At 57.3% G+C, this 110845-nt stretch carries 118 protein-coding genes and 1 tRNA gene (2 of these 119 only partly in view); 78 read left to right on the top strand and 41 right to left on the bottom strand.

The features are described 5' to 3' along the window. On the top strand, positions 1-1593 hold the final stretch of the coding sequence (locus RAE21_RS11735) for a DUF748 domain-containing protein (protein WP_313881524.1). The gene continues 2202 nt to the left of window position 1, outside the view; only the last 1593 of its 3795 coding nucleotides appear in the window; its start codon lies off the left edge, out of view; it ends in the stop codon at positions 1591-1593. 69 nt (positions 1594-1662) lie between these two features. On the opposite strand, the gene RAE21_RS11730 is transcribed toward RAE21_RS11735, so the two are convergent. Next, positions 1663-2118 (bottom strand): fasciclin domain-containing protein, encoded by a 456-nt coding sequence (locus RAE21_RS11730; protein WP_313875243.1) that lies wholly within the window; start codon positions 2116-2118, stop codon positions 1663-1665. Positions 2119-2299: 181 nt separating this feature from the next. Continuing rightward, positions 2300-3316 carry a pirin family protein gene (locus RAE21_RS11725; RefSeq protein WP_313881523.1) on the bottom strand — a complete coding sequence of 339 codons (1017 nt, stop codon included), beginning with the start codon at positions 3314-3316 and terminating at the stop codon, positions 2300-2302. 56 nt (positions 3317-3372) lie between these two features. On the opposite strand from RAE21_RS11725, the gene RAE21_RS11720 reads away from it, so the two are divergent. The 3 genes from RAE21_RS11720 (at position 3373) to RAE21_RS11710 (ending at position 6679) form a co-directional block, all read left to right on the top strand. Continuing rightward, entirely contained in the window at positions 3373-4542 is a 1170-nt protein-coding gene (locus RAE21_RS11720) for an exo-alpha-sialidase (protein WP_313881522.1), read from the top strand. Then, positions 4539-5177: a hypothetical protein gene (locus RAE21_RS11715; RefSeq protein WP_313881521.1), complete on the top strand. Its 639-nt coding sequence runs from the start codon at positions 4539-4541 to the stop codon at positions 5175-5177. Before RAE21_RS11720 ends, RAE21_RS11715 begins: the two co-directional genes overlap by 4 nt. A 155-nt stretch (positions 5178-5332) precedes the next feature. Beyond that, positions 5333-6679, top strand: coding sequence for a dicarboxylate/amino acid:cation symporter (locus RAE21_RS11710; protein WP_313881520.1), 1347 nt, complete (start codon positions 5333-5335; stop codon positions 6677-6679). A gap of 43 nt (positions 6680-6722) precedes the next feature. Here RAE21_RS11710 and RAE21_RS11705 read toward each other — a convergent pair whose 3' ends face one another. Continuing rightward, positions 6723-6872: a lmo0937 family membrane protein gene (locus tag RAE21_RS11705; RefSeq protein ID WP_313881519.1), complete on the bottom strand. Its 150-nt coding sequence runs from the start codon at positions 6870-6872 to the stop codon at positions 6723-6725. A 172-nt stretch (positions 6873-7044) separates the two neighbouring features. Here RAE21_RS11705 and ygiD point away from each other — a divergent pair, with 172 nt between their 5' ends. From ygiD to RAE21_RS11670, 7 genes are all read left to right on the top strand, one after another. Beyond that, entirely contained in the window at positions 7045-7950 is a 906-nt protein-coding gene (gene ygiD, locus RAE21_RS11700) for a 4,5-DOPA-extradiol-dioxygenase (protein WP_313881518.1), read from the top strand. Between the two features lie 139 nt (positions 7951-8089). Next, on the top strand, positions 8090-8791 hold the full coding sequence (locus RAE21_RS11695) for a TetR/AcrR family transcriptional regulator (RefSeq protein ID WP_313881517.1): 702 nt from the start codon (positions 8090-8092) through the stop codon (positions 8789-8791). A 116-nt stretch (positions 8792-8907) separates the two neighbouring features. Then, positions 8908-9426 (top strand): TRAP transporter small permease, encoded by a 519-nt coding sequence (locus RAE21_RS11690; protein ID WP_313875249.1) that lies wholly within the window; start codon positions 8908-8910, stop codon positions 9424-9426. An 18-nt stretch (positions 9427-9444) separates the two neighbouring features. Next, positions 9445-10722, top strand: a complete 1278-nt coding sequence (locus RAE21_RS11685) for a TRAP transporter large permease subunit (RefSeq protein WP_313881516.1) — start codon at positions 9445-9447, stop codon at positions 10720-10722. A 100-nt stretch (positions 10723-10822) separates the two neighbouring features. After that, complete coding sequence (locus tag RAE21_RS11680; RefSeq protein ID WP_313881515.1) at positions 10823-11827, top strand: TRAP transporter substrate-binding protein; 1005 nt, start codon at positions 10823-10825, stop codon at positions 11825-11827. Positions 11828-11893: 66 nt separating this feature from the next. Further along, positions 11894-12340, top strand: coding sequence for a type II 3-dehydroquinate dehydratase (gene aroQ / locus RAE21_RS11675; protein ID WP_313875252.1), 447 nt, complete (start codon positions 11894-11896; stop codon positions 12338-12340). Then, positions 12340-13176, top strand: a complete 837-nt coding sequence (locus RAE21_RS11670) for a shikimate dehydrogenase family protein (protein WP_313882701.1) — start codon at positions 12340-12342, stop codon at positions 13174-13176. Before aroQ ends, RAE21_RS11670 begins: the two co-directional genes overlap by 1 nt. A gap of 40 nt (positions 13177-13216) precedes the next feature. On the opposite strand, the gene RAE21_RS11665 is transcribed toward RAE21_RS11670, so the two are convergent. The 4 genes from RAE21_RS11665 to metK form a co-directional block, all read right to left on the bottom strand. Beyond that, positions 13217-14986, bottom strand: a complete 1770-nt coding sequence (locus tag RAE21_RS11665; RefSeq protein WP_313881514.1) for an ArnT family glycosyltransferase — start codon at positions 14984-14986, stop codon at positions 13217-13219. 90 nt (positions 14987-15076) lie between these two features. Continuing rightward, positions 15077-15559 carry a GtrA family protein gene (locus RAE21_RS11660; protein WP_313881512.1) on the bottom strand — a complete coding sequence of 161 codons (483 nt, stop codon included), beginning with the start codon at positions 15557-15559 and terminating at the stop codon, positions 15077-15079. Next, complete coding sequence (locus RAE21_RS11655) at positions 15556-16797, bottom strand: glycosyltransferase family 9 protein (RefSeq protein ID WP_313881511.1); 1242 nt, start codon at positions 16795-16797, stop codon at positions 15556-15558. The genes RAE21_RS11660 and RAE21_RS11655 overlap by 4 nt, the downstream gene beginning before the upstream one ends. 18 nt (positions 16798-16815) lie before the next feature. Next, a complete protein-coding gene (gene metK / locus RAE21_RS11650) occupies positions 16816-18000 on the bottom strand; it encodes a methionine adenosyltransferase (RefSeq protein ID WP_313875256.1) in 1185 nt (394 codons plus the stop codon). 179 nt (positions 18001-18179) lie between these two features. Between metK and RAE21_RS11645 the strand changes: the two genes are divergently transcribed. Then, complete coding sequence (locus tag RAE21_RS11645) at positions 18180-19031, top strand: lysophospholipid acyltransferase family protein (protein ID WP_313881510.1); 852 nt, start codon at positions 18180-18182, stop codon at positions 19029-19031. Between the two features lie 4 nt (positions 19032-19035). Continuing rightward, positions 19036-19896, top strand: a complete 861-nt coding sequence (locus RAE21_RS11640) for a lysophospholipid acyltransferase family protein (protein ID WP_313881509.1) — start codon at positions 19036-19038, stop codon at positions 19894-19896. Here the strand turns inward: RAE21_RS11640 and yihA are convergent. Further along, positions 19890-20624: a ribosome biogenesis GTP-binding protein YihA/YsxC gene (gene yihA / locus RAE21_RS11635; RefSeq protein WP_313882700.1), complete on the bottom strand. Its 735-nt coding sequence runs from the start codon at positions 20622-20624 to the stop codon at positions 19890-19892. The genes RAE21_RS11640 and yihA overlap by 7 nt on opposite strands. Positions 20625-20694: 70 nt before the next feature. On the opposite strand from yihA, the gene RAE21_RS11630 reads away from it, so the two are divergent. From RAE21_RS11630 to RAE21_RS11610, 5 genes are all read left to right on the top strand, one after another. Continuing rightward, positions 20695-21333, top strand: coding sequence for a c-type cytochrome (locus RAE21_RS11630; protein WP_313875259.1), 639 nt, complete (start codon positions 20695-20697; stop codon positions 21331-21333). A gap of 101 nt (positions 21334-21434) precedes the next feature. Then, positions 21435-23564, top strand: coding sequence for a cytochrome c biogenesis protein ResB (locus RAE21_RS11625; protein WP_313881508.1), 2130 nt, complete (start codon positions 21435-21437; stop codon positions 23562-23564). Then, entirely contained in the window at positions 23561-24910 is a 1350-nt protein-coding gene (gene ccsB, locus RAE21_RS11620) for a c-type cytochrome biogenesis protein CcsB (RefSeq protein WP_313881507.1), read from the top strand. The genes RAE21_RS11625 and ccsB overlap by 4 nt, the downstream gene beginning before the upstream one ends. A 46-nt stretch (positions 24911-24956) precedes the next feature. Further along, complete coding sequence (gene msrP, locus RAE21_RS11615) at positions 24957-25964, top strand: protein-methionine-sulfoxide reductase catalytic subunit MsrP (protein ID WP_313881506.1); 1008 nt, start codon at positions 24957-24959, stop codon at positions 25962-25964. Positions 25965-25981: 17 nt separating this feature from the next. Next, entirely contained in the window at positions 25982-26578 is a 597-nt protein-coding gene (locus RAE21_RS11610; RefSeq protein WP_313881505.1) for a protein-methionine-sulfoxide reductase heme-binding subunit MsrQ, read from the top strand. Between the two features lie 3 nt (positions 26579-26581). On the opposite strand, the gene lysA is transcribed toward RAE21_RS11610, so the two are convergent. After that, complete coding sequence (gene lysA, locus RAE21_RS11605; RefSeq protein WP_313881504.1) at positions 26582-27862, bottom strand: diaminopimelate decarboxylase; 1281 nt, start codon at positions 27860-27862, stop codon at positions 26582-26584. After that, positions 27859-28041: an LPS translocon maturation chaperone LptM gene (gene lptM, locus RAE21_RS19350; protein WP_428984022.1), complete on the bottom strand. Its 183-nt coding sequence runs from the start codon at positions 28039-28041 to the stop codon at positions 27859-27861. Before lptM ends, lysA begins: the two co-directional genes overlap by 4 nt. A gap of 12 nt (positions 28042-28053) precedes the next feature. Between lptM and cyaY the strand changes: the two genes are divergently transcribed. Continuing rightward, positions 28054-28386, top strand: coding sequence for an iron donor protein CyaY (cyaY, locus tag RAE21_RS11600; protein WP_313875265.1), 333 nt, complete (start codon positions 28054-28056; stop codon positions 28384-28386). Here the strand turns inward: cyaY and RAE21_RS11595 are convergent. After that, positions 28383-30743 carry a penicillin-binding protein 1A gene (locus RAE21_RS11595; protein ID WP_313881503.1) on the bottom strand — a complete coding sequence of 787 codons (2361 nt, stop codon included), beginning with the start codon at positions 30741-30743 and terminating at the stop codon, positions 28383-28385. The genes cyaY and RAE21_RS11595 overlap by 4 nt on opposite strands. A gap of 275 nt (positions 30744-31018) precedes the next feature. Here RAE21_RS11595 and RAE21_RS11590 point away from each other — a divergent pair, with 275 nt between their 5' ends. From RAE21_RS11590 to RAE21_RS11460, 27 genes are all read left to right on the top strand, one after another. Next, entirely contained in the window at positions 31019-32098 is a 1080-nt protein-coding gene (locus RAE21_RS11590) for a pilus assembly protein PilM (RefSeq protein WP_313875267.1), read from the top strand. Beyond that, entirely contained in the window at positions 32095-32751 is a 657-nt protein-coding gene (locus RAE21_RS11585; RefSeq protein ID WP_313881502.1) for a PilN domain-containing protein, read from the top strand. Before RAE21_RS11590 ends, RAE21_RS11585 begins: the two co-directional genes overlap by 4 nt. Positions 32752-32762: 11 nt before the next feature. Continuing rightward, on the top strand, positions 32763-33428 hold the full coding sequence (locus RAE21_RS11580) for a type IV pilus inner membrane component PilO (protein WP_313881501.1): 666 nt from the start codon (positions 32763-32765) through the stop codon (positions 33426-33428). Continuing rightward, a complete protein-coding gene (locus RAE21_RS11575) occupies positions 33425-33967 on the top strand; it encodes a pilus assembly protein PilP (protein ID WP_313881500.1) in 543 nt (180 codons plus the stop codon). Before RAE21_RS11580 ends, RAE21_RS11575 begins: the two co-directional genes overlap by 4 nt. A gap of 29 nt (positions 33968-33996) precedes the next feature. After that, entirely contained in the window at positions 33997-36054 is a 2058-nt protein-coding gene (locus RAE21_RS11570) for a type IV pilus secretin PilQ (RefSeq protein WP_313881498.1), read from the top strand. 26 nt (positions 36055-36080) lie between these two features. Next, positions 36081-36608 carry a shikimate kinase gene (locus RAE21_RS11565; protein WP_313881497.1) on the top strand — a complete coding sequence of 176 codons (528 nt, stop codon included), beginning with the start codon at positions 36081-36083 and terminating at the stop codon, positions 36606-36608. Positions 36609-36654: 46 nt separating this feature from the next. Next, on the top strand, positions 36655-37761 hold the full coding sequence (aroB, locus tag RAE21_RS11560) for a 3-dehydroquinate synthase (protein WP_313881496.1): 1107 nt from the start codon (positions 36655-36657) through the stop codon (positions 37759-37761). 57 nt (positions 37762-37818) lie between these two features. After that, complete coding sequence (locus tag RAE21_RS11555; protein ID WP_313881495.1) at positions 37819-38991, top strand: deoxyguanosinetriphosphate triphosphohydrolase; 1173 nt, start codon at positions 37819-37821, stop codon at positions 38989-38991. Next, positions 38984-39589: a DUF1415 domain-containing protein gene (locus tag RAE21_RS11550; RefSeq protein WP_313881494.1), complete on the top strand. Its 606-nt coding sequence runs from the start codon at positions 38984-38986 to the stop codon at positions 39587-39589. Before RAE21_RS11555 ends, RAE21_RS11550 begins: the two co-directional genes overlap by 8 nt. Beyond that, positions 39586-40500 carry a class I SAM-dependent methyltransferase gene (locus RAE21_RS11545; protein WP_313881493.1) on the top strand — a complete coding sequence of 305 codons (915 nt, stop codon included), beginning with the start codon at positions 39586-39588 and terminating at the stop codon, positions 40498-40500. Before RAE21_RS11550 ends, RAE21_RS11545 begins: the two co-directional genes overlap by 4 nt. A 47-nt stretch (positions 40501-40547) precedes the next feature. Further along, a complete protein-coding gene (locus RAE21_RS11540) occupies positions 40548-41018 on the top strand; it encodes an outer membrane lipoprotein (protein WP_313881492.1) in 471 nt (156 codons plus the stop codon). Positions 41019-41104: 86 nt separating this feature from the next. Next, positions 41105-41881 (top strand): oxygen-binding di-iron domain-containing protein, encoded by a 777-nt coding sequence (locus RAE21_RS11535; protein WP_313881491.1) that lies wholly within the window; start codon positions 41105-41107, stop codon positions 41879-41881. A 39-nt stretch (positions 41882-41920) separates the two neighbouring features. Beyond that, the gene (locus RAE21_RS11530; RefSeq protein WP_313881490.1) at positions 41921-42613 is read left to right on the top strand and encodes a transposase; all 693 of its coding nucleotides are present in this window, start codon (positions 41921-41923) and stop codon (positions 42611-42613) included. A 180-nt stretch (positions 42614-42793) separates the two neighbouring features. Continuing rightward, complete coding sequence (locus RAE21_RS11525) at positions 42794-47566, top strand: glutamate synthase-related protein (RefSeq protein ID WP_313881489.1); 4773 nt, start codon at positions 42794-42796, stop codon at positions 47564-47566. Between the two features lie 34 nt (positions 47567-47600). After that, positions 47601-49067: a glutamate synthase subunit beta gene (locus RAE21_RS11520; RefSeq protein WP_313881488.1), complete on the top strand. Its 1467-nt coding sequence runs from the start codon at positions 47601-47603 to the stop codon at positions 49065-49067. A 56-nt stretch (positions 49068-49123) separates the two neighbouring features. Beyond that, positions 49124-49963: an ABC transporter ATP-binding protein gene (locus RAE21_RS11515; RefSeq protein WP_313881487.1), complete on the top strand. Its 840-nt coding sequence runs from the start codon at positions 49124-49126 to the stop codon at positions 49961-49963. Then, positions 49960-50742 carry a lipid asymmetry maintenance ABC transporter permease subunit MlaE gene (gene mlaE / locus RAE21_RS11510; protein ID WP_313875283.1) on the top strand — a complete coding sequence of 261 codons (783 nt, stop codon included), beginning with the start codon at positions 49960-49962 and terminating at the stop codon, positions 50740-50742. The genes RAE21_RS11515 and mlaE overlap by 4 nt, the downstream gene beginning before the upstream one ends. A gap of 9 nt (positions 50743-50751) precedes the next feature. Beyond that, positions 50752-51231 carry an outer membrane lipid asymmetry maintenance protein MlaD gene (gene mlaD / locus RAE21_RS11505; protein WP_313875284.1) on the top strand — a complete coding sequence of 160 codons (480 nt, stop codon included), beginning with the start codon at positions 50752-50754 and terminating at the stop codon, positions 51229-51231. After that, on the top strand, positions 51228-51941 hold the full coding sequence (locus RAE21_RS11500) for an MlaA family lipoprotein (RefSeq protein WP_313881486.1): 714 nt from the start codon (positions 51228-51230) through the stop codon (positions 51939-51941). The genes mlaD and RAE21_RS11500 overlap by 4 nt, the downstream gene beginning before the upstream one ends. Before the next feature lie 112 nt (positions 51942-52053). Continuing rightward, on the top strand, positions 52054-52653 hold the full coding sequence (locus RAE21_RS11495) for an MlaC/ttg2D family ABC transporter substrate-binding protein (protein ID WP_313876235.1): 600 nt from the start codon (positions 52054-52056) through the stop codon (positions 52651-52653). Between the two features lies 1 nt (position 52654). Beyond that, positions 52655-52921 (top strand): STAS domain-containing protein, encoded by a 267-nt coding sequence (locus tag RAE21_RS11490; RefSeq protein WP_313875286.1) that lies wholly within the window; start codon positions 52655-52657, stop codon positions 52919-52921. Between the two features lie 29 nt (positions 52922-52950). Next, positions 52951-53877 (top strand): ABC transporter ATP-binding protein, encoded by a 927-nt coding sequence (locus RAE21_RS11485; RefSeq protein ID WP_313881485.1) that lies wholly within the window; start codon positions 52951-52953, stop codon positions 53875-53877. Continuing rightward, the gene (locus RAE21_RS11480) at positions 53874-54629 is read left to right on the top strand and encodes an ABC transporter permease (RefSeq protein ID WP_313875288.1); all 756 of its coding nucleotides are present in this window, start codon (positions 53874-53876) and stop codon (positions 54627-54629) included. The genes RAE21_RS11485 and RAE21_RS11480 overlap by 4 nt, the downstream gene beginning before the upstream one ends. Positions 54630-54636: 7 nt before the next feature. Beyond that, on the top strand, positions 54637-54879 hold the full coding sequence (locus tag RAE21_RS11475; RefSeq protein ID WP_313875289.1) for a BolA family protein: 243 nt from the start codon (positions 54637-54639) through the stop codon (positions 54877-54879). Between the two features lie 38 nt (positions 54880-54917). Beyond that, positions 54918-55556, top strand: coding sequence for an ATP phosphoribosyltransferase (gene hisG / locus RAE21_RS11470; RefSeq protein WP_105262764.1), 639 nt, complete (start codon positions 54918-54920; stop codon positions 55554-55556). A gap of 19 nt (positions 55557-55575) precedes the next feature. Continuing rightward, positions 55576-56892: a histidinol dehydrogenase gene (gene hisD / locus RAE21_RS11465; RefSeq protein WP_313881484.1), complete on the top strand. Its 1317-nt coding sequence runs from the start codon at positions 55576-55578 to the stop codon at positions 56890-56892. A 29-nt stretch (positions 56893-56921) separates the two neighbouring features. Further along, positions 56922-57308, top strand: a complete 387-nt coding sequence (locus RAE21_RS11460; RefSeq protein ID WP_313881483.1) for a Rap1a family protein — start codon at positions 56922-56924, stop codon at positions 57306-57308. A 51-nt stretch (positions 57309-57359) separates the two neighbouring features. Here RAE21_RS11460 and RAE21_RS11455 read toward each other — a convergent pair whose 3' ends face one another. Continuing rightward, positions 57360-58145 carry a substrate-binding periplasmic protein gene (locus tag RAE21_RS11455; protein ID WP_313881482.1) on the bottom strand — a complete coding sequence of 262 codons (786 nt, stop codon included), beginning with the start codon at positions 58143-58145 and terminating at the stop codon, positions 57360-57362. Between the two features lie 225 nt (positions 58146-58370). Between RAE21_RS11455 and RAE21_RS11450 the strand changes: the two genes are divergently transcribed. From RAE21_RS11450 to tatC, 14 genes are all read left to right on the top strand, one after another. Further along, complete coding sequence (locus RAE21_RS11450) at positions 58371-58598, top strand: CopG family transcriptional regulator (protein ID WP_313881481.1); 228 nt, start codon at positions 58371-58373, stop codon at positions 58596-58598. Continuing rightward, positions 58591-59055, top strand: coding sequence for a PIN domain-containing protein (locus RAE21_RS11445; protein ID WP_313881480.1), 465 nt, complete (start codon positions 58591-58593; stop codon positions 59053-59055). Before RAE21_RS11450 ends, RAE21_RS11445 begins: the two co-directional genes overlap by 8 nt. Positions 59056-59073: 18 nt before the next feature. Further along, positions 59074-60222, top strand: a complete 1149-nt coding sequence (hisC, locus tag RAE21_RS11440) for a histidinol-phosphate transaminase (protein WP_313881479.1) — start codon at positions 59074-59076, stop codon at positions 60220-60222. Then, entirely contained in the window at positions 60219-60851 is a 633-nt protein-coding gene (gene hisB, locus RAE21_RS11435) for an imidazoleglycerol-phosphate dehydratase HisB (RefSeq protein ID WP_313881478.1), read from the top strand. The genes hisC and hisB overlap by 4 nt, the downstream gene beginning before the upstream one ends. After that, positions 60851-61501, top strand: a complete 651-nt coding sequence (hisH, locus tag RAE21_RS11430) for an imidazole glycerol phosphate synthase subunit HisH (RefSeq protein WP_313881477.1) — start codon at positions 60851-60853, stop codon at positions 61499-61501. The genes hisB and hisH overlap by 1 nt, the downstream gene beginning before the upstream one ends. Positions 61502-61568: 67 nt before the next feature. Next, a complete protein-coding gene (gene hisA / locus RAE21_RS11425) occupies positions 61569-62309 on the top strand; it encodes a 1-(5-phosphoribosyl)-5-[(5-phosphoribosylamino)methylideneamino]imidazole-4-carboxamide isomerase (protein WP_313875297.1) in 741 nt (246 codons plus the stop codon). A gap of 90 nt (positions 62310-62399) precedes the next feature. After that, positions 62400-63179 carry an imidazole glycerol phosphate synthase subunit HisF gene (hisF, locus tag RAE21_RS11420; RefSeq protein WP_313881476.1) on the top strand — a complete coding sequence of 260 codons (780 nt, stop codon included), beginning with the start codon at positions 62400-62402 and terminating at the stop codon, positions 63177-63179. 71 nt (positions 63180-63250) lie between these two features. After that, positions 63251-63652 (top strand): phosphoribosyl-AMP cyclohydrolase, encoded by a 402-nt coding sequence (gene hisI, locus RAE21_RS11415; RefSeq protein WP_428984021.1) that lies wholly within the window; start codon positions 63251-63253, stop codon positions 63650-63652. Between the two features lie 16 nt (positions 63653-63668). After that, positions 63669-64049 (top strand): phosphoribosyl-ATP diphosphatase, encoded by a 381-nt coding sequence (locus RAE21_RS11410; RefSeq protein ID WP_313875299.1) that lies wholly within the window; start codon positions 63669-63671, stop codon positions 64047-64049. An 11-nt stretch (positions 64050-64060) separates the two neighbouring features. Next, the gene (locus RAE21_RS11405; protein WP_313881475.1) at positions 64061-64462 is read left to right on the top strand and encodes a DUF4870 family protein; all 402 of its coding nucleotides are present in this window, start codon (positions 64061-64063) and stop codon (positions 64460-64462) included. Beyond that, on the top strand, positions 64459-64836 hold the full coding sequence (locus tag RAE21_RS11400) for a histidine triad nucleotide-binding protein (RefSeq protein WP_313881474.1): 378 nt from the start codon (positions 64459-64461) through the stop codon (positions 64834-64836). Before RAE21_RS11405 ends, RAE21_RS11400 begins: the two co-directional genes overlap by 4 nt. 48 nt (positions 64837-64884) lie before the next feature. Continuing rightward, positions 64885-65121 (top strand): Sec-independent protein translocase subunit TatA, encoded by a 237-nt coding sequence (gene tatA, locus RAE21_RS11395; protein WP_313881473.1) that lies wholly within the window; start codon positions 64885-64887, stop codon positions 65119-65121. A gap of 11 nt (positions 65122-65132) precedes the next feature. Continuing rightward, positions 65133-65576, top strand: coding sequence for a Sec-independent protein translocase protein TatB (gene tatB / locus RAE21_RS11390; RefSeq protein WP_313881472.1), 444 nt, complete (start codon positions 65133-65135; stop codon positions 65574-65576). Between the two features lie 21 nt (positions 65577-65597). Beyond that, complete coding sequence (tatC, locus tag RAE21_RS11385) at positions 65598-66383, top strand: twin-arginine translocase subunit TatC (protein ID WP_313881471.1); 786 nt, start codon at positions 65598-65600, stop codon at positions 66381-66383. A 52-nt stretch (positions 66384-66435) separates the two neighbouring features. On the opposite strand, the gene RAE21_RS11380 is transcribed toward tatC, so the two are convergent. Further along, positions 66436-67578: a S1C family serine protease gene (locus RAE21_RS11380; RefSeq protein WP_313875305.1), complete on the bottom strand. Its 1143-nt coding sequence runs from the start codon at positions 67576-67578 to the stop codon at positions 66436-66438. Positions 67579-67660: 82 nt separating this feature from the next. Between RAE21_RS11380 and RAE21_RS11375 the strand changes: the two genes are divergently transcribed. From RAE21_RS11375 to pdxA, 3 genes are read left to right on the top strand one after another with little or no spacing between them, the layout of a single operon-like run. Continuing rightward, complete coding sequence (locus RAE21_RS11375) at positions 67661-68056, top strand: hypothetical protein (protein ID WP_313881470.1); 396 nt, start codon at positions 67661-67663, stop codon at positions 68054-68056. After that, on the top strand, positions 68049-68801 hold the full coding sequence (locus RAE21_RS11370) for a Nif3-like dinuclear metal center hexameric protein (RefSeq protein WP_313881469.1): 753 nt from the start codon (positions 68049-68051) through the stop codon (positions 68799-68801). Before RAE21_RS11375 ends, RAE21_RS11370 begins: the two co-directional genes overlap by 8 nt. Further along, a complete protein-coding gene (pdxA, locus tag RAE21_RS11365) occupies positions 68798-69844 on the top strand; it encodes a 4-hydroxythreonine-4-phosphate dehydrogenase PdxA (protein ID WP_313881467.1) in 1047 nt (348 codons plus the stop codon). The genes RAE21_RS11370 and pdxA overlap by 4 nt, the downstream gene beginning before the upstream one ends. Positions 69845-69913: 69 nt before the next feature. On the opposite strand, the gene mscL is transcribed toward pdxA, so the two are convergent. Next, positions 69914-70342, bottom strand: coding sequence for a large conductance mechanosensitive channel protein MscL (gene mscL / locus RAE21_RS11360; protein ID WP_313875308.1), 429 nt, complete (start codon positions 70340-70342; stop codon positions 69914-69916). 156 nt (positions 70343-70498) lie between these two features. Here mscL and petA point away from each other — a divergent pair, with 156 nt between their 5' ends. The 6 genes from petA (at position 70499) to RAE21_RS11330 (ending at position 74648) form a co-directional block, all read left to right on the top strand. Beyond that, complete coding sequence (gene petA, locus RAE21_RS11355) at positions 70499-71113, top strand: ubiquinol-cytochrome c reductase iron-sulfur subunit (protein WP_313881466.1); 615 nt, start codon at positions 70499-70501, stop codon at positions 71111-71113. 10 nt (positions 71114-71123) lie between these two features. Next, complete coding sequence (locus RAE21_RS11350; RefSeq protein WP_313875310.1) at positions 71124-72539, top strand: cytochrome b; 1416 nt, start codon at positions 71124-71126, stop codon at positions 72537-72539. 17 nt (positions 72540-72556) lie between these two features. Beyond that, positions 72557-73312 (top strand): cytochrome c1, encoded by a 756-nt coding sequence (locus tag RAE21_RS11345; protein WP_313881465.1) that lies wholly within the window; start codon positions 72557-72559, stop codon positions 73310-73312. 103 nt (positions 73313-73415) lie between these two features. Continuing rightward, positions 73416-74027, top strand: coding sequence for a glutathione S-transferase N-terminal domain-containing protein (locus RAE21_RS11340; RefSeq protein WP_313875312.1), 612 nt, complete (start codon positions 73416-73418; stop codon positions 74025-74027). A 14-nt stretch (positions 74028-74041) separates the two neighbouring features. Further along, entirely contained in the window at positions 74042-74524 is a 483-nt protein-coding gene (locus tag RAE21_RS11335; RefSeq protein ID WP_313881464.1) for a ClpXP protease specificity-enhancing factor, read from the top strand. Between the two features lie 48 nt (positions 74525-74572). Next, positions 74573-74648: transfer RNA gene (locus tag RAE21_RS11330), tRNA-Thr, on the top strand. A gap of 16 nt (positions 74649-74664) precedes the next feature. Here the strand turns inward: RAE21_RS11330 and RAE21_RS11325 are convergent. Continuing rightward, the gene (locus RAE21_RS11325) at positions 74665-74979 is read right to left on the bottom strand and encodes a hypothetical protein (RefSeq protein ID WP_313881463.1); all 315 of its coding nucleotides are present in this window, start codon (positions 74977-74979) and stop codon (positions 74665-74667) included. A gap of 30 nt (positions 74980-75009) precedes the next feature. On the opposite strand from RAE21_RS11325, the gene RAE21_RS11320 reads away from it, so the two are divergent. From RAE21_RS11320 to RAE21_RS11300, 5 genes are all read left to right on the top strand, one after another. Continuing rightward, entirely contained in the window at positions 75010-75966 is a 957-nt protein-coding gene (locus RAE21_RS11320; protein ID WP_313881462.1) for a M23 family metallopeptidase, read from the top strand. 142 nt (positions 75967-76108) lie between these two features. Further along, a complete protein-coding gene (gene secA, locus RAE21_RS11315) occupies positions 76109-78862 on the top strand; it encodes a preprotein translocase subunit SecA (protein ID WP_313881461.1) in 2754 nt (917 codons plus the stop codon). A 10-nt stretch (positions 78863-78872) separates the two neighbouring features. After that, entirely contained in the window at positions 78873-80099 is a 1227-nt protein-coding gene (gene argJ, locus RAE21_RS11310; protein ID WP_313881460.1) for a bifunctional glutamate N-acetyltransferase/amino-acid acetyltransferase ArgJ, read from the top strand. 13 nt (positions 80100-80112) lie between these two features. Next, positions 80113-80985: an ATP-binding protein gene (locus RAE21_RS11305; protein WP_313881459.1), complete on the top strand. Its 873-nt coding sequence runs from the start codon at positions 80113-80115 to the stop codon at positions 80983-80985. Beyond that, positions 80982-81491 carry an NUDIX domain-containing protein gene (locus RAE21_RS11300; protein WP_313881458.1) on the top strand — a complete coding sequence of 170 codons (510 nt, stop codon included), beginning with the start codon at positions 80982-80984 and terminating at the stop codon, positions 81489-81491. The genes RAE21_RS11305 and RAE21_RS11300 overlap by 4 nt, the downstream gene beginning before the upstream one ends. 1 nt (position 81492) lies before the next feature. Here the strand turns inward: RAE21_RS11300 and RAE21_RS11295 are convergent, their stop codons facing one another. Then, complete coding sequence (locus RAE21_RS11295; protein WP_313882699.1) at positions 81493-81702, bottom strand: DNA gyrase inhibitor YacG; 210 nt, start codon at positions 81700-81702, stop codon at positions 81493-81495. Positions 81703-81778: 76 nt separating this feature from the next. Between RAE21_RS11295 and istA the strand changes: the two genes are divergently transcribed. Beyond that, positions 81779-82852 (top strand): IS21 family transposase, encoded by a 1074-nt coding sequence (istA, locus tag RAE21_RS11290; protein WP_428984048.1) that lies wholly within the window; start codon positions 81779-81781, stop codon positions 82850-82852. Then, entirely contained in the window at positions 82849-83676 is an 828-nt protein-coding gene (istB, locus tag RAE21_RS11285) for an IS21-like element helper ATPase IstB (protein ID WP_313879687.1), read from the top strand. The genes istA and istB overlap by 4 nt, the downstream gene beginning before the upstream one ends. A gap of 183 nt (positions 83677-83859) precedes the next feature. On the opposite strand, the gene zapD is transcribed toward istB, so the two are convergent. The 9 genes from zapD to rfbB form a co-directional block, all read right to left on the bottom strand. Next, a complete protein-coding gene (gene zapD / locus RAE21_RS11280) occupies positions 83860-84615 on the bottom strand; it encodes a cell division protein ZapD (protein ID WP_313881457.1) in 756 nt (251 codons plus the stop codon). Between the two features lie 25 nt (positions 84616-84640). Next, complete coding sequence (gene coaE / locus RAE21_RS11275; RefSeq protein ID WP_313881456.1) at positions 84641-85237, bottom strand: dephospho-CoA kinase; 597 nt, start codon at positions 85235-85237, stop codon at positions 84641-84643. Between the two features lie 14 nt (positions 85238-85251). Beyond that, positions 85252-86097: a prepilin peptidase gene (locus RAE21_RS11270; RefSeq protein ID WP_313881455.1), complete on the bottom strand. Its 846-nt coding sequence runs from the start codon at positions 86095-86097 to the stop codon at positions 85252-85254. Next, on the bottom strand, positions 86097-87314 hold the full coding sequence (locus RAE21_RS11265) for a type II secretion system F family protein (RefSeq protein WP_313881454.1): 1218 nt from the start codon (positions 87312-87314) through the stop codon (positions 86097-86099). Before RAE21_RS11265 ends, RAE21_RS11270 begins: the two co-directional genes overlap by 1 nt. Positions 87315-87335: 21 nt before the next feature. Beyond that, the gene (gene pilB, locus RAE21_RS11260; protein ID WP_313881453.1) at positions 87336-89069 is read right to left on the bottom strand and encodes a type IV-A pilus assembly ATPase PilB; all 1734 of its coding nucleotides are present in this window, start codon (positions 89067-89069) and stop codon (positions 87336-87338) included. Between the two features lie 87 nt (positions 89070-89156). Further along, complete coding sequence (gene rfbC, locus RAE21_RS11255) at positions 89157-89693, bottom strand: dTDP-4-dehydrorhamnose 3,5-epimerase (RefSeq protein WP_313881452.1); 537 nt, start codon at positions 89691-89693, stop codon at positions 89157-89159. Then, complete coding sequence (rfbA, locus tag RAE21_RS11250; RefSeq protein WP_313881451.1) at positions 89693-90604, bottom strand: glucose-1-phosphate thymidylyltransferase RfbA; 912 nt, start codon at positions 90602-90604, stop codon at positions 89693-89695. The genes rfbC and rfbA overlap by 1 nt, the downstream gene beginning before the upstream one ends. Before the next feature lie 4 nt (positions 90605-90608). Further along, complete coding sequence (rfbD, locus tag RAE21_RS11245; RefSeq protein ID WP_313881450.1) at positions 90609-91514, bottom strand: dTDP-4-dehydrorhamnose reductase; 906 nt, start codon at positions 91512-91514, stop codon at positions 90609-90611. Continuing rightward, positions 91511-92575: a dTDP-glucose 4,6-dehydratase gene (gene rfbB / locus RAE21_RS11240; RefSeq protein WP_313881449.1), complete on the bottom strand. Its 1065-nt coding sequence runs from the start codon at positions 92573-92575 to the stop codon at positions 91511-91513. The genes rfbD and rfbB overlap by 4 nt, the downstream gene beginning before the upstream one ends. Before the next feature lie 172 nt (positions 92576-92747). Here rfbB and RAE21_RS11235 point away from each other — a divergent pair, with 172 nt between their 5' ends. Together RAE21_RS11235 and RAE21_RS11230 are read left to right on the top strand one after the other, a co-directional pair. After that, a complete protein-coding gene (locus tag RAE21_RS11235) occupies positions 92748-93143 on the top strand; it encodes a type II secretion system protein (protein WP_313881448.1) in 396 nt (131 codons plus the stop codon). A 23-nt stretch (positions 93144-93166) separates the two neighbouring features. Next, positions 93167-93832, top strand: coding sequence for a PEP-CTERM sorting domain-containing protein (locus RAE21_RS11230; RefSeq protein WP_313881446.1), 666 nt, complete (start codon positions 93167-93169; stop codon positions 93830-93832). Positions 93833-93897: 65 nt separating this feature from the next. Here the strand turns inward: RAE21_RS11230 and RAE21_RS11225 are convergent, their stop codons facing one another. The 16 genes from RAE21_RS11225 to epsI form a co-directional block, all read right to left on the bottom strand. Continuing rightward, positions 93898-94335: an FxDxF family PEP-CTERM protein gene (locus RAE21_RS11225; RefSeq protein ID WP_428984063.1), complete on the bottom strand. Its 438-nt coding sequence runs from the start codon at positions 94333-94335 to the stop codon at positions 93898-93900. A 138-nt stretch (positions 94336-94473) separates the two neighbouring features. Then, positions 94474-95916 carry a phosphomannomutase gene (locus RAE21_RS11220; protein ID WP_313881444.1) on the bottom strand — a complete coding sequence of 481 codons (1443 nt, stop codon included), beginning with the start codon at positions 95914-95916 and terminating at the stop codon, positions 94474-94476. Between the two features lie 4 nt (positions 95917-95920). Next, entirely contained in the window at positions 95921-97243 is a 1323-nt protein-coding gene (locus RAE21_RS11215; protein WP_313881443.1) for a UDP-glucose dehydrogenase family protein, read from the bottom strand. A 64-nt stretch (positions 97244-97307) separates the two neighbouring features. Further along, a complete protein-coding gene (locus tag RAE21_RS11210) occupies positions 97308-97787 on the bottom strand; it encodes a GDP-mannose mannosyl hydrolase (RefSeq protein WP_313881442.1) in 480 nt (159 codons plus the stop codon). Then, positions 97777-98535: a WecB/TagA/CpsF family glycosyltransferase gene (locus tag RAE21_RS11205; RefSeq protein ID WP_313881441.1), complete on the bottom strand. Its 759-nt coding sequence runs from the start codon at positions 98533-98535 to the stop codon at positions 97777-97779. Before RAE21_RS11205 ends, RAE21_RS11210 begins: the two co-directional genes overlap by 11 nt. Beyond that, positions 98528-99658 (bottom strand): glycosyltransferase family 4 protein, encoded by a 1131-nt coding sequence (locus RAE21_RS11200; RefSeq protein ID WP_313881440.1) that lies wholly within the window; start codon positions 99656-99658, stop codon positions 98528-98530. The genes RAE21_RS11205 and RAE21_RS11200 overlap by 8 nt, the downstream gene beginning before the upstream one ends. 7 nt (positions 99659-99665) lie before the next feature. Continuing rightward, on the bottom strand, positions 99666-100886 hold the full coding sequence (locus tag RAE21_RS11195) for a glycosyltransferase family 4 protein (protein WP_313881439.1): 1221 nt from the start codon (positions 100884-100886) through the stop codon (positions 99666-99668). Next, a complete protein-coding gene (locus RAE21_RS11190; protein WP_313881438.1) occupies positions 100883-101728 on the bottom strand; it encodes a glycosyltransferase family 2 protein in 846 nt (281 codons plus the stop codon). Before RAE21_RS11190 ends, RAE21_RS11195 begins: the two co-directional genes overlap by 4 nt. A 62-nt stretch (positions 101729-101790) precedes the next feature. Next, positions 101791-103077, bottom strand: a complete 1287-nt coding sequence (locus RAE21_RS11185; RefSeq protein WP_313881437.1) for an endo-1,4-beta-xylanase — start codon at positions 103075-103077, stop codon at positions 101791-101793. Positions 103078-103091: 14 nt separating this feature from the next. Continuing rightward, positions 103092-104492: an O-antigen ligase family protein gene (locus tag RAE21_RS11180; RefSeq protein WP_313881436.1), complete on the bottom strand. Its 1401-nt coding sequence runs from the start codon at positions 104490-104492 to the stop codon at positions 103092-103094. A gap of 6 nt (positions 104493-104498) precedes the next feature. Further along, entirely contained in the window at positions 104499-105767 is a 1269-nt protein-coding gene (locus RAE21_RS11175; protein ID WP_313881435.1) for a glycosyltransferase family 4 protein, read from the bottom strand. After that, positions 105764-106855 (bottom strand): hypothetical protein, encoded by a 1092-nt coding sequence (locus RAE21_RS11170; protein ID WP_313881434.1) that lies wholly within the window; start codon positions 106853-106855, stop codon positions 105764-105766. The genes RAE21_RS11175 and RAE21_RS11170 overlap by 4 nt, the downstream gene beginning before the upstream one ends. Next, positions 106852-108357 (bottom strand): lipopolysaccharide biosynthesis protein, encoded by a 1506-nt coding sequence (locus RAE21_RS11165; protein WP_313881433.1) that lies wholly within the window; start codon positions 108355-108357, stop codon positions 106852-106854. Before RAE21_RS11165 ends, RAE21_RS11170 begins: the two co-directional genes overlap by 4 nt. Before the next feature lie 9 nt (positions 108358-108366). Next, the gene (locus RAE21_RS11160) at positions 108367-109353 is read right to left on the bottom strand and encodes a GDP-L-fucose synthase family protein (protein WP_313881432.1); all 987 of its coding nucleotides are present in this window, start codon (positions 109351-109353) and stop codon (positions 108367-108369) included. An 11-nt stretch (positions 109354-109364) separates the two neighbouring features. Further along, complete coding sequence (gene gmd / locus RAE21_RS11155; RefSeq protein ID WP_313881431.1) at positions 109365-110480, bottom strand: GDP-mannose 4,6-dehydratase; 1116 nt, start codon at positions 110478-110480, stop codon at positions 109365-109367. 9 nt (positions 110481-110489) lie between these two features. Next, a protein-coding gene (epsI, locus tag RAE21_RS11150; RefSeq protein ID WP_313881430.1) for an exosortase-associated protein EpsI, B-type crosses the window boundary here: on the bottom strand, positions 110490-110845 show its 3' portion. Its footprint extends 322 nt past the window's final position; the window shows 356 of its 678 coding nt (coding positions 323-678); its start codon lies beyond the right edge, outside the window; its stop codon occupies positions 110490-110492.

Here is a 110845-nt window from a genome sequence, read left to right as displayed (position 1 = left end):
GCTGCGCTTGCCAACGGACCGCAAGTGAGCGTGAAAGGCGACGCCGCGCTGGAAGACTTCAGGGCCAACACGACCGGCAAAGGCGCAGAGAGCCTGGGCGAAGAACTGCTGAGCTGGAAAGCACTGAATGTGCCCGGCATCGACTTCAATATGGCCCCCGGCACTGCCACCCAGGTGCAGGTGCGTGAGGCGGCACTGTCTGACTTTTATGCCCGCCTGATCGTGAACCCGCAGGGCCGTTTGAACCTGCAAGACCTGGGGCAGAGCGCACCGCCTGCGGCCGAAGGCGCCAAGCCGGCAACAACAAGTACAGCTACGGCAACATCAGCAGCGGCCAGTGCCGCAGCACCTGCAGCAGTGGCGTCTGCCACCCGCACTGCATCTGCGAGCCCTGCCGCCATCATCCAGATGGGACCCATCAGCATGGTCAATGGCCGGGTGCTGTTCTCCGACCGCTTCATTCAGCCCAACTACACCGCCAACCTCACTGACCTGACCGGCAAGCTCAGCCGGTTCTCCAACCAGCCCGCCGGTGGCGTGGTGCAATTGGCCGACCTCGAGCTGCGCGGCCGCGCAGAGGGCACGGCCTCTCTGGAGATATTGGGCAAGCTCAACCCGCTGGCAAAGCCACTGGCGTTGGATGTGAAAGGTCTGGTGCGCGACCTCGAGCTCTCACCCCTGTCGCCCTACGCGGTCAAATACGCCGGCTACGGCATCGAGCGCGGCAAGCTGAGTGTGGATGTGCACTACACCGTGCAGCCCGATGGGCAGCTCACCGCTGCCAACAAACTGGTGCTCAACCAGCTGTCTTTCGGCGACAAGGTGGACGGTGCGCCCACCAGCCTGCCGGTCAAACTGGCAGTGGCGCTGCTGGCTGACCGCAATGGCGTGATCAACCTCGACCTGCCGATCAGCGGCTCGCTCAACGACCCGCAGTTCCGTGTGGGACCTGTGATTTGGCAGGTGATTACCAACCTGGTGACCAAAGCCATTACCGCGCCTTTCAGCTTGCTGGCCAATGCCCTCGGGGGCGGCGGTGGCGCAGAGCTCAGCAGTGTGGTGTTTGCCCCGGGGAGTGCAGGCCTGAGCGATGCGGCCCGTGCTGGCTTGGACAAGGTGGCGCAGGCCCTGCAAGACCGGCCGGCCCTCAAGCTCACGGTGGTGGGGTCCGCCAACCTGGAAGCCGAGCGCGATGCGGCCAAGCGTGAAAAGCTCAAGGCGTTGCTGCTGGCCGAAAAGCGGCGCACCACCAGTGCGCAGGGCAAAGATGCCGCTACGGTCACCAGCTACAGCACCGAAGAAATGCCGGTGCTGCTGCGCGCGGTGTACCGCCGCTCCGACATCACCAAGCCCCGCAACCTGGTGGGCCTGACCAAAGACATCGCAGTGGCCGACATGGAGTCCCTGTTGCTGGCCAACCTGAGCGCCAATGAAGACGACATCCGCAACCTCGCATTGCAGCGCGCAGTGGTGGTGAAAGAGTATCTGGCGGGCAAGAAGTTGGCTGCCGAGCGCCTGTTTTTGGGCGCGGTGAAAACCGGTGGCGCAGCGGCCGACGCCAAGCCGCAAGCCGAGTTGGAAATCGGGGGCTAAGCCGCCCGCATGAAAAAAGCCCCGGCAGCCGAAACTGCCGGGGCTTTTTTGCAAGTGCCTGAGAAGGGCTTACTTGGGCATGATCACGGAGTCGATCACGTGGATCACGCCGTTGTCGGCCACGATGTCGGTTTTGATTACGTTGGCGGCATCCACCTTCACACCACCCATGGTGCTGACGGTGATGTCGCTGCCTTGCACGGTCTTGACCTTGCCGGCCTTCACATCTGCAGCCATCACTTTGCCGGGGACCACGTGGTAGGTCAGCACCGCGGTGAGCTTGGCTTTGTCCTTGAGCAGGGCTTCGAGGTCGGCCTTGGGGACCTTGGCGAATGCTTCGTCAGTCGGTGCGAAAACGGTGAACGGGCCCTTGCCCTTGAGTGTGTCGACCAGGCCGGCGGCGCCGAGCGCGGTAGCCAGGGTCTTGAAGTTGCCCGCGCCAACGGCGGTGTCCACGATGTCTTTAGCTTGTGCAGAAACGGCGACACCCAGTGCCAGAACGGAAGCGATCAGCAATTTTTTCATCGGAATCTCCAAAGGGTTGAATTCGGTAGTCCACACCGGAAAATACCGGCGCGAACGAAATATATCCGATTTAGTATCCCTTTGAATTGTGCGGTAATTAAATGAACTGATCGGTAACTTTTTTGATTCCGTTGGTTTTTCAATCGACCATGACCGGCCGCACCTGGCAGGTCAGCCGTGTCTAGCGCTCTTCGATCTTGCCGTCTGCGTGCTTGGCAAAGCGGCCTTTGTCGCGCGGGTGCACGGGGTCATTGGCGCCCCAAGGCCAGCCGCCGAATTCGGTGCGACGGTAGTCGGCGAACGCCTGGTGGATTTCAGCCTGGGTGTTCATTACAAACGGACCGTATTGAGCCACCGGCTCACCGATGGGGCGGGCTTGCAGCACCAGCAATTCAGACTCCGCATCGCCATTCACCAAGGTGCAGTCGTGGTCGGCTTGCACCACCATCACCGACTTCACCGGCACGTCTTCGCCTGCCACTTGCAGGGCGCCACCTTTGAAGAAATACAGCACGCGGCGGGTGTCCGCACTCTCGGCTGCTGGCAGCGTCCACTGCGCGCCGGGACTGAGTTGGATGGTGTAGATGCCGAGGTCACTGCCGGGCTCGCTGGCCCACGAATCCGGGGGTGGTGGCAAGCCCTGCTTGTCACCCAGCTTGCCGGCGATGCACACCACTTCGGTGGTTTTGCCCTGCGCGTCGGTAGCCGTGATGCGGGGAATGTCTTCGTGCCAGAACATGGTGAAGTGCGGCTCGGCCATTTTGTTTTTGGCCGGCAGGTTCACCCAGATTTGGAACAGCTCGGTGGGGTTTGGCGCGTCGGTGTGCAGAAGCGGAAACATCTCGCAGTGCACGATGCCTTTGCCGGCCGTGAGCCACTGCACATCACCGCCGCCAAAGCGGGCGGTAGCGCCCAGCGAGTCCGAGTGGTCGATGCGGCCGTTGCGCACGATGGTGACGGTCTCAAACCCCCGGTGCGGGTGTGAGGGAAAGCCCGGCACGGTGTCGCCGTGGTACATGCTCCAGCCGTCTTTGCCGGCAAAGTCCTGGCCGATATTGCGGCCGGCCAGCAGGGCAGGGTCCGGCGCCATCTGCGCGTTGCCCGCGGGGTAGGCGTCGTTGTGGTGCACACAAAACAAAAACGGGTCCACGGTTTGCCAGGGGAAACCGAGGGGGGCAATGGAGAGCAGTGTTTTCATGGGCTCCATTGTCTTAGCTGTTTCAAGGCCTTGCTGGCGGCCACTAAGATCGCCCCATGTTGTTTTCTTCGTTATGGTCCCGGTGGGCAGTTGTGCTCGTGGGCGCGGCGGCGGTGCTGGCGCTGGATGATGTTGCCCGTCCGGCAGGGCCGCAGCCCGCCCAAGCCGTGGTGCCCGCAGTGTCGGTGCAGGGCAAGCCGGTACAGGCCGCCAGCCTCCAGCGGGTTGCCATGGGCGATGTCCCGATGCCGCCCGGAACCGCAGCCGCCCATGCGAGCAGCTTGTTGCCGATGCCGGCCAGCAGCCCTGCGGCATTGAGTCTGTTTTGGTTCTCGGGTGAGCGCGAAAGCGGCCCGCTGGTGCAAATTGCGGCCACCCAATGGGATCGGGCGTCTGGCCGTTGGTTAGAGCCGCGCTTTGTGGTGAACCGCCACACCATGGGCGATCTGCTGGGCCACGGCATCCGCCGCTTGGGCAACCCGGTGGCGTGGGCCGATGCGAATGGCCGTATCCATTTGTTTGTGGTGGCGACCGGGTGGGGCGGCTGGGCGGCCAGTCGGGTGCTGCACTTGCGCCAGAGCGGCGCCTCCACGGCCTTGCAGGATTTGGCGTTTGAACCTGTGCGAGTGCTGCCCTTGTCTTGGCTTTGGAACACCAGTTTTCTGGTGCGCAATGCGGTAGTGCCGCTACAGGATGGTGGCACCGTGCTGCCGGTGCATTTTGAGTTGGGTTTGAAGTACCCCGCCGCAGTGCGCCTCGACGACACCGGTGAGTTTGCCGGCTTGGTTCGCATGTCCAGCCTGGCCTATCAGTTGCAACCCAGTGTGGTCGTGCGCAGCCCCACCGATTGGGTCGCCCTGATGCGCGATGAACGGCACAACGGCAAGATCACCGCTGTACGCACTTCCGATGGCGGTGCCCACTGGCAGGACCTGCCCGATTTGCCTTTGGGCAACCCAGATTCTGCGGTGGCTACCTTCGGTTTCGGGCCGGACCAGATTCTGATGGCCCACAACCCGACGCCTGAAGGCCGGACCCGCCTCGACTTGAGTCGCAGCCGGGACGGGCTGGAGTGGACCTTGCAGCAAACCCTGCGCACAGGTGGCGGCGATGCCGAGTTTTCTTACCCCGCGATGGCGTGGGCGGACGATGCGCTGTGGTTGGCCTACACGGTAGACCGGGCCACCTTGTCTTGGCAGCGCTTTACTCCCGGGGGTACACCATGAGCGCGCCCGCTTTGCCCGCCTTGGCGGTGATGCAGTGCTGGCTGCATATCGGCTGGGCCTTGGTGCTGGCTGGTGGCGCTGCGGGGCTGTTGGCCCGCCTGCCGGTACCCCGGTGGGTTCGCTTAAGTGTGCCTGCGGCACTGGGTTTGTGGGCCTTGTGGCCCGGTGAACTGTCGGCCGCCTATGGGCTGGGGCTGGCGTTTCAGGCCCCTAGTGGCGTGCTGGCTTTGCTGAGCGCGTGGTGGGGGTGGACCGCACTGCGCAAGGCGCCGGCAGAAGATGTTGCTGCCCATGGCGCGCGCGCTTACCGTGGGGAAACCGGGCTCGTGCTGGCCGGCATTGTGGCGGGCTGGGTCTTGTTACTGGATACGTTTGCGCAGCTACCTTGGTCGGTGTATCCGCTGGGGTTTGGGCCGGCTGCACTGGCAGTGGTGCTGGCCATGGCTTTGGCTCCCTTGTTGCAAGCGGGTGCGATGCGCCGCGGCACGGCCTGGCTGGTTCCGGCAGCGCTGCTGTTGTTTGCGGTGTTCCGCCTCCCGAGCGGCAATCTGTGGGACGCGGTGCTCGACCCGTGGCTCTGGCTTGTTTTGCACATCGTGGCAGTGCGTGGGTGGGTGCGCCGCAAGGGCGCGTGAAGCCTTAGAAGTATTAGGGTTAACCCTACTGTTGAACGCCACAGTAGGCGTTGCAGGGTGTGCGCCGTATCGTTGCGCCCTTTCGCGAATCATGGCGCGCACCGCGTGTCCATGGATTTGCGCTTGGCTTTTTTACGCACATTCCACACTCCACCATGTCTCTATCCACCGGGCGTACTCCGCTCTACAAGTCTCTTTACGTCCAAGTTTTGGCCGCCGTGATTTTCGGGGTGCTGCTCGGGCATTTCTTTCCGCAAACCGGCGCAGAGATGAAGCCTTTGGGCGACGCGTTTATCAAGTTGATCAAGATGATCATCGCCCCGATCATTTTCTGTACCGTGGTGGTCGGCATTGCCGGCATGGAGGACATGAAAAAGGTCGGCAAGACCGGCGGCTTGGCGCTGCTGTACTTTGAGATCGTGTCCACACTAGCCTTGGTCATCGGTTTGGTGGTGGTGAACTTGTTGCAGCCGGGTGCCGGCATGCATGTGGATGCTGCTGCCTTGGACACCAAGAGCATTGCGGCCTACACCGCGCCCGGCAAGATGCAGGGCACGGTCGACTTCCTACTCAATGTGATTCCCAGCTCGGTGATTGATGCTTTCGCCAAGGGGGAGATCCTGCAGGTGCTGTTGTTCTCGGTGTTGTTTGGCTTTGCGCTGCACAAGTTCGGCGGTCGCGGCACCATGGTGTTTGACATGATCGAAAAGACATCGCATGTGTTGTTCGACATCGTGGGCATCATCATGAAGGTCGCTCCCATCGGCGCATTCGGCGCGATGGCCTTCACCATTGGCAAATACGGTGTGGATTCGCTGTTCTCGCTGGGCAAGTTGATGGGCGCGTTTTACGTGACCTGCCTGATTTTTGTGTTCGGCGTGCTGGGCTTGATCAGCCGCTTGCATGGCTTCAGCATTGTGAAGTTTGTGCGCTACATCAAGGAAGAGTTGCTGATTGTGTTGGGCACTTCGTCCTCGGAGTCGGTGCTGCCCCGCATGATGGAAAAGCTGGAGAACCTGGGCGCCCGCAAGTCGGTGGTTGGCTTGGTTATTCCCACCGGCTACTCTTTTAACCTGGACGGCACGTCCATCTACCTGACCATGGCGGCCGTGTTTATCGCCCAGGCGACCGACACCCCCATGGACCTGACCCAGCAGCTCACTTTGCTGGCGGTGTTGTTGCTTACCTCCAAGGGTGCAGCCGGTATCACCGGTAGCGGCTTCATCGTGTTGGCAGCGACTTTGTCTGCCGTGGGCCATGTGCCGGTAGCCGGCTTGGCGCTGATTCTTGGTATTGACCGCTTCATGTCGGAAGCCCGCGCCCTGACCAATCTGGTGGGCAACGGTGTGGCGACGCTGGTGGTGGCCAAGTGGACGGGTGACCTGGATATGCAGCGCCTGACGGAAGGCCTGAACAACCCCACGACCATCGAAGCCCAAGAGCCTGAAGTGCTGTTGGACCAGAAGGTGGCCACCATGGCAGTGAGTGCAGACGCGCGCTGAGTGCGAGGCGACCTGAAAGAGAAAGGGCCTGCGGGCCCTTTTTTTATAGCGGTTTGCGGCCGTTGATCAGGTTCACCAAAATCATGATCACGGCAATGACCAGAAGGACGTGGATAAAGCCCCCCATCGTGTAGGCACTGACCAGCCCTAGGAGCCACAAAACAATAAGCACAAGTGCGATGGTGTAGAGCATGGGTAACTTTCAAAAGGGCGTGCGCTAGTGCACGGCATTTCAGTGTGCGTGCACCCGAGCTGCTTGGCTGTGTGGCAGGGCACACAAGCGCTGGCACAGTGCAGGCATTCGCTATCGGGAACTCTGGCCACGCGCATCGACTCCACCTTTTGTCTTTTCACTCGCTCCCCTTATGCACCGCAGATCCGCACTGGCAACACTCGCCGCCCTCTCCACTACTTTTCGCAGCAGCCTGGCCGGCGCTTCCACACAGCCTTTGTTGCAGGCTCTAAAACCCTCGCCCCGCATGCCGGTGCTGTTTGTCGGGCATGGCAGCCCGATGAATGCGATTGAGGACAACGCCTGGCGCCGCAGCTGGCAGGCCATGGGCAAAGAGCTGTTGGCGCGTCAGGCAAAGCCGCAATTGATCGTGTGCATCTCGGCCCATTGGTTGACGCAGGGTTGGCAGGTCACCGCTATGGCACAGCCGCCAACGATTCATGATTTCGGTGGCTTTCCGCAGGCGCTCCATGATGTGCAGTACCCGGCGCCCGGAGCACCGGCGGTGGCCCGCAGTCTCGCGCAGGAGATCAAGGTGCCGTCCGGCGACAAGCTGGCTTTGGACACCAGCCAATGGGGGTTAGACCACGGCACCTGGTCGGTACTCAAGCCCATGTTCCCTAAAGCAGACATTCCGGTGTTGCAGCTGAGCATGGACTACAGCCGCCCGCCGGCCGAACACTTTGCGCTGGGGCGCCAGCTACATGCGCTGCGCAGTCGCGGCGTATTGGTAGTGGGCAGCGGCAACATCGTGCACAACCTGCGGGCCACCCGCAACGGCGCAGGGCCGAACGAGACCTATGACTGGGGCCGCGAGTTCGACACCGTGGTGCAGGACCAGATCAAAAAAGGCCAGCTCGACCAGCTGCCCAAGTTCCAGTCGCTAGGCGCGGTGGCGCAACAGGCCCACCCCTCGCACGAGCACTACCTGCCCTTGCTGGTAGCTGCCGGCGCGGTGCGGCCGGACGAGATGCCGCGCTTTTTCAACACCGGCTTTCAGTCTGCATCGATCTCCATGCGGTCGGTGCTCTGGGGCTAATCTTCAATTTGCTCCTGTTTTGATAGCTGCTTGCGCATATCTCATGAGCGCCAGGCACTGATTTGATGCATAAGCCCAGTGAGGGGCTGCGGAATCGCCACACTTGTAGGTGCGGCGTGCGCCCTCCTATACTGGTCGAATGAACGAGTTAGTACATTCCAATAAAGAGACAGACAAACCCACCCGACGCAAAGCGGCCACAGCCGGTAGCGCCAAGGCTGCGCCCACGCGCACCAACGACCCGGCCCGCACCATGGCCGGCATCCTGGAGGTGGCGACCAAAGAGTTTGCCGACAAGGGCTTGAGCGGTGCTCGCATCGACGCGATTGCCGAGGCCACCCACACCAGCAAGCGGATGATTTACTACTACTACGGCAGCAAAGAGGGCTTGTATCTTGCGGTGCTGGAGGAGTCGTACCGCCGCATGCGGCAGATCGAAGGCGACTTGCACCTGGACGATCTGGAGCCCGAAGCAGCCTTGCGCCGGTTGGTGGAGTTCACCTTCGACCGGCATGCGGACAACGAAGATTTCATCCGCTTGGTGATGAACGAGAACATCCAGCAGGGCACTTTTTTGGCCCAGAGCACCTCGATCCAGCAGCTCAACGTGCCGGCGATTGAGTCGATACGCCGGCTTTACCAACGGGGGGTGGAGCAAGGCGTGTTCCGCGAGGGGCTGGATCCGGTGGACATTCACGCGTCCATCTCGGCGCTGACTTTCTTCAACGTGTCCAACCGCCACACCTTCGGGCTGATCTTCAAGGACAAGGCGCGCTCTGCCCAATCGGCCGACCGGCGCGCCAGCATCACCGACATGGTGGTGCGCTTTGTGCGCAAGTAATTCCTTTCCGGCATAACAGCTTTCCCGGTTATGCCCGGGTGCTTTAGGGAAAACCCGCAATATTAAAAACTAACTAGTTCGTACATTATTGGAAGTGAGACTTTCCGGAGATCTGTGTGCTCAAAAAATTTATCGATGGCTATTGCCGCTTGCTCGGGTATGTCATCGCCGCCGCTCTTGCGCTGATGGTGGTGCTGGTGTTCGGCAACGTGTTCATGCGTTATGCCTTCAACTCGGGGCTGACCGTGTCGGAAGAGTTGTCCCGCTGGTTGTTTGTGTGGGTCACCTTCTTGGGCGCTGTGATCGCTTTGCGCGACAACGCCCATTTGGGTACCGACATGCTGGTCGGCAAGTTCGGCCCTAAGGGCAAGCGCTTTGCCATGGGCGTGTCTTTGCTTTTGATGATCTGGTGCCTGTGGCTAATCTTCAAAGGCACTTATGACCAATTCCTGGTCAACAAGGACTCCGACAGCCCGGTGATGGAGGTCTCCATGGGCTGGTTTTATGCCGGTGGCATGGTGTTCTCGGCCCTGAGTTTTCCGATCCTGGCGCTGGACCTGTTCCGCCTGGTGACCGGCCAAATTGCCGACAAGGACCTGATGCTGATTCAGGAATCCGAAGAAGCCCCCCACTAAGCCCCGGAGCCCATTGTCATGACGATCATTATTTTTCTGGGTTCCTTGATGGCAGCAATGGCCATTGGTGTGCCCATCGCGTTTTCTCTGCTCTTGTGCGGTGCCGCCCTGATGTGGCACCTCAACATGTTCGATGCGCAAATCCTCGCGCAAAACCTGCTCGAAGGGTCCAACAGCTTTCCGTTGCTGGCGGTGCCTTTCTTCATGCTGGCCGGTGAAATCATGAACGCAGGCGGCTTGTCCCGTCGCATCGTGAACTTTGCGATGGCGCTGGTCGGCCACGTCAAAGGGGGTTTGGGCTATGTGACGATCGTGGCCGCGGTGATCATGGCCTCGCTTTCAGGCTCCGCCGTGGCGGATGCCGCGGCCTTGACCGCCTTGCTGCTGCCCATGATGGTCGCTGCGGGGCACGACAAAGGTCGCTCTGCGGGCCTAATTGCATCGGCCGGCATCATCGCGCCGGTCATTCCGCCGAGCATCGGTTTCGTGATCTTCGGCGTAGCCGCCAATGTGTCCATTTCCAAGCTGTTCATGGCGGGCGTGTTTCCGGGTTTGATGCTGGCACTCTCGTTGGTGGTGACCTGGTGGTGGCTGGCTCGCAAAGAGCACATCACCCCGCCACCCCGCAAGACCATGGCCGAAGTGCTGGATGCCATGCGCTTGGCCACCTGGGCGCTGGTGCTGCCCTTCATCATTGTGTTCGGGCTCAAGTTCGGCGTGTTCACGCCCACCGAGGCTGCGGTTGTGGCTGCGGTGTACTCCTTGTTCATCTCGACGGTGATCTACCGCGAGCTGACCTTCGCCAAGTTGGTTCCGCTGTTTATCTCTGCCGCCAAAACCAGCGCGGTGGTGATGTTCCTGGTGGCTGCTGCGATGGTCTCGGCCTGGCTGATTACCGTGGCGAACCTGCCGGCCCAGGTGGTGGAGTTGCTCCAGCCGCTGCTGGACAGCCCGCGCCTCCTGATGTTCGCGATCATGGTGCTCGTCATTGTGGTGGGAACTGCCCTGGACATGACGCCCACCATCCTGCTGCTGACACCGGTTTTGATGCCTGTCATCAAGGCCGCAGGCATTGACCCGGTGTACTTCGGTGTGCTGTTCATCATCAACAACGCGATCGGTCTGATCACACCGCCGGTAGGCACGGTGCTCAATGCCGTGGCCGGTGTGGGCAAGGTCCGGATGGATGAGGTCACCAAGGGCGTGGTGCCTTTCATGATTGCCCAGTTCGCCATCATGTTCTTGATGGTCTTGTTCCCGCAACTCGTGATGGTGCCGGCCCGCTGGTTCTATTGATGCGATTCCAAGCCTGTGCGTGATGGGTACGCCACGCACAGGATTCTTATTCACCGCGTACGCCTGCTTTTTACATTTCTAACTGTCCAGGAGACAACTCATGAAGCGACTGTTTATCAAATCCGTCTTGGCAACCGTGGCACTGGCCGCTTGTGGGCTGGCATCGGCCCAGGACATCAAAGAGCGCACCATCAAATTCGGCCTGAACAGCCCTGAAGGTCACCCCGCCGTGGCTGGTATGCGCAAGTTCGCATCCGCGGTCGAAGCCAAGTCCGGTGGCAAGATCAAGGTGCAGTTGTTCTTGAACGGATCTTTGGGTAGCGACCAAGCCACCTTGTCCGCACTCAAGGGCGGCACCGTGGAAATGGCCGTGATGAACTCCGGCATTCTGGCCAGCGAAGTGAAAGCGCTGGAAATTTTTGACTTCCCCTTCCTGTTTGCCAATGAGAAAGAAGCGGACGCGATTGTGGACGGTCCCATCGGCCAGAAAATGCACGCCGCCTTGGCGGACCGTGGCATCGTCGGCCTGTCGTACTGGGAGCTGGGTTTCCGCAACATCACCACCGGTAAAAAAGTCATCACCAAGGTGGACGACATCGCCGGCCTGAAGCTGCGCGTGATCCCTAACGCCATCAACGTGGACTGGGTGAAGGCTTTGGGCGCGAACCCCACACCCCTGCCATTCCCTGAGGTGTACGCTGCTCTGGAGCAGGGCGCGATTGACGGCCAGGAAAATCCGATCGCCGTGATCGCGGCCAACAAGTTCTGGGAAGTGCAAAAGAACGTGGCCCTAACCAACCACCAGTACAACCCCCAGTCCGTGATCTTCAGCAAAAAGGTGTGGGACACCATGTCTGCTGCTGAAAAGAAAATCATCGACGAGTCCGCCGATGAAGCGGTGAAAGCCCAGCGTGAAGCCAACCGCGCCGCCTTGAACAACAACCTCGAGTTGCTCAAGAAAAACGGCATGAACGTGACGACTCTGCCAGCCGCAGAAATCGCCAAGCTGCGTGAGAAGATGAAGCCCGTGATCGACAAGCACAGCGCTGCCTTGGGCACCGTCGTGGCTGATGTGCAGGCCGAGTTGGCCAAGATGCGCAAGTAATCACGCCGTGCGGAGCGGCCTGCAAGGGCTGCTCCGCGTTTGATTCCATCTTCTCTAAAGGTTTGTATGAAAGTCCTGATGCTCCACGGCATTAACCACAACATGTTCGGCAAGCGCGATCCGGTGCAGTACGGCACCATCACGCTCGATGAAATCAACGCCGACCTGACGGCCTTGGGCCGCGAACTGGGTGTGGAGGTGGAGACCTTTCAAACCAACCATGAAGGCGCCATGTGCGAGCGCATTCACCAGGGTTTCATCGACGGTGTGGACGCAGTCCTCATCAACGCCGGCGCCTGGACGCACTACAGCTATGGCATCCGCGACGCGCTGGCCATCCTGACCTGCCCCATCGTCGAGTTGCACATGTCCAATATTCACGCCCGTGAGGAGTTCCGGCACAAGTCTGTGTTCGCGGAAATCGTCAAGGGCCAGATCGCAGGCTTCGGCGCGGACAGCTACCTGCTGGCCCTGCGCGCCGGGGTGTCTGCGGCGAAAGCTGCGAAAAAATGATCATCAACGGCAATACAGAGCTCATTGTTCACCTCGGTTACCCGACCCACGCCTTCAAGGCGCCCATGATCTACAACCCCTGGTTTGAAAAAGCCGGGGTCAATGCGGTGGTGGTGCCCATGGGCTCCAAGCCCGAAGACTTCCCCGGCTTTTTGCGCAGCGTGTTCAAGCTCTCCAATATCCGGGGCGCCTTGATCACCATGCCGCACAAGGTGACCACCACCACGCTGGTGGACGAGCTCTCGCCCACGGCTCAGATTGCTGGTGCCTGCAACGCGGTGCGCCTGGGGCCGCAAGGCCAGTTACAGGGCGACATGTTCGATGGCGCCGGCTTCGTGCGCGGGGTGCTGCGCAAAGGGCTGGTGCTCAAGGGCGCACGCGCCCTGGTCGTGGGGAGCGGTGGCGTGGGCTGTGCGATTGCCGCATCGCTGGCGGCCGAAGGCCTGTCGGCACTGGCGCTGTTTGATGTGAATGCAGAGGCCGCCGAAGGGCTGGCAGCGCGCCTGCGCCAGCACTATCCGCAAATCGAGGTCACTACCGGATCCACCGATCCGGAGGGTTTTGACCTGGTGGTGAACGCTACGCCGCTGGGTATGAACGAGGGTGACCCGATGCCTCTGGATGTGTCGCGCCTGTCAGCCAGCACCTTTGTGGGCGAAGTGGTCATGAAAACCGAGACCACCGCATTTCTGGCGGCAGCCATTGCACGTGGCTGCCAAGTGCAGGTGGGCTCGGACATGTTGTTTGAGCAGATTCCGGCGTATCTCGAATACTTTGGCCTGCCCAGCACCCATGCCGATGAGCTCCGCGCATTGGCTACTTTGCAGTACCAGTAAGCCTGCAAGCAGGCCTTGTTCCGGGGCCCTTACTGGGCGTTTACCGGGTGGCTGTGAGCAGCCACTCGCGGCGGAACAGCCAGTCCTGCACCTGCCATAGGTTGTTTAACGTCACCTCGCCGTCCTTGTGCCGGCTTTTCACGTGCCAGCGCTGGGCCGGCAGGGTGCAATCGGGCAGGCATGAGGGCGGCTCGTTCAAGTCCTCTTGAAGCCAGATTACGGCATCAAATTCATTCAGCAAGCGCGCCAGCCGTTCCTTGGGTGGCATCTCGGGGTAGAGCGCGCCGGTGTTGCGGCCTTCCGCGTCATAGGGCGTGATGCGCGCGCCATGTAACTGGAAGTGGTAGCGCTCGTATTGCCCGGTGAACCCGTTGGGCACGGCGACCCGCTGGCCCTTCATCTGCGCTTCGATGGCCGGGCTGTAGCCCGCTTCATCTTTGGAGATAGGCTGCACCATGAGGGTGAAGCAGCCATACACCGCCAGCACGGTCACCAGGCTGGCATTGCCCGCCCATGATTTTCGATAAAAACCGGCAATAGCCGCCATAATGCCTGCGCCTGCAGCTATCAAAGTGATAGCGACTTCGCCGTTCGATGCCATCGACAAGTTACCCATCACCCAACTGATGCGACCGAGCATCACCAATGCCGGGACTGTGATCAGCAGGGTGAGCCAGAACCACAGACGGGGCAGCCGGTCCCACACCAATGCCATGGCAATCGCCACCGCCGGCATGGCAGGAATCACATAGCGCTCCGAACGCTGGTTGGGTACGGTGAACACCACCAGCCACACTACGATCCAGGCCAGCAAGACCCAGGGCGCTGGGCTCAGGTTCGAGAGGCGGCGCAGCTGCCCTGTATGGCGCAGGGCCAGCAGGCAAAAACCCAGCACCGGCAGCGCCAACAAGCCGCCGTTTGACGGGTAGGCCAGCAGCTGCGTCCACATCGGGTAAGGGCCCGACAGCGCGGCCTGCCAGTAGCCCATGCTGCTGGACATCTTGCCCGCGTTTTCTGCCACCACGAACTCCTGCCAGACGCTGGCGGGGTCCGGGTCCAGCACAAACCACAGCGCAAAAATGCCCAGGCCCAGCGCAGCGCTCCAGCCGCACCCCAGCGTGGTGCGCACCGCGGTGCGCCAGCTCCAAGGCGTGCTCAGCAGCACCGCGCACCACAAGGCGGCAGCGGCCGGTGCCACCAAGGCAAAAGACTTGTAGGCCGCGCCCAGGCCCATGGCGATACCGAACAAGGTGTATGCCAAGGGGCCGGGCGTGGTGTCCGCACGGTGCATGCTACCGGTGGCGCTGGCTCGCAGGCGCAGCCACAGTACCCACCACATGGGCAAGGCAAGCCAGAAGGTCTCGGGCGCAGAGGTGAGGTACACCCGTCCGTAGCGGAAGGTGGAAAAAAACAGCAAGTACAAGGCAGCGGCCAAACAAGCGGTGCGCAGCCGGTTCGACGCTTCACTCATCCGGTAGGCAAAAAACGCCAGCAGGGCAGTGGTGGCAAAGGTGTAGGCAATGCTGGGCAGGCGCAATGCGAACAAGCTCCAGGTCTCGCCCCAGCCACCGGCCACCATGGCCTGCCAGATCAGCAGGGGCGGCTTGGTGTTGCGGGTGCCCACCAGCTCGGACTGCAGCGGCAGCCAGTGGCCACTCTCGGCCGTCATGCGAGCGATATGGATGTAGACCATTTCGTCGCCGTTGGTGGGGGCGTAGCTGCCGCCCAATCCCAAGAGATATAAAGCGCTTGCTATAAAAACAAGAGCTAACCACGCAATATCGGCGGCGGCAATTTGCTTATTTGGCATAAAAAGAGCGGCGGGGTTGTAGGCCTGTGGATTCCGTGGGCACCCGAGCGGTCGTGCGCCGTGCCATGGCCTTGGCGCAGCGGATGGCCGTCAGTCGCGGTGACGCTTGAACGTCCACCGGTCGTTGGCCAGAAAGTTGCTGACACTGGCCGCCACAATGGCAATGATGTTGGCCAGCCGGTAGTCCATGCTGCCGGACAGCAGCAAGGTCAATACATATTGCATGCCACTGCCGAAAGCCGACGCGGTGACGTACTGTCCGAACTCCATGCCCAGCAAGCGCAGGCTGACGGGTTGCACTTCGCCGGCTTCCAGCGTTTTTACCCGGTCGGACCAGGTCCATAGCCGGTTCCAGGTGAAGTTGTTCAGGGTTGCCAGAGCAATCGCCAGCACCAATGAAAAGTAGGGCTTGTTGTAGCCGGATTCGATCTCGTTGAACAAAAACTCATGACCGAAATGCAGCACCGCCAGGTTCACCACGGTGCCGCTCGCACCCACAATGCCGAACTTGATGTACCGGTAGCGCTCCAGCAGCCCGAGGGCCCACAGCACGGTGCGTTGCAGCCCGTTCATGCAGCAGGGCTCTCGACAGCGGTGCCCAGGTACTGCAGGGCTTGCGCCAGCACCGGGTCGGGTGCAATCCGCTTGAGGCACTGGTTGTCGCCATCACAGAAGGTGAGGCGGTGGTTGTAGGCCGTCAAACACGGCGAGCAGGCAATGCCGCTCTCGAGAATGATGGTTTTTTTGCCCAAGGGGCCGTACAGCTTGCCGGTTTCGGGGCCGAAAAACACCATGGTCTGGATGGGGGTGACCGTCGCAAAGTGGCTGGGGCCACCGTCGTTGGTGATCAGCAGGCGGCTGGCATGCATCAGCATCAGCAGCTCTCGGATGCTTTTGGTGTAGCCGGTCAGGTCAATACAGGCCTCGCTGCCGACCTGGGTTTTGAGGTCACGCGCCAGCACAGCGTCGTCTTTCAAACCAATCAGGCCCACGGCGTATCCGGCATTGCACAAGCCCTGAACCACCCGGGCGTAATGGCTGGCAGGCCAAGCCCGCTCCGGCAGGATGCCGCCGCCCGCGTAGACCAGCACCAAGGCGCGGTTTGCGGTCACGGGGTGATCTACTTCCACCTTCTGGCGGTAGCTGCGCAGTTCATCGGCGCTGAACGGAACCGACAGCTCGGGTTCGGACGGAATCTCACGGATGGCACCTGCGCGGTTGCGGGGCATGGCCTCCGGCGACTGCAGTGCATCCACCAGCGACAAAAACTGTTTGCTGATGTGCTGGTAAGGGTTGTAGGGAATGCTGTGGTTGATGAAGCTTCCGCGATACAGGCCCTCTTGGGTGTGCGGCGTGAAGCCCACCCGCACGGGGGCGCCGGTGCTGAACGACAGCAGGGCGCTCACCCGGGAAAACAGCTCGCAATCGATCACTGCGTCCAGCCCGATGCGACGCATCTGCAGGCTGACTTTCAAGATGTCGCTGATCAGCGATGCGCCCGAACTGTCGTCCAGAGTGTGCATGTGGGCCACATCCGTCAATGACAGCAGCTTGGAGACTTCCTGGTTCTTTTTGAGTTGCAGGATGTGGATCGCAGCCCCGGGGTATTGGCGGCGCAATGCCGCAAACATCGGACCTGCGAGCACGATGCTGCCCATCTCGGAGAGCAAGATCACCAGGATGTTTTTCGGTGCGGCCGGCATGCGCGCCGGTGCACCGAACATGCCGGTCAACTTGACCCATCCTGACACCGCGCCGCACAGGAGCTGGCCTGCCCAGCGGTCAATGAAGCGTTGTGTCTGGATATTCATGGGTGCGGGGGATCGGGTTTACTTCAGGCCAGCGGCTGCGCGCAAAGCGGCGGCTTTGTCGGTGCGTTCCCAGGTGAATTCGGGCTCTTCGCGGCCGAAGTGGCCGTACGCCGCCGTCTTCTCGTAGATAGGGCGCAGCAGGTCCAGCATCTGGATGATGCCCTTGGGACGCAGGTCAAAGTGTTCGTTCACCAGGGCAGCGATCTGCTCATCCGGGATCACTCCGGTACCTTCGGTGTACACGGTCACGTTCATCGGCTTGGCCACACCAATCGCATAGGCCACCTGGATCTGGCACTGCTTGGCCAGGCCGGCTTTCACAATGTTTTTTGCCACATAGCGGGCTGCATAAGCTGCAGAGCGGTCCACCTTGGACGGGTCTTTGCCGGAGAACGCGCCACCACCGTGGGGACAGGCGCCACCGTAGGTGTCCACAATGATTTTGCGACCGGTCAGGCCGCAATCACCTTGGGGGCCGCCGATCACAAAACGGCCGGTGGGGTTGATCAGGTAGCGGGTGTTCTGCAGCCACTCTTTGGGCAACACCGGCTTGATGATTTCTTCAATGATGGCTTCGGTGAACGAGGCCTTCATCTTGTGCTGGGTCTCAGACTGGTCAGGGCTGTGCTGGGTAGACAGCACCACGGTGTCGATGCTGTGGGGCTTGCCGTCCACATAGCGCATGGTCACTTGGCTCTTGGCGTCGGGGCGCAGGAAGGGCAGGCGGCCGTCTTTGCGCAGCTGGGCTTGACGCTCCACCAGGCGGTGCGCGTAGTAGATGGGTGCGGGCATCAGCTCGGGCGTTTCATCACAGGCGTAACCGAACATCAAGCCTTGGTCGCCGGCACCGATGTTGAGGTGGTCGTCAGAGGCGTGGTCCACGCCTTGGGCAATGTCGTTGGACTGCTTGTCGTAGGCCACCAATACAGCGCAACCCTTGTAGTCGATGCCGTACTCGGTGTTGTCGTAACCGATGCGCTTGATGGTGTCGCGCGCGACCTGGATGTAGTCCACATGCGCGTTGGTGGTGATTTCACCGGCCAAAACTACCAGACCGGTGTTGGTCAGCGTCTCAGCAGCTACGCGGGAGCGGGGGTCTTGTTTGAAAATTGCATCCAGAATCGCATCGGAAATCTGGTCGGCGACCTTGTCGGGGTGGCCTTCTGATACGGACTCAGAGGTAAAGAGGAAGTCGTTCGCCATAAAGTTTCTCCAAAATAAACATCAAGACGCGTTGCTTGAGCTTTGGGGCTTTCAGCGAACGCTTTAGCAGATCCGCCGGAATCGGCGAGGCACAATGGCTCCTTTTTGATCAGTTGCCCCTGTGAAGTCACCCTGCAAGTAGTTCTATAACTCGGTGACGTCGCGGATTTTAGCCCACCATGGCCTTTGTATTTCGATTCCTTTCCCGACAGTCGCTGGGTCTGTTACACCGCATCGGCTGGCTGTGCGGCTGGTTGGTGTATGGCTTGTCGCCGACCTATCGCCGTCGTTTGCAGGCGAACGCGCGTCTCGCCGGTGTGAAGCCGGAGGGTGTGCGCGCCGCGATCGCAGCAGCCGGGCAGATGGTGTCGGAGTTACCCCGTCTCTGGATTGGCCCGGAGGTGCCTGTGCAATGGGATGGCGCTGAACTAATTGACTCGGCCTTGGAGTCTCATCAAGGCGTCATTTTTTTGACGCCGCATTTGGGGAGTTTCGAAGTCACCGCCCGGGCCTATGCTCAGCGCTTCGGTGTTGCCCAAGCTCCCATGACGGTGCTGTACCGGCCTGCGCGTCAGGTCTGGTTGCGAAGCATCATCGAAGCGAGCCGCCGGCGCTCGGGCTTGGTCACGGCCCCTGCCAATCTTGCGGGGGTGAAGCAGTTGATCAAAGCTTTGCGGTCTGGCCAAGCCGTGGGCTTGCTGCCCGATCAGGTGCCGCCCGAGGGGCAGGGCGCCTGGGTTTCATTTTTCGGTAAATCGGCTTACACCATGACTTTGGCGGCACGCCTAGCCCAGCAGACCGGTGCCCGAGTGGTGCTGGCTTGGGGCGAACGGTTGGCCGGCGGTAAGGGCTTTCGGGTGTGTGTCAGGCCGTTTGACGAAGCGCTTTCTGCAGATGTAGTGCAGGCCACTTTACAAATCAACCGCGCCATGGAGCGTGTCATCCACGAGCTGCCCGGTCAGTATTTGTGGGGCTATGCACGCTATAAACAACCGCGTCAGCCCGAAGGGGCCCCGGAACAAAAAGGTTGACAGGATGAGTCGTTGGATTTTGCGCGTGATGGAGTGGCTGGGTCGCCTTCCCCTGCCTTGGCTACGGGCGCTCGGCGCGGGGCTGGGAGTCGCCCTATTTTTGCTGGTAGGGTCCCGCCGCCGAGTGGTGCTGACCAACCTGCGGATCTGCTTCCCGAGCCACACGCCTTGGCAGCGTGGGCGATTGGCCGTGGCAACTTTTGTGGCGTTCGCGCAGGCGTGGCTCGATCGCGGCTGGCTTTGGCATGCCTCTGACGATGTGATACGGACGCGATTGCAATTGACGGGTGCGCTCCATGAGCTGGCCGGTAATGCGCCGACGATTTTGTTCGCGCCCCATTTCGTCGGGTTGGATGCCGGTTGGACCGCATTGACGCAGCAAGTCGACCGGTCTTTCACGACGATTTACACCGATCAGGCGAATAAAGTGGCTGACGATTGGATTCTGGCCGGGCGCAAACGCCTCGGTGGCCGATTGTTCGGGCGGATAGAGGGCGTCAAACCCATCATTGCTGGATTGAAAGCGGGGGAGCCGTTGTACCTGTTGCCGGATATGAACTTTGGTCCGGAAGAGTCTGTATACGTTCCGTTTTACGGGCGTCCTGCGGCTACGGTGCCTTCACTCTCACGGTTCGCGCGCCTGTCCCGCGCGAAGGTGGTCCCGATTGTTTGCAAGTTGGTGCCTTCCGGCTATGAAATCGAGGTATTGCCCGCTTGGACAGACTACCCCAGCACCGATCTACAGGCCGATACTGCCCGGATGAACCAGATGCTGGAGACTTACATCAATCGCATGCCGGCCCAATACTATTGGGTACACAAGCGTTTCAAGGACCAGCCCGAGGGCTGGCATCCGCCTTATTGATCGGCAGGGGCTGTCTCGGCGGTCGCAGCGGGAGCTGGCAGATCGGGGTGTGCCCAGTCCCATAAAAGGGTGGCAACGTCTTCAATCCCGGTGCGTTTGGTCGCCGAAAAGAGACGAACCTCGCCACCGCCCGCCTGTAGTTTGGTGATGGAAAGCACTTTGGCGCCCTCGCTGCGAGTGAGCTTGTCCGCTTTGGTCAGAATTACCAGGAATTTCAGGCCTTCCGCGACACGGGGGCGGATGACGTCCAGCAAGATTTCGTCGAGCTCTGTCATGCCGTGACGCGGATCACACATCAGCACGATGGCTTTCAGGTTTTTGCGGGTAACCAAATAATTGGCCATGACTTGCTGCCAGCGGATTTTGTCCTGCTTGGGCACCGCCGCGTAGCCGTATCCGGGCAAGTCTGTGAGAACCGCATCAGTGACCCCTTGTTTGCCCAGTGAAAACAGGTTGATGTGCTGGGTGCGGCCGGGTTTCTTGGAGGCGAAGGCCAGCTGTTTCTGCTGCGTCAGTGTGTTGATGCAGGTTGATTTGCCGGCGTTGGAGCGGCCAACGAAGGCGATTTCGGGTACATCCAATTCAGGAAGAAAGTGCAATTGCGGCGCGGTAGTCAGGAACCGCGCAGTGTGCAACCAGCCCAGCGCAACCGCGGCGGCGCTTTTTTCCGGTGGGATTGTTGGCTTGGGGGTTGGCGTTGTCGCCTTTGGGTTTTGTGTGTTGGTCATTGAAATTGAAGGTAAACCCAGACACGCATTGTAGAATGGCCCAGTTCCGGCTACCAGACACAACATTCCTATGAAGTTGATCGCTCAATTGATTATTGCGGCCTCCGTGGCCGTACTCGCCGTTTCTTCCCATGCGGAAGAGCCGAAAAAAGAGTCAGCCAAAGCTGCAAAGCCGGATCTGGCCAAGGGTGAGGCTGCCTTCGGTGCAGTTTGTGCTGCCTGCCACGGTGCAGACGGTAACTCTGCGATCGCGGGTAATCCCAAGCTTGCCCAGCAGCATCCTGAATACTTGGTGAAGCAGCTCCAAGAATTCAAGTCGGACAAGAGAAATAACGCCGTCATGAAAGGCTTTGCTGCAGGCCTGAGCGATGACGACATGAAAAACATCTCCTTCTGGTTGGCCACCAAGGCTGCAAAGCCCGGCTTTGCGAAGGACAAGGATCTGGTGAGCTTGGGTGAGCGGATTTATCGCGGTGGTATCGCTGATCGCCAAGTTCCAGCGTGTGCTGGCTGCCACAGCCCAAATGGCGCAGGTATTCCTTCTCAATACCCACGCTTGAGTGGCCAGCACGCCGACTATTCAGTGGCGCAGCTGGTTGCCTTCCGTGATGGTGTTCGCAAAAACAGCCTGCAAATGACACAAGTGGCTGCCAAGCTGAATGACCGCGAAATCAAGGCGGTATCGGACTACATCGCTGGACTGCGCTGATTAGTCAGCTTTCGGAGGTTCAGGGGAACCAAAGAGAGCATTGACACCCCAACAGGCGGGACCATCCTCTAGATGGCCCGCTTTTTTTTCGATTGTTTTTCATGACCGTTTCCACCCAAGGTATTGAGATAAAGGCTGGCTCCCGTGCATGGCGCACAAGCGTCGAGCTTTTGTCGTCCATGCGCTTCGCCATTTCTTTGCTGACGGTGATTTGTATTGCCTCAGTGATCGGTACGGTGCTGAAACAGCACGAGCCTTTAGGGAATTACATCAACCAGTTCGGCCCATTTTGGGCTGAGGTGTTCCAGCGTGCCAGTCTGTTCAATGTGTACAGCGCCTGGTGGTTTCTGTTGATCTTGGCGTTTCTGGTGGTCAGCACTTCTTTGTGCGTGGCCAGAAACACGCCCAAAATTTTGGTCGACCTGCGCTCCTACAAGGAAAACATTCGCGAGCAAAGTTTGCGCGCCTTCGGGCACAAGGCGCAGGCTGAGCTCGCAGAGTCGCCCGAGGCAGCAGCGCGACGACTGGGCGGATTGCTAACGGGCGGCGGCTGGAAGGTCAAGCTGCAGTCCCGCGAAACTACGCGGGGCACTGGTTGGATGCTGGCTGCCAAAACAGGTGCCAGCAATAAGCTGGGCTACATCGCTGCGCACAGCGCCATCGTGCTGGTGTGCTTGGGAGGGTTGCTGGATGGTGATTTGGTGGTGCGCGCCCAAATGCTGTTTGCCGATAAAACCCCCTTCAAGGGCGGCGGAATGATTGCCGATGTGCCCGCTCAGCACCGGCTTAGTGAACGCAATCCGACATTCCGCGGCAACGTGATGGTGTCCGAAGGCACCCAGTCCAGCACCGCGATTTTGAATCAGTCGGATGGCATTCTTTTGCAGGAGCTGCCGTTTGCCATTGAGCTCAAGAAGTTTATTGTGGAGTACTACTCCACGGGCATGCCCAAGCTTTTTGCCAGTGATATCGTGATTCACGACAAAGCCACGGGAGAGCAGACTCCGGCCCGGGTGGAAGTGAATCACCCTGCCAGTTTCAAAGGGATTGAAATTTATCAATCCAGTTTTGATGATGGTGGCTCGACACTCAAGTTCAAAGGGGAGTCACTGCGCACCGCTGCGAAATCATTCGACGTGGACGGCGTAGTGGGCGGTAGCAGCGTTATTCAGGGCGACTCGTCGTCTGGTGCAGAGGCATTGACCGTTGAATTCACCGGTTTACGTGTCATCAATGTGGAGAACTTGACTGCCGATGCGGTTGGCAAGACTGATGTGCGCGGGGTGGATTTGCGCACTTCCATCAATGCCCAACTCGGAGCTGCCAATAAGTTGAAGGATGGCAAGACACTGCGCAACATCGGACCGAGCTACAGCTACAAACTCCGCGATAAGGCTGGCCAAGCCAGAGAGTTCAACAACTACATGTTGCCGGTAGATCTGGGTGATGGGCAGTCGGTGTTTTTGTTGGGCATGCGGGAAAGTCCTGCTGAGTCTTTCCGTTATTTGAGAGTGCCTGCTGACGCAGAGGGCAGTCTGGATGGGTTTTTGCGGGTGAGTCGTGCACTCGCGGACCCCGCGATGCGCCAGGAGGCCGTGCGGCGTTACGCCAGCAAAGCGGTAGATAAGCAGCGAGATGATTTGATGGGGCAGTTGGCCGGGTCTGCGACTCGCGCTTTGACACTGTTTGCTGGTGCGAGTGGATCTGTGGCGGGTCTGCAAGCGATTTCCGACTTCATCGAGTCCAACGTGCCCGAAGCTGAGCGCAATAAAGCGGGTGAAGTGCTGGTTCGTATTTTGAATGGCGTTCTTTACGAGCTGGTGCAGATGACCCGTGAGGCCGCGAAGCTGAAGCCATTGCCAGCGGATGCAGAGACTCAACAATTCATGACGCAGTCGGTCTTGGCGTTGAGTGATTTGCCGCTTTATCCCGCCCCGTTTTTGCTGAATTTGACGGACTTCACGCAAGTGCAGGCTAGCGTTTTCCAGGTGGCTCGTGCTCCCGGAAAAACCGTGGTGTACCTCGGTTGTGCCTTGCTGATTCTGGGGATTTTCGCCATGTTGTATGTTCGAGAGCGTCGCTTGTGGATTTGGCTGGAGCCGTTGGATGGCAGAACAGATACATCTGCGGCAACGATGGCTCTCTCTACCAACCGGAAAACGATGGACGGCGACAAAGAGTTCGAACATTTGAAGCGTCGACTGCTAGCCCTTGAGGAACAAGAAAAATGAGTGCTCTACCTGCCGAATCCGCGGTGATATCTGCCAAAAACATCACCCTGGAGCTGAATGACAGCTATTTCCGCCGGACTTGGTGGGAATGGGTTTTTGCCGCTCTCGTGATAGCGGGTGGCGTTTTTGCCTTTGCGCGTTATCACTCCGCGATGGATGTCTATGAAAAAGGCATCCTCTTGGGAGCAGTACCTGCCGCGATCTGGTTGGGCTGGCTGTGGGCGCCTTTGCAGCGTCTGATGCTGCTGGTGGCGGTGTTGTCGCTAACGGGCATTGCGGCGTACCAAGGCGATCTGGTCCGTGCTGAAACAGTGTTCGGGCTCAAGTATTTCTTATCCAGCCAGTCCGCGATTTTGTGGATGAGCATGCTGTTCTTTATGGCGACTGCTTTCTATTGGGTGGCTGTTTTCGCCAAGGGCCGTGCCGACGGCTTAGAACTTATAGCCTCGCGTTTGGTGTGGGTGGCCGTCACCATGGCGCTGACCGGAACGATGGTGCGCTGGTTTGAAAGCTACCTGCTGGGCGCAGATGTCGGGCATATCCCGGTCAGCAATCTGTATGAAGTGTTCATCATGTTTTGTTGGATGACGGCGCTTTTCTACCTGTATTTTGAAGCGCAATACAAGACCAGATCGTTGGGTGCTTTTGTCATGCTGATCGTGAGCGCCGCAGTGGGTTTCTTGCTCTGGTACACCGTTGCACGGCAGGCGCAGGAAATTCAACCTTTAGTGCCGGCACTCAAAAGCTGGTGGATGAAGCTCCATGTACCCGCCAACTTCATCGGCTATGGCACTTTTGCTTTGGCCGCGATGGTGGCCTTTGCCTATTTGATTAAGCAGCAGGCTACGGAGACCAAGTGGTACCGTTTGGCGCCTCTCTGGTTGCTGGGTATTGTGTTGTGCTTCGAGCCGATTGTGTTTCGCAAGTCGTCCGCCTCTGGCCTTAACGATTATTGGGCTGTCTATTTCGGCGTTTCGGCCTTGATCGTGGCTGGGATCCTTTTGGGGCGCCGCGCCATTGCTGAGAAGCTGCCCTCTTTCGAAGTTCTGGATGATGTGATGTACAAGTCCATCGCGGTGGGGTTCGCATTTTTTACGATCGCGACAGTGTTGGGCGCGCTATGGGCTGCCGAAGCGTGGGGTGGTTATTGGAGCTGGGATCCTAAGGAGACCTGGGCTTTGATCGTCTGGCTCAACTATGCAGCTTGGCTGCACATGCGTCTGATGAAAGGCCTGCGCGGCACGGTCGCCGCATGGTGGGCTTTGGCAGGTTTGGCGATCACCACTTTTGCCTTTATCGGCGTGAATATGTTTTTGAGCGGACTCCATAGCTACGGAACCCTGTAAGAAAACCCAAGCTCGACCGACCAAATCGGAAACAAGGAACAAACTTATGCACTATCACTCCAAGTCCAGCGGTTTCCAGCATCCGGCGTCGAGCGAGATAACGCCGCAAGTGGTGTATCAAAACCGACGCAAGCTATTGCAAACCGTCGCGACGGGAGTGGTTGGTGCTGGCTTGGCAACCTGGGCTTCCAGGAATGCCATGGCGCAAGGTTCCGGCTGGGGCAGTCGCCCCGGCAAGTTGGCCGCCTTGACCACCAAAGCCACGTCTGTCGATGGTGCCGTTACTGCGGAAAAAGTAACGCCCTACAAAGACGCCAGCACGTACAACAATTTTTACGAGTTCGGGACCGATAAAGCGGACCCGGCAGTGAACGCCCACACGCTCAAAACTACGCCGTGGACAGTGGAAGTCGAAGGGCTCATCAAAAAGCCGGGCAAATACGCGCTGGAAGACTTGCTGAAATTGAGTCCACTGGAAGAGCGCGTGTACAGGCTCCGCTGTGTGGAGGGGTGGTCGATGGTGATCCCCTGGGTGGGCTATTCGTTGTCGGAGCTCATCAAGCGAGTCGAGCCTCAGGGGAGTGCCAAGTATGTCGAATTCATAACCTTGGCAGACCCGAAGACGATGCCGTATGTTGGATCACGCGTCTTGGATTGGCCCTACGTGGAGGGCCTCCGGTTGGACGAGGCTCAGCATCCCTTGACCTTGTTAACTTTTGGCATGTATGGCGAGATTTTGCCTAACCAAAGCGGTGCGCCTGTGAGACTGGTTGTTCCATGGAAATATGGATTCAAGAGTGGCAAGAGCATTGTGAAAATCCGCTTTACTGAAAAGCCACCGGCCACAGCATGGAACAAAGCCGCCGCGAACGAGTACGGGTTTTATTCAAATGTGAATCCGAATGTGGACCATCCTCGCTGGAGTCAGGCTACGGAGCGCCGTATTGGTGAAGATGGCTTGTTTGCCAAGAAGCGCAAGACACTGATGTTCAACGGTTATGAGGCACAAGTGGGCCAGCTCTACGCAGGGATGGATTTGAAGAAGTTTTTCTAACTGTCCAGCCGATTCTTATGAACAAGTGGCTGCTGCATCGACTTGCCAAGCCGTGCCTGTTGATTGTGTTGTGTCTTCCGCTAATTCATCTGGTGTTCTCTGCCTTTGCGGATCGCTTGGGTGCTAATCCAGCGGAGGCCCTGATACGGTCAACTGGCGATTGGACTTTGCGCTTGCTGTGCTTGACATTGGTCATCAGCCCTTTGCGTGAGGTCAGCAAGTGGTCTGGCTTGGCACGGTTCCGCCGCATGGTAGGGGTGTCCACCTTTTTTTACGGATTGCTGCATCTGCTCTCATACAGCTGGCTCGATATGGGCTTGGATGTGCCGGACATAGCCGCGGACCTTGTGAAGCGCCCCTTCATTCTGGTGGGTTTTACGGCCATGTTGCTACTTAGCGCGCTGGCGGCCACCTCCTTCAACGCCGTGATCAAGGCTATGGGGGCCAGGCGATGGCAAATGCTCCACCGTTCTGTGTACGCGATTGCCGTGCTCGCTATCTTGCATTTCTTCTGGATGCGCGCAGGAAAAAACGATTTCACCGAGGTTGGCGTTTACGCCGCCATCCTCGGAATTCTGTTGGGCTGGAGAGTCCGCAGGTATCTGCGGAAATAAGCCCTACAGAAGCTTTTCGCCTCGAATCTGATCAGCAAACTCATCGCGCTGGCGAATGAGGTGGCTGTTTGTGCCGTCTACCAAGATCTCTGCCGCTTTAGGGCGGGAGTTGTAATTGCTCGACATGCTCATGCAGTAGGCGCCAGCAGACAATACGGCTAACCGATCGCCCGCTTTGACCGCCAGTGCGCGGTCGTGTCCAATCCAGTCACCGCTCTCGCAAACTGGGCCAACAACATCAAAAACTTCAGTCGATGGTTGAATTGATGAATACTGCAGAGGGACGATTGTGTGAAAGGCTTGGTACATGGCCGGCCGGGGAAGGTCGTTCATCGCAGCGTCAACGATGCAGAAATTTTTCTGTTCACCTGGCTTCATGTACAAAACCTCGGTCACGCAGACTCCTGCGTTACCGACCAATGAGCGCCCAGGCTCAATCATGAGCTGGCGCTGACCGAATCCTCGCGCATCCAGCTTGACCAGCAATTTGTGCCACAGAGCGTCTGCAGCGGGTGGGGTGTCACCGTTGTAGTTGATGCCCAAACCACCGCCAAAGTCGATGTGATGAATAGGTATGCCCGCTGCTTCGATGGACTCGACCAAATCTAACATCCGGTCCATGGCGTCAAGGTACGGCGTCTCTTCGGTGATTTGAGATCCAATGTGGCAGTCTATGCCCACGACTTTCAATCCCGGCAAAGCTGCTGCACGTTGATAGGTCATGAGCGTGCGCTCGTGTGCGATGCCGAATTTATTGCCTTTGAGTCCGGTCGAAATGTAAGGGTGGGTTTTGGGGTCTACATTCGGATTCACTCGGATGCTGATGGGCGCCTCCAAGTTCAAACCGAGGGCGACTTCATTCAGGACATCGATTTCTGCCTCGCTTTCAACGTTGAAGCAGCCGATTCCGGCCTTAAGCGCTACGGCCATTTCTGTACGAGTTTTCCCGACACCAGAAAAAATGACTTTGTCCGCTTGCGCGCCTGCCGCAAGCACTCGTGCGAGCTCGCCGCCAGAGACGATGTCAAAACCACATCCGGCTTTGGCAAAAAGTTGCAGGATGGCTAGCGAGGAGTTTGCTTTCATAGCGTAGCAAATGCGTGCATTACGGCCCGCAAAACCACGCTGATAAGCGGCCAGTGCGTCCAGCATGGAGGCTTTGGAATAGACAAACAAAGGTGTTCCATGGAGCGAAGCCAATTTGCCTAAGTCGCATCCTTCAACCTGCAGTTGGTCTTGATGGTAATGAACGTGGGGGTGTCCGGGGAGTTGGGGTGCGCTCATGGGGTAGAAGTGTTGGGGCTGGTAGCAGCAGCAGGGGCGGCGGGAGGAGCTTTGACACCTGCAGGTGGTACCGGGCGCTTCGGCAAATACAGCGCTCCAGTCTGGCCACAAGCGGTGAGTAACACGCAAAGGCAAAGCGGGCTTAGGGTGCTGACTAGAATTCGGGTTCTATTGAACATGCGTAAATTGTAATGACCGACCCTGAATTCATGAGCCTTGCCGAATCTTTGTTGACGTCCATCGAACTCGCTTGTGACCGGATCAATGATGAGTCGGATGCCGATGTCGACAACCAAAGAGTGGGTAGCATGATCACTCTGACCTTTGCAAACCGCTCTCAGATCATCGTGAATCTTCAAAAACCACTCCACGAGGTTTGGCTCGCTGCGAAGTCAGGTGGGTATCACTACCGTTGGCATGAAGGTGCTTGGCAAGACACAAAGGGGGCCGGAGAGTTCTTTGCTGCACTCAGCGCGAATGCTAGCGCACAGGCTGGCTTTCCATTGACCTTCAGTGCTGCCTAGTTCTTAAAAAGATCCAAGATTTTTTGTTTCTCGTCAGCGGCCGTACCGCTTTCTTTTGTACCCTCAGCTTTGTCGGTCATGCCGAGGTTGCTTACGCCAGCGCCGGGTGTGAACTCTTCATAAAACCACTCATTGCCTAGTCGTACGACCCCTTCTGGCGCTGTGGGTTCGCTTACGGGAACGCCCTTGAGTGCCGTCTCCATGAAGCTGATCCACACAGGCAGGCTGAGTCCGCCACCGGTCTCGCGATCACCAAGTTTGCGGGGCGTGTCGTAGCCAATCCATGTCACTGCAGTGATGGTAGGTTGGTAGCCTGCAAACCAAGCATCCATAGAGTCATTGGTTGTACCTGTTTTGCCGTAAAGATCGGGGCGTTTCAGCGTCGCTTGCGCGCGAGCGGCAGTACCGGAGCGAGTAATCTCCTGAAGCAGGCTGCTCATCATGAACGCGTTGCGCTCGTCGATAGCTCTTTCAGAGTTTGCAAGTGCAGGCGGCGTAGTCTCCACAAGTACTTTGCCCCTTTGTTCGCTCACCTTGGAAATAATCCACGGGTTGACGCGATAGCCGCCGTTTGCAAACACGGAGTAGGCGCTCGCCATTTGCAGCGGTGTCACCGCGCCTGCGCCCAATGCCATCGTCAGGTAAGCGGGGTGTTTTTCGGCTTCAAAGCCGAAGCGAGTCACCCATTCCTGTGCGTAAGGGGCGCCGATCGAATTCAAGACCCGTATTGAGATCATGTTTTTCGATTTGGCTAGACCTCTGCGAAGGGTCATCGGCCCCTCAAATGTGCCGTCGTAGTTCTTCGGCTCCCAAGGCTGCCCTCCCGTAACTCCGGCATCGAAAAACAACGGCGCGTCGTTCACCACGGTCGCTGGGCCGAATCCTTTTTCCAGGGCAGCTGAATAGATGAAAGGCTTGAAGCTTGATCCGGGTTGGCGCCATGCCTGTGTTACGTGATTGAATTTGTTTTTTGCAAAGTCAAAGCCGCCTACGAGGGCCCGGATAGATCCGTCGCGCGGGTCCATGGCGATGAACGCTCCCTCGACTTCCGGCAGTTGGGTGACCTCCCACCCACTTTTGCTTGTTTTAGCCACCCGGATGACTGCGCCCTTTCTAAGCTTGATGTTAGGTGGGGCCTTGTCTGACAGTCCGGATTGGGCAGGCTTCAGGCCGTCGCCGGTGATCTCTACCACCTCACCGTTCTGGCGCTGTGCCTTGATTCGTTTGCTATCCGCTTGGAGAACGATGGCTGCCATGACATCTCCATTGTCAGGATGGTCGTCTAGCGCTTCGTCGATAGCGTCTTCCAGTTCTTGGCCTTTGGCGGGGAGCTCGACGAACTTTTCCGGTCCGCGATAAAACTGCCGGCGTTCGAAATCCATGATGCCGCGCCGAAGAGCGCGATATGCCGCGATCTGCTGGTCAGATTTGATCGTGGTGAACACGTTGAGTCCGCGCGTATATGTTTCGTCGCCGTACTGGCTGTACATCAATTGCCGCACCATTTCAGAAATGTATTCCGCATGGATCGGGTTGGCGTTGGGTCCGGTCTTGATGAGCAATTGTTCAGCGTGTGCGGCTTCGGCTTCTTGCTCGGTAATGAATCCGTTTTCCAGCATGCGATCAATGATGTATCCCTGTCGCACTTTTGCGCGCTTGGGGTTGCTGATCGGGTTGTAGGCGGAAGGCGCTTTTGGAAGGCCTGCCAACATCGCTGCTTCAGCGACAGAGACATCCTTCAAAGGCTTACCAAAGTAGATTTCTGAAGCTGCGGCGAAACCATACGCGCGGTTGCCCAAGAAAATCTGGTTCATATAGATTTCCAAGATCTGGTCCTTGGAGAGCATGTGTTCCAGCTTGAAAGTGAGCAAAATTTCATAAATTTTGCGAGTGAACGTTTTCTCAGAAGTCAGGTAAACATTCCGCGCCACTTGCATGGTGATGGTCGAAGCACCTTGGCTTTTGGCTCGACCGACATTTGCCAAACCGGCACGAATGACCCCCACATAGTCCACGCCGCCGTGCTGGTAAAAACGCGCGTCTTCCACCGCAAGAATGGCGTTTGTCATGACCTTGGGTATTTCTCGAATAGGGGTGAGCTTTCGGCGCTCCTCCCCAAACTCCCCGATCAAATCACCGTCAGCAGAGAAGACCCGCAGCGGGAGCTTGGGGCGATAGTCTGCGATGTCGCTGATATCTGGCAAATTCGGATAGGCCAATGCAAGAGCCAATGCGACCAAGGTCAAAACCGAAAGAATGGCTGCAGCACTCAAGCCGGCTATCCAAGCCAGCGCTACCCATAACCAATGTGTTTGTTTTGAGGGGGCGTGCTTTGCAGTATCGGAGGATGTGGGCATGTAGGCGATCTGATGTTCGTGCGATTATAAAAACGAGTGGCCCTATGCAACTAACTGCGTTGATGGCGTTCTTAACGGACCTTTTGAAGCGTCTTTTTAATGGGCTGCCAAGGCGCAAAAAGGCTTTTCAAGCCACTTTCAGGCGTCGGATTTTGACAACGTTATAAATTGTCAGAAAGTGAAAAATCCTTTGCCGCTCAATACCCTTGCTGATAGCATTGAAGTGATTTGTTAAGTCTGATCGACGCGTTGTCGTTCTGTTTCAGGGGACCATTTTGATATCAATAGGGGCGTTGTTTAGCCGTCAGCCAGCTCCAATGCTCGGGCTGGATATCAGCTCTTCGAGCGTGAAGCTGGTTGAACTCGGCCGCGATAAGGCCGGTAATTTGGTGTTGGAGCGCTGTGCCATTGAACCTCTGGAGCGAGGCTGGTTTGTTGACGGGAATGTTGAAAAATTTGACGAAGTAGCTGAAGCTGTACGCAAACTGGTCAAGAAAAGCGGTACCAAAACCAAAAGCGTTGCGATGGCGTTGCCCCCCTCTGCAGTGATTACAAAAAAAATCATTTTGCAGGGCGGCATGTCGGACTTGGAGCTCGAGCAACAAGTAGAGGCCGAGGCCAACCAATACATTCCGTTTCCCTTGGATGAAGTAAGTCTGGACTTTTGCGTTGTCGGTCCCAGTGCTTCCAGTGTGGGGGATATAGAGGTGTTGATTGCAGCTTCCCGGCGTGAGAAGGTGCAGGACATTCAAGGCTTGGCGGAAGCCGCTGGATTGACACCAGTAATTGTGGATGTGGAGTCCTATGCTGCTCGCTTGGCTGCCGGGCGGCTGATCGAAAATTTGCCCGGGCAAGGTGCAGGTTTGATCGTCGCGCTTTTTGAGATTGGCGCGATGACCACAAGTATGCAAGTCATGCGCGACGAAGAGGTTCTGTACGACCGTGATCAAGCGTTTGGCGGTGCACAGCTAACCCAGCTTATTGTTCGGCAATATGGGTTCTCTCAAGAGGAGGCCGAGAGTAAGAAACGCAGCGGTGAGCTACCCGACGATTACGAGGCCACCGTACTTAAGCCGTTTATAGACACCATGGTGCAAGAGCTGGGTCGTGCCTTGCAGTTCTTTTTTACAAGTACGCCACACAACCGCGTGGATTACATCATGCTGGCAGGTGGTTCTGCTGCGCTTCCTGCATTGACAAATGCTGTCACTCAGCACACATCTTTTCCTTGTAGCCTTCTCAATCCGTTTGATGGCATGGAGATTGGAGAAGGGGTTCGCTTGAAGCGAATGACGCGTGAAGCGCCTTCGTACCTGACCTCTTGTGGTCTTGCGTTGCGGAGGTTCTCCCAGTGATATTGATCAACCTTTTGCCGCACCGAGAGGCGGCCCGAAAAAAACGCAAAGACGTTTTTAACTTGGCACTTGCTGCCGCAGCACTACTCGGTGGATTGATTGCCGGAACTGTCTATCTGTCGTACGAAGCTGCTATCTCTCAGCAGCAGAGCAACAACTTTGTGCTGGAAACAGAGATTAAAAAGCTCGAGGGCCAGATTAAAGACATCGCCGGACTGGAGACAGAGATTGCTGCTTTGCGCGCTCGGCAGCAGGCAGTTGAAGACTTGCAGTCTGATCGCAACTTGCCAGTGCATTTGCTTTCTGAACTAGTGCTCCAGCTGCCTGATGGAGTCTTTATTAACAAGATGGTTCAGCAGGACCAGCAAGTATTGATCACCGGAGTTGCGCAATCCAACGAGCGTGTATCGGAGTTACTGCGTAACCTAGCCAACAATACGCCTTGGTTTAGCAAGCCAGAGCTGATTGAAATCAGTGCTGGATCGACAGCGATCTCTCCTAAAGAGCAACGTCGCACTTTCAATTTCAATGTGCAAGTCAAATTAATGCGTTCCAGCGAGACTGAGCAGCTTGCCGTAAAACAGGCTGAAATGTCTGCTTCCAGCGCAAGTGCCCCGATATCCGTGGCCTCGAAGCCCGCGCCCAAGCTTTGATGAGAGTAAGTATGGCTAAAAATTTAAATCTCTCGGTAAATTTCACAGACTTACAAGAAAAGCTGACGTCGCAATTTCGTGAATTGGATCCGAAGGATCCATCGCTCTGGCCTTCTATTCCTCGTTACTTGTTATTGATTGCGACAGCCGGCATTGTGGTGGGCCTTTTGTGGTTTTTATGGCTGTCCGGATCGCAAGAGACCCTGCAAGCGGAGCAGGAAAAAGAAATCGTCCTCCGTGAAGACTATAAAAAGAAGCTGACCAAAGCGGTTAATCTTGAAGTGCTCCGTAAGCAGCGCGAGCAGGTTTTGCAATATGTCACACAGCTTGAAAAGCAATTGCCCAGCAAGGCGGAAATGGATGCTTTGCTATCAGACATCAACCAAGCCGGTTTGGGCCGGAGTCTGCAGTTTGAACTCTTCAGGCCGGGGCAGATTACGGTCAAAGAGTATTACGCAGAGTTGCCAATCACGATCAAAGTCACTGGGAATTTCCATGACATCGGCAGTTTCGCCTCTGACATCGCCAATCTGTCGCGCATCGTGACGCTGAATAATTTGTCGCTTTCGCCCCGTACGGATGGGGCCTTGACCCTTGACGCCACCGCTAAGACATTCAGGTATCTCGACCCTGATGAGGTCCTGGCACAGCGCGCTTCGGCGGGAGCTAAGAAATGACGTTCTTGCGCATCGCCGCCGTAGTAGCGCTTGGCTTACTGTTGGGCGCGTGCGGCTCCAGCGGAGAGGATGATCTCCGGACTTGGATTGTTGAGGAGCGTAACCTAACGCGACCTAGAGTTGCACCTATCCCCGCTCCGAAGCAGTTTGTTCCGGAGAAGTACGCCAATACCTCAGCCAGAGAGCCATTTAGTAGCGTGAATTTGACACAAGCACTGAAGCGCGAGTCTTCGCAGGCGGTGACCAATGGCGCCTTGGTGGCTCCTGAGCTGGCAAGACGGAAAGAACCATTGGAGGCCTTTCCATTGGATTCGATGTCGTTGGTTGGCAATCTGTCGAAATCTGGTCAGCCTGTGGCCTTGGTCCGTGTGGATAACCTGCTGTATCAAGTACGGTCTGGAAACTATTTGGGTCAAAACTACGGGAAAGTCACCAAAATCACAGAAACCCAAGTGACCTTGCGTGAGATCGTCCAAGACGCTGCGGGCGAGTGGATTGAGCGCGTCGCAACACTTGAGCTGCAAGAGAAGGCGAGATGAGATGTCCGAACGATTTACTTGGAATGCGCATGTTTAAAAAAATTGCTTTTACCCTGTCTCTGCTGGTCGGACAGTTTGCGTTCGCGCAAGGAGCCATCGAGTCCGTGTCGGGGTCTCTGCAGGGCGGGAACGAGGTCGTCCGCATTGATTTGAGCGAGGCGCTTACCGCGTTACCTACAGGCTTTGCTATTCAGTCGCCAGCGCGCATTGCTCTCGATTTTCCCGGTGTCGCAAATGCCATGGGTCGATCAACGGTCGAGATCAACCAAGGTAACTTGCGTTCCGTCAGCGTGGTTCAGGCGGGTGAACGTACCCGTGTGGTGCTGAACCTGAAGCAAGCCGCCGCTTACAAGGCTGAAATTCTAGGGAAGTCTTTGATTGTGTCCTTGGGTGCTGCGGAGGTGGCCAATACGAAACCTGTCAGCGCTTTCGCTGAGCCGATCGCGCGAGTGGCTGCACCACTGAAAGACGTGGATTTCCGCCGGGGGGCTGATGGTGCGGGTCGTGTGATCGTTACCTTGCCCAATAGCCAAGTGGGTGTGGACATCCGTCAACAGGGGCAAGGTCTGGTTGTTGAGTTCATGAAGTCCAGTCTGCCAGAAGGCTTGCGACGCAAGCTGGATGTGGCCGATTTCGGAACGCCAGTGAAATCCGTCACCACTACCCAATCTGGGGACCGTGTGCGCATGGTGATTGAGCCTCAAGGTCAGTGGGAGCACAGTGCGTATCAAAGTGATGAGCAATTTGTGGTTGAAGTCAAAGAGATCAAGGTCGACCCAAAAAAGTTGACGCAAGGCCCCGGCTACAACGGACAAAAGCTGTCTCTGAACTTCCAGAGTATCGAAGTGCGTTCGTTGTTGCAAGTGATAGCCGACTTCACCAATTTCAACATCGTGACCTCTGATTCGGTAGCCGGCTCAGTCACGCTCCGTTTGCAAGATGTCCCCTGGGATCAGGCTCTGGACATTATCCTGCAGGCGAAGGGTTTGGGCATGCGCAAGACCGGAAACGTCTTGTGGGTTGCTCCGAAAGATGAAATCGCAGCCAAAGAAAAGCTCGATCTTGAGACCGTAGTTGCTGTGCAGAACTTGGAGCCCTTGCGCACCCAAGCTTTTCAGATCAACTACGGCAAAGCGTCTGACATCGCAGCGGGTTTGATCGCCTCAAGTTCCGGTGCCGGGCAAGGCGTGACCGCGACGCGGATACTTTCTTCCCGCGGCAGCGTGATTTCGGAGAATCGCACTAACCAGTTGTTTGTTACCGATATTCCCAGCAAGTTGGAGCAAGTGCAGCAACTGATCTCTAAGATTGACATTGCTGTACGCCAAGTATTGATTGAAGCGCGGATTGTGGAGGCCTCCGATTCTTTCGGCAAGTCACTGGGCGTGAAGCTGGGTGGCGGGGGGGCGGCTGGTGCTTCCGGCGACAAGCCCGGTATATCGCTGGGCTCAAGCTATGTGGCAGGTTCTGCAGCCACGACCTCGGGTAATTTCGTGAATTTGCCCTCTACAGGAGCTCTGGGCAGCAGCTCGCCGGGCCAGTTTGCGGTCTCCATCTTTGGCGCAGGTGCGGATCGTTTCTTGAATTTGGAAATCTCTGCATTGGAGGCTGAAGGCAAGGGCAAAGTGGTGTCCAGCCCTAGGGTTGTAACGGCTGATCAGATTCGGGCATTGATTGAGCAGGGTACAGAACTGCCTTACCAGGTTGCGTCATCGAGCGGTGCTACATCCATTGCGTTTCGTAAAGCCAACCTGAAACTCGAAGTGCTCCCGCAGATTACGCCTGAGGGCAACATTATCTTGACCTTGGACGTGACCAAAGACACCGTAGGTCAATCCACGCCTGCCGGCTTCGCGATCGACACTAAGCACGTTCAAACCCAAGTCTTGGTAGAAAACGGCGGTACGGTGGTGATTGGTGGTATTTTCACTGAGAGCTCGACGGACACAGAAACGAAGGTTCCCTTCTTTGGCGATCTGCCGGGCTTGGGAATCCTCTTCCGCAATAAGGCCAAAGAGATCCAGAAAAGAGAGATGCTCGTGTTCATCACACCGAAAGTCATTGCCGACAAAGTGGTGGGACGTTGATCCCAGCATGCTGAGGTAGTTACGAATTGAGCATTAGTCTTGTCGGTCTTCCCGGCTCCGGGAAGACCACCGTCGGGCGACAACTAGCGCGACGTCTGCGCCTTCCCTTCGTTGACTCAGACCACGCCATTGAGGGCCGTATCGGTTGCTCTATCCGTGAATTCTTCGATCGAGAAGGGGAAGAGCGCTTCCGCGATATCGAGGAGGATGTCCTGGATGAGCTGTCAAAAAATGCAGACTCCGTCTTGTCGACCGGGGGCGGTGCTGTGTTGCGCGCGAACAATCGGGGCAATTTGCATGCGCGTGGCAAGGTCGTGTATTTGAAGTCCACTCCAGAGGAGTTGTTCCGGCGGCTGCGCCACGACGTGAGCAGGCCTTTATTGCAAGTGTCTGATCCTCTGGCGCGCATGCGCGAGTTGTTTGCGGTTCGTGATCCTTTGTACCGAGAAACGGCCCATTTCGTCCTGGAGACCGGTCGCCCCTCGGTAGCAACCTTGGTCAATATGATCGTCATGCAGCTAGAGCTCTCTGGCGCCATTCCCTCGGTCGACTAAGCCGGTCTTTGTGCCCCGTCACAGGTAGGCCCTAAACTATCGGGCTATGACTACGCAAGTGCTTCACACGGTTCACATTTCGCTTGAAGAGCGAAGCTACCCCATTCATATCGGCCACGATCTTTTGGTCGGTGAGTCCGTCTTCTCTGGCTTACCCGGTGCGCACACGGCACTGATTGTGAGCAACACGACGGTAGCGCCGTTGTATGTTGCCAGATTGAAGGCTGGGCTAGCACCGCATTACGCGCGTGTTTTAACCTTGGAGCTCCCCGATGGTGAGGCCCATAAGCACTGGGAAACGTTGAATCTAATTTTCGACGTTTTGCTAGCCAACACAGCTGACCGGAAGACCACGCTATTTGCCTTGGGCGGCGGTGTGGTGGGGGACATGACGGGGTTCGCGGCGGCAAGCTATATGCGTGGTGTGCCTTTCGTGCAGGTGCCTACAACTTTGCTCGCTCAGGTGGATTCGTCGGTAGGTGGCAAAACGGGCATCAACCACCCACTCGGCAAAAATATGGTGGGTGCTTTCTATCAGCCTCAGATGGTGCTGTGTGACCTAGCGACCTTGGGCACCTTGCCCCCTCGGGAGGTGAGCGCCGGTCTGGCCGAAGTCATCAAATACGGACCTATCGCCGATATGGGGTTTTTCGATTGGATCGAAGCCAATATCGAGAATTTGGTCAGTCTGGACAGCGTCACACTGGCGCACGCGGTGAAGCGGAGTTGTGAAATCAAGGCTTGGGTAGTAGGACAAGACGAGCGGGAGTCCGGGCTTCGCGCCATATTGAACTTCGGTCATACATTTGGCCACGCCATCGAGGCAGGCCTGGGCTACGGGGAGTGGTTGCACGGTGAGGCCGTCGGATGCGGAATGGTCATGGCAGCAACCTTGTCAGAGCGGCTGGGCTTGGTAGATGCGGCATTTGTCGCTCGACTGACGCGCTTGATTGCAGCCGCGGGTTTGCCCGTCAAAGCGCCGCTGCTCCATGCCGAAGACAATGCCGGAGCCTATCTTGATTTGATGCGGCATGACAAAAAATCAGAAGCTGGTGAAATCCGCTTTGTAGTGATCGATGGCCCGGGGCGTGCAGCGCTTCGCAGTGCACCTGATGCGCTTGTGCGCGAAGTGATAGACGCTTGCAATTTGTGATCGCTATAAAAATAGTAGCTGCTCGCGCATATAAAACAAGGGTTATAGCGTAATTTTATGGATCAGCTTCAGCCCTACGCCTGTTTGCCTGAGACCAGCAGGGGGCGACGCTTTCCTGAAGAGGCGGCGCCGACCCGGACCCCTTTTCAAAGGGATCGGGATCGGATTGTTCATTCCACTGCTTTCAGGCGCTTGGTTTACAAGACACAGGTCTTCATCAACCACGAAGGTGACCTCTTTCGCACCCGCCTCACGCATTCGCTGGAGGTTGCGCAGCTGGGGCGATCGATGGCCCGGACCCTCGGCTTGAACGAAGACGTGGTCGAAACCATCGCTTTGGCCCATGATCTAGGACACACCCCTTTCGGTCATGCGGGGCAAGATGCCCTTCACGAGTGCATGGCTGAATACGGTGGTTTTGAACATAACCTGCAAAGTCTTCGGGTCGTGGACCACTTGGAGGCGCGGTATCCCCAGTTTGATGGCCTCAATTTATGCTTTGAGTCTCGCGAAGGCATCTTGAAGCACTGCTCCCGTACTAATGCCCACGCGCTGGAGCAGGCCGAGGTCGACTTTCCTGCTGCAGCTGCCGGTGTCGCCCGCAGATTCCTGGATGGCGGGCAACCGAGTCTCGAGGCTCAGCTCTGCAATCTGGCCGATGAAATCGCCTACAACTGTCACGATATTGACGATGGTGTCCGGTCCGGTCTGCTGCTGATGGAGCAAATGCTGGAGGTGCCCCTGTTTTCGCGCTATGCCCGCCAAGCGCTCACACAACATGCGCAGCTAGCGCAGCCTCCACAGCAGCGGCGTTGGCTGTACGAGTCCATCCGCTTGATGCTGAGCAACATGGTCTACGACGTATTGAAAACGACCCAAGCTCAATTGGCCGAGAGTCGACCGGCGAGTGTGGTGGAAGTGCGCGCTGCAAAGCCTTTGGTGTTGTTCAGCCCCGGCATGCGGGCGGAAACCCGTGAGCTGAAGAAATTTCTCTTTGACCACCTCTATCGCCATTACCAGGTGATGGACACGATGAACAGGGCCAAGCAGGTGGTACGTGATCTTTTTGATGCTTATCTGGAGACGCCGGCTGAAATGCGCCAAGACAGCGAGCCTGCGGGCGACATTACGCTTCAGCGGCGGGTGAGTGACCATATTGCAGGTATGACCGACCGTTTCGCCTTGCGTGAGCACGCCCGCTTGACCGGAAAGACCTTGTTTCATGTCTGAACTCCCCCGCCTTCCCCCGCAAACAGATGATGTAGTGATCGCTCGCACCAGGCAGTGGCTGGAGCGCGCGGTCATCGGGCTCAATCTGTGCCCGTTTGCAAAGGCTGTTTACGTCAAGAACCAAGTGCACTATGTGGTGTGCCGGGAAGCCGCGCCGGCAGATGTGTTGGAGGTCTTGCAGACGGAGTTGCTCGCCCTGCAAGCCAGTCCGGCCGAGACCAGAGACACAACGCTCCTGATATTGCCTGACGCACTGACAGAGTTTTTGGCGTTCAATGACTTTTTGTATCCCGCCGATAAACTGCTGCGCAAGCTCAAGCTCAGCGGCGATTTGCAGATCGCCAGTTTTCACCCGGATTTTCAGTTTGCCGATGCAGGGCCGGACGACATCGGCAACTTCACCAATCGGGCGCCTTATCCGATATTGCACCTGCTGCGCGAGGCCAGCATTGACAAAGCCGTCGAGGCCTTTCCCGAGGCTGAGCAGATCTATGCCCGCAATATTGCCGCCCTCGAGGCCCTTGGCGCAGAGGGGTGGGCGGCGCTCGATGTGGCGGCTTACCCTGCTGCGGGCCCCCATCCCGAAGAAACTAAATGAAAAAAAACAAGATATTCCCCGGTCAAAGTGGTGCGCCAGCGTTGCCTGAAGGGCAGTTCCCGGAGATCCGCCCCGGGCAATCGGTAGAGCTACTCAAAGAGCTTCACATCCTGACCCGTGACGGCAAGCTCAACCAAGATTCCCGTCGCAAGCTCAAGCAGGTCTATCACCTTTATCAGTTCATCGAAAAATTGATGAATGAGCTGCCGCAAGCATCCGGCGGAAGCTTCACCCTTGCGGATCACGGTGCCGGCAAGTCGTATCTGGGCTTCATTCTTTACGACCTGTACTTCAAGCACCTCCCGCAGAGCCACCTGTATGGGATAGAAACCCGGGCCGAACTGGTCGATAAATCACGGGTGTTGGCTGACAAGCTGGGCTTTGACCGCATGAGCTTTTTGAACGTCAGCGTGGAGGCGGCGACACAGCTCGAAGAGTTACCCAAAACCTTTGACGTGGTCACAGCCCTGCACGCCTGCGACACCGCCACGGACGATGCGATTGCGTTCGGGTTGGAAAAGCGGGTGAAAGCGTTCGTGTTGGTGCCATGCTGCCAAGCAGAGTTGGCCCGCCATTTGAGCCAAAGCAAGGCGCTCAGCCTGACGCGCACACCCCTGGCCGAACTATGGCGCCACCCGTTGCACACCCGTGAAATGGGCAGCCAGCTCACGAATGTGTTGCGCTGCTTGTACCTCGAAGCCCATGGCTACCAAGTGACCGTCACAGAGCTGGTGGGTTGGGAGCACAGCATGAAAAACGAGTTGATTCTGGCGCGGTACACCGGCCAAAAGAAGCGGCAAGCGGCCGAGCGTTTGAAGTCCATTTTGCAAGAATTCGGTCTTCTGGCCTTGCTTGACACACGGTTTACATTGCCCATGGACAATCAGCCTGACAACGGATCCGGGGCCTGAGGCGTTAGCTGGTCTTGAGAGACATGTTTTGTAAATTGGAGATTGTTATGAAGCAGTGGTTGAAATGGGTTGGTATCAGTGCAACGGTGGCCTTGTTGGGTGCATGTGCGAGCAGCAGCCCTGATGTGATTCAGCGTGGCGATTCCCAGCGCTTGGCGCAAGTTCAGGATGGAGTCGTGTTGTCTATTCGGAATGTCGTGGTGGATGGCAACCAGTCCGGCGTGGGCGCCGCAGTAGGCGGAGTCGTAGGGGCCATTGGTGGCTTCAGCGGCAGTGGTGTGCAGCGCGAAGCGCAAGTACTTGGCGTGCTTGCAGGCGTAGCCGGCGCAGCCGCGGGTAATGCGATTGAGCGTTTCTCCACCAAGGAAGAAGCGGTAGAAATCCTGGTGCAACTGAAAAACGGCGACCGCCGCGCCATTGTTCAGGCCAAAGGCGGTGAGCAATTGGTGGCGGGGGATCCTGTGGTGTTGGTAACCACCGGCTCCAAAGTCCGCGTTACCAAGGCGCCTAAGAATTGATTTGAATCAGAGCCTTCGCTGGAGATAGATTTCACAATGGGGTTTTGAATGGGCGCATCAGCGCCCATTTTTTATAGGGCACCCCCATGGCAATTGAACTCTTCAAAAGTCCGCAGCATTGCTGCATCATGTTTTCCGATCTGGTGACCGACGAGGCAGAGGCGGTACAGGCCAATCAGTTTCTTATTGTCAATCACGGGCAGGCAGCCATCATTGACCCCGGTGGCAACATGACGTTCAACGCGCTGAATCTCACGATGCGTGAATACGTGGCCCCTCAGCATTTGGACTACATCATTGCCTCGCATGCGGACCCAGACATCATCGCGTCCCTCGATCGCTGGATGACTTCTACCTCCGCAAAGCTACTAATCTCCCAGCTATGGGCGCGGTTCGCACCCCATTTCTGCAAAGTCGGGAAAACCGAAGATCGCATCACTCCGATCCCCGACGAGGGCGGCATCTTGCGTTTGGGTAACTCGGAGCTCTTGTTACTACCTGCCCACTTCATGCATGCTGAAGGAAATTTCCAGTTCTACGACCCGATCAGCAAAATCCTGTTTTCAGGTGATTTGGGCGTATCCATGGTGGGTGGGCAGGATGCCAAGCGTTCTATTGACAGCTTGCAGCCCATGCCCGCGGGAATGGAGGCATTCCACCGGCGGTACATGGTGAGCAACAAAATTCTGAAGCTATGGGTCAAGATGGTGCGCGCGTTGGATATCCGGATGATTGCCCCGCAGCACGGCGCTCCCTTGGTGGGTCCGGCGATACCGCAGTTGTTGGACTGGCTGGAGAACCTTTCCTGTGGCATTGATTTGATGGGCGCTCCCCAGTACCAATTGCCGGTTCGTGCCTTGTAGTTCGGATTGAGGGGCGGGTATCCGCTACGATCCTCTGCCATGGCACGACTTCCAAGACTATCGATTGCAGGGCACTTGCACCATGTGTTGCAGCGCGGGGCCCATGGCCAAGCGGTCTGCAAGGATACGGAGGATTTTGACGCGTTCCTGAACGCGCTTTACAGCGCTGCCGAGGCGAATCACGTCGCAGTGCATGGCTATGTGGTCTTGGCAGATCATTTCCATTTGCTTGTGACGCCCGCGAGTGCAGAGGGCTTGCCAGGCTTGATGCAGGCCTTGGGCCGCAGCTATGTCAGGTACTTCAACAGCAAATACGAACGCCGCGGCACCCTGTGGGAAGGGCGGTTTAAATCCGCAGTGTTGCAGCCGCGCTATTTGCTACCTGTGTTGACCTACTTCGATACCCATGCCCTGCGCCATGGTGAGGGGGCCGCGCCGGCGGACTATGCGTGGTCGACCCATGCCCATTACAGCGGTGCCCGGGTGGACAAGCGCATTGCGACACATCCGGCGTATTGGGGTTTAGGCAACACCCCGTTTGCCCGGGAGGCACAGTACCAAGCCGCGGTGCAAGAGGGCCTCAATTCAGTGCAATTGGGTGAAATCACCGACGCTGTGATAGGTGGATGGACCTTGGGCGATGCTGCATTTGTCGCAGATTTGCAAAAAAACAGCGCCCGTCGACTCACTAAAAAAGCTCCCGGTCGGCCAGCTCTCCACGTTAAAACTTAGTCAAATAGTGACTTTGCGCAGGTAAATAAAGCGCTTATTGCTATCAAATTGATATGACCCCAATAAATTAAGACGTCATTTTGGCTTAATTTAAATGGGGTCAGACCCCATTTAAAAATCTTGGCACTTTTGTTGCGTTGCAGTATTCTCCAATCCCATTGCAATTTTCAGGAGTGCGCCATGACCACGGCAGCCGAAATCCAATATCTCAAAGACCACGGTTTGTATTCCAACGCGAATGAGCACGATGCCTGCGGCGTCGGTTTTGTCGCGCACATCCGGGGCGAGAAGAGCCATGACATCGTCAAGAATGCACTCAAGATCCTCGAAAACTTGGACCATCGCGGCGCAGTAGGCGCAGACGCACTGATGGGGGATGGCGCCGGTATCTTGATTCAGTTGCCTGATGCGCTGTACCGCGAAGAAATGGCCAAGCAAGGCGTGACCTTGCCGCCCCAAGGCGAATACGGCGTCGGCATGATTTTCCTGCCCAAAGAGCACGCCTCCCGCCTCGCTTGCGAGCAGGAAATGGAACGCGCCATCAAGGCCGAAGGCCAAGTGCTGTTGGGTTGGCGCGATGTGCCGGTGAACCGCGATATGCCCATGTCGCCCACCGTGCGCGCCAAAGAACCTATCCTGCGCCAAGTCTTCATCGGCCGTGGCAACGACGTGATCGTGCAAGACGCGCTGGAGCGCAAGCTGTACGTGATCCGCAAGACCGCCAGCGCCAACATCCAGGCACTGGGCCTGACCCACTCTAAAGAGTATTACGTGCCCAGCATGTCCAGCCGCACCGTGGTCTACAAGGGCCTGCTGCTGGCCGACCAGGTGGGTGTTTACTTTAAGGATCTGGAAGACGCCCGTTGCGTGTCGGCCTTGGGGCTGGTGCACCAGCGCTTCTCCACCAACACCTTCCCCGAGTGGCCATTGGCTCACCCTTACCGCTACGTGGCCCACAACGGTGAGATCAACACCGTTAAAGGCAACTACAACTGGATGAAGGCCCGCGAAGGCGTGATGTCTTCCCCCGTGTTGGCTGCCGATCTGCAAAAGCTGTACCCCATCAGCTTTGCAGACCAGTCCGACACAGCCACTTTCGACAACTGCCTTGAGCTGTTGACCATGGCGGGCTACCCCATCAGCCAGGCTGTGATGATGATGATCCCTGAGCCATGGGAGCAGCACACCACCATGGACGAGCGCCGCAAGGCCTTCTACGAATACCACGCAGCGATGATGGAGCCATGGGACGGCCCGGCCTCGATCGTATTCACCGATGGTCGCCAGATCGGCGCCACCTTGGACCGTAATGGTCTGCGTCCTTCGCGCTACTGCATCACAGATGACGACTTGGTCATCATGGGCTCCGAGTCCGGCGTGTTGCCGGTGCCCGAGAACAAAATTGTGCGCAAATGGCGCCTGCAGCCCGGCAAGATGTTCCTGATCGACCTGGAGCAAGGCCGCATGATCGATGACGAGGAGCTCAAAGCCAGCCTCGCCAACAGCAAGCCCTATAAGCAGTGGATTGAGAACCTGCGCATCAAGCTCGACAACGTCACCTTTGACGAGCGCCGTACCGACAGCGCTTTGTCTGCCGTGGTGGCGGGCGTCGAGCCCAAGCGCATCACCGACCAAGTGAGCCTGCTGGACCGCCAGCAAGCCTTCGGCTTCACCCAGGAAGACTTGAAGTTCCTGATCGCGCCTATGGCGGCAGCCGGTGAAGAGGCGATCGGCTCCATGGGCAACGACAGCCCCTTGGCTGTGCTGTCCGACAAAAACAAGCCGCTCTACAGCTACTTCAAGCAGCTGTTTGCCCAGGTGACCAACCCGCCGATCGACCCGATCCGCGAAGCGATCGTGATGTCTTTGGTGTCCTTCATCGGACCCAAGCCCAACCTGTTGGACATCAACCAGGTGAACCCGCCCATGCGCCTGGAGGTGAGCCAGCCGGTGCTGGACTTTGCCGACATGGCCAAGGTGCGCAATATCGAGCACCACACCCAAGGCAAGTTCCGCAGCTACACCCTCGACATCACCTACCCCTTGGCTTGGGGTCATGAAGGTGTGGAAGCCAAGCTGGCTTCCTTGTGCGCCGAGGCGGTTGACGCCATCAAGAGCGGCAACAACATCCTGATCATCAGCGACCGCAGCATCAGCGCGACCCAAGTCGCTATCCCTGCGCTGCTGGCCCTGTCCTCTATTCACCAGCATCTGGTGCGTGAAGGCCTGCGCACTACAGCCGGTCTGGTGGTCGAAACCGGTACTGCCCGCGAGGTGCACCATTTCGCAGTGTTGGCGGGTTACGGTGCAGAAGCCGTGCACCCCTACCTCGCCATGGAAACCCTGCAAAGCATCCACAAGGAGCTGCCGGGCGACCTGAGCGCTGAAAAGGCGATCTACAACTACATCAAGGCGATCGGCAAGGGCCTGTCCAAGATCATGTCCAAGATGGGCGTGTCGACCTACATGTCGTACTGCGGTGCCCAGTTGTTCGAAGCCATCGGCCTGAACACTGAAACCATCGACAAGTACTTCACCCGCACCCCCAGCAAGGTGGAAGGTATCGGCGTGTTCGAGATCGCGGAAGAATCCATCCGCATGCACAAGCTGGCCTTCGGTGACAGCCCGGTGTTGGCGAACGCCTTGGATGCCGGTGGTGAATACGCCTGGCGCACCCGTGGTGAAGAGCACATGTGGACCCCGGATGCGATTGCCAAACTGCAGCATTCCACCCGCGCCAACAACTGGAATACTTATAAAGAGTACGCCCAGATCATCAACGACCAGTCCAAGCGCCACCTGACGCTGCGCGGCCTGTTCGAGTTCAAGGTGGATCCCGCCAAAGCGATTCCGCTGGAAGAAGTCGAGTCCGCCAAAGAAATCGTCAAGCGTTTTGCGACCGGCGCCATGTCCTTGGGCTCTATTTCCACAGAAGCCCACGCGACATTGGCGGTGGCCATGAACCGCATCGGCGGCAAGAGCAACACAGGTGAAGGTGGTGAGGACGCTGCACGTTACCGCAACGAACTTAAAGGCATCCCGATCAAGCAGGGCGACAGCCTCAAGAGCGTGATCGGTGCCGAGAACGTGGAAGTGGACCTGCCCCTGTTGGCCGGTGACTCCCTGCGCAGCCGCATCAAGCAAGTGGCTTCGGGCCGCTTTGGTGTCACTGCCGAATACCTGCACAGCGCAGACCAGATCCAGATCAAGATGGCTCAAGGTGCCAAGCCCGGCGAAGGCGGTCAGCTGCCTGGTGGCAAGGTGTCTGAGTACATCGGCAAGCTGCGTCACTCGGTGCCCGGTGTGGGCCTGATTTCGCCCCCTCCACACCACGACATCTACTCCATCGAGGACTTGGCCCAGCTGATCCACGATCTGAAGAACGTGGCGCCGCACTCCGGCATCAGCGTCAAGCTGGTGTCTGAAATCGGTGTGGGCACGATCGCTGCCGGCGTTGCCAAGTGCAAGGCCGACCACGTGGTGATCGCAGGCCACGATGGTGGTACCGGCGCTTCGCCATGGTCCTCCATCAAGCATTGCGGTAGCCCTTGGGAAATCGGTTTGGCCGAAACCCAGCAGACCTTGGTGCTGAACCGCTTGCGCAGCCGCATCCGCGTGCAGGCAGACGGCCAGATGAAGACCGGCCGCGACGTTGCTATCGGCGCCTTGTTGGGTGCCGATGAGTTCGGCTTCGCTACCGCACCGCTGGTGGTGGAAGGCTGCATCATGATGCGCAAGTGCCACCTGAACACCTGCCCCGTGGGCGTGGCGACCCAAGACCCCGTGTTGCGCGCCAAGTTCTCCGGCAAGCCTGAGCACGTGGTGAACTACTTCTTCTTCATCGCGGAAGAAGTGCGCCAGATCATGGCCCAGCTGGGTATCCGCAAGTTTGACGACATGATCGGCCGCTCCGACCTGCTCGACACCCGCAAGAGCATCGAGCACTGGAAGGCACAGGGCCTGGATTTCAGCCGCCTGTTTGCCCAGCCCAATGTGCCGGCCGACGTCCCACGCTTCCAGACGCTGGAGCAAGACCACGGCTTGGAGAAGGCACTGGACAACGTGTTGATCGCCAAGAGCCGCGCTGCCATCGACAAGGGCGAAAAAGTCCAATTTATGGAGCGTGCACGCAACGTGAACCGTTCGGTGGGCGCCATGCTCTCCGGTGCGGTGACCAAGGTGCACCCAGAAGGTTTGCCGGATGACACCATCCGCATCCAGCTGGAAGGCACAGGCGGTCAGTCCTTCGGCGCCTTCCTGGCCAAGGGCATCACCTTGTACCTGATTGGCGATGCCAACGACTACACCGGCAAGGGCCTCTCCGGCGGCCGAGTGGTGGTGCGTCCTAGCATCGACTTCCGCGGTGACGCCATCCGTAACACCATCGTGGGTAACACGGTGATGTACGGCGCGACTACCGGCGAAGCCTTCCTGAGTGGCGTGGCCGGTGAGCGCTTTGCGGTCCGCTTGTCTGGCGCTACTGCAGTGGTCGAAGGCACTGGCGACCACGGTTGCGAGTACATGACCGGCGGCACCGTGGCGGTGTTGGGTAAAACCGGGCGCAATTTTGCAGCCGGCATGAGCGGCGGTATCGCCTACGTGTATGACGAAGACGGCCAGTTCGCCAAGCGCTGCAACACTGCCATGGTCAGCCTCGAGAAGGTGTTGACCGCGACCGAGCAAGCTACAGCGGTCGACAAAGCGGTCTGGCACCGTGGTGAGTCGGATGAAGCCCAGCTGAAGAAGCTGCTCGAAGACCACAACCGCTGGACCGGTAGCAAGCGTGCACGCGAGTTGTTGGACAACTGGGACGTGTCCCGCGCCAAGTTCGTGAAGGTGTTCCCCAATGAGTACAAGCGTGCTTTGGGTGAGATTCATGCACGTAAATCGGCTCCAGCGCCCGCCAAGTCTGCGGACGCTGCTACAAAAAAAGAAGCAGCCGCAGCCAAGTAAGGCCGGTCTGATCTAACGTACAAGGACATACATCATGGGAAAAGTCACTGGCTTCATGGAGTTTGAGCGCATCGAGGAGGGCTACAAGCCCGTTGCCGAGCGCTTGAAGAACTACAAAGAGTTCGTCATCGGTCTGGACGATGCACAGGCCAACAAGCAAGCCGCGCGCTGCATGGACTGCGGTACGCCGTTCTGCAACAACGGCTGCCCGGTCAACAACATCATTCCGGACTTCAACGATCTCGTCTTCCGCAAGGACTGGAAGGCCGCCATCGACACGCTGCACAGCACCAACAACTTCCCCGAGTTCACCGGTCGCATCTGCCCCGCACCTTGCGAGGCGGCCTGCACCTTGAACGTCAACGAAGAAGCGGTGGGCATCAAGTCGATCGAGCACGCCATCATCGACCGCGCCTGGCATGAAGGTTGGGTGAAGCCCCAGCCCTCTGCCGTCAAGACCGGCAAAAAAGTCGCCGTGGTCGGCTCCGGCCCCGCTGGCATGGCTGCTGCCCAGCAGCTGGCCCGTGTGGGTCACGACGTCACGCTGTTCGAAAAGAACGACCGTATCGGCGGCCTGCTGCGCTACGGCATTCCTGACTTCAAGATGGAAAAGACCCACATCGACCGCCGCGCTGAGCAGCTGGTCGCTGAAGGCGTCACTATCCGCACCGGCGTGCTCGTGGGTGACATGCCCAAAGGCTCCAAAGTTACCAACTGGGCCAAGGAAACCATTTCCCCCGAGCAGCTCAAGAAGGATTTCGACGCGGTGCTGCTGACCGGCGGCTCTGAGCAGTCCCGCGATCTGCCTGTGCCCGGCCGCGATCTGGACGGTATCCATTTCGCCATGGAATTCCTGCCCCAGCAAAACAAGGTCAATGCCGGCGATAAGCTGAAGAACCAGCTGCGCGCTGACGGCAAGCACGTCATCGTCATCGGCGGTGGTGACACCGGCTCTGACTGCGTGGGCACCTCCAACCGCCATGGCGCGGTCAGCGTGACCCAGTTTGAGGTGATGCCCGAGCCACCGGCCGAAGAAAACCGCCCCATGACCTGGCCTTACTGGCCGCTGAAGCTGCGCACCAGCTCCAGCCACGAAGAAGGTTGCGAGCGTGTGTTCTCCATCTCGACCAAAGAGTTCATCGGCGAAAAAGGCAAGGTCACGGGTCTCAAGACCGTGCAAGTCGAGTTCAAAGACGGTAAGTTGGTCGATGTGCCCGGCACAGAAAAAGTACTCAAGGCCGACCTCGTGTTGCTGGCCATGGGCTTTGTGAACCCGGTGGCGACCGTGCTGGAGTCCTTCGGTATCGACAAGGACGCACGTGGAAACGCAAAAGCAACGACCGATTTCACCGGTGGCTACGCGACCAATGTGCCCAAAGTGTTTGCCGCTGGCGACATCCGTCGCGGTCAGTCGCTGGTGGTTTGGGCGATCCGTGAAGGCCGTCAAGCAGCCCGTGCGGTGGATGAGTTCCTGATGGGCTTTTCCGACCTGCCACGCTAATAAGGGTTTTCCCCCTTATCATTCCAAGGCCGGGCACATCCCGGCCTTCTTGCTTTATGGCTCCAACATCTTCTACAGCTCTGGTTGAATTGAACAACGTCTCCTTCGGGTACGGGGAGCGTCGCATTCTCGACGGCATCAGCCTGACCGTCCCTCGTGGCAAGGTCACTGCGCTGATGGGAGCCTCAGGAGGCGGAAAAACCACCGTGCTTCGCCTGATCGGCGGGCAATACCGCGCTCAAGGCGGGCAAGTGCTTCTCCATGGCGCCCCGGGCGAGGGTGCCAGCCAGGACATCACCCGGATGAGCACTGCGGAGCTGTATGCGGCCCGTCGGCGCATGGGCATGTTGTTTCAGTTTGGTGCCTTGTTCACCGACCTGAGCGTGTTTGACAACGTGGCCTTTCCGCTGCGTGAGCACACCAAATTGCCCGAGGCCTTGATCCGCGACATCGTGCTGATGAAGCTCAATGCCGTGGGCCTGCGGGGCGCCCGGGACTTGATGCCGTCCGAAGTGTCCGGCGGCATGGCGCGCCGCGTCGCGCTGGCACGCGCCATCGCCTTGGATCCCGAGTTGGTGATGTATGACGAGCCGTTTGCAGGTTTGGACCCGATTTCATTGGGTACCGCCGCCCGCCTGATCCGTCAACTCAACGATGCCATGGGCCTGACCAGCATTGTGGTGTCGCACGATCTGGAAGAAACCTTCTACATCGCAGACCAAGTCATTATTTTGGCCAACGGCAAAATTGCGGCACAAGGCACGCCCCAAGAGGTGCGCGACAGTGTCGATCCTTTGGTCCATCAGTTCGTGAATGCGCTTCCCGAAGGTCCGGTGCGCTTCCATTACCCTGCCGCCCCTGTGGATGCGGATTTTTCTGTCGGGGCATCTTCATGAAGTTCTTGCAACCGGCTGAATTGGGCTACGCCGTGCGCAGCAAGCTGGCGGACGCGGGTGCGGGTGCCCGCTTGTTCTTCCGCTTGGTCGCCTCCTTGGGGGCGGTGTTGCGCCGTCCGGCGTTGTTGCGCGACCAGATTCACTTCATGGGCAACTACTCGCTGGCCATCATTGCGGTGTCGGGCGTTTTTGTGGGCTTCGTCATGGGCTTGCAGTACTACTATGGCTTGCAGCGCTTTGGCGCTGCAGACTCGGTGGGTATGCTGATCAGCTTGAGTTTGGTGCGGGAGTTTGGCCCGGTGCTGACAGCGCTGCTGTTTGCCGGCCGCGCGGGCACTTCGCTCACCGCAGAAATCGGCCTGATGAAGGCGGGTGAGCAGCTCAGCGCCATGGAGATGATGGCAGTCGACCCGGTGGCCCGTATTTTGGCGCCTCGGTTTTGGGGGGCTGTCATTGCCATGCCTATCCTTGCGGCCATTTTCAGTGCGGTGGGTGTGCTGGGTGGCTGGGTGGTCAGCGTGCCGATGATTGGGATTGATTCGGGCGCATTTTGGAGCCAGATGCAAAGCGGGGTGGATGCCTGGGTTGACGTGGGTAACGGGGTGCTCAAAAGCGTAGTGTTCGGTTTTGCCGTGAGCTTTATCGCCTTGTTGCAGGGTTTTGAAGCGCAGCCGACACCCGAGGGAGTGGCCCGTGCCACGACCCGGACCGTGGTGGTGGCTTCGCTTACCGTGTTGGCCTTGGACTTTGTCCTGACGGCCATGATGTTCAGTATTTGAGGGGGGAAAATGCAGCGTTCAAAAAATGATGTGTGGGTGGGCTTGTTTGTCTTGCTCGGCGCCTTGGCGCTGGTGTTTCTGGCACTGCAGTCCGCCAATTTGTTGAGCTTCAGTGTCGACAAAGGCTACCCCGTGACAGCCAAGTTCGACAACATCGGGGGCCTCAAGCCCAAAGCGGCCGTCAAAAGCGCCGGTGTCGTGGTCGGTCGGGTGGAGTCCATCGGGTTTGATGACAAAACCTTTCAGGCCAAAGTAAACCTGTCGATGGACAAGCAGTTCGTATTCCCCAAAGACAGCTCGCTCAAGATATTGACCAGCGGTTTGCTCGGCGAGCAGTACATCGGCATTGAAGCCGGTGCTGACAGCGCCAACCTCGCGGCCGGCGATGTCATCAGCACCACTCAAAGCGCGGTGGTGTTGGAGAACCTGATCAGTCAGTTCCTGTACAGCAAAGCGGCGGACGGCCCATCCGCCAAAGAGGCACCATGATGCGCCCCTCGATCCGCTGGATGCTGGGCATCGCCCTGGTGGCTTTGCTCCAAGGCTGCGCAACGGTTGCCAACCCGGACCCGCGCGACCCCTTGGAGTCGATCAACCGTACCGTGTTTGGCTTCAACGACGCGGTAGACCGCGCCGTGCTCAAGCCTGTGGCGACGGCTTATGTCAACACCGTGCCTGCCTTGGGGCGCACCGGCATCAAGAATTTTTTCGCCAACCTGGATGACGTCTGGTCTGCGGTCAACAACGCGTTGCAATTGCGTGGCCAAGCGTTTGGTGACAGCGTCGGGCGTGTCATGGTGAATACCACCCTTGGCCTCGGCGGCTTGGTCGATGTGGCCAGTGACCTGAATATTGAAAAGCATCCTGCAAACTTCAACATCACGCTGGGGCGATGGGGCGTCGGTGCCGGTCCTTATGTGGTGTTGCCCCTGCTGGGGCCCTACACATTGCGCGAGGTGGGAGCCTTGCCGATCGACAACCGCGGCAATCTGGTGAACCAATTGGGCGACGAAGCAACCCGTACCGGGCTCACCGTGGTCGATCTGGTCGATACACGCGCTGGTTTTCTGGGGGCTGAAGATGTGGTGAGTGGTGCCGCGCTTGATCGCTACTCGTTTACCCGTGATGCGTATTTGCAGCGCCAGCGTTATCAGGTGTATGACGGCAATCCGCCCGACGAGGAACCCTCGGAGCCGTAAGGTCGTAGCCGTCTTTTGTGGGTGGCGTCCCGCAAAAACGATAATCTGGCACTGTTTGAGGAAAAGAGTAATGTTGAAAAAACGTGGTTTTTTAAGTGGCGCATTGGTGGTGATGGCAGCCTTGGGTGGTTTGGTCAGCAGCCCCGTCCATGCGGATGACGAGGCTCCCGATGCCCTGATCAAACGCCTCTCGGTTGATGTGTTGGACACCATCAAAGCCGACAAGACATTGCGTGCGGGCGACACCAGCAAAATTGTGGCCTTGGTAGATTCGCGCATCATGCCCAATGTGAATTTCCAGCGCATGACAGCTTCCGCCGTCGGGCCTGGTTGGCGCCAGGCGAGCCCCGAGCAGCAAAAGCGCTTGCAAGAGGAGTTCAAAACCCTGTTGGTCCGCACTTATGCCGGTGCATTGGCTCAAGTCAGCGACCAAAGTATTGCCATGAAACCTCTGCGCGCTGCGCCTGAGGATAAAGAAGTGGTGGTTCGTACCGAAATTAAAGGCAAGGGTGATCCCATCCAGCTCGACTACCGTTTGGAAAAGACCCCGGGTGTCGGTGCCGGCTGGAAAATTTACAACCTGAACGTGCTGGGTGTGTGGCTGGTCGAAACGTATCGCAGCCAATTTGCCCAGCAGATCAATGCGAAAGGCGTCGATGGACTGATCGATGCCTTGGCTGAACAAAACAAGGCGAACGCCAAGAAAGGCTGATGTGCTCAAGCTGCCTGCCACGATGACCCACGAGGTCGCACCAGCCTGTTTGTCCGAACTGCGGGATGGGCTGCAGCACGAGGCCAGTACGGTGGTGGTCGATGGCGAGCGTTTGCAGCGCTTCGACTCATCTGCGCTGGCTGTTTTGCTGGAGCTGCGGCGCGAGTGCGCCAAGGCCGGCAAGATGTTTGCCGTGCAAAAGCTTCCGGCCCGTTTGCGTGATCTGGCCGCCCTGTACGGGATTGACGCTCTGCTCAAGCCCGCCTGAGACCGGAAGCGTAAAATCGCGGGTTCTTTATGCCCGCCATCTCCTTCCAATCCATCTCCAAGACGTTTCCCTCGCCCAAGGGGCCGAAAGGCTCCACCTTCAAGGCAGTCGATAACGTCAGTCTCAACATCGAAGAGGGCGAATTTTTTGGTCTCCTCGGCCCCAATGGAGCGGGCAAAACCACCTTGATCAGCATGCTGGCCGGCTTGTCCCGCCCCACCAGTGGCCATGTGCAAGTGCTGGGCAGCGATGTTCAGACCGACTATGCCGATGCCCGCCGCAAACTGGGTGTGGTGCCCCAGGAGCTGGTGTTTGATCCGTTTTTTAATGTGCGCGAAATGCTGCGCATCCAGTCCGGCTATTTCGGTCTGCGAAATAACGACGCTTGGGTGGATGACCTGCTGGAAGGCCTGGGCCTGGCCGACAAGGCCAATGCCAACATGCGCCAACTCTCCGGCGGCATGAAGCGCCGTGTGCTGGTGGCGCAGGCCTTGGTGCACAAACCCCCCGTCATCGTGCTGGACGAACCCACTGCGGGTGTGGATGTGGAGCTGCGCCAGACGCTGTGGCAGTTCGTGGCCAACCTCAACAAACAGGGCAGCACGGTGCTGCTGACCACCCACTACCTTGAAGAGGCCGAAGCCTTGTGCGGGCGCATTGCCATGCTCAAGACCGGCCGCATTGTGGCGTTGGACACAACCAGCGACCTGCTCAAGGCCGCCAGCAGCAATGTGCTGCGCTTCAAGACGGCCGATGCATTGCCGGCTGAGTTGGCTGCGCGGGCCCGTATCACCGGCCGTATCGTTCAGCTGCCTGCCAACAACGCGCTCGAGATCGAAAACTACCTTGCAGCGGTGCGCCAAGCCGGCGTCGCGGTGGAAGACGTAGAGATCCGCAAGGCCGATTTGGAAGATGTGTTCCTTGACATCATGAACAAGCAAGGAGCACACGCATGAACGGCTGGCAAACCCTGCTCTACAAAGAGACCCTGCGCTTCTGGAAAGTTGCGGCGCAAACGATCGCCGGGCCGGTGCTGACCGCCATGTTGTACCTGTTGATCTTCGGCCACGCGCTGGAGAGCCATGTGAAGGTGTATGACCAGGTCAGTTACACCGCCTTTCTGGTGCCCGGCTTGGCCATGATGAGCCTGCTGCAAAACGCCTTTGCCAACAGCTCTTCCTCGCTCATCATGAGCAAGGTCATGGGTAATCTGGTGTTCTTGTTGCTCACTCCGCTGTCGTATTTCAACTGGTTTGTGGCCTATGTGGGTGCCGCTGTGATTCGCGGTTTGGTGGTGGCGCTGGGCGTGTTCGTGGTGGCGGCCTTCTTCACCCCCATGAGCTATGCAGCGCCGGTGTGGATTCTGGTGTTCGCCATTCTGGGCGCGACCCTGATGGCTGCGTTGGGGCTGATTGCTGGCTTGTGGGCTGAGAAGTTCGACCAGCTCGCGGCTTTCCAGAACTTTGTGGTCATGCCCATGACGTTCTTGAGCGGCGTGTTTTATTCAATCCATTCCTTGCCCGCGTTCTGGCAAGGGGTGAGCCATTTCAACCCGTTTTTCTACATGATCGACGGCTTCCGCTTCGGCTTCTTTGGCATCAGCGACGTGTCCCCGTGGATGAGCCTTGCTGTCGTCGGCGGCGCCACCGTGGTGGTGAGCCTGATTGCCCTTCAACTGCTGCGCAGCGGCTACAAAATCCGCAGCTGAGATTCTTATGACCGCAGACCAACTCCAAGCCCTTATCACTGCAGGCCTCGCCTGTGACCATTGCGCGCTCGAAGGCGATGGCCGCCACTGGTACGCCACCATCGTGTCGCCCGAGTTCGAAGGCAAACGCCTTGTCCAGCGCCAGCGTTTGGTGTACGCCACCTTGGGCAACCGCATGCAAACCGACGAGGTACACGCTTTGTCCATGAAAACTTTCTCGCCCACCGAATGGGCAGCCCAGTCCGCCTGAGGCGCACGCAACTCCGAGAGCCCGCCATGAGCGCAGACATGATCACCCTGGCCCTGTCCAAAGGCCGTATTTTTGAAGAAACCGTGCCGCTGCTCAAAGCCGCCGGCATTGAGGTGCTGGACGACCCTGAGAAGTCCCGCAAATTGATTCTGGACACCAACCAGCCCAACGTGCGCGTGCTGGTGGTGCGCGCGACTGACGTGCCCACCTATGTGCAATACGGCGGCGCCGACCTCGGCATCACCGGCAAAGACACTTTGCTGGAGCACGGCAGCCAAGGCCTCTACCAGCCGCTGGATTTGCAGATCGCCAAGTGCCGCATTAGCGTGGCGGTGCGTGCCGACTTTGACTACGCGTCTGCCGTCAAGCAGGGCTCGCGGCTCAAGGTGGCTACCAAGTACGTGGCGATTGCCCGCGAGTTTTTCGCCAGCAAGGGCGTGCACGTGGACTTGATCAAGCTCTACGGCAGCATGGAGCTGGCGCCCCTGGTCGGCCTGGCCGACGCGATTGTGGATCTGGTCTCCACCGGCAACACCCTTAAGGCCAACCATCTTGTCGAGGTGGAGCGCATCATGGATATCAGCTCTCGCCTGGTGGTGAACCAGGCCGCGCTCAAGCTCAAACAAGAACCCATCCGCAAGATCATCGACGCCTTTGCCGGCGCCGTAGGCCAGTAACTCCGGAAACCCATTTGCTATGACTTTTGTAGCTGCTCCCGCACGTTTATCAAGCGCTAGCGCCACTTTTGAGGCTGAATTCAAGGCGCGTTTGCATTGGTCTGCGGACACCGATGCCGCCATCGAGCAGCGCGTGGCCGACATCCTGGCCGACGTGCAGCAGCGCGGCGATGCCGCCGTGTTGGAGTACACCGCCCGTTTCGATGGCCTGAGCGCCACCGACATGAAGGCGCTGGAGCTGACCCAAGCCGAGCTCAAAGCGGCATTCGACAGCATCCCTGCAGAACAGCGCGCTGCGCTGGAGGCTGCCGCCAAGCGGGTGCGCAGCTACCATGAAGCCCAAAAGAAGGCCTCCGGCGAGAGCTGGACCTACCGTGACGAAGACGGCACGCTCTTGGGCCAAAAGGTCACGCCGCTGGACCGCGTGGGCATTTACGTGCCCGGCGGCAAAGCGGCGTACCCCAGCAGCGTGTTGATGAACGCCATTCCCGCCCATGTGGCCGGGGTCGGCGAAATCATCATGGTCGTACCCACGCCCAAGGGCGAGAAAAACGCCTTGGTGCTGGCCGCTGCCTATGTGGCTGGCGTGACCCGCGCCTTCACCATCGGCGGCGCGCAAGCGGTGGCCGCATTGGCCTATGGCACCGCCATCATCCCCGCCGTGCACAAAATCACCGGCCCCGGTAACGCCTACGTGGCTGCCGCCAAGCGCCGCGTGTTCGGCACCGTGGGCATCGACATGATTGCTGGCCCCAGCGAGATTCTGGTGCTGGCAGACGGCACCACACCGCCGGACTGGGTGGCGATGGACCTGTTCAGCCAGGCCGAGCACGACGAGCTGGCGCAAAGCATTCTGTTGTGCCCTGATGCCGCTTACATCGAGCAAGTGCAACAGAGCATCAACCGCCTGCTGCCTGAAATGCCACGTGCCGAGATCATCGCCAAAAGCCTCACCGGCCGTGGCGCACTGATCCAGACCCGCAGCATGGAAGAGGCCTGCGAGATCAGCAACCGCATCGCGCCCGAGCACCTGGAAGTCTCGAGCAATGACGCGCATAAATGGGAACCCCTGCTCAAGCACGCTGGTGCCATTTTTCTGGGCGCCTACACGTCTGAGAGCCTGGGCGACTACTGCGCCGGCCCTAACCACGTGCTGCCCACCAGCGGCACTGCGCGTTTCAGCAGCCCGCTGGGGGTGTACGACTTCCAGAAGCGCAGCAGCCTCATTGAGGTGAGCGAGCAGGGCGCCCAGGCATTGGGGCAGATTGCCTCGGTGCTGGCCCACGGCGAGGGCCTGCAAGCCCATGCACGTGCGGCGGAAATGCGATTGAAGTAAGAATGGGCGCATCAGGACGACCAAGCCCTATGCGCACCACACTTCATACCCCTCACACCTTTTCCACGCTGCGGCAAGCCTCTGCTTGCTTCGCGCTGTGCTTTGCCGCGGCCTCCGCGGCTCAGGCCATGACCATCCGCGAAATGCGGGCCCTCGAGAAGACGGAAAAGCAAGGCAGCACCTATACCGACTACTACCTGGTCGGCGTCATGGAAGGCGCGCTCGAGGCCCACACCCAAGCGGTGCGCGCCGGTGCCAGCGCCAGCATCTGCCTCAATGGTCGCCGTCTGGAGCCCAGCATGGCCAAGAGCCTGTACACCACCGAGCTCAAGCGCAATGCCGACCTCTACGAGGCCGATATGCCGGTGCAGCTGGTGGTGGTGAATGCGCTGGGGACGGTGTACCCCTGCCTCTAACCGCCCGCATGCGCGAGCCGTTGCCACACCACAGAGGCTTTTGATCGCTTCTTAACGGAATTTCACCTGCTTGCGGAATTCGTCCAGCATGGCTTGGTAGCTTCCGTTGTTGCGCATCTGGGTCAGACCTTTGCCGAAGGTGTCAGAGGCCTGTTGCGCTCCCGGGTACTTTTTCGAAAAAGCGATCCAGAACTCATCGGCGGACAAGGCGCCCCGGTGCACCAGTCGGCCACGCGCTGCGTCGGTGGCATCAATCCGCAGCCAACCCGGGGTGCGATTCATCACGACATAGTCCACGCGCTTGCTCAAAAACATTTGAATGAGGTTGTCGTCAGAGTTCGCGGGGAACTTGCCAATGCGTGAATCGTTCACAAAGGCGCTGGGATAGGTGTAGCCATTGGTGATGGCGACGTTTTTGCCCCGCAGGTCTGCCAGAGTCAGCGGGGTGGCGTCGTTGCCTGGCGCACCAAAGATCGACAGCTCTTCTTTGAACATCGGCGGCGAGTGCCAGATGTAATCGTTCCGGTTTTCATTGGTGATGCTGGCATTGAAGCAGCCTGCCACTTGGTCTGTGAGTGCCAATCGCATGCACCGGGAAAACGGCACGGAAATAAACCGCACATTGACGCCTTGGCTGGCGAACGCCGCCCGTATCAACCGGGGGCTAAAGCCGGTGGGTTCGTGTCCCGCGCCAAGCGAGCGTTTGTCTGCAAAGCTGTAAGGAGGCCAGTCGTCCTCCCCGGCCAGCACGATCGTGGTGGCGGCTGCTGGCTCTGCGGTGCCCTTGGTGGGCATCCCCAGAATCAATAGCAGAGCGACAAAGGCTTTTAGCAGCATGTGGTGGCCCCAATTTTCAGTGTTTCCAACGGACCCGGCACGGTGGCAAATAGCGCCAACCCCGGTGCAAAAGTCATCTGTGTGCAATATACGGCCTCGGAATTCAATCGGACGCATCCGAGCTGAAGCACGAGGGGCGCGCTGGGTTACTCCCTGAGTATCACCGGTAGGTCAAAATAAACACGAACTTCGTGCAGCACGAATTTCGTGTAAACTGCATTCACGATGAAAAACGTCACCATCACCGTTGAAGACGCCACCCTGGAATGGGTGCGGATCGAGGCGGCGCGGCGCAATACCAGCGTGTCGCGCTTGGTGGGCGAGATGTTGACCGAGAAGATGCAGCACGACGACGCCTATGCCCGCGCCCAGCGCGATTGGGTGGCGGATACGTCCAGCTTCAGCTCGGGTGGCAAGGCTTATCCGGCGCGGGGCCAGCAAGACCATGGCTAGCCCGCTCGACACCTCTGGCGCCATCGTCTTTGTGGACACCAACGTGCTGTTGGCCGCAGACGATGCGTTTGACGCTCCTCGCCAAACCCGCGTACGTGAATGGCTGCAGGCCTTGTGGCAACGCAGGGCAGGGCGATTGAGCACGCAGGTGCTGAACGCCTATTACGTGGGCGCCACCCGCCACTTCGCCATGCCGCAGGGCGACGCACGCGCCAAGCTGCGCCGCTACCAGCTCTGGCAGCCTTGGCAGATCGACCACCAGACCGTAGAAACCGCTTGGGGCGTGGAGGCCCGTTTCGGCCTGCCGTATTGGGATGCGCTCATCGTTGCCGCCGCAGCGCAGAGCGGCGCAAGCCATGTACTGTCGTTCGATTTGCAGCACGGCCAGCAGATCGACGGCGTCACCATCTTGAACCCTTTGCAAGCCACGCCTGCCGATCTGGCGCTGGCTGACTAGTTTTTTGAAAGCCCTTGCATGACAACCTCTGCCGACTTTGCTGCTGACGTACAGGCGCTGATTGCGCGCCGCATCCGCCAGGACGTGCAGGGCATGCATGCCTATGCGGTCCAAGACTCCAAAGGCATGGTCAAGCTCGATGCCATGGAGAACCCGTTTTCTCTGCCACCCCACCTGCAAGCCGCGCTGGGCCAGCGCCTGGGCGCGCTGGCGCTGAACCGCTACCCCGATGGCCGGGTCAATGACCTACGGGCAGCCCTGGCGCAGTACGTGGGCATGCCCGCGGGCCACGACATCATGCTGGGCAATGGCTCGGACGAGCTGATCTCTCTGCTCTCCATGGCTTGCGACGTACCTGCCCAGCCCGGCGAGGCCCGCCCCGTGGTGCTGGCGCCTACGCCCGGTTTTGTGATGTACGCCATGAGTGCCCAGTTGCAGGGGTTGGACTTTGTCGGCGTGCCGCTGACCGAAGACTTTGCCCTCGATGTGCCTGCCATGGTGCAGGCTATTGCCGAGAAGCAACCCGCCATCGTGTACCTGGCCTACCCCAATAACCCCACCGCCAATTTGTGGGACGCCGACGCCATGGCCACCGTGATTGCTGCAGCCAAGCAGGCGGGCAGCATCGTGGCGGTGGACGAGGCCTACCAGCCGTTTTCCAGCCGCACCTACATGGATGTGATCCGCGCGAACCCCGCCGCCCATCCCCATGTGGTGCTGATGCGCACCCTGAGTAAGTTTGGCCTAGCCGGTGTTCGCCTAGGCTATATGACCGGCCCTGCCGCCCTGATTGCCCAGGTCGACAAAGTGCGCCCGCCCTACAACATCAGTGTGCTGAACTACGAGTGCGCCTTGTTTGCCTTGGAGCATCAAGATGCTTTTGCCGTGCAAGCCCAAGAGATATGTGCGCAGCGCGCTATTCTTTTAGGAGCATTGCGTGCGATGCCTGGTGTGAAGGCCTGGGATAGCGATGCCAACATGGTGCTGGTCCGCTTCCCCGGCGCGGACGATGCAGCGCAAAAAATATTCGACGGTTTGAAGGCGCGCGGGGTGCTGGTCAAGAACGTTTCTAAAATGCACCCATTGCTGGCCCGCTGTTTGCGTTTGACCGTCGGCACCGCCGAAGAAAACGCCCGACTGATTCAGGCCTTGCAGGAAACCCTATGAGCACCAACTACCCCGTTACCGAAATCCCCACAGCCATGCCCGCACGCATTGCCGAAGTGTCCCGCAACACCGCGGAAACCAAGATCCGCGTGCGCGTGAACTTGGACGGCACGGGTGTGAGCCGCTTGTCCACTGGTATTGGCTTTTTCGACCACATGCTCGACCAGATCGCCCGCCACGGGTTGATTGACCTCGACATTGAGGCCGAAGGCGATTTGCACATTGACGGGCACCACACGGTGGAAGATGTGGGCATCACCCTGGGCCAGGCCTTTGCCAAGGCGGTGGGTGACAAGAAAGGCATTCGCCGCTATGGCCACGCTTATGTGCCCTTGGACGAAGCGCTGAGCCGTGTCGTGATCGACTTTTCTGGCCGCCCGCAGTTGGAAATGCATGTGCCCTTCAAGAGCGGCATGATCGGCGCGTTTGACACCCAGCTCACGCACGAGTTCTTCCAGGGCTTTGTGAACCACGCATCGGTGACCCTGCACATTGACAACCTCAAGGGCGAGAACGCCCACCACCAGGCCGAGACCGTGTTCAAGGCCTTTGCCCGCGCATTGCGCTCCGCGTTGGAGTTCGATCCCCGCGCATTGGGTGTGATTCCCTCTACCAAAGGTTCGCTCTGATGAAAAAGGTCGCTGTCGTTGATTACGGCATGGGCAATTTGCGCTCAGTCACGCAGGCTGTGATGCATGTGGCTGAGGGCACCGGTGTCGAGGTCGTCTGGGCCCGCACCCCGCAAGAAGTGATGGACGCCGAGCGCGTGGTCTTGCCCGGACAGGGCGGTATGCGCGATTGCATGCGCGAGCTGCACGAGTCTGGCATGTTCGACGCCGTGATGCACGCAGCGGCGCACAAGCCCCTGATGGGGGTGTGCGTGGGCATGCAGATGCTGCTGGACCACTCGGCAGAGCTGGACACGCCGTGCTTGGGTTTGATTCCTGGTGAGGTGGTCAAGTTCGACCTCGCCGGCCAAACACAACCTGATGGCAGCCGCTACAAAGTGCCCCAGATGGGCTGGAACCAGGTCTGGCAAACCGGGGAAACCCGGCACCCGGTGTGGGGTGAGGTGCCGGACGGCGCCTACTTCTACTTTGTGCACAGTTATTACGCACAACCGTCGGATGCACGCCACAGCGTGGGCGAGACCGACTACGGCCAGCGCTTCTCTTGCGCCATTGCGCGCGATAATATTTTCGCGACGCAATTCCACCCCGAGAAAAGCGCCGAACATGGTTTAGCCCTGTATCGCAATTTCCTGCACTGGAACCCTTGAATTTTTATCCTTGCCGCACTCCTGCATTTGGCAAAGCGACCTCTTTTTCCTCCAACCCTGAAGCACCATGCTTTTAATTCCTGCAATTGACCTCAAAGACGGCCACTGCGTTCGCCTCAAACAAGGCGATATGGACCAATCCACCACCTTTGGCGAAGACCCCGCGGTCATGGCCCGAAGCTGGGTTGACAAGGGCGCGCGCCGCCTGCACCTCGTAGATTTGAATGGCGCGTTTGCGGGCCATCCCAAGAACGAGGTGGCCATTCGCAAGATATTGAAGGAAGTGGGCGGCGAGATTGATGTGCAGCTGGGTGGCGGTATCCGCGATCTGGACACCATCGAGCGCTATCTGGATGCTGGCTTGCGCTACGTCATCATCGGTACTGCAGCGGTTAAGAACCCCGGCTTTTTGCAGGACGCTTGCACCGCGTTCGGCGGTCACATCATCGTGGGCCTGGACGCCCGCGACGGCAAAGTGGCCACCGACGGCTGGAGCAAGCTCACCCGCCACGACGTGATCGACCTCGGCAAAAAGTTTGAAGACTACGGTGTCGAAGGCATCATTTACACCGACATCGGCCGCGACGGCATGCTGTCCGGCATCAACATCGACGCCACCGTCAAGCTCGCGCAAGCGCTCACGATTCCTGTCATCGCCTCTGGCGGCCTGTCTAACATGGCTGACATCGAAGCACTGTGCGCTGTGGAAGACGAAGGCGTGGAAGGTGTGATCTGCGGCCGCGCCATTTACAGCGGCGACCTCGACTTTGAAAAAGCGCAGCTCCGCGCCGACGAGTTGAACGGATGAACAAGTTTTGCCGCCGGGCCGTCCCAAGGCAAAACACGGCCCCCTCGGGGGGCAGGAAGCTACACGCAGTGAGCGACCGTGAGGGCCACCATGCTCGCTAAGAGAATTATTCCTTGCCTCGACGTGACCGGCGGTCGCGTCGTCAAAGGCGTGAACTTTGTTGAGCTGCGTGACGCCGGCGATCCGGTAGAAATTGCTGCGCGCTACAACGACCAGGGCGCTGACGAACTCACGTTTCTCGATATCACCGCTACCAGTGATGGGCGGGATTTGATTCTGCACATCATTGAGGCGGTAGCTTCGCAAGTGTTCATTCCGCTTACCGTGGGTGGTGGTGTGCGGGTGGTCGAGGACGTGCGGCGCTTGCTGAACGCAGGTGCCGACAAGGTGAGTTTCAACTCGGCGGCCTTGGCCAATCCGCAGGTGATTGAAGACGCATCGCTCAAATACGGCTCACAGGCGATTGTGGTGGCGATTGACGCCAAGCGCCGGTCCGCCGAAGACGCAGTCACCCGCGGTGCGGGCTGGGATGTGTATAGCCACGGCGGCCGTAAAAACACGGGGCTGGATGCAGTGGTATGGGCTACGGAGATGGCGCGCCGCGGTGCCGGCGAGATCTTGCTCACCAGCATGGACCGTGATGGCACCAAGAGTGGCTTTGATTTGGCCCTGACCCGCGCGGTGGCCGATGCGATCAGCGTACCGGTGATTGCCAGTGGCGGCGTGGGTAACCTCGACCACCTGGCAGATGGCGTGCAGCAGGGTGGCGCCGATGCGGTGCTGGCAGCCAGCATCTTCCATTACGGCGAATACACGGTGGGCCAGGCGAAAGCGCGTATGGCGCAGCGGGGTATCCCGGTCAGAATTTAAGCCTTTTAGGGCTCTGGCGCCCAACAATGCTGCGCGAGCAGCTATCAAAAAAATAGCAAATGGACTCTCAAATGACCCCCCCAGTGAGCTGGATCAAGCACATCCGTTGGGACTCCAAAGGCTTGGTCCCTGTCATTGCACAAGAGCAAACCACGGGTGATGTGCTGATGTTTGCCTGGATGAACCGCGAGGCGCTGCAAAAAACCGTAGAGCTCGGTCAGGCGGTGTATTTCAGCCGTTCGCGCGACAAGCTCTGGTTCAAAGGCGAAGAGTCCGGCCATGTGCAGAAAGTCCATGAGATCCGTATGGACTGTGACAGTGACGTTATCTTGCTCAAAGTGACCCAGCTGGGCCATGAGCCCGGTATCGCTTGCCACACCGGGCGCCACAGCTGTTTCTTCAGTGTGCTGAAGGACGGTGTCTGGCAAGCGGTTGACCCGGTGCTCAAAGACCCTGAATCCATTTACAAGTAAAGCGCGTATTCACACCATGCAGGACACACTCACTTCTCAAGATGCGCTAGCCCATTTGGCGGCTGTCATCGAAAGTCGCAAAGCGGCCAACGGGGGCGACCCCGAGGCGAGCTATGTGGCGCGCCTGCTCCACAAAGGCCCTGACGCCTTTTTGAAGAAAATCGGAGAAGAAGCCACCGAAGTAGTGTTGGCCGCCAAAGATGCGGACCACGGCGGGGACAAGACAAAGATCGTTTACGAGATGGCAGACCTGTGGTTCCACAGCATGGTGGCGCTGGCCCATTACGGCCTGAGTCCCGCAGATGTCATCACCGAGTTGCAGCGTCGCTTGGGCACCAGTGGTCTTGAAGAAAAAGCCCTGCGCAAAGCGGTGGCGCGCGAAGCCGAGTCCAAATAAGGAGCCGCGCAATGAGCCAAGACTTCACCACCCCCGCTACCTCAGACCAAGCCCTTTTGCTCAAGTTGCAGGGGCTGAACACGGTGGGCACCATCAGCTATGTACTGCACCTCATCGTGGCGGTAGCGGCCTTGATTCCCGGCGGGCAGTTTGGCTTGACGCTGTTGCTGGTGGCCCTGATCATCGATTTGGTCAAGCGTGATGACGCAGCCGGTACTTGGCATGCTTCGCATTTCCGCTGGCGTATCCGCTCGGTGTTGTTTGCCGGGTTGGCGTATTTGCTGACTTTCCCTCTGTTTCTGCTTTTGTATTTTCCGGGCGCTGTGGCCTGGGCTGTCATATCACTGTGGTTTCTTTACCGTATCGTCACAGGCTTTATGGCAATGAATAAAGGTCAGGAGATCGGTGCATGAGCGAGCACACCCATCACGCCCACGATGCGAATTGCATTTTTTGCAAGATCGTGGCCAAGCAGATTCCATCCAAGGCGGTGTTTGAGGATGAGCATGTTTATGCCTTCCACGACATCAATCCCTGGGCGCCGGTGCATTTTTTGCTGATACCCAAGGCGCATATTCCCAGTATGGCGCACATCACTGCAGAGCATGGCACCCTGATGGCCCACATGATGGCCCTGGTGCCACAGTTGGCTTTGAAGGAGGGATGCAACCCTTACCCCGAAGGCGGCTACCGTTTGGTTACCAATACCGGGTCAGAGGGTGGGCAGGAAGTCCATCATTTACATTTTCACATCATGGGTGGTTCTCGCCCCTGGCTGAAAGGTTAGTCGCTTCAAGTGGGCGACTAGAATTCAATTTATTGTTAGGAGTACATCATGGGTTCATTTTCTATTTGGCACTGGTTGATCGTTCTGCTGATCGTCGTCATGGTGTTCGGCACCAAGAAACTCAAGAACATCGGCTCTGACCTGGGCGGTGCGGTCAAAGGTTTCAAAGACGGCATGAAAGACGGCACTACGCCTGCTGCCGACGACAAAGCCGCTCCTGCACAACAAGTGGCCAATGCCGCTGAGAAAACCACGATCGACGTGGAAGCCAAGCAAAAGTCCTGAGCTGAATCTGCGTGATTGATCTCGGAATTGCCAAAATGGCGCTGATCGGCGCGGTGGCGTTGATCGTCATCGGGCCTGAAAAGCTGCCCCGGGTTGCGCGCACGGTGGGTGCCTTGCTTGGTAAGGCGCAACGCTATGTGTCAGATGTGAAGGCTGAGGTCAACCGGTCGATGGACTTGGACGAGTTGAAGAAAATGCGCGAAACCGTCGAAGGTGCCGCGCGCGATGTAGAAAACTCCATCCAGACATCTGCCTCAGACTTTGAGAAGTCGTGGTCCGAGGTCGCTGATGCAGCGCTGGCGCCCGAGCCACCGAGCTATAAACATCCCAACAAAAACTGGCGTTTGAAGCAAGGTGCCATGCCGCAGTGGTACAAGGCCCGCAACGGGGTGCGTACCCGTGCTTTGTCGGGTGCTGCACGAGTAGCCCGGTTCCGTCCTCCCCGCGCCCGCTGAGCGGCGCTCAATACTCTACCCATGTCTACTGAAAATCAACCGCAAGACGAGCTTGCCGGCACAGAGCAACCCTTCGTCCAGCATTTGATGGAGTTGCGCGATCGCTTGGTCAAAGCTGCCATTGCGGTGGGTATCGCCATGGCGGTGTTGGCTTTGTACCCGGGACCAGCCGCACTGTATGACTTTTTGGCCCAGCCGTTGATTGCCTCCCTGCCTGAAGGGGGCAAGCTGATTGCCACCTCGGTGATTTCGCCCTTCCTGGTGCCGCTCAAGATCATGCTGATGACCGCATTCTTGATTGCGCTTCCGGTGGTTCTCTGGCAAATGTGGGCTTTTGTGGCCCCCGGCCTCTACAGCCACGAGAAGAAACTGGTACTCCCTTTGGTGGTTTCGAGCACAGTGTTGTTCTTTATTGGCGTGGCGTTTTGTTACTTCTTTGTTTTTGGGCAGGTGTTCAAGTTCATCCAAAGCTTCGCGCCCAAAAGCATTGCCGCGACTCCGGATATTGAGGCCTATTTGGACTTTGTCCTGTCTATGTTCTTGGCCTTCGGTTTGGCGTTTGAGGTGCCAATCGTGGTGGTTGTGCTGGCGCGAATGGGGATCGTGTCTATCGAAAAGCTCAAGGCTTTCCGCAGCTACTTCATCGTGCTCGCCTTTGTGATCGCCGCGATCGTGACTCCGCCGGATGTGGTGTCTCAGCTGGCTTTAGCGATCCCGATGTGTATCTTGTATGAAATCGGTATTTGGGCTGCGCAGATTTTTATCAAGCACACCCAGGCCCCTGCGGAAGAATCAAAGTCCGCCTGAGTCGAGCCCCGCTCCAAAACCCACCCCCCGCCTTTGTGCGGGGGTTTTGCTTTCAGCGCTTGACTGCCTTGGGCTTGGGTCGTACGCCAGGGGTGAGCTTCAGGTTCACCTGAGCTTCTTTGCGCTGAACCACAAAAGCAGATTCGATACCGGGCTTGAGCGATGACACCAGAGCCAGCAGCTGGGTGACATCTCGAACGGGCGTCCCGCCTATGCTCACGATCACATCGCCCGGGCGGATGCCCGCTTGAGCGGCAGGCCCGTTTTGCAGCACGCCAGTGATGATGACACCCTCTTGGGCCTTCACATCAAAGGTTTCAGCCAGCTCGGGAGAGAGGTCGTTGGGTTCCACGCCGATCCAGCCCCGGGTGACTTTGCCGTCTTTCACAATGTCTTCGAGCACCTGCTTGGCGGTCGTCACGGGAATGGCAAAACCGATGCCCATGCTGCCACCCGAGCGGGAGTAGATGGCGGTGTTAATCCCCAGCAAGTTGCCGTTGGTATCCACCAAGGCGCCGCCCGAGTTGCCGGGGTTGATCGCTGCATCGGTTTGGATAAAGTTTTCAAAGGTGTTGATGCCCAACTGGTTACGCCCCAGCGCGCTCACAATTCCGCTGGTCACCGTCTGCCCGACGCCAAACGGGTTGCCGATGGCTAAAACTTGGTCGCCCACACGCAGGGCATCTGCATTGCCCAGCACGATGGTGGGCAGCTTGTCCAATTCGACTTTCAATACTGCGAGGTCGCTATCGGGATCCGTGCCGATGACTTTGGCGACGGATTTGCGCCCGTCGTTGAGGACGACCTCGATCTCGTCTGCCTCTTCGATCACATGGTTGTTGGTGAGGATGTAGCCCTGCGGGCTGACAATCACGCCGCTGCCCAAGCCGCCCTGAGGTTCATCGCTCTGGTCGCCGTAGAAAAACTTGAACCACGGGTCATCGGCATTGGGGTGCTGCGCCGCCGCTTTGCTGGTGGCGATGCTGACTACTGCGGACGACGCCACCTGCGCTGCCATGCGCAAACTGCCGGGAGGAATCTCCCCTGCTGGTGGGGCGGGTGACTCAAACATCGAGATGACACCACGACTGCTGGTACCGGCGCTGATCCACTGGGGTTTTAACGTCGCAACTACAAAATACGAAGCCAGCAATACGGTGCACGTTTGAGAGAACAGCAACCAAAGTCTTTTCATGAAATCACTCTGCAAAGGGCACACACCAGCGGGCGCCACGTGCAAATTGTAGGCTGCTAAGCTGTGTGCTGCTGCACGGACTATGACCGATTCTTACCGCACCATCCTGATCGAGCCGGACGCGCCTCTCAAACCGAAGTGGGGGGCTGAGTGCAATGGTTGCGGCGTTTGCTGCTTGGCGGAGCCGTGCCCTGTGGGTGTTGTGCTCAGTCGGCGCCGCAATGGGGCTTGCGTGGCCTTGCAATGGGACAGCGTGTCGCGGCGGTACCGCTGTGGTGCGGTAGCAAATCCACAGGCGATGCTTGTGCGGGTGTGGCCTGCGGTCTGGTGGCCGGTGCGCAGTGGTTTTGCCTTCTTGCTTGGCAAGATGGCCTTGCGCTGGATCGCCGCTGGGCAGGGGTGCGATAGTAGCCTAGAGCCGGCATCGCCCTCAGAGACAATAGTCAATAAAAACGAGAGCCCGACACACCATGATTGATCGCCAACAGCTCATCCAAACGCTACAAACACTGCTTCAACCGGAGCGCTTCAAGGACTATTGCCATAACGGATTGCAGGTCGAAGGGCGCACCGGTATCGGACACTTGGTTAGTGGGGTGACAGCCAGCGAGGCGCTCATTCAAGCCGCGATCGATCAAAAGGCGGATGCAGTTTTGGTGCACCACGGTTTATTCTGGAAAGGGTTTGATGGTCAGGTGAGTGGTTGGATGCGAAAACGCCTGGGCTTGTTAATGACCCACAACATCAACCTGCTGGCTTACCACTTGCCGCTGGATGCGCACCCTGAACTCGGAAACAACGCCCAGCTGGGTAAGCTGCTCGGACTGGAAACGCAGGCCACCTTCGGAGAGCAAGCGTTAGGGCATTTGGGCGCTGCGTCAACGGCCTGGGAGAGCGATACAGCGCTCGCAGCGCATATCGAAAACGTATTGGGTCGCAGCGTGACGTGTGTTTCCGGATTTTCGGGGCCTGTCAGCAAGGTGGCGTGGTGTACCGGCGGGGCGCAGAGTTACTTTGAGCCTGCCATTGCCGCTGGAGCGCAGGTGTTCATTACAGGCGAAATTTCAGAGCCTCAGGCCCACTATGCACGCGAATGCGGCGTGTCGTACATTGCCTGTGGGCACCATGCCAGCGAACGCTATGGTGCTCAGGCGGTAGGAGCCTGGGTGGCTGAGCAACACGGTTTGACCCATACCTTCATTGATATCCCGAATCCCGCATGACAACTCCTTGGATAGCCATCACCCTTGGTGATGCAGCTGGAATCGGGCCCGAAATCATTGCCCGGTGTTACCAACAGGCGCCAGCGTTGATGCGGGACTGTTTTGTTGCGGGGGACGTGCAAGCTATGCGGCGCGCCAGCCGTTTGGTAGCGGAGGGCGGATTGGTGGCACCCGTGGCAGTCCTGACCGCTCTCGACGACATGGGCCGCATTCCGCCCGGGTGTATTCCTGTGCTCCAAGTCGGCCCGGCGCTTCCTGAGGTCCCCTATGGCATGGTGAGTGCGGCGGCGGGCGAGTTCGCCGGCCGATGCGTCGTCTGGGCGGCAGATGCGGCGTTGCGTGGAGATATCGCTGCGTTAGTGACGGCGCCCTTGCACAAAGAGGCGATGAGTGCTGCTGGTGCGCCTTACAACGCGTACCCCGGGCACACCGAGTTGCTGCAGGCGCGTGCGGCCCATGCCCAAGGTCTATCGGTTGAAGCGATGCCAGTGCGCATGATGCTGGCCAACCATGAGTTACGAACCGTGCTGGTCAGCATCCATGTGTCGCTCCGAAAAGCGCTGGAAGCGATCACCTTCGAAAACATCGTCGATACGCTGAGAATCACCCGTGTCGCCTTGCGCAATGCATTAGGCCGTGAGCCTCGGATTGCTGTCGCGGGTCTGAACCCGCATGCGGGCGAGGGCGGGCTGTTTGGGCAAGAGGAGATCGAGACCATCGCACCGGCGATTGCGGCAGTCATGTCTGAGGGGGCCGATGTCTACGGCCCTATTGCACCCGATACTGTTTTTATGCGCGCGAGGAATACAGACGACCACCCCGGCGAATTTGATGTGGTGGTGGCGATGTACCACGACCAAGGGCTTATCCCTGTCAAATACTTGGGGGTGGAGCAGGGTGTGAATGTGACCCTAGGCTTGCCTTTGGTACGCACCAGCCCGGATCATGGCACTGCATTCGATATTGCGGGCCGCGGTGTTGCAGACTATCGAAGCCTGTTGGAGTCGGTTGATACTGCGAAGCGCCTCGTAAAAATCAACTAAATAAGCACTTGGCCCCGGTACGTAAAGCAGGATTCGCAATTAAAAATGTAGCAAATCCTGCTGTCGAATTTACTTCTTCAGACTGTCGCGGATTTCACGCAACAACAACACGTCTTCCGGAGTAACCACAGGCGCAGGTGCCGCAGCCGGAGCCTCTTTCTTCAAGCGGTTGATTTGCTTGATCATCAGGAAGATGATGAAAGCCAAGATCGCAAAGTTCACTGCGACGGTGATGAAGTTGCCATAAGCAAACACAGGTACGCCCGCTTTTTTGAGTGCATCCAGAGTGGTGCCGGTGCCAGGAGGAATGCTTCCCAAGACCACAAAGAGGTTGGAAAAGTCAAGTTTGCCAACGACAGCACCGATCAAAGGCATGATCAAGTCGCCTACCACCGAGTCGACAATTTTGCCGAACGCTCCACCAATGATCACACCGACTGCCAAGTCGACCACATTACCTTTGACGGCGAACTCTTTGAATTCTTGCAGCATGCCCATGGGGTAACTCTCCTTAATTGATAAAAGCGCTAGTATCCCCGAAATCACAAGGGCATTGCGAAGGTGACTTGCGCAAGTCCCTGTTCGTTGAATAACCCTACATCCGTCAGCTACAATTCTTGTCTAATCTACTAGCGACGTTCGTTGAGGATTCTCATGAGTGAAACACTTGTCGACAGCAAAAAGATCGACGCCAGCAAGCGGACTTGGCTGATTGCCTCCGGTTGTGCTGGTGCGGTAGGTGGTGTTGCAACCGCCATTCCCTTTGTGAGTACCTTTCAGCCGTCTGAGCGCGCGAAGGCCGCAGGAGCAGCCGTTGAGGTAGACATCGCTGAACTAAAACCCGGCGAGAAGGTCACTGTTGAATGGCGCGGCAAGCCTGTGTGGATTGTTCGACGTACGCCAGAGCAAGTGGCTGCTTTGGCCGGTATCGATAGCCAACTAGCAGATCCCAAGTCAGAGCGCAAGCCTGACGAGCTGACGCCGGAATACGCCCGCAATGAAGCGCGCTCCATCAAGCCGGAGTTCTTTGTGGCAGTGGGTATCTGCTCTCACCTTGGTTGCTCTCCCTCTGACAAATTCCAGACCGGCGCTCAGCCCTCGCTTCCTGATGATTGGAAGGGTGGCTTCTTGTGCCCATGTCATGGTTCGACATTCGATATGGCTGGCCGGGTCTTCAAGAACAAACCGGCGCCTGACAACCTTGAAGTCCCCCCCCATATGTTCCTGTCCGACAGCAAGCTGCTTATCGGCGAAGACAAAGAAGCCTGAGGAATAAGACATGGCCCGAGCATTCAAGGACATTTCGCCTAACGCCTCTTCCGGGGAAAAGGTAACCAATTGGTTCGAGAACCGTTTTCCTACGGCTTTTGATGCCTACAAAGTTCACATGTCGGAGTACTACGCTCCGAAGAACTTTAACTTCTGGTACATCTTCGGCTCGCTGGCTTTGCTGGTGCTGGTGATTCAAATCGTCACCGGGATTTTTTTGGTCATGCACTACAAGCCTGACGCCAATTTGGCGTTTGCCTCTGTGGAGTACATCATGCGTGATGTGCCTTGGGGCTGGCTGATCCGCTACATGCACTCCACTGGTGCTTCTGCATTCTTTGTCGTTGTGTACCTGCACATGTTCCGCGGCCTGATCTACGGTAGCTACCGCAAGCCTCGCGAGTTGGTGTGGATTTTTGGTTGTGCGATTTTCTTGTGCCTGATGGCCGAAGCCTTCATGGGCTATCTGCTGCCCTGGGGTCAAATGTCTTATTGGGGTGCACAAGTTATCGTGAACTTGTTCGCCGCGGTCCCCTTGGTCGGGCCTGACCTCGCGCTGCTGATTCGCGGAGATTTTGTGGTGGGTGATGCCACGTTGAACCGCTTCTTCAGCTTCCACGTGATTGCTGTTCCATTGGTGTTGTTGGGCCTGGTGGTTGCGCACTTGCTTGCGTTGCACGATGTGGGCTCTAACAACCCAGACGGCGTCGAAATCAAAGGGCCCAACGCCCCGCGCGATGCCCAGGGTCACCCCTTGGACGGCGTTCCCTTCCATCCTTACTACACCGTGCACGACATCTTTGCGGTGAGCATGTTCTTGATGGTGTTCACTGCCATCATTTTCTTCGCACCAGAGTTCGGCGGGTATTTCTTGGAGTACAACAACTTCATCCCCGCTGATCCGCTAAAGACTCCAGCCCACATTGCTCCAGTCTGGTATTTCACGCCTTTCTATTCCATGTTGCGGGCTATCACTAGCGAGATGATGTACGCGCTGATCGCCTGTGTGATTGGTGCAGCTGCCTTCGGTGTAATCAAGGCGAAGTTGCCCAATATTTTCAAGGCTGCCATCGTGGGTGCTGCAGTGCTCGTCTCTGTAGCCATGCTGTCGATCGACGCTAAGTTCTGGGGCGTAGTGGTCATGGGTGGCGCGGTTGTGATCTTGTTCTTCTTGCCGTGGCTGGACAACAGCCCTGTGAAGTCCATTCGCTACCGTCCGGATTGGCACAAGTATTTGTACGGCATTTTTGTGATCAATTTTGTGATCTTGGCTTACCTTGGCGTGCAGCCCCCATCTCCGATTGGCGAGCGTGTCTCCCAAGTAGGTACCTTGTTTTACTTCGGCTTTTTCTTGCTGATGCCATGGTGGAGCACTGTGGGTGAAAGCAAGCCTGTGCCAGCCCGTGTGACATTTGCAGCCCACTGAGTGCTGGAGATTAAAGTATGAAAAAAATCATTTTCGGCTTGGCTCTTGTTTTGAGTTTGGTGGGCGGAGCCAAAGCCGCGTCCGGTGGCATTGCCTGGGACAAGGCGCCATCTAAAACCAACGATTTGGTCTCCTTGCAGAATGGCGCAAAAGTCTTCGTCAATTACTGCCTGAATTGCCATTCGGCAGCGTTCATGCGGTTTAACCGTCTCAAAGATATTGGTCTGACGGATCAGCAGATCAAAGATAACCTGCTGTTTACGACCGATAAAGTCGGCGAGACCATGAAGGCTGCAATTGATCCGCGGCAGGCTAAAGAGTGGTTTGGCGCAAACCCGCCTGACTTGACCGTGATTGCGCGCTCACGTGCAGGCGCAGGTGGTTCAGGTGCTGACTACCTTTACACGTATATGCGGACCTACTATGCCGATGACACCAAGGCCACGGGATGGAACAACTTGGCGTTCCCGAACGTTGGAATGCCTCACGTGTTGTGGGAGCTTCAGGGTAAGCGCGTTCCCATCTTTGAGACGGTTGTAAATCACGGGCATGAAGAAAAAGTCTTCAAAGGCTGGCAGCAAGTAACGCCGGGTACTATGTCTCCTGCTCAATACGACCAAACGGTTGGTGACTTGGTCAACTACCTTCAGTGGATGGGCGAGCCCGCTCAAAACACCCGCGTTCGTGTGGGCGTTTGGGTGTTGCTTTTCCTTGCAGTCTTAACCTTGTTTGCGTGGCGTTTGAATGCTGCCTTCTGGAAAGACGTGAAATAGAGTTTTCGACTGTCCTGCTCCCGGTGAGGGTGGCTAGTGACAGATTCAGAGTGGGCCCGCTGACGCGTCCCACTCTTTTTGCATTTTTTAGGAGTCTTTCGCCATGATGGTGCTGTATTCAGGAACAACCTGCCCCTTTTCCCATCGGTGTCGTTTCGTTTTGTTCGAGAAGGGCATGGATTTTGAGATCCGCGACGTAGATCTCTACAACAAGCCTGAAGACATCAGCGTGATGAATCCTTACGGTCAAGTGCCAATCCTCGTCGAGCGGGACCTGATTTTGTATGAATCGAACATTATCAATGAGTATATTGATGAGCGTTTTCCACATCCACAGTTGATGCCCGGAGACCCCGTGGATCGTGCACGCGTACGCCTGTTCCTTTTGAATTTTGAAAAGGAATTGTTTGTGCACGTAAATACCTTGGAAGCGCGTGCGACCAAAGGCAATGAAAAGGCCTTGGAAAAGGCTCGCGCGCATATCCGCGACCGCTTGACTCAGCTTGCTCCGGTGTTTTTGAAGAACAAATACATGTTGGGTGAAAGCTTCTCGATGTTGGACGTGGCCATCGCCCCCTTGTTGTGGCGTCTGGATTACTACGGTATCGAACTCAGCAAAAACGCTGCTCCGCTGTTGAAGTACGCAGAGCGTATCTTTTCGCGCCCCGCTTACATTGAAGCATTGACCCCCTCTGAAAAGGTCATGCGTAAATAACGCAGGATGGATCTATGCTCGACTCCATGGACGCCCCTTCCACTCGCCCCTATTTGATTCGTGCCTTGTACGAATGGTGCACCGATAGCGGCTTTACGCCTTTCATCGCCGTTCAGGTGGATGATGGGGTGCGGGTCCCCATAGAGTTTGTCAAGGACGGCGAAATCGTCCTCAATGTCAGCTTCGATGCCACCAGCGCCTTAAAGCTTGGAAACGAATACATCGAATTCAAGGGCCGGTTTGGAGGTGTGGCTCGTGACATTCTGGTGCCTGTCGATCATGTTCTGGCTATTTATGCCCGTGAGAATGGCCAGGGCATGGCGTTTCCCATCTCGACGAAGACCGCCAAAGCGCAGTCACTTGATGTCGAGGCAGTCAGCAAGGCACCGGGTGCGGCGTTGACGGCAGTGGACGTTGCTCAAGAGGCAGGCGCAGAGCCTACACCGCCCAAGTCTCCAACACCAGCATCGCGCCCAGCACTGACGCGAATTAAATAGTGCTTTCTCTCGAGAAGCGCTAAATTGCTGGTGTAGAATTTAGCCCGTGCCGGTTTAGCTCAGTTGGTAGAGCAACCGCCTTGTAAGCGGTAGGTCATCAGTTCGAATCCGATAACCGGCACCATTTCTTTCTCGCTTATTTATCGTGTAAGCGACGACATTTGTACCTTGAGTCGAATTGAGGTAACCTTCCACCCCTTTGATCGTAAGTGCGCTTGCAGTGCGGGCATAAGCTGTCGTAGTTTGGCCGCTACGGCGTTATTGTCTAGCAGTAAGCACCAGGTAGAGCCTTCAATCGGCCCCGGTTTGATGTTCTTCAACATTCCTCCCGGAATGAGCCCCTCCAGGCTTTTAAGGCGAGCGCTCGACTCCTTCGCGAGTGCAGCAAGGTGTGACAACGTGGGCGACTCGTGGGCCGCCTGTAGTGCTGAAACAGAGCGGTGGTTTCTGATCATGTTTGCAAGATGCAATAAGGGGTTCGCTGGATGCAGGTGATTATCACGGATGCGTGGATGGCAAGGTCCCGCGCTTTCCATCTCAATGGCTTTAAATTGATATTCGCGACACTGCTGGCTTCATTGGTGTTGATGCTGGTATCCGCGGGGCTTTACCACTGGGTATTCATGAAGGGTGCGCGAGAAGGCTGGCCAGTGATTGGATCGCTGGTACGTCTCGTCGCCAAAGACGAAATCGCCCAGCGCGATCGATACGTGAAAGAAAATATCGAGGTGCTTGCCAAGCGCCTTGGCGAGATGCAGGCCAAGATGTTGCAGCTAGAGTCGCTCGGCGAACGTGTTTCCGGGCTCGCTGGTATCAATCCGGCTGAAATTACAGTCGCACCAGGGCGCGGCGGAGCGCTGATCGCCGGTCGTGACCTTTCCATCGAAGAGCTTGATGCAACTCTGGCTTCTTTGGATGGCGCAGCCAGTAAAAATGCGGACGTGATGACAGTCATTGAGTCCCGTCTCTTCGAGCAAAAGATAAAGAAAATGATGGTGCCTACGCAGCAACCAGTGTTGGATGCCAATCTGGGCTCCATCTTTGGGTGGCGGATCGATCCCATCACAGGCCGTTCGGCTCTGCATACAGGGCTTGATTTTCCTGCGGGGGTCGGTACCCCCATCTACGCTGCTGCCGGCGGTATGGTGGTAACGCAGGAATACCACCCACAATACGGAAACATGCTGGAGGTGGATCATGGTAACGACCTCATCACGAGATACGCGCACGCCTCTAAAGTCCATGTGAAAAAGGGCGATCTGATCAAGCGTGGACAGCGTATCGCGGATGTCGGTAACACCGGGCGATCGACAGGCGCACACCTCCACTTTGAAGTCTTGGTTCAGGGCGTCCCTCAAGATCCACAGAAGTTTCTGAATGCTGGAAAAGGTTTGGGCACTGAGCGGTCTGCCTCTTCCAAGGCGTCTGTTCTACAGCGCTAAAATCAGTCGATTGACTCGATGCTTAGCGCTGGCCATTAGTCTGGCTTGACTTCCCGCAAAGAGCCTCCACTTTCTCAAGACAAACAAAGGACTGTGCAGTCCGGTGAGCCCATGGTGGGTCCGTCGGGCAGTGCTCGCATTGATGGCTATTAACTTCCTTACCAAAATTTTTGGCAGCCGCAACGATCGTTTGCTCAAGCAGTATCGGGTCGTAGTAACTCGCATCAATGCACTAGAGCCTGAGTTCGAGGCCCTTACCGATGACGGACTCCGTGCCAAGACGCAAGAGTTCAAAGACCGTGTCGCCAAAGGCGAGACACTCGATGCCATCCTTCCGGAAGCTTTCGCTCTCGTACGCGAAGGCTCCAAGCGCGTCATGAAAATGCGCCACTTCGATGTGCAAATGTTGGGTGGAATGGCACTGCACTACGGGAAGATTTCAGAAATGCGCACCGGTGAGGGCAAAACGCTCACCGCGACGTTGCCGGTGTTTCTGAATGCACTGAGCGGTAAAGGTGTCCACGTTGTTACCGTCAACGATTACCTTGCCAGCCGCGACGCGCGATGGATGGGGCGCCTCTATAACTTCTTGGGACTGACCGTCGGCATAAACATGCCCCAAGCCCCGCGTGAAGACAAGCAGCAGGCCTACAACTCTGACATCACCTACGGTACGAACAACGAGTACGGTTTCGACTACCTCCGCGACAACATGGTCTACGAGGCGGGTGACCGGGTGCAACGCGGACTGAACTTTGCCATCGTGGATGAGGTCGATTCCATTTTGATCGACGAAGCCCGCACACCACTCATCATCAGTGGTCAAGCTGAAGACCACACCGAACTCTATCTCGCCATTAACAAAGCGATTCCGCGCTTGGTCAAGCAAGAGGGGGAAGCTGATCCCATCACTGGGCAAGGCATTACCAAGCCTGGCGACTTCACTCTAGATGAGAAGAGTCACCAAGTTTTCTTGACGGAACAAGGGCACGAAGTAGCCGAGTCCATTTTTGCAGAGCTGGGCTTGATACCTGCGGGCTCTTCTTTGTACGACCCGGCAAACATCACGCTGATGCATCACCTGTACGCAGCGTTGCGCGCCAATCATTTGTATCACCGCGACCAGCACTACGTTGTGCAAAACGGTGAAATCGTCATTGTTGATGAATACACCGGCCGTTTGATGACTGGTCGCCGTTGGAGCGACGGCTTGCACCAAGCGGTAGAAGCCAAAGAGGGGGTGCAGATCCAGGCGGAGAATCAGACCCTCGCATCCATTACCTTCCAGAATTATTTCCGCCTCTACAGCAAGCTGGCGGGTATGACCGGCACCGCAGACACCGAGGCCTACGAGTTTCAAGAGATCTATGGTCTCGAGACTGTAGTGATCCCGCCAAACCGTATCAGCCGCCGGGACGACCAGTTGGACCGTGTCTACAAGACAACCCGCGAAAAGTACGATGCGGCGATCAAAGACATCCGCGAATGCTATGACAGGGGCCAGCCTGTTCTGGTGGGAACCACATCAATTGAAAACTCAGAAATCATTGCTGAGCTCCTTGATAAAGAAAAGTTGCCTCATCAGGTCTTGAACGCCAAGCAACACGCGCGCGAAGCAGACATTGTGGCTCAGGCCGGTCGCGCAAAGATGATCACCATCGCGACCAACATGGCGGGCCGTGGTACCGATATTGTTCTTGGCGGCAACATGGACAAGCTGCTGGAGGCGATTGAGGGCGATGCCTCTTTGGACGAAGCTGCCAAGCAAGCCAAGGTCGCGGAGTTGAAAAGCCAGTGGCAAAAAGACCACGAAGCTATCAAGGCGCTGGGTGGCCTGCGAATCATTGCGACCGAGCGCCACGAGTCTCGCCGGATCGACAACCAACTTCGCGGTCGCTCAGGCCGCCAAGGTGATCCTGGTTCATCCCGCTTCTATCTGAGTCTTGATGACTCTTTGATGCGGATCTTTGCCGGAGACCGGGTGAAATCCATCATGGATCGCCTCAAAATGCCTGAGGGTGAGGCCATTGAAGCCGGTATCGTGACCCGTAGCATTGAGAGCGCGCAGCGCAAAGTAGAAGCGCGCAACTTCGACATGCGCAAGCAGCTGTTGGAATACGACGATGTGTCCAACGATCAGCGCAAGGTCATCTACCAGCAACGCAACGCAATTTTGGATGCCACCGATCTGGAGGCTCAGATTGCGGGTCTGCGCGAAGGTGCGTTTGAAGACATGGTGCGTCAGTTCGTCCCGGCAGAGTCGGTAGAAGAGCAATGGGACATTCCAGCGCTCCAGAAGATGCTGTCAGATGAATGGCAACTAAACCTCGATCTCCAGAAACAAGTAAGCAGCGCCAGCTCCATTACGGATGATGAAATCGTGACCACCGTCACTACGGCTGCGAACGAGGCTTTTGAGAGCAAAGTGAACTTGGTTGGCAAAGAAAACTTCACCCAGTTCGAGCGCATGGTGCTCTTGCAGAGTATCGATAGCCACTGGCGTGACCATCTGAGTGCCTTGGACTACCTGCGCCAAGGTATCCATCTGCGCGGTTACGCACAAAAGCAACCCAAGCAAGAATACAAACGCGAAGCGTTTGAACTATTCGGGCAGTTGCTCGACTCCGTCAAAAATGACGTTACCAAAATCTTGATGACCGTCAAGATCCAATCCAACGAACAATTGGAGCAGGCAGCCGACGCGATTGAATCGCGCGGGGAAAGCATCGCCAACGTCACCTACACCGCTCCCACAGAGACTGGTGAAGTCGAAACGACGACTGATGCCACTACCGTAAAAACTGCCGAGTCCGATGTGCCCCGTGTTGGCCGCAACGACCCTTGTCCTTGCGGCAGCGGTAAAAAATATAAACAGTGCCACGGCAAACTCTCTTGAAAGTCTTTGTATGCCAGTGAATCTCCCGCTGCCTGTTGCAGCCGACTTGTTGCCGGTGCCCGGTGTCCGTATCGGTGTTACCGAGGCAGGCGTTCGCAAGCCGGGCCGCAAAGATGTGACCGTGATGCTGCTGGACCCTGGCTGCGCTGTTGGCGGCGTGTTTACGACGAACCGCTTTTGTGCAGCTCCGGTACAAATTTGTCGCGAGCATCTCGCAGCCAGTGACATTCGCGCAGTCGTGATCAACACCGGCAATGCCAACGCCGGCACTGGAGCCGATGGGCTCGCGCGCGCCAAGGAAACCTGCTCCGCTCTTGCGGGCAAGCTCAGCCTCAAGGCCACGCAAGTACTGCCATTCTCCACCGGCGTGATCATGGAGCCACTGCCAGTGGACCGGATCGTGGCCGGCTTGGACGCGGCCATTTTGGATGCCCGGGAAAGCAACTGGCTCAAGGCGGCCGAGGGCATCATGACCACGGACACCCAGCCCAAAGCTTTCAGCGCAACGGCCATGGTGGACGGCTTCCCGATCACGGTCACGGGTATCAGCAAAGGCGCGGGCATGATTCGCCCGAATATGGCCACGATGTTGGGGTTCATTGCTACCGACGCCTGTATCGATGCGTCCGTGATGCCCGCCCTAGCACGCGAACTTGCCGAAGGTTCGTTCAACCGGGTGACGGTAGATGGCGATACCTCTACCAATGATTCGTTGTTGGTGATTGCTTCCAACAAGGCGGGCAATCCAACTGTCACTGATCTGGACGCGGCCTCTGCCGCCCCTCTAAAGCGCGCAATGCTGGAGGTTGCTCGCAAGTTGGCGCAAGCCATCGTCCGTGACGGCGAGGGCGCAACCAAGTTCATTTCCGTGCAAGTCGAGGGTGGCGGAACCGAAGCGGAGTGCCGTCTCGTGGCCTATGCCATTGCGCACTCACCCTTGGTGAAAACCGCATTTTTTGCCAGCGACCCCAACCTCGGCCGTATTCTTGCTGCCGTGGGCTACGCAGGTATCCAGGATTTAGATCAGTCACTCATCGAGCTGTTCTTGGACGATGTGCACGTCGCAACCCGCGGTGGTCGAAATCCCGCCTACCGTGAGGAGGATGGTCAGCGCGTCATGAAGCAAAGCGAGATTACCGTGCGCGTCCATTTGGGGCGGGGCGCTGCCAGCCAGACGGTCTGGACCTGCGACTTCAGCCACGACTACGTGACGATCAACGCCGACTATCGCTCCTGAACGGGATTGCTTGATGTCTGATGCACTAGAGCGCTTCTTCGCGCGGGCTGAACTGTTCATGCAGCGTGTGGAGGCCTCACTTCCGCACTCATTGACAGCGCCAGATTGGAATGCGTCGATCGCCTTCCGGTATCGTCGCCGGTCCGGCGGCCAGGGTGTTATCTCCCCGGTGCAGCATGTGGGTGCCATGTCATTGGACTCACTGCGCGAGATTGACGACCAAAAGGAAAAAATCCAACGCAATACAGCGCAGTTTGTGCGCGGTGGCTTGGCAAACAATGTCTTGTTAACCGGTGCCCGCGGTACCGGAAAGTCATCTCTTATTCGGGCATGCCTTCAGACCTACGCACCTTCAGGCTTGCGCCTCATCGAGGTGGACAAGGCAGACCTGATAGATCTCCAAGACATCATCGAACTGATTGCGGCAAGGCCGGAAAAATTCATCATCTTTTGTGATGATTTGAGCTTTGATGATGGCGAGCCAGGCTACAAAGCATTGAAGTCGGTGCTGGACGGATCCGTTGCAGCCTCCACCCCGAATGTGTTGATCTATGCGACCAGTAATCGGCGGCATCTTTTGCCCGAATACATGTCCGACAACCTGAGCTACAAGCACACCGAAGATGGGGAAGTGCATCCCGGCGAAGGGGTAGAGGAGAAAATCTCCTTGTCTGAGCGCTTTGGTCTGTGGGTAAGCTTTTACCCATTCAGCCAAGATGAGTATCTATCGATCGTCAACCAGTGGTTGACCGCCTTGGGTTTCGATTCAGCAGCCATTGAGGCTGCCCGCTCTGAGGCCCTCTTGTGGGCACTCGAGCGCGGAGCGCGGAGCGGCCGTGTCGCCTATCAGTTTGCACGCGATTATTCGGGGCGGGCCGCATCTTGACGGCATCCACCCCATTGGTCGCTGATCCTCAAGCCCAGCGTACGGGCAGTTCAGACCGTCCTGCTGTGGACGTTGCCGTGGGCGTGTTGGTTCGCCCGGATGGTGCGTTTTTGTTGACATCCAGGCCCCAAGGCAAGCCCTACGCAGGCTATTGGGAGTTCCCCGGCGGCAAGGTCGAAGCGGGTGAAACCATTGAGCAGGCACTGCGTCGTGAGCTCATAGAAGAAATCGGCATTCACATTGGCCCCGCCTTACCTTGGCGGGTTGAAATGGTCGACTACCCACACGCGCTGGTGCGTCTGCACTTTTGCAAAGTCTTTGAGTGGAGTGGCGAGCTGGAAATGCGCGAGTCCCAGAGCTTTGCGTGGCAACAGCTTCCAGTAGCGGTAGAGCCTGTCTTACCGGGTACCATCCCGGTGCTTGACTGGTTTGCCGCAGAGCGCAATCACACGGGTGCTACTGTTTCAGGAGCTACCAGCGCAGATTCTGCGCCGGTGATTGGCTGATTTACTGTAGTTTCGGGTCGCCGAATGGCGCCTCGTCGGGTGGTGCCTCCGTGGGCACTCTGAACGACTCGCTCGCCCAAGCACCCAAGTCCAAGTTCTTGCAACGCTCGCTGCAAAAAGGGCGAAACAGATTGCGCGGTCCGTAAACGCTATCGCCACCACACGCGGGGCAGCGCACCAGCTTTTCCAATGTCACGCGCAGTATGAAAATGACACGCAAACGCGGTGAGGAATTGATACACCTCGACTAACGTGCCAAGCCATCCGAACCATGGATGGGACTGGCAATGATTACGAACGAGGAGTACATGGAACTCAAGGTTTTAAGGAAGCACAGGCTGAGCTTGCGCGAGATATCGGCGCAAACTGGAATGGCAGTCAACACGGTGCGTAAGTATTTGGAGGGCGGTCCGCCGGCCATGAAGAAACTGCCGGAACGTAAAAGCAAGCTCGATCCATTCAAGGACTACTTGGCTGGACGTATTCAGGCGGCCAAGCCTGATTGGATTCCCGCAACGGTGCTGCAGCGTGAGATTGCCGCACAGGGGTATACGGGCTCCGTGCGCATCCTGCAGGAGTACCTCAAGGAGTTGCGTCCACAGGCGCGCCCGGATCCGGTTGTGCGGTTCGAGACCCAGCCCGGTGAGCAAATGCAGATGGACTGGATCGAGTTCCGCAAGTCTGGGCATAAAGACGGCATGTTGGCGGCGTTTGTGGCAACGCTTGGCCACAGCCGGGCGACCTTCGCGGAGTTTGTCACAGACATGAAGCTGGAGACACTACTGGCGTGCCATGTCAGGGCGTTCGAGAGCTTTGGTGGAGTCACCCGTGAAGTGCTGTACGACAACATGAAGACCGTCATCCTCAAGCGTGACGCCTACGGCAAGAACCTGCACCAGTTCCAGGGTGCCTTTGCTGACTTTGCGCACCACCATGGCTTTGTGCCGCGGGTGTGCAAGCCCTATCGGGCCAAGACCAAGGGCAAAGTCGAACGCATGAATGGCTACATCCGGCGCAGCTTCTGGGTGCCATTGGTGGCGAGTATGAAGCAGCAATGCTTGGTGGTGGACGCGGACACAGCCAATCGGGAAATGCGCACCTGGCTGCGTGACGTTGCCAATGTGCGGATCCACGGAACCACTGGGTGTGTGCCGGCACTGGCTTTGCAACAGGAGCGCACACATCTGCTGGCCATCCCCAGCGCCTACAGTGGGCGAACAGTGCGTCAATTGCAAAAAGTCACCGGTAGCGGCGCAGCAGTCCGGCCAATTCCAGCCGCGGCATGGCGAGGCCTGCAGCATCCTCTGGCGATGTATGACACGCTGGTGCACAACCAAGCCTCAGCAGGAGGACGACCATGAGCCTGCAAATGGAAAGACTGCGTGAACTGTGTGATCAGCTGCGCCTGCTCAACTTACCCGATCAGCTTGCCCACTTGGGGCAAATGGCGGCCAAGAAAGAGCTGGGGTACCTGGAGTTCCTGGAGCAAGCCTTGCGTGGCGAGGCTCTAGCCAGAGTGGAGAGAACACGCGCCATGCTCACGCGCATAGCGGGCTTCCCCGCCATCAAGACGCTTGATGAGTTTGACTTCCAGTTTGCCAGCGGCGTGCCCAAACCCCTGGTACAGGAGCTTGGCAGTCTGGCCTTCGTGGAGCGCAGCGAGAACGTGGTCTTGCTGGGCGCCAGTGGGGTGGGCAAAACCCACTTGGCCATCGCCTTGGGCTACAGGGCAACCCAGGCTGGAATCAAGACGCGTTTCATCACGGCGGCAGATCTGCTGATGACACTGAGCACGGCACTACGGCAGAACACCCTGGAAGAGGCTATCAAACGCATCGTGCGTCCCTACCGGCTGTTGATCATTGACGAGGTCGGGTACCTTCCCATGAATCGGGAACAGGCGAATCTTCTGTTCCAAGTCATTGCCAAACGCTATGAAGTGGGAAGTCTCATCCTGACCTCCAATCTGCCGTTTGGGCAATGGGACCAGACGTTTGCAGACGATGCCACGCTGACAGCGGCGCTACTTGACCGACTGCTCCACCACGCCCATGTGGTCCCGATTTCAGGAGACTCCTATCGCCTGAAAGATAAGCGGCGTGCCGGTGTGATTGCCGCCAGCAGCAATACCCTACTCAAACGAAAACGCAGTCACCTTGATACACAGGAGGAACAGGCAGCCTAAGGGCGCCAAGCAGTCAGTGGCGAGCCACTGACTGCTTGAAAGACAAGCAAAGACAAAACAGACAATCGCCCCACACAACGGTGTATCAAATCCACGCCGCGTTTGCGTTCGACAGCTGTATCAAATCGAAACTGCGTTTGACACCAACATCGGAGAGTCCATCGTCATTCGGCGCGGCGCCTATCAAGAGCACAAGGTCAGTTCAAAGCCCGTATCTTGCGCACTGGAGTGCAGCCGGTCGTCGGCTTCGTGTCGCATAAAGCGGATAGATACCATCAGCCGGTTACCGCTGATCTCAGGGATCACCTGTAGGGCAGGGTCCACCGCCAAGCGTAGCAGTTGGAAAGTGCGGCCCTGGGGCAGATTTTGCTGGAATTGCCCAGCGACCGCCATCACCTTCTGCGGGGCACCCGAGTCACGCAGCATCTTCAAGAGCAGGTGAATCGAGGCTGCCAAAGGCGCTAGTGTCGAGGCCCAGCGCTGCAAATCTTGCTGTCGTGCAGTCGCATCACGGTGCTGCCATGCATAGTAGGCGGGCAAATCAAACTCGCAGGTGCCTCCCGGGATACCCACACGGCTACGGATACTCATTAGCCAGTCGTTCTCGGTGAGCGATTGGCCCGACTTGCCGGCCAGTGCATTCAAGTCGGTAAAGCACTGGTCGAGTTGGTTCACAATTTTGTCGAGTGCCGCCTCGGAGATCGCGGGGTTGCCCCGGTAGCCATTCAACACCTGCTTTTGCTTGTCCAAGTCCTTCAGTACATCCGACTTCAGGTCAGCGCGTGCACCCACGTCCATGACCTCAAAAATGGTGGTCAACGCGAAGTGGTGGTCTAGGGGATCAGGTCGCCCCATCAACTCGGCTAGACGCAGAAACAAGTGTTCCAGCCGCAAATACGTGCGGATGCGTTCGTTGAAGGGGTATTCGTAAAGGATCACGCTGGTATTTCCGGTCGGCGGTCGATCATAGCCCGAACTTTGCGCCCATTTGCCTCGTCACCGCTTCAAGTTGCAGCAAAGACAGGTCCTCGTTAAAGATCACACAGTCGGAAGCCGCAAGCCTGGTGAGGCGTGGGGCTTGGCTATCGATGACAGCCTGCACTTCGCGGGCTTGAAGTGCGTTTCTCTGCACGACCCTGCGGATCTGCGTCTCGTTAGAGCAGTCCACCACGAGCACCTTATCGAGCCGCTTCCGCCAATGCGCAGACTCGACCAACAGGGGAATGTCCAGCACCACACATCGCGCACCACCGGTCTGAGCCTCCCGGGTGGCAGTCTCAATAGCGGCGCCGACCAGTGGGTGAATGATGGACTCCAGCAGCTTGCGGGCCTCAATATCTTGGAACACCTTTGCCCGCATTTTTACCCGGTCTAGTGCACCCGTGGCATCGATCATGTCCGTTCCGAATGCGGCGCTGATGGAGGCAATGGCGCTTCCACCCGTGGCAGTTGCCGCACGCGAAATCGCGTCGGCATCCACGACTGCTGCACCGCACTGCCCCAAGAAAGCGGCAACCGTGCTCTTCCCGCTGCCGATACCACCTGTGAGCCCGACCCGCATCTTGTGGGTCCTGCTTACAAGTTGGCCATCTGGCGCAAGGTGTCAGGCCCGATGATTAACGCGGCAAAGCCCGCGCCCGCCAGAAATGGCCCAAAGGGCACATAGCCCCCTTCCCGCAAACCGCTGGTGAACTTCATCGCAATACCCACGAGCGCACCTATTACGGACGCCAACAAGATCATGGGGATCAACACCGGCCAGCCAAACCATGCACCCAGCGCGGCAAACAGCTTGAAGTCACCATAGCCCATGCCTTCCTTGCCAGTCACCAACTTGAACAGCCAGTAAATCGACCATAACGATAAATACCCCGCAATCGCACCCCACAGGGCGGTATGCAAGGGTACCGCGGTCCACCCCAGGGCGGAGGCCACCAAGCCGAGCCATACCAAGGGCAGCGTAATGTCATCCGGCAGCAGGGTGGTGTCCCAGTCAATCATCGCCAAACTCACCAGCGCTGCGCAAAAGACACACCAAACCAAGGCTGTAACAGACAAGCCCCATTGCCATGCGCAGAACCCAAAGAGTCCGCCAGTCACCAGCTCAACAAGCGGGTAGCGCACGCTGATCGGCTTTTTGCATTCAGCGCAACGGCCGCGCAAAGCCACATAACTGACGACCGGGATGTTTTCGTACCAAGCGATCAGGTGGCCGCAGTGCGGGCAGCGCGACCGTGGCACCATCAAGTTAAACGGGGCTTGTGCAGGCGGCTCTTTGCCTGCCATCTCGGCATATTCCGCAGCCCATTGTTGTTCCATCATCTTGGGCAGCCTGTGGACCACCACATTCAAGAAGCTGCCGATCAGTAGCCCCAGCAAACCCAATACACCCACGTCCAACCATTGCAAACCGGTGCTCATCAAACCACTTGTCCCAACTTGAAGATCGGGAGGTACATCGACACCACAATCCCACCGATCAGCGTGCCCAGCACCACAATGATGATGGGCTCCATCAGGCTGGAGATGCCTGCCACCATGTCATCGACTTCCGCTTCAAAAAAGTCGGCCGCCTTACCCAACATATGGTCAATAGAGCCCGACTCTTCCCCGATGGCACACATCTGCAACACCATCGACGGAAACAAATTCGCATTCGACATGGCTGCAGTCAGTGAGGTGCCGGTAGACACTTCCTGCTGGATCTTTTGGGTCGCATTCAGGTACACCACGTTGCCTGATGCCCCGCCCACCGAGTCCAGAGCTTCCACTAGGGGCACCCCGGCCGCAAACATGGTGGACAGCGTACGGGTCCAACGGGCCACACAGCTCTTTTCCACCATGACACCGAAGATGGGCAGTTTGAGCATGACGCGGTCCATGAAGGCCTGCACTTTCTCGTTGCGGCGCCAAGCCTGCATGAAAAAGTACAACCCACCGCCAATCCCGCCGAATATCAGCCACCAGTACTCAATAAAAATCTCACTCAGGGCGATCACAAACAAGGTGGGCGCCGGCAGCTCTCCGCCGAAAGAGCTGAAGACCTGCTTGAACGACGGGATCACAAAAATCATGATCACCGAAACCACCACAAAAGCCACCACCAGCACCGCAATCGGGTACATCAGCGCAGACTTGATCTTGGATTTGATAGCCTCTGTCTTCTCCATATAGACCGCCAAGCGGTCCAGCAACTGATCCAGAATACCGGCCGACTCGCCAGCTTCTACCAAGTTGCAATACAGATTGTCAAAGTACAGCGGGTATTTGCGGAAGGCCGCACTCAGCGAGGTACCGGTTTCCACATCCGCGCGGATGTCGCTCAGCAACTTGGTCACACTGGGGTTCGGGTTACCGCGCCCGACAATGTCAAAGGCTTGCAGCAATGGCACACCAGCCTTCATCATCGTCGCCAACTGCCGGGTAAAGATCGCCATGTCTTTGGGCTTGATCGATTTGCCCGAGCGCATGCGCCGCTTTTTGATTTTGGTCGGCGTAACGCCTTGTCGGCGCAACATGGACTTCACTTGGTTTTCACCCACGGCCCGCGTCTCGCCCCGGACTTGCTTGCCGTTGCGGTCTTTGCCTTCCCATTCAAAAACCACGTCTTTGGTGGGCGCAGATTTTCCTGTTGCCATAGATCTCCCGGGGTTGCCCTTTTACTCGTTGGTCACAGCAAGCACTTCTTCCAACGAAGTCAGCCCTTGTTTCACTTTGTGCAAGCCGGACTGACGCAACGAGCGCACGCCCTCCAACTCTGACTGGGCGGCGATATCCATTGCACTGCCATCACGCAAAATAATGCGTTGAATCTCTTCACTGATGGGCATCACTTGGTAGATGCCCACCCGGCCTTTGTATCCGTTGTTGCAAGCCGAGCAACCCACTGCCCGATAAGGCTTCCAGCTCCCATCCAGATCAGCCTGCTTGAATCCAGCGTCCAGTAGCGCCAACTCCGGCACATCGGCCGGTTGCTTGCATTGCCCGCACAAACGCCGCGCCAAGCGCTGCGCAGTGATCAAAATGACGCTGGATGCAATGTTGAACGGCTGAATGCCCATGTTCCGCATCCGCGTGAGCGTTGTCGGGGCATCGTTGGTGTGCAAGGTCGACAGTACCAAGTGGCCGGTTTGCGCCGCCTTGATCGAAATGTCCGCCGTTTCCAGGTCCCGGATTTCACCCACCATGATGATGTCCGGATCCTGCCGCAAAAACGACTTCAGCGCCGCAGCAAAGGTCAGCCCCGCCTTTTCATTCACGTTCACCTGGTTGACACCCGGCAAGTTGATTTCGGAGGGGTCCTCCGCCGTGGCAATGTTCACCCCCGGCTGGTTCAGCATATTCAGGCAGGTGTACAGCGACACCGTTTTGCCGGAACCCGTAGGCCCGGTAACCAGAATCATCCCGTAAGGCCGTCCAATTGCCTTGAGCAGGCGTTCTTTTTCCTCGGCCTCGTAGCCCAGCGCATCAATGCCCAGCTTGGCACTGCTCGGGTCCAGGATACGGATCACAATCTTTTCGCCAAACAGCGTCGGCAGTGTGCTGACCCGGAAGTCAATCACCCGGTCCGCGCCCACCTTGAGCTTCATACGGCCGTCTTGCGGGACCCGCTTCTCCGAAATATCCATCCGCGAGATCACCTTGATCCGTGAGGCCAGCTTGTCTTTGATCGCAATCGGTGGGCTGGCTATTTCGCGCAATTCCCCGTCAATGCGGAAGCGCACCCGGTACTGGTGCTCGTAGGGCTCAAAGTGCAAGTCCGAGGCCCGCATGCTGAACGCATCCATTAGCATTTTGTGCAGGAAACGCACCACCGGTGCATCTTCGACATCCGCGGTCGCCGCTTGGGTAGTCTCAACAGCGGACTCGGCAGCGGCTTCATCAAACTCGAAGTCGCCACCAATGATCTCTTCCATCGCCTCGGTCGCAGTGACCGTATTGGCGTCCACAATCTTAGAGAGCTTGTCGTACTCCGCAATAACCCAGTCAAAACCCATCTGGGTCGCAAACTTGATGCGCTCCGCAGCCTGCTGGTCTGAAGGGTCTGCGGTAGCAATGATCAAGCGGTTACCGCGCTTGCTCAGCACCAACACCCTGAATTCCGTGCAAATCTTGGCGTCTAGCAGGCCCTTGGGCAGGCGTTGCACATCGACTGCATCGAGGTCCAGTAGCGGTGCCGCAAAGGCTGCAGACAGGGTTTGTGCCAGATCCAACGACGATACCGCCGCCGACCCCACCAATTCCGCCATAAAACTGTTTTTGCTCAACAGCGCTTTGCGGTAGATTTCTTCAGCCGTTTGCTGGGGAAGCTTGCCGGCTAGCACCAGCGCCCTGCCAATTCCCGGCAGGGCAACAGAAGCGGGGTCGCGGGTCAATGAATCAGCGGATGCCATAAGCCGTGAAGGATAGCGCAAGCCACGCATTCGCAGGGCGCCGGAATCACCCAGTTACGAATTTTCGACCCCCAAGCGTGGCGCTTTTCACACCGAGGTGAAAGAATCCCCGGCCATGTCCTTGGCTGACAACTTGGGCGCTATAGACATGGCAGGCCATTCGATCGCCAAAGTAGGGTCATTCCAGGCAATACATTTCTCAAAAGCAGGCGCGTAGTAGTCGGTGGTTTTGTACAAAAACTCAGCGGTTTCCGACAAAACCACAAAACCATGCGCCAGTCCCGGTGGCACCCACAGTTGCCGCTTGTTCGCGGCAGAGAGTATCTCGCCCACCCATTTTCCGTAGGTCGGAGATTCAGGCCGAATATCTACGGCCACATCAAAAACCTCGCCCTGAGCCACCCGCACCAGTTTGCCTTGGGGGTTTTGGGTTTGGTAGTGCAGCCCGCGCAGCACGCCATAGCCTGACTTGGAGTGGTTATCTTGCACAAAGGGCAATGTCACTCCGGTGACCTCACGAAACACGCGCTCGTTAAAGCTCTCAAAGAAAAAGCCGCGCTCATCCCCAAATACTTTGGGCTCCAGCAGCAACACATCTGCAATAGCAGTTCGGGTGACTTGCATCAAAAAACCTTTTCTTTCAACAAACGCAGCAGGTACTGGCCGTAGCCTGACTTTGCCAACGACTGCGCTAACACTTGTAATTGCGCATCGTCAATCCACCCGCTACGCCACGCAATCTCCTCAGGGCAAGCCACCTTCAGGCCTTGGCGGTTTTCAATGGTGTGGATGAACTGGCTCGCCTCCAGCATCGATTCATGGGTTCCTGTGTCCAGCCACGCATAGCCGCGGCCCATGGTCTGTACATCTAATGCGCCACGCTCCAGGTACATGCGATTCAGGTCGGTAATCTCCAACTCGCCCCGGGCAGAGGGCTTTACCTGCTTGGCCATCTCAACCACGTTGGCGTCATAAAAATACAGGCCGGTCACTGCATAGCGCGACTTCGGGGCCTTGGGTTTTTCTTCCAGGCTGATAGCCTTACCCGCTGCGTCGAACTCCACCACGCCATAGCGCTCCGGGTCATTGACCGCATAGGCAAACACGGTAGCACCGCTCGTTTGCGCGGTGGCGTTCTGCAGCAACCCCACGAAATCGTGCCCGTAAAAGATGTTGTCGCCCAGCACCATCGCGCAGGGGGCACTGTCCAGAAACTTTTCACCAATCAAAAACGCCTGTGCCAACCCGTCCGGTGAGGGCTGCACCGCGTATTCAATGTGAACACCCCACTGGCTGCCGTCGCCCAGCAACTGCTCAAACCGGGGGGTGTCTTGCGGCGTGCTGATCACCAGCACCTCCTTGATGCCTGCCAGCAGCAGCACACTCAAGGGGTAGTAAATCATGGGCTTGTCGTAGATCGGCAGCAGCTGCTTGCTGACAGCCTGGGTTGCGGGGTACAGGCGAATACCGGTCCCCCCCGCCAAAATAATGCCCTTGCGGGCTTTGGCACCGGTGTTGTGCGATGGTGTGTTCATTGTTTTACTTCCCTGATATCTCAATCAACATACGTTTCACGCCCGCTTGCCAGTGGGGCAGAGTCAAGCCAAACGCGGCTTGCAGCTTGCGGGTGTCCAAGCGCGAGTTCAGCGGCCGCTTGGCCGGTGTGGGGTAACTGCTTGTCGGGGTGGGGGGCACCTTGTCCGCGGTGGCTTTAAGTGGCAGCCCCAAAGCTGCCGCCTCAGCCAGTACAAACTGCGCATAGCCGTGCCAAGTGGTCTCCCCGGCAGCAACGCAGTGATACAGACCCGCCAATTCTGGGCGGGTTTGCAGGGTGCGTAAGGCATGGGCCGTCACATCGGCCAACAACTCTGCCGAGGTGGGGGCGCCGAATTGGTCGTTAATCACCGTCAGCGACTCGCGCTCACCCGCCAGGCGCAGCATAGTCTTGGCAAAGTTGCCACCCCGGGTTGCATATACCCAGCTGGTGCGCAAAATCAAATGCTTGGGGTTCAAGGCAACCGCCTGTTCGCCTTCAAGCTTGGTCTGGCCGTACACACTCAAAGGGCCCGTGGCATCGGCCTCGGTCCAAAGGCTGATGCCACTGCCATCAAACACATAGTCTGTGCTGTAGTGAATCAGCCATGCTCCTGTTTTGATAGCTGCTTGCGCAAGAGCTGCGGGCGCTAGGGCATTAATGGTTTTTGCAAGCTCTGGTTCGCTCTCAGCTTTGTCGACAGCAGTGTGCGCAGCCGCATTGACGATCACGTCTGGGCGCACTGCCTCTACCGTGCGTTCCAAGCCCGCCAAATCCGTAAAGTCGCCGCACAAGCCTTGTGGGTTCTGGCTCGCGTTAAAGTCCAGGGCCACTACCTCACCCAGCACGCTCAAAGACCGCTGTAATTCCCAGCCTACTTGGCCGCCACGTCCAAATAGCAAAATCTTCATGCTGCCGCCTTGGCGTTGGATGCTGCGACTCGGTAGCCGCCGCTCAACACGTTATCCACCCACTGCGGGTTGTCCAGGTACCACTGCACCGTTTTGCGGATGCCGGTCTCAAACGTCTCTGCCGGTTTCCAGTCCAATTGCTGCTCAATTTTGCGGGCGTCAATCGCATAGCGGCGGTCATGCCCGGGCCGGTCGGTCACAAAGGTGATTTGCTCTTTGTATGGCTTGCCGTCCGCGCGCGGCTTGAGTTCGTCCAGCAAGGCGCAGACGGTGTGCACGATATCGAGGTTCGGCTTTTCATTCCAGCCACCCACGTTATAGGTTTCACCAAGCACGCCCGCCTCAAGCACGCGGCGAATGGCGCTGCAGTGGTCTTTGACATACAGCCAATCGCGGATTTGCTGACCGTCCCCATACACCGGCAAAGGCTTGCCGGCTTGCGCATTGACGATCAGCAGCGGAATCAGCTTTTCCGGAAATTGGTAAGGCCCGTAGTTATTGCTGCAGTGGGTGGTCAGTACCGGCAGGCCATAGGTATGGTGATACGCACGGACCAAGTGGTCGCTAGCGGCTTTGCTCGCGCTATACGGACTATTGGGCTCGTAGCGGTTGGTTTCTGCAAAAGCCGGGTCCGTCTTGGCCAAAGAGCCGTACACCTCGTCCGTGGAGACATGCAAAAACCGGAAGGCCGCTTTGACGTCCGCTCCCAGAGCACCCCAGTAAGCGCGCACGCTTTCCAGCAAGTGAAAGGTGCCCACAATATTGGTCTGAATAAACTCTCCAGGCCCATGGATAGAGCGGTCCACATGGCTCTCTGCGGCAAAGTTCAGCACAGCCCGGGGCTGGTGTTCTTGTAGCAAGCGGGTGATCAGTTCCGCATCGCCAATGTCGCCTTGCACAAAAATGTGAAACGGGTTGTCAGCCACCGTGGCCAGGTTTTGCAAGTTGCCGGCGTAGGTCAGCTTATCCAGGTTGACCACCGTTTCGTGGGTCTCGGCCAACCAATCCAGCACAAAGTTGCTGCCGATAAAGCCGGCGCCGCCGGTAACCAGAATCGTCATGGTGGCTTTCTCGCATAGGGGTTGCAGCCCTGATTATCTTTCGAGGCGCACCCGCGCTCGCAAAACGACTGTCGTTAGTCCATTCGGCTCATCCATCCGGACTATTCCCTTCCTCGCTGCGCCTGCGTACTATCCTGTAACAACTGGTTACAGCCTTGCATTTCAGCCCACCATGCGCGCTTTATCGAACTCCCGTCACCCGCAAACCGGTTTCACCCTGATTGAGCTCGTCATGGTGATCGTCATCCTCGGCATCTTGTCTGCCGTGGCCATCCCCAAGTTTGTCGATTTGCGCAGCGACGCCCAAACCGCCGCCACCCAAGGCGTGGCAGGTGCCATCTCCGCCGGGGCTGCCATCAATGTGGCCACCCGCAAGGCCAACGCCAGCAAAGGCGTTGCGGTTACCGATTGCGCAGACGGCGCCTTGCTCCTGCAAGGGGGCCTGCCTGCCAACTACAGCTTGGGCGGCGGGCTGCCCTTGCCGGTGCCCGACGGGGAGACCGTCGTTTGCACCCTGAACGGCCCCAACGGCACTACAGCCAACGCCACCTTGATCGGCATTCTTTGATACATATTTTTCGGGAGACCTTTATGCTGCTACCCAGCGCCTTCCGGGCCATTGCCTCCACACTTGCAACCACTGCGGCGCTACTCTTTTCCGCCGGAGCGCACGCCCAAGCCCTCACGCTCACGTTTGATGCGCTCTCTGCTCCCTCGGGTACCTTGGCTGCCGGTGTGCAGTTGCAGCACAGCAGTAACACCCACTTTGTACTCAGCGGGGCCGGGTATCTGGTGGAGCCCGTGCCAGCCGGTAAATTTTTGGCCTACTACGGGCTGAGCAACCAGAGCGAAACACTTAGCCTTGCCCCAGGTACGAGCGGCACATTTGCGCTGCTCAGCCTCGACCTTGCAGGCATGCTCGGTGGCGGTGGCGGCACACTTACTGACCAGCTCAGCATCCAAATAACCGGCACCAAGCTCTACGGTGGCATGGTCAGCACCAGCCAGCCTCTTGCGCTGACGCCCGGCCGCTTCACCCATTACGACAGCAGTTATTTCGCAGGCTTTACCGGGCTGACCTCGGTGCAGTTCAGTGGCATTGGCTTCAACTACGCGCGCTATGTGGGGGTCGACAACATCGCACTCAGCATTACCCCCGTACCCGAGCCCGAAACCTATGCGCTCTTGCTCGCGGGTCTTGGCCTGGTGATGGTGGCCCGGCGGCGGGGTCAACCGCGGGGCCTGCAGCGCTCCTAAAAACAAAAAGGGCTGCAATTGCAGCCCTTTTTGATTGGGGCTCCAGCGTGTGGGGCCGGCGCCTTTCAGGCCATAGCCTTCTTGCGGCGGCGGGCAATCACGCCCATCACTCCCAAGCCGGCCAACAACATGGCGTAAGACTCAGGTTCGGGTACCGGCGTCACGTCGTACTGGGCGATCACCAGATTAAACCCGCCACCCAACACTTGGCCAGAGGCCCACAGCGAATAAGTGCCGCTACCCAAGTTGCTAAAGGTGAATGTGCTGCCTGTTGCAGTACCCTGCAGAGCGCCACCCTTGTACAGCGACGTAGTCAAGTTGGCGATGGGGCTCGCGGTGTAGCTCGTGCCCGAGGCACCCACTGCGCTCACCAGATAGTCAATCGTGCCGGTCAAGTTCGACAAGCCCAACACATCCACCGTGCTCAGCGCCTGGTTAAAGCTACCGGTCACCAATGCGGGGGCCGAAGTGGAAGCCTGAGCTCCCAGCGACGCAACCGCCATCACCACTGCAGCTAAAGCTGTTTTCATAGTCATAACCTCTCCTGTGAGTCAAAAGCCGCACCATTGCAGCGTGTATGCAGGGTAGGGTCGGCCGCGAGAGTTGTACATAGTCCTTTTGGCTGACCCGTGGCGTGCAAGCTACGCCTGTGCAGCCACCTTCAGAACCCGCAACAGGCAGTCATCGCACAATTGTTTGGCCTGATCGACCGTGGTGCTCTCGGCGTAGCAGCGCAGCTCGGGGGCATTGCCGCTGGGGCGCAAGTGAACGATGTCGCCTGACGCAAACAGCACTCGCAAACCATCGGTCTCGTCGATCGAAACCACTTCGCCTGCTTGGGGGGCCATCAGCTCGCGCAAGGCGGCATGGTCCATGCGCAAGCGCACGATCAGCGCCAGGCTGCTGGCAGTGGCAAAGTTTTGAATCCGGTCGCTGGCGGTAAACCGCTTGGGCAGGCGGTAACCCACCTCGGACATTTTCAGCTTGCCCGCTTTGGCGCCGCACAGCAGGGCCAGCATCGGCAGCACCGCATCGCGTGTGGGCAAAGGCCCCAGGCGGCGGCCGTCCCGCAGCACCTGGCTGCCCAGCAAAAAGCCGCCATTGGCCTCAAAACCCACCACCAGCTCTGCACCCGCCTTGGCGGCGTTTTGCATGCCCTCAATCACATAGGGCGAGCCAATCCGGGTGCGCACCACCTGCGCAAAACTCTGGGTGCTCTCCAGTGCGCTATTGCTGCTCACGGGAGTGACTACCGCAGTCGCTTGGAGCTGCTGCGCCGTCAAAATGCCCACCACATCGCCGCGCAGCCACTCACCGCGCTCGTCGCCAATCAGGGGGCGATCGGCATCGCCGTCGGTAGACACAATCGCATCAAAGTCATGCAACTCCGCCCACTCGCGGGCCTGCTCAATATCCTCGTGGCGCACCGCCTCGGTGTCGATGGGTACAAACACATCGGTTCGGCCCAGCGAAATCACCTCTGCGCCCAGCGCCTCCAAAATAGTGCGCAGCACATCACGCGCCACACTGCTGTGCTCGTAGACGGCAACCGTCTCGCCCGCCAGCGCCTCAGTGCCAAAGAAATCCACATACCGGCGCACATAGGCCTGCTCGACCTGTGGGTCGGGGGCGGGCAGGGCAGGGAGCTTCAAGTCCCGGGGCACTCCCACCAAAAAGTCCAGCATGGCGCGCTCGTCGGCTTTGGTGATCTCGCCTTCTTCGCGGTAAAACTTGATGCCATTGCGGTCAAACGGAATATGGCTGCCCGTGACCACAATCGCCGGTGCGCCCAGTTGCGCCGCATACAGCGCCAGTGCCGGCGTGGGCAGGGCGCCACCGTACACCACCTGCATACCCAAACTTTGAATCGCTGCCGCGCAGGCCGCCGCAATCGCCGGGCTGCTGGGGCGCAAATCGTGGCCCAGCACAATGGTGGTGGCCTTGGGCACTACGGCGTTCAAAAACGCGGTGGTGTAGGCGTGGCACAAGCCCGAGGTCATGTCCACCACCTTGCCGCGCGCACCGCTGGTGCCAAATGCCACGCCGGATTGGATAGCTAAATCTTGCAGGGTCAACACTGTCATTGCGTTAGCGTCCGATAGCTTGGTACTCAATGCCCATGCTGCGCACCAGCTTGGGGTCGTACAGGTTGCGGCCATCAAAAATCACAGGCTGCTTGAGCTTGGATTTGATGTTCTCAAAATCCGGGCTGCGGAACTCGCGCCACTCGGTCACGATGATCAGCGCATCCGCCCCCTCCAGCGCAGCCGTCTGGCTATCGGCATAGCTCAGGCGCGGCTCATCCGGGAAGCAGTGCTGCGCCTCTTTCATCGCCACCGGGTCATAGGCCGTTATGGTGGCCCCTGCATCCAGCAAATCTTGAATCACATCGCGGCTGGTGGCCTTGCGCATGTCGTCGGTGTTGGCTTTAAAGGCCAAGCCCCATATTGCAAAGTGCTTGCCCGTCAAATCGGTGCCAAAGCGTTTTAGCACCTTGCCGCCCAGTACGCGCTTTTGGGCGTCGTTGGCGGCTTCTACCGCGGTCAGCACCTGCAGGTGAATGCCGGCATCGTCTTGCGCGGTTTTCACCAGGGCCTGCACGTCTTTGGGAAAGCACGAGCCCCCATAACCCGCACCGGCGTACAAAAAGTCGTAGCCAATGCGCGGGTCCGAGCCAATGCCCTTGCGCACGTTTTCAATATCGGCACCCAGCTTTTCGGCCAGGTTGGCCAGCTCGTTCATAAAGCTGATGCGCGTCGCCAACATGGCGTTCGCGGCGTATTTGGTCAGCTCCGCGCTGCGGATATCCATCACGATCAAACGGTCGTGGTTGCGCTGGATCGGCGCATACAGCGCGCGCATATTGAGCGCGGCCTGCTCGTCCTCGCAGCCCACCACAATGCGGTCGGGGCGCATAAAGTCGTCAATGGCTGCGCCTTCTTTCAAAAACTCGGGGTTGCTCACCACGCTGAAAGGCGTGTTCACCCCGCGCTTGGCCAGCTCGTCGGCAATGGCGGCTTTCACCCGGTCAGCAGTGCCCACGGGCACGGTGCTCTTGTCTACCACCACCTTGTAGTCGGTCATGTACTTGCCGATATTGCGGGCGGCCGCAATCACATATTTCATGTCGGCCGAGCCATCTTCATCCGGCGGGGTGCCCACCGCAATGAACTGCACCGTGCCAAAGTGCGCAGCTTTTTCCACATCGGTGGTGAAGTGCAAGCGGCCCGCCGCCACATTGCGCTTGACCATCTCTTGCAGGCCCGGCTCGTAGATGGGGATGCCGCCGTCTTCCAAAATCTTAATCTTGGCCGGGTCCACATCCAGGCACAGCACATCGTTGCCCACATCCGCAAAACAAGCGCCTGACACCAGGCCCACGTATCCGGTCCCAATCACTGTAATTTTCATCTCTCACTCCCTCTCTAATTTAAATAAAAAAGGCCTGTAGCGCTCATATAAACTGCGCTAACAGCTATATTTTTGATAGCAATATGGCATCCACATAGTCTTTGGTAAAGCGGTGCACATCGGCAGAGGCTTGTGCCTCGGCCAGCGGCCACCAGCGCAGTGCGCTGTGCTGGGCATCGGCCGCAGCAAGCTCGGTGCCAGCATGCAGTTGCACCAGGTTACCCATCACCACATAGTGGGTAGACACTCCCACATCCCCCGCAAAACAGTCATTGTAAAAGTGCTCAAAGGCACCCATATGACGGGGCGGCACCGGCAAATCAGCCAGCTGCAGGCCCAGCTCGTCGTGCGCCACCCGGGCCAGGGCTGCCTGCATGGTTTCGTTTTTGCGGATGCGCCCGCCCGGCACAAACCAAGAGCCCTCTGCCGGCCGGTTGTTGCGCAAGCCCAGCAATATCTCGTTGCCGCCGCGCACCACCACAAGGTCCATCGCCACTAGGGGCGCAGCGTCTACCACGCCTAAAAAAACGTCTTTACTCAGCATGGCGGCGCGCTAGCAGTTGGCGGGCTGCTCCCGCAATAAACAAAGTGTTGGTCACCAAGTACCGCCGCCACAAGCGGCGGGGCTCAGACACCAAGCGGTGCAGCCACTCCAAGCCCGCGTTTTGCATCCACAGCGGTGCCCGCTGAATGGTGCCCGCGTGGTAATCAAACGCAGCGCCCACCCCAATCATCACCGCCTGAATGCGCCCGCGGTGCGCAGCCATCCATAACTCCTGCTTGGGGCAACCCAAGCTCACCCACACCGTGCCCGCGCCCGATGTGTTGATGCGCTCTACCACCGCTGCATCTTCCTCGGCGGTGAGTGTGCGAAACGGCGGCGAATACGCCCCCGCCACCCGCAGTGCCGGGTAAGTCGTTGCTAGCTTGGCTTGCAATATGGTGAGCGTTTCTTCGGTGCCGCCGTACAGGTAAATCGACTCGTTGCGCCCAGCCGCCTCTGCGCAATACTTCCACATCAGGTCCGGCCCGTTAATGCGCTGCTGGTTGGCGAATCCTAGCTTGCGCATCATCCAGGCGACCGGGGCCCCGTCGGGTGTTGCCATATCGGCTTGTGCCACCACGGTGCCAAAGGCCGGGTCTTGCCCGGCAGTAACCACCGAGTGCGCATTGCAGATACACACATAGCGGCTCTCGCGTGCGGCTGCCCATGTGGCTATGCGCGTGAGCGCTTCGGGCCAGGCGACTGCGTCGATAAACGCGCTTAAAACTTTGTGCCCCGCTTTAGCCATTTACCGCTGCCTCGATACCGTCCGCAAAGCGCTCCACCATGTGTTCAAGGGTGTAATGCTCACTATCTGCCAAAGCGCTGGCCTTCATGCGGCCCAAACGCGCTTTGTCTTGAATCACGTTCAGCACCGCTTGGCTATAGGCCTCGGGCGTGTCGTCGCTGTACACACCGTTTTCGCCGTCCCGGAGGTAGGCCACCTCGGGGGAGTGGCGGGCGGTGCGGGTAGTCATCATCACCATGCCAGCGCAAAACGCATCCACGATATGCAGGCCCACCAAACCGGGGTTCAGCATCACGTCGCCCATACGGAAGTAAAGCGCTTTTTCGCGCCCTTTGCGTACACCCATCAGGTGCATCCAGGGGCGGGTAGCTGCTGCATCGCGCATTTCAGGCATGGAGGGGCCATCCCCAATCACCACCAGCGCAAACTCCGGCATACGCTGGCGAATCAAGTCGGCCGCTGCAACCAGCAAGCCCAATTTCTTGTCTGGGTAGAGGGATCCGCAAAACACACCGACTGGTGCGTTGCCAGCAATGTCTAGTTGCTGTTTGGCGGCGAGCACCTCAGCCGTTGACCAAGAGGCCAAATCAGCCTTGAAGCTACTCGTGTCTATCGCGTTATCTAGGCAGGTAATTTGTGACGAGGGGTAGCCAGCCTTGGCCAGAATGTCCACCGTCATATCGGTGTATGCAAACCACCAGTCCACCCGCCGGATCAAAAAGTTTTTCCATTGCTCGCGTAAGCCAGTCGGGGCGTCACTTTGGAAGTTCTTGCCATGGCCCCAATAACCCACTTTTCGCTTTGACCATAGTCGACTCAGCAGCAAAGGGTAGTTAGACAGGATGCGACTCTCTTGCATCACGACAACCAAATCTGCGTCTTCCAAGTGGGCGGGGTAGGGTTGCCACACCAAGTCACGGGGGCCGACCTCCCAAAAACGATTTATTACCGTGTGTGCCCAAGGCAGCACGCCTTCGTCCTTCTTGACAGACTCTCGTCGCGAAGCTTGCCCATGTACTAGCTCTAGCTGGACGCCTTTTGCTTCGCAGGCCCGTTTCAACAGTTCGAAAAGCTTGGTGCGGTAGTGCAGCAGGCGATATTGGAATATGACTACTTTCTTCATTTGCGCTCTATTTTTTGCCAGTGGCTTGCTCGATAAGTGACATCACCCGTTCAATCTGTCTTTCCCATGTCAAGTCATTTGCCCGTGCGAGTGCATTGATACTCAATTGTTGATGCCACGCAGCATCGTCGAGCATGTTCTTCAACGCTTGCGACAAAGCGACCGTTACCTCAGATTCAGTCGCCTGTTGTGCTGGCACTACAGCGCCGCAGCTTGCGTCTACAAAGCAACTGGGCCCACCGAGATCTAGGCAGATTACCGGGAGGCCAAATGACAAAGCTTCGATCACCACGTTGCCGCCTGAATCGTGCAAGCTTGGGAAAAGGAGTACATCGAACTCGGTGTATCTGCGGAATAGCTCGTTTTGGGGAAGCTTCCCAATGAAGTGGACACTGGAGCTCAAGCCCAATTGATTCACCTGAGTCCTGAGTGCGGGGTCCGTCGGACCCTCGCCCACAATCGTGAATTCCCCTTTGCCGCCTTCGGCTAAGAACTGAGCGAATGCGTTTATTGCGAGATGGACGCCCTTCCATCCTAGCAAGCGACCTGCGAAAAGTACTTTCAAAGCGCCGGCATGCGGTTTGCGGTGTGCAGCATCAACGCGTGCAGGGTACCCACCAATTTCTTGTTGGACTTTTGTTTTTGCGAGGGCCCACGCAGGCAGTATTTGCCGAGTGTCATCTGTGCGTGCAATCACCAAGTCAGCCTGTTTGTAAGTGGCACGTAGGCCCGGCAGTATCCAGGCAACTTGGTTCACAACATCTCGGGCCAGTTCCCGCAACTTCTCTTTAATAGGCATGCTCTTCCAAAGGCGCATAGGCGCCCGCTCGCCTCCGCCTACCGGACCAAAGACAAAAGGCTTGCCAACTTTCCACATCCAGCTAGGTTGCCGAAAAACACCATAGGTAAGGTGCCAACAGACGTCGAAGTCGTGGTCCTCATCTAGCTTCTTGGCTATGCGCCATGCGCCCATCTGCCACGCCTGGTAAATCAAGTGGGCAGTTTTGGAGTTCAACGACAGTGTTGATAACCAACTAGGGCGGTAGTAGACGAACTGGAGGTTTGATGGCAGCGGGTCTGAAAACTTTTCTATCAACAGTTTGCGTGAGACATCAGTAAGAACCCAGACTTGGTGTTTCTTAGCGAGTTCACATGCATAGACCCATCCACCTCCCGCCTCACTTCCGGTGTTTGGAGCACAGGCGAAGGCACTGAGAAGGATTTTCATACCTTCTTCCCGGCTATGACCCTGACGTAACCTCGCAGAAAGTGGATCGGCCAAAGCAATCCACCATGACGCCAGCACATTGTTAGCCAAGACCGCCACGGCAGTCCTTTTCTTGAAAAAATCTGTTTCAAGCGCTGCCGCGCGGAGAGCGTGCGATCATTGTGAGTGCCACTAACCGGATTTCGAGCGCAGGCGCCAACGAAATCGGCCGTGAGAAGTAGGCGTATTCCAAGTTTCTTTGCTCTCTTTGAATAGTCGGTGTCCCCCATGCCGTGCTCAAAAGTAGGGTCTAAGTTCTTGAGCTGCAGAGCGATCTCGTGAGGAATTAAAACTACATTTCCGTTCATGACATCTACATCTTGTGGGATGCCGCTCGGGGAAAGCAGGGAAGCCAAAAACGGTCGTATGAGTGGACTTTCATCACGTAGGCCGCCATAAGTGACGCAGCCAGTTTCGGGGTCGTTAACCGCGCCAACAATAATCGCCTGCTCCGAACCTGCAAATTCCATCGCCGAATTCAGGTACTTGAAGGCATCTGGCACTAGCATGGTGTCGTCATTAAGCCAAAGATAGTTTTCGTAACCATGACGCATAGCTAATCCAAATATGTGGTGCATGCTTCGGTTCCAAAAAAAACTACCATCGCCGCGTATCACTTCGATATTGAGATTTAGGTGTTTAGCCGCATCAGCCGTTCCATCTGATGATCCATCATCAAACAAAAAAATCTTAAATTCGATATTGGCTTCATTGGCGCAGATTGCGAGGTTTCGTAGACACGCAATTGTTTTGCTTCGTCTGTTGTGGCAGGCAATTAACACTGCAGTTCTATTGGAATTCATTGTGATAGTTTTCGTTGATGGGGGAAATGCCAATTCGACAATAAATATGGAATCCGAGAACGCTATTTGCCCCACGCACCTTGACTCGATATCACTAAAATAGGCATACCGTCTAGTGCAACTCGTGACTTCTGTTTTGCATTCGTGGCGCTTCCATCTAAGGCTTCAATTCGGAGCGCATTCCAACTCGGTGGAATGTCCCATTGGCGCTCCATCCCGGTATTCCACACAATGCGTGCCGTAAGATCTCCTCGGATCAATTCACAAATCCAGATGGATTTATCTTCGATGCCGCATCTCGGTAATGAAGCGCCCCGCAACCATCTGACAGTTCCTAAATAGGCAACTCCAACTTGATTGATGTCTTTACCCTTTCCTTCGGTAAGTGCCATTCCGGGGATGTCCCAAGAGTACCAGTAGAACCTATCGAGTCCACTCGCAGCACCTAAAATAAGTGAGCGCGATGTGTATGCTGCAGCTGTTTTTTGGGGCAAGACTTCTGCAAAAACTTCATACCCATATGGGGTTATTTTTTTGTCACTACTTTCAAATAGGAAGCCAGACTCAGTATTCCAAATTTCTGTGTTCTTCAATCCGAATCGATTAACAGTTCTTCGCAACTCAGCAACTACTTCAGGTATGGTTTCAGGTGGGGTTGTATAAATGTGGTAACCAATGATATCGCTGACTTCGCCTCCGCCCGCAGCAAGCCATGCATTTAGTCTCTTGATGCCATGTAAACCAGAGTCTGCCGAAGGGGATATTAACTTTGCGTTCGGGTCAACTTCTGACAAAACTCGCTTAGCGATTTTTCCCATTTCAACCATTTGCCTCGCAGATCCCGTAAATCCAGCCATTGGGCGATAGGGATCAACTTCTAAAAATCGAGGCTCATTCCATAATTCGTAGTATTTGATGCGCCCTTTGTATCTGAGTGCAACTGTGCGGATGTAATTCTCCCAATCATTCAAGTCGCGAGGTTCAGCTGAAGCGCCCGGACCATTTGGAACTATCTCATTTGGCCTCGCAGACGCCCACTTTGGTGTTTGGCCGAGCGTCAAAATCACTTCCATATTACGAAAATTGGCTCTATAAACCGCATTGTCTAGATTATTGAACTGCCACTGGCCTTTTATAGGCTCCAGACCTCGCCACTCAGTCTCGGGTGTGATTACGCGCCAAGTGCTGAAGTGTGGCTTTGGCCAATTTGTTGTTGTTGCTCCATATCGAATATGCATTCCAAAATAACTATCGGGGATCGGACGGGTGCTATGTGGGTTTTCAATGTTTTGCTGTGCTAGGCCGCTATTGCAAATCAGAAAAATGTAAGCTACGGCAAGGATTCTCATATGATTAAATGCCTTTACTTAAGTGCATTTTTCTTTGATTCAAGAAGGCTTAGGCAGAGCACAAAAAAGGCGAAGTGCATGAAGAACATAACATCAATTGCGATGTGTCTGAATGGTGTTTCAGATACTCCACGAATTATGAAAGATCCAGCAAATGCCAGTGATGCTCCGTTGGTTTCTCTAAAAAACTTGAAGCCATAATTTAGCAAAACTACGCAGTAGATAAGTAGACCACTTAAACCGATCAGACCTGATTCGCCTAGTGTTTGAACTATTTGATTGTGTGCCATGCCTACAACAAGAGCGTATTGTGGTGCGTAGGTAAGCCTGTATTCCATACTCCAAAGGCTTGGACCATAGCCAAATATTATATTTTCACGCCATGATTGAAGTGTTATTGCCCAAATATTTGTTCGTCCAGTTAGAGTGCTGAGCGATTTAAAGGCCTGATTATCTAACCCTTGACCGATTTGGCTGCCATACTGGGTGATGAGTAATGCAACGCCGAACAGTATCGGAAGGGCTAAGAAAATAAACGTGACTAAACCAAGGCTGAGGACACCTGGATTTCTGTGTTTGCTATTCGATTTTATTCTCGCGAGCGACAGGATCGCTAAGCTGAATATTGTGCACCCAATAGCTGTCTTTGATTGTGTAAGTAGAAGCATCAAGAGTGCAAATATGGTCGCGGCATAGTCGTAGTAGCGCCTCTCTCGTCTATTTGCGAAGTCGAGCGTGAGATAGCCTAATGCCGCAATTGCAAGTGTGTTGGAATGTGAAAAGATGCCATTCACACGAAAGTCGAATTTGGGAATTAATGTCAATGCAGTGCTCGTGGTTAGACTTGGTGCCACTGCCACTGCGATTCCGCTTAGTAAAAGATATGCTATGAATACATATCTAAATTTGTTTGAGTACCATTGCCAGTTTTCTGTTGGTCGTTTGAGATACGCCAGTGTGATGATCAACGGTGCAAAAACAAGAAATTGAGAAAAGGATGGCTTAGTGCCGGCAAAGGCGCTGATAAAAATTGGCAGAGCCATACCGCAAAAAGCAAGAAATATGGGTGTTCCAGGATTTTTTTGTTGAGAACGGAATCTGAGGTGTAACGCGATGTGTGCCAATGCGAAAGTTAGTATCAGATAGGTTATTCCTTTAGCCCCCCATTCAGATATAAAGCTTATGTATCCTGGAGGTGTCCATCCTACTGACGACAGGCTTTCTTCAGTGCTGCCCCTAGTTGCGCGAAGATCGGTTAAAACTGGAATAATACCTAAGAGTGTTATTAACCAAGTCCAGAAGAACTCTTGGCTGCGATTTTTTGTTATTCGAAAAATAACTGCTATTGATGCAGTAAATACGAATGCTATGAAAAATGCTATAAATATAGCTGATGTTGGGAGTAAGTATTGCATAGTATTTTAGATAGTCTGTTTTCTATCTAATTGCAGGCTTACTGTATTGTTGCTCAATGCCGAGGCATAGGCTTTTGTATATCCGTCGACTATCACTGATGTGGTGAATCTGTCTGATGCATTGGCAATGCTTTTTTTCGCAAGTTCCTTATAGTTCTCAGGGTCAATAGCAATCATTAGTGCTCGATAGATATCATTTTCATCTTTGATATCGCAGAGAACGCCACAGTTATTGAGTACCCATGGTACTGCGCCACTTTCCTCTCCACCCACTACGGGACACCCCATTGCCATAGCCTCTGCGAGTGCCATACCAAATGATTCTTCGAGTGATGTATGTAATAGGAGGTCATGCTTTGCCAACGAATGAAGTAACTGTTTATGTGGTACCGCACCGTGGAATTTCATGTTTTTCTCTATCCCCTTTGCCTTGCACCATTTTTCGGCAATCTGCCCCGCTCCAAAGTCATTGCCATATAAGTGTAGGGAAGCGGCCGGGACGCGTCCAAGTAACTTATTAAATGCAACTAACCCGGGTTCCGGGTTTTTCCAAGCGGTCCAGCCATTACAGATCATTGCAATGGCAGGTCTATTGTCTATATCTCTGATTGCCGAAAGCTCAATTGCAAGGTCATCAACGGGATTCGATACCACTTGGATGGGCGTTTTGGTCATTCCCTGAACTTCATCCCGCATATAGGGTGAAACAGCCGTGACCAGTTTTGCTGACTTAAAGGTTTTGCGGGCCATCAGAACCCTTAACCAGCGATAGAGGCTATGCGTTGGGCGACTTCTGCTGTTTAGCTTTGCAATAGTAAGCGGGGAGTCATGGCAAGTAATGACGTGTGGTAGGCCGGTGTCTATTGCTGCGAGAGCGAACTCATAGACCCAGTGAGCGTGCAAAACTTCGGGCTTGCGCTCCAATATCGCGCGCTTGAGTCCTTGTATCTCGAATCTGAAGAAGTCCATGATTCGGCCTGGTAACCAGCCGTTAGGCCGCCATGCTTTGGGTCGCATCGGCACGTAGTGCAGCGAAAACCGGTTATCCGCACCTATAGCTGTGACTGCTGCGTCGGTCTTTAGTGGGAGGTCGTTAGTGAGTGTGAATGCGCTCACCGTATGACCGCGAGCCAGTAACTCAGTAATCAGTGTTGCGAGCAAGGGCCCACCAGCGTAGCCCTTAGGAAGGCGTGTGATGTCTCCGTCTAATAGGTGCTTGATATCTGCCGTAGCAATGGGGCCAACCAATCCGATGTGCATATGCGATGTGCTCATGTTGTAGATATGGCTTGCTGCTCAGGGCATATTGAGGTGACACCGTACTGGATGAGGTCGCGCTGTTGCAAGAGGCGTTCTTTGTTTGCGATTAAGTCGCTGGTAAGGTGCTTAGGGAGGTTGCCCAGCATGTCAACCGCCATCCCACGACCTTGCAGTAGCCGTTCTCCAGCTTCTCTCAATGCCTGCTGTGTAGGACTGGTCTTCTTTATTTGTTCGGGCTCATGCCCCCAGATGGAATAGAAGCCTTGCGGATGCTTTTGTAAATTTGGTTCAAACCAGAGGTACGGCGCTTTGGATAGATAGGCAGCTGTGGCACTGAAAGACGATACCGAGCAAACTAACAAGTCTGTATCGGCCAAGGCGAGGAGGTCAGAGCAATCAGAATCAGGCAGATCTGATGTGGTGACGGCGCTCAGGCCCTGCAACAGGGGGGCGAGTTGCTCACCAGTGCCGTCTGAAACGATCAGAAATTGCACCCTATCGCCCAGCTCGCGTACAAGGCTGGTCGCTATGTTGCGGTACCACTGCAGTGGCAAAGCGAGGTTGAACTTGCCTTGGTAGGCTGATAGCTCGGTGGGCACAGCACCAAAATCGCCCAGTCTGACATGCATCCCAACTGTAATTTTTGTAGGGTCGAGTCGGCGCTGAACGGCCAATAGATTTTTGGCAGCAAAGCGGCTTTGGTACAAGGTGCTGTAAACAAAGTCGCGCGCTTTTGCTATGTGTCTGAAGCCGCCCCACATCCCGTCAGTAATCAACACATAGGGGCCACGGTTGTGTAGTTTGTGTTCTTCAGCAAAGGGGGCAAAGGCATTCACAAAATCGCCACCGCCGTGGCGCAAAAAATCGGCCTCCGTATAGCGCACCACAGGCAACAATTTTTCGATAGCGCGGTTCACGACAAAGTCATATCGTGGAGTGCCAAAGTGACGCCAATAGCGGCGAGTGTTCATGCCAAACGCTGGCGACAGGCATTGGGCTCCAAGCATTTGTGCCGCCAAAAATGAACGTGCCCAAGGAATGAGTTCATTGCCGAGTCCAGCACCACGGCCTTGAACCCGTGACAAGCAAAAGCGTATCGTCATGGTGCGGGTGCTTTCAGCGAGATGATTTGACACGCGACACGGGCCACTTTGGATTCAGCGCGGCGGTTTATCAACATGGTGCAGAGTTCAGTACCCATAAAGAAGCGGGGAGCAAGTCGCAAAATAGTTAAGCAAGCGATGGCGTGCAAAGCGCCTTGGACTGCATTGAGCAGCAAGGGGTTTGATAGGTTCGGTGCAAGCCAGGTGGTAGCGAGCTCAATACAGATCACCATGGCAGTTAAAACAAGGCCACCGGTAATCGCTTGAAGGGTTTGTCGATTGGCGAGTCCAATTCGTTTACCCAATACGCGATAAACCAACAAAAACCTGAAGAGGTAGACACAGGGTATGAGCCAGATCGCTGCAGCAAGTGGTTGACCAGCAAGCAGCAGCAGCCCCGTGAGAAGAACTAATGCTGTAAAAAGTTGTACCTTGAATTCACTTGCAGCTGCACCTACTGCCCAAAGAGTAGGTCCTGTGACCGACAGCAACACATACGAAGGCAGCGCGACGCAAAAAGCGGCAAACAGCACACCTGCTTGCCCCCATTGGTCGCCGTAGAGTGTGTGTATGACAAAGTCTGCCTTGAGTGCCAGCACTGCCGCTAATGGAAACGTCACCAAACTGACCAAAGACAACACCGCACTGAAGCCCCGACGCAAACGCTCGTGATCGTCTTGCACACGTGATGCCGACGATAAAACGACCGATTGGAAGGACGACACCAATAAGGTGACAGGCACTCGTGAGAGGTTGGATGCTGCCGAGTAAGCCCCTAGTGCCGCTATGCCCCACTGCCGGCCAATGAGGAAGCGGTCTAGGTTGTCGATAGCCCAATTGGCAAGGTTGGTCCCCAGCACACTGAAGCCGAATTTACGCAGTTCGGCATCACCTTCAAGGCGAGGCACAAGGGTATGTCGCACTACCCAGTAGCCTGCAATAAGAGAGATGAGTGTTTGAACCAGGAACCCTATGACGAGACTCCATACGCCTGCGCCCTGCTGAGCCAAAACCACGGCGACCACGCCAAAGCCAACAACGTAGGCGATGAGCTGGATGATTTGGTTGCGTTTCATATCCAAGTTGCGGCGCATCAACGAAGTACTGATGTTGGACAGCGCTTGCAGCACGATGATGGGGCCGCACACTAGGAGTGGAAACAACAGCGCAGAGTCCCCCAAGGCTTTTGCTAGCCATGGAGATAGACCCATGATCGCTGCCCCGGTAACAACCGATAGCAGCAGCACCCAGCCAAGCGCGTAGCCAACATCGTTGTCGTCGATGTCTTTCTTTTGAACTAAGGCTGCTCCAAAACCGCTGTCAGCGAATAGCCACCCGAACCCAATCACCACCAGAACGGCGGCGTATTGACCAAACACTGACGGCCCAAGCATGCGGGCCAGCAGTATTTGAATGACGAGTTGAGCGGCTATTTTTCCGCCAGCTCCCAGGTAGCTCCAGAAAACGGCCTGAACACTGCGGCGCGCCAGGTCATGTTTCATGTGGTCTGGCTACTTGGTTTTTTCGGCCGACTGGAAGTCTTGGTAGGCAACCTGTAAACCTGCTTGCAGCTTGGTGGGTGCTTGCCATCCCATGCTGTGCAGGCGGGCAACATCCATCAACTTGCGTGGTGTTCCATCAGGCTTGCTAATGTCGAAGGTAATACCGCCCGTAAAACCAACAGTGGCGCTCACGGTCTGTGCCAGTTCGCTGATGCTCACATCGTGACCCACGCCAATGTTGATCAGCGGTGGCTCGAACTTGCCTGTTTTTGATTCGTCGCTACCCAGCAAGCTTTCATACTTGTCATCCGGCAGGTTCATCAAGAACACACAAGCGTCCGCCATGTCATCGCTGTACAAAAACTCGCGCTTAGGTGTGCCTGTGCCCCACACGGTCACGGTGCTGGCGCCACTCATTTTTGCTTCATGAAACTTGCGGATCAGCGCCGGGATCACGTGGCTGTTTTCGGGGTGGTAGTTGTCGCCCGGGCCATAGAGGTTGGTGGGCATGGCGGCCAAATACTTGGTGCCGTACTGGCGGTTGTAGCTCCAGCACATTTCCACGCCGGCGATTTTGGCCAGGGCGTAGGGGCGGTTGGTGGGCTCCAAGGGGCCGGTCAGCAAGTGCTCTTCGCGCATGGGCTGGGGGGCCAGCTTGGGGTAAATGCAGCTGGAGCCCAAAAACAACAAGCGCTTGACCTGGTTCACATAAGCCGCGTGGATGATATTGCTTTGAATCAGCAAGTTATCGCGGATGAACTCGGCTGGGTAGGTGTTGTTGGCCACAATACCGCCCACTTTGGCTGCTGCCAAAAACACGTAGTCCGGCCTCTCAGTCTCAAAGAAAGCGGCGGTGGCGATCTGGTTGGTCAGGTCCAGCTCCGCGTGGGTGCGCAGCAGCAAGTTGGTGTAACCAGCAGCCTGCAGGTTGCGCACAATCGCCGAGCCCACCAGTCCACGGTGGCCCGCCACATAGATTTTTGCATTCTTGTCCATGGCGCAGTGGCTTACTCGTGGTGGTCGTAGGTTTGGAAGCCGGCCAGCTTGACCAGCGCATCGCGCTTGGCAGCCGTAAAGTCGGCTTGCACCATTTCAGCCACCAGTTCTTGCAAGCTGGTCGTGGGCACCCAGCCCAACTTCTCTTTGGCCTTGGTGGGGTCGCCCAACAGGGTTTCCACTTCAGTGGGGCGGTAGTAGCGCGGGTCTACCTTCACAATCACGTCGCCCACTTTGCACTTGGCTTCCGTGCCGGTAATAGCCACTACGGTGCCGATTTCGTTTTCAGCTTCGCCGCTCCAGGCCAACTGAATGCCTAGCTCGGCCGCTGCAAACTCCACAAACTGGCGCACGCTGTACTGCACGCCGGTGGCGATCACAAAGTCTTCCGCCTTGTCTTGCTGCAGCATCAGCCACTGCATTTCGACATAGTCGCGGGCGTGGCCCCAATCGCGCAGGGCGCTCATATTGCCCAAGTACAAGCAGTCTTGCAGGCCCAGCGCAATGCGGCTGATGGCGCGAGTGATCTTGCGGGTTACAAATGTTTCGCCACGTAGCGGGCTTTCGTGGTTAAACAAGATGCCGTTGCAGGCATACATGCCATAGGCCTCCCGATAGTTCACCGTGATCCAGTAGGCATACATTTTGGCTACTGCATAGGGGCTGCGGGGGTAGAAGGGCGTGGTTTCCTTTTGGGGGATTTCTTGAACCAGGCCATACAGCTCAGAGGTGGACGCTTGGTAAAAGCGTGTTTTCTTTTCCAGGCCCAGGATGCGGATGGCTTCCAGAATACGCAGGGTGCCCATGCCGTCCGCGTCTGCGGTGTATTCGGGGGATTCAAACGACACCGCCACATGGCTCATGGCGCCCAAGTTGTAAATTTCGTCCGGCTGCACCTGCTGGATGATGCGAATCAAGTTGCTGCTGTCGGTCAGGTCGCCGTAGTGCAGTGTGAAGTTGCGTGCCGAGACATGGGGGTCTTGGTACAGGTGGTCGATACGGTCGGTGTTAAAGCTCGATGCCCGGCGCTTGATGCCATGCACCTCATAGCCTTTTTTGAGCAAAAGCTCAGCTAAATAAGAACCGTCTTGGCCGGTTACGCCGGTGATGAGTGCTACTTTTTTCATAGTGTTTGCTTACAAAAGGCCCGATAAAAATTGACGTTGTGGGGGTTGGATGGCGTCCAGCAGGTCGCTGATGAATTGCGCTTGCAATTCATAGGCCAAGGGTGGGTTGCCGGAAATACTGGAGACTCGAAAAATCAAGCCGTCCGGAATTTGACCATGGAATCCGTAGCGCAATTGCTCCAGCTTGCGTGCGGTACCACCTTGCACCGCTTTGTTTCCGATAGTGGACCAATAGGTGAGGGGCTCTTTGCGCTGGCCCAGCTCGGTTTGCAAGCGCCGCACCGGTATGTCGCCATATTTGGTGCTCAGCACACTGTTGGCGCTGCCGCTTAACTTGAAGCCTTGGGCGGGGTAGCACACATCGG

It is taken from the genome of Rhodoferax potami (genome assembly GCF_032193765.1).
Classification (GTDB): domain Bacteria; phylum Pseudomonadota; class Gammaproteobacteria; order Burkholderiales; family Burkholderiaceae_C; genus Allorhodoferax; species Allorhodoferax potami.
This window is presented reverse-complemented; position numbering and strand designations above follow the sequence as displayed.

What these genes read in the sequence shown, in the direction of transcription:
- RAE21_RS11730 (WP_313875243.1), bottom strand. Translation starts at nt 2,118, where the DNA reads ATGAAAAAATTGCTGATCGCTTCCGTTCTGGCACTGGGTGTCGCCGTT.
- RAE21_RS11725 (WP_313881523.1), bottom strand. Translation starts at nt 3,316, where the DNA reads ATGAAAACACTGCTCTCCATTGCCCCCCTCGGTTTCCCCTGGCAAACC.
- RAE21_RS11720 (WP_313881522.1), top strand. Translation starts at nt 3,373, where the DNA reads ATGTTGTTTTCTTCGTTATGGTCCCGGTGGGCAGTTGTGCTCGTGGGC.
- RAE21_RS11715 (WP_313881521.1), top strand. Translation starts at nt 4,539, where the DNA reads ATGAGCGCGCCCGCTTTGCCCGCCTTGGCGGTGATGCAGTGCTGGCTG.
- RAE21_RS11710 (WP_313881520.1), top strand. Translation starts at nt 5,333, where the DNA reads ATGTCTCTATCCACCGGGCGTACTCCGCTCTACAAGTCTCTTTACGTC.
- RAE21_RS11705 (WP_313881519.1), bottom strand. Translation starts at nt 6,872, where the DNA reads ATGCTCTACACCATCGCACTTGTGCTTATTGTTTTGTGGCTCCTAGGG.
- ygiD (WP_313881518.1), top strand. Translation starts at nt 7,045, where the DNA reads ATGCACCGCAGATCCGCACTGGCAACACTCGCCGCCCTCTCCACTACT.
- RAE21_RS11695 (WP_313881517.1), top strand. Translation starts at nt 8,090, where the DNA reads ATGAACGAGTTAGTACATTCCAATAAAGAGACAGACAAACCCACCCGA.
- RAE21_RS11685 (WP_313881516.1), top strand. Translation starts at nt 9,445, where the DNA reads ATGACGATCATTATTTTTCTGGGTTCCTTGATGGCAGCAATGGCCATT.
- RAE21_RS11680 (WP_313881515.1), top strand. Translation starts at nt 10,823, where the DNA reads ATGAAGCGACTGTTTATCAAATCCGTCTTGGCAACCGTGGCACTGGCC.
- aroQ (WP_313875252.1), top strand. Translation starts at nt 11,894, where the DNA reads ATGAAAGTCCTGATGCTCCACGGCATTAACCACAACATGTTCGGCAAG.
- RAE21_RS11665 (WP_313881514.1), bottom strand. Translation starts at nt 14,986, where the DNA reads ATGCCAAATAAGCAAATTGCCGCCGCCGATATTGCGTGGTTAGCTCTT.
- RAE21_RS11660 (WP_313881512.1), bottom strand. Translation starts at nt 15,559, where the DNA reads ATGAACGGGCTGCAACGCACCGTGCTGTGGGCCCTCGGGCTGCTGGAG.
- RAE21_RS11655 (WP_313881511.1), bottom strand. Translation starts at nt 16,797, where the DNA reads ATGAATATCCAGACACAACGCTTCATTGACCGCTGGGCAGGCCAGCTC.
- metK (WP_313875256.1), bottom strand. Translation starts at nt 18,000, where the DNA reads ATGGCGAACGACTTCCTCTTTACCTCTGAGTCCGTATCAGAAGGCCAC.
- RAE21_RS11645 (WP_313881510.1), top strand. Translation starts at nt 18,180, where the DNA reads ATGGCCTTTGTATTTCGATTCCTTTCCCGACAGTCGCTGGGTCTGTTA.
- RAE21_RS11640 (WP_313881509.1), top strand. Translation starts at nt 19,036, where the DNA reads ATGAGTCGTTGGATTTTGCGCGTGATGGAGTGGCTGGGTCGCCTTCCC.
- yihA (WP_313882700.1), bottom strand. Translation starts at nt 20,624, where the DNA reads ATGACCAACACACAAAACCCAAAGGCGACAACGCCAACCCCCAAGCCA.
- RAE21_RS11630 (WP_313875259.1), top strand. Translation starts at nt 20,695, where the DNA reads ATGAAGTTGATCGCTCAATTGATTATTGCGGCCTCCGTGGCCGTACTC.
- RAE21_RS11625 (WP_313881508.1), top strand. Translation starts at nt 21,435, where the DNA reads ATGACCGTTTCCACCCAAGGTATTGAGATAAAGGCTGGCTCCCGTGCA.
- ccsB (WP_313881507.1), top strand. Translation starts at nt 23,561, where the DNA reads ATGAGTGCTCTACCTGCCGAATCCGCGGTGATATCTGCCAAAAACATC.
- msrP (WP_313881506.1), top strand. Translation starts at nt 24,957, where the DNA reads ATGCACTATCACTCCAAGTCCAGCGGTTTCCAGCATCCGGCGTCGAGC.
- RAE21_RS11610 (WP_313881505.1), top strand. Translation starts at nt 25,982, where the DNA reads ATGAACAAGTGGCTGCTGCATCGACTTGCCAAGCCGTGCCTGTTGATT.
- lysA (WP_313881504.1), bottom strand. Translation starts at nt 27,862, where the DNA reads ATGAGCGCACCCCAACTCCCCGGACACCCCCACGTTCATTACCATCAA.
- lptM (WP_428984022.1), bottom strand. Translation starts at nt 28,041, where the DNA reads ATGTTCAATAGAACCCGAATTCTAGTCAGCACCCTAAGCCCGCTTTGC.
- cyaY (WP_313875265.1), top strand. Translation starts at nt 28,054, where the DNA reads ATGACCGACCCTGAATTCATGAGCCTTGCCGAATCTTTGTTGACGTCC.
- RAE21_RS11595 (WP_313881503.1), bottom strand. Translation starts at nt 30,743, where the DNA reads ATGCCCACATCCTCCGATACTGCAAAGCACGCCCCCTCAAAACAAACA.
- RAE21_RS11580 (WP_313881501.1), top strand. Translation starts at nt 32,763, where the DNA reads ATGGCTAAAAATTTAAATCTCTCGGTAAATTTCACAGACTTACAAGAA.
- RAE21_RS11575 (WP_313881500.1), top strand. Translation starts at nt 33,425, where the DNA reads ATGACGTTCTTGCGCATCGCCGCCGTAGTAGCGCTTGGCTTACTGTTG.
- RAE21_RS11570 (WP_313881498.1), top strand. Translation starts at nt 33,997, where the DNA reads ATGTTTAAAAAAATTGCTTTTACCCTGTCTCTGCTGGTCGGACAGTTT.
- aroB (WP_313881496.1), top strand. Translation starts at nt 36,655, where the DNA reads ATGACTACGCAAGTGCTTCACACGGTTCACATTTCGCTTGAAGAGCGA.
- RAE21_RS11555 (WP_313881495.1), top strand. Translation starts at nt 37,819, where the DNA reads ATGGATCAGCTTCAGCCCTACGCCTGTTTGCCTGAGACCAGCAGGGGG.
- RAE21_RS11550 (WP_313881494.1), top strand. Translation starts at nt 38,984, where the DNA reads ATGTCTGAACTCCCCCGCCTTCCCCCGCAAACAGATGATGTAGTGATC.
- RAE21_RS11545 (WP_313881493.1), top strand. Translation starts at nt 39,586, where the DNA reads ATGAAAAAAAACAAGATATTCCCCGGTCAAAGTGGTGCGCCAGCGTTG.
- RAE21_RS11540 (WP_313881492.1), top strand. Translation starts at nt 40,548, where the DNA reads ATGAAGCAGTGGTTGAAATGGGTTGGTATCAGTGCAACGGTGGCCTTG.
- RAE21_RS11535 (WP_313881491.1), top strand. Translation starts at nt 41,105, where the DNA reads ATGGCAATTGAACTCTTCAAAAGTCCGCAGCATTGCTGCATCATGTTT.
- RAE21_RS11530 (WP_313881490.1), top strand. Translation starts at nt 41,921, where the DNA reads ATGGCACGACTTCCAAGACTATCGATTGCAGGGCACTTGCACCATGTG.
- RAE21_RS11525 (WP_313881489.1), top strand. Translation starts at nt 42,794, where the DNA reads ATGACCACGGCAGCCGAAATCCAATATCTCAAAGACCACGGTTTGTAT.
- RAE21_RS11520 (WP_313881488.1), top strand. Translation starts at nt 47,601, where the DNA reads ATGGGAAAAGTCACTGGCTTCATGGAGTTTGAGCGCATCGAGGAGGGC.
- RAE21_RS11515 (WP_313881487.1), top strand. Translation starts at nt 49,124, where the DNA reads ATGGCTCCAACATCTTCTACAGCTCTGGTTGAATTGAACAACGTCTCC.
- mlaE (WP_313875283.1), top strand. Translation starts at nt 49,960, where the DNA reads ATGAAGTTCTTGCAACCGGCTGAATTGGGCTACGCCGTGCGCAGCAAG.
- mlaD (WP_313875284.1), top strand. Translation starts at nt 50,752, where the DNA reads ATGCAGCGTTCAAAAAATGATGTGTGGGTGGGCTTGTTTGTCTTGCTC.
- RAE21_RS11500 (WP_313881486.1), top strand. Translation starts at nt 51,228, where the DNA reads ATGATGCGCCCCTCGATCCGCTGGATGCTGGGCATCGCCCTGGTGGCT.
- RAE21_RS11495 (WP_313876235.1), top strand. Translation starts at nt 52,054, where the DNA reads ATGGCAGCCTTGGGTGGTTTGGTCAGCAGCCCCGTCCATGCGGATGAC.
- RAE21_RS11485 (WP_313881485.1), top strand. Translation starts at nt 52,951, where the DNA reads ATGCCCGCCATCTCCTTCCAATCCATCTCCAAGACGTTTCCCTCGCCC.
- RAE21_RS11480 (WP_313875288.1), top strand. Translation starts at nt 53,874, where the DNA reads ATGAACGGCTGGCAAACCCTGCTCTACAAAGAGACCCTGCGCTTCTGG.
- RAE21_RS11475 (WP_313875289.1), top strand. Translation starts at nt 54,637, where the DNA reads ATGACCGCAGACCAACTCCAAGCCCTTATCACTGCAGGCCTCGCCTGT.
- hisG (WP_105262764.1), top strand. Translation starts at nt 54,918, where the DNA reads ATGATCACCCTGGCCCTGTCCAAAGGCCGTATTTTTGAAGAAACCGTG.
- hisD (WP_313881484.1), top strand. Translation starts at nt 55,576, where the DNA reads ATGACTTTTGTAGCTGCTCCCGCACGTTTATCAAGCGCTAGCGCCACT.
- RAE21_RS11460 (WP_313881483.1), top strand. Translation starts at nt 56,922, where the DNA reads ATGCGCACCACACTTCATACCCCTCACACCTTTTCCACGCTGCGGCAA.
- RAE21_RS11455 (WP_313881482.1), bottom strand. Translation starts at nt 58,145, where the DNA reads ATGCTGCTAAAAGCCTTTGTCGCTCTGCTATTGATTCTGGGGATGCCC.
- RAE21_RS11450 (WP_313881481.1), top strand. Translation starts at nt 58,371, where the DNA reads ATGAAAAACGTCACCATCACCGTTGAAGACGCCACCCTGGAATGGGTG.
- RAE21_RS11445 (WP_313881480.1), top strand. Translation starts at nt 58,591, where the DNA reads ATGGCTAGCCCGCTCGACACCTCTGGCGCCATCGTCTTTGTGGACACC.
- hisC (WP_313881479.1), top strand. Translation starts at nt 59,074, where the DNA reads ATGACAACCTCTGCCGACTTTGCTGCTGACGTACAGGCGCTGATTGCG.
- hisB (WP_313881478.1), top strand. Translation starts at nt 60,219, where the DNA reads ATGAGCACCAACTACCCCGTTACCGAAATCCCCACAGCCATGCCCGCA.
- hisH (WP_313881477.1), top strand. Translation starts at nt 60,851, where the DNA reads ATGAAAAAGGTCGCTGTCGTTGATTACGGCATGGGCAATTTGCGCTCA.
- hisA (WP_313875297.1), top strand. Translation starts at nt 61,569, where the DNA reads ATGCTTTTAATTCCTGCAATTGACCTCAAAGACGGCCACTGCGTTCGC.
- hisF (WP_313881476.1), top strand. Translation starts at nt 62,400, where the DNA reads ATGCTCGCTAAGAGAATTATTCCTTGCCTCGACGTGACCGGCGGTCGC.
- hisI (WP_428984021.1), top strand. Translation starts at nt 63,251, where the DNA reads ATGACCCCCCCAGTGAGCTGGATCAAGCACATCCGTTGGGACTCCAAA.
- RAE21_RS11410 (WP_313875299.1), top strand. Translation starts at nt 63,669, where the DNA reads ATGCAGGACACACTCACTTCTCAAGATGCGCTAGCCCATTTGGCGGCT.
- RAE21_RS11405 (WP_313881475.1), top strand. Translation starts at nt 64,061, where the DNA reads ATGAGCCAAGACTTCACCACCCCCGCTACCTCAGACCAAGCCCTTTTG.
- RAE21_RS11400 (WP_313881474.1), top strand. Translation starts at nt 64,459, where the DNA reads ATGAGCGAGCACACCCATCACGCCCACGATGCGAATTGCATTTTTTGC.
- tatA (WP_313881473.1), top strand. Translation starts at nt 64,885, where the DNA reads ATGGGTTCATTTTCTATTTGGCACTGGTTGATCGTTCTGCTGATCGTC.
- tatC (WP_313881471.1), top strand. Translation starts at nt 65,598, where the DNA reads ATGTCTACTGAAAATCAACCGCAAGACGAGCTTGCCGGCACAGAGCAA.
- RAE21_RS11380 (WP_313875305.1), bottom strand. Translation starts at nt 67,578, where the DNA reads ATGAAAAGACTTTGGTTGCTGTTCTCTCAAACGTGCACCGTATTGCTG.
- RAE21_RS11375 (WP_313881470.1), top strand. Translation starts at nt 67,661, where the DNA reads ATGACCGATTCTTACCGCACCATCCTGATCGAGCCGGACGCGCCTCTC.
- RAE21_RS11370 (WP_313881469.1), top strand. Translation starts at nt 68,049, where the DNA reads ATGATTGATCGCCAACAGCTCATCCAAACGCTACAAACACTGCTTCAA.
- pdxA (WP_313881467.1), top strand. Translation starts at nt 68,798, where the DNA reads ATGACAACTCCTTGGATAGCCATCACCCTTGGTGATGCAGCTGGAATC.
- mscL (WP_313875308.1), bottom strand. Translation starts at nt 70,342, where the DNA reads ATGGGCATGCTGCAAGAATTCAAAGAGTTCGCCGTCAAAGGTAATGTG.
- petA (WP_313881466.1), top strand. Translation starts at nt 70,499, where the DNA reads ATGAGTGAAACACTTGTCGACAGCAAAAAGATCGACGCCAGCAAGCGG.
- RAE21_RS11350 (WP_313875310.1), top strand. Translation starts at nt 71,124, where the DNA reads ATGGCCCGAGCATTCAAGGACATTTCGCCTAACGCCTCTTCCGGGGAA.
- RAE21_RS11345 (WP_313881465.1), top strand. Translation starts at nt 72,557, where the DNA reads ATGAAAAAAATCATTTTCGGCTTGGCTCTTGTTTTGAGTTTGGTGGGC.
- RAE21_RS11340 (WP_313875312.1), top strand. Translation starts at nt 73,416, where the DNA reads ATGATGGTGCTGTATTCAGGAACAACCTGCCCCTTTTCCCATCGGTGT.
- RAE21_RS11335 (WP_313881464.1), top strand. Translation starts at nt 74,042, where the DNA reads ATGCTCGACTCCATGGACGCCCCTTCCACTCGCCCCTATTTGATTCGT.
- RAE21_RS11325 (WP_313881463.1), bottom strand. Translation starts at nt 74,979, where the DNA reads ATGATCAGAAACCACCGCTCTGTTTCAGCACTACAGGCGGCCCACGAG.
- RAE21_RS11320 (WP_313881462.1), top strand. Translation starts at nt 75,010, where the DNA reads ATGCAGGTGATTATCACGGATGCGTGGATGGCAAGGTCCCGCGCTTTC.
- secA (WP_313881461.1), top strand. Translation starts at nt 76,109, where the DNA reads ATGGCTATTAACTTCCTTACCAAAATTTTTGGCAGCCGCAACGATCGT.
- argJ (WP_313881460.1), top strand. Translation starts at nt 78,873, where the DNA reads ATGCCAGTGAATCTCCCGCTGCCTGTTGCAGCCGACTTGTTGCCGGTG.
- RAE21_RS11305 (WP_313881459.1), top strand. Translation starts at nt 80,113, where the DNA reads ATGTCTGATGCACTAGAGCGCTTCTTCGCGCGGGCTGAACTGTTCATG.
- istA (WP_428984048.1), top strand. Translation starts at nt 81,779, where the DNA reads ATGATTACGAACGAGGAGTACATGGAACTCAAGGTTTTAAGGAAGCAC.
- istB (WP_313879687.1), top strand. Translation starts at nt 82,849, where the DNA reads ATGAGCCTGCAAATGGAAAGACTGCGTGAACTGTGTGATCAGCTGCGC.
- coaE (WP_313881456.1), bottom strand. Translation starts at nt 85,237, where the DNA reads ATGCGGGTCGGGCTCACAGGTGGTATCGGCAGCGGGAAGAGCACGGTT.
- RAE21_RS11270 (WP_313881455.1), bottom strand. Translation starts at nt 86,097, where the DNA reads ATGAGCACCGGTTTGCAATGGTTGGACGTGGGTGTATTGGGTTTGCTG.
- RAE21_RS11265 (WP_313881454.1), bottom strand. Translation starts at nt 87,314, where the DNA reads ATGGCAACAGGAAAATCTGCGCCCACCAAAGACGTGGTTTTTGAATGG.
- pilB (WP_313881453.1), bottom strand. Translation starts at nt 89,069, where the DNA reads ATGGCATCCGCTGATTCATTGACCCGCGACCCCGCTTCTGTTGCCCTG.
- rfbC (WP_313881452.1), bottom strand. Translation starts at nt 89,693, where the DNA reads ATGCAAGTCACCCGAACTGCTATTGCAGATGTGTTGCTGCTGGAGCCC.
- rfbA (WP_313881451.1), bottom strand. Translation starts at nt 90,604, where the DNA reads ATGAACACACCATCGCACAACACCGGTGCCAAAGCCCGCAAGGGCATT.
- rfbD (WP_313881450.1), bottom strand. Translation starts at nt 91,514, where the DNA reads ATGAAGATTTTGCTATTTGGACGTGGCGGCCAAGTAGGCTGGGAATTA.
- rfbB (WP_313881449.1), bottom strand. Translation starts at nt 92,575, where the DNA reads ATGACGATTCTGGTTACCGGCGGCGCCGGCTTTATCGGCAGCAACTTT.
- RAE21_RS11235 (WP_313881448.1), top strand. Translation starts at nt 92,748, where the DNA reads ATGCGCGCTTTATCGAACTCCCGTCACCCGCAAACCGGTTTCACCCTG.
- RAE21_RS11230 (WP_313881446.1), top strand. Translation starts at nt 93,167, where the DNA reads ATGCTGCTACCCAGCGCCTTCCGGGCCATTGCCTCCACACTTGCAACC.
- RAE21_RS11225 (WP_428984063.1), bottom strand. Translation starts at nt 94,335, where the DNA reads ATGGCGGTTGCGTCGCTGGGAGCTCAGGCTTCCACTTCGGCCCCCGCA.
- RAE21_RS11220 (WP_313881444.1), bottom strand. Translation starts at nt 95,916, where the DNA reads ATGACAGTGTTGACCCTGCAAGATTTAGCTATCCAATCCGGCGTGGCA.
- RAE21_RS11215 (WP_313881443.1), bottom strand. Translation starts at nt 97,243, where the DNA reads ATGAAAATTACAGTGATTGGGACCGGATACGTGGGCCTGGTGTCAGGC.
- RAE21_RS11210 (WP_313881442.1), bottom strand. Translation starts at nt 97,787, where the DNA reads ATGCTGAGTAAAGACGTTTTTTTAGGCGTGGTAGACGCTGCGCCCCTA.
- RAE21_RS11205 (WP_313881441.1), bottom strand. Translation starts at nt 98,535, where the DNA reads ATGGCTAAAGCGGGGCACAAAGTTTTAAGCGCGTTTATCGACGCAGTC.
- RAE21_RS11200 (WP_313881440.1), bottom strand. Translation starts at nt 99,658, where the DNA reads ATGAAGAAAGTAGTCATATTCCAATATCGCCTGCTGCACTACCGCACC.
- RAE21_RS11195 (WP_313881439.1), bottom strand. Translation starts at nt 100,886, where the DNA reads ATGAAAATCCTTCTCAGTGCCTTCGCCTGTGCTCCAAACACCGGAAGT.
- RAE21_RS11190 (WP_313881438.1), bottom strand. Translation starts at nt 101,728, where the DNA reads ATGAATTCCAATAGAACTGCAGTGTTAATTGCCTGCCACAACAGACGA.
- RAE21_RS11185 (WP_313881437.1), bottom strand. Translation starts at nt 103,077, where the DNA reads ATGAGAATCCTTGCCGTAGCTTACATTTTTCTGATTTGCAATAGCGGC.
- RAE21_RS11180 (WP_313881436.1), bottom strand. Translation starts at nt 104,492, where the DNA reads ATGCAATACTTACTCCCAACATCAGCTATATTTATAGCATTTTTCATA.
- RAE21_RS11175 (WP_313881435.1), bottom strand. Translation starts at nt 105,767, where the DNA reads ATGAGCACATCGCATATGCACATCGGATTGGTTGGCCCCATTGCTACG.
- RAE21_RS11170 (WP_313881434.1), bottom strand. Translation starts at nt 106,855, where the DNA reads ATGACGATACGCTTTTGCTTGTCACGGGTTCAAGGCCGTGGTGCTGGA.
- RAE21_RS11165 (WP_313881433.1), bottom strand. Translation starts at nt 108,357, where the DNA reads ATGAAACATGACCTGGCGCGCCGCAGTGTTCAGGCCGTTTTCTGGAGC.
- RAE21_RS11160 (WP_313881432.1), bottom strand. Translation starts at nt 109,353, where the DNA reads ATGGACAAGAATGCAAAAATCTATGTGGCGGGCCACCGTGGACTGGTG.
- gmd (WP_313881431.1), bottom strand. Translation starts at nt 110,480, where the DNA reads ATGAAAAAAGTAGCACTCATCACCGGCGTAACCGGCCAAGACGGTTCT.